This window comes from Paracoccus denitrificans (assembly GCF_900100045.1).
GTDB lineage: Bacteria > Pseudomonadota > Alphaproteobacteria > Rhodobacterales > Rhodobacteraceae > Paracoccus > Paracoccus denitrificans.
Genome location: NZ_FNEA01000012.1, coordinates 56516 through 162128, shown reverse-complemented (window position 1 = coordinate 162128; position 105613 = coordinate 56516). Strand labels below are relative to the sequence as shown.

Genomic DNA, 105613 nt, shown 5'->3' with positions numbered 1-105613 from the left:
GCGGGCGCCCGCGTGCTGCCGGTGCCGATGATGAACATCATCAACGGCGGCGAACATGCCGACAACCCGATCGACATCCAGGAATTCATGATCATGCCGGTGGCGGCGGAGAACATCCGCGAAGCCGTGCGCATGGGCTCGGAAGTGTTCCACACGCTGAAGAAGGAGCTGTCCTCGGCGGGTCTGGCGACGGGCGTCGGCGACGAGGGCGGCTTCGCCCCGAACCTCAGCAGCACCCGCGATGCGCTGGACTTCATCCTCAAGGCCATCGAGAAGGCCGGCTACCAGCCCGGCGACGACATCATGCTGGCGCTGGACTGCGCCTCGACCGAATATTTCAAGGGCGGCAAATACGAGATGGCCGGCGAGGGCAAGTCGCTGAGCCCGGCCGAGAACGTCGCCTACCTGGAAGCACTGTGCAACGACTACCCGATCCTGTCGATCGAGGACGGCTGCGCCGAGGACGACTGGGACGGCTGGAAACTGCTGACCGACACGCTGGGCGGCCGCGTACAACTGGTCGGCGACGACCTGTTCGTGACCAACCCGGCACGTCTGGCCGAGGGCATCGCCAAGGGCTGCGGCAACTCGCTCCTGGTCAAGGTGAACCAGATCGGCACCCTGACCGAGACGCTGGACGCGGTGCGCATGGCCGACCGCGCACGCTATACCTCGGTGATGTCGCACCGCTCGGGCGAGACCGAGGACGCCACCATCGCCGACCTGGCCGTGGCGACCAATTGCGGCCAGATCAAGACCGGCAGCCTCGCGCGCTCGGACCGGCTGGCGAAATACAACCAGCTCATCCGCATCGAGGAAATGCTCGGCGCCACCGCCGAATATGCCGGGAAATCCATCCTGCGCGGCTGAACCGGACGAGATCGGAACGCTGAAGGGCGGCCCCGGTGGCCGCCCTTTTCATATCCACCAGCGATGCGTCAGGGCAAAAGAGCCAAGCGCAAGCCGGCGGCGGAACTCCGAAGGCGCGGCACCGGCCAGTGCCTCGATCCCCCGCGGCGCGGCCTGCAAGGCGGCCCGCACGCCGGCGCCCGGGAACAGCACCGGCGCCAGCCGGCGCGGCACATGGCGACGCTGCGCCTTGGCCTCGGCGAGTTTCGCCCGGGCATGGCCGGCGATCTGCGCCAGCGCCCCGGGCGCGGCATCCCAAAGCCCCAGTCCCAACCCCTGCAAGGCCGGCAATGCGGCCAGCCAATGCGCCAGCCCCACCCCCTCGGCCTGCGCGGCGATGACGCTCGCAACCTCCGTGTTTTTCCGTTTTCCAAATACCCCGCGGGGGTCCGGGGGCGCGAAGCCCCCGGTGGCGCCATCCAGGGCCTCGGCCGCGAACTGCGCCAGCGGCACCGCCGTATCCCGCACATAGGCGACCACCGCATCCGGCCCGTCCAGCGGCGCGCGCGCCGCATCCCGGCGGCGGGCTTCGGCCAGGACCGCGAAACCGGCGGCGCGCGGACCCCAGGCTTCGGCCAGGGGCGTCAGCAGCTCATGCGATTGCGGCTTGCCCGCGCCGATATCCTCCAGCCGTTCGATCCACCATTGCAACCGCATCTCGGCGATCAGCGGCTCGGTCGAGGCCAGGGGCGCTCGCGCAAGCTCCAGGTTCAGCGCATAGAGCGTCATGAGCTTCGCCCGCGCCTCGGCCGGCGCCAGCAGGCAGATGCCGAAGCGGTCGGGATCGTGGTCGCGCAGCGCGTCGGCGCAATCCTCAAGGCTCATGCCGGCACCACCCCGTCGCGGATCAGCTTCCAGCGGATCGCCTCGACCAGCGCCTCGAAGCTGGCATCGACGATGTTGGGCGAGACGCCGACGGTGGACCAGCGATGGCCATGGCCGTCGGCGCTGTCGATGATGACCCGGGTCGTCGCCTCGACCCCTTCGCCGATGATGCGGACGCGGAAATCGACCAGATGCATGTCGTCGATGGCGGCCTGATAGGGGCCCAGATCCTTGGCCAGCGCCCGCCACAGCGCGTTGACGGGGCCGCGATCATGCCCCTGCTCGTCCAGGCTTTCGCTGACCGAAAGCATGCGCTCGCCGCCGATCTGCACCACCACCACGGCCTCCGAGACCGAGATGCGCTTTCCCAGCGCATTCTTGCGCCGCTCGACGGTGACGCGATAGCGCTCGACGGTGAAGTAGTGCTGCATCCGGCCCAGCTCGGCCAAGGCCAGCAGCTCGAAGCTGGCCTGCGCGCCGTCATAGGCATAGCCCGCATCCTCGCGCGCCTTGACCAGGTCGAGGATGCGCGCCAGGGCCGGATCGTCGCGGCCGACCTCGATCCCCGCCCCGGCAAGGCGGGCGCGCAGGTTCGACTGCCCGGCCTGGTTGGACATCGGGATGATGCGCTCATTGCCCACCGTGGCCGGGTCGACATGCTCGTAGGTCGCGGGGTTCTTCAGGATGGCGCTGGCATGCAGCCCGGCCTTGTGGGCAAAGGCCGAGGCGCCGACATAGGGCGCGGCGCGGGTCGGCGCGCGGTTCAGGATCTCGTCCAGCCGGCGCGAGATGCGCGTAAGACCGGCCAGCCCTTCGGGGGCGACGCCGGTGGCAAGCGCCGAGCGATAGGGCTCCTTCAGCAGCAGGGTCGGGATGATGCTGGTCAGGCTGGCATTGCCGCAGCGCTCGCCCAGCCCGTTCAGCGTGCCCTGCACCTGCCGCGCGCCGGCATCGACGGCAGCCAGCGTGCAGGCCACCGCATTGCCGGTGTCGTCATGGCAATGGATGCCCAGCCGCTCGCCCGGAATGCCGCCGGCGATCACCGAGCGGGTCACCTGACCCACCCGCTCGGGCAGGGTGCCGCCGTTGGTGTCGCACAGCACGATCCAGCGCGCGCCGGCCTCCAGCGCGGCATGCAGGCAGGCCAGCGCATAATCGGGATCGTCGGCATGGCCGTCGAAGAAATGCTCGGCATCGAACAGCGCCTCGCGCCCCGAAGCCACCAGATGCGCGACCGAGGCGCGGATATTGTCGAGGTTTTCCTCCAGCGAGATCCCCAACGCCTCACGGACATGGAAGGGATGCGTCTTGCCGACCAGACAGACGGCGCGGGTGCCTGCATTCATCACCGCCGCCAGCACGTCGTCGTTATCGGCCGAGCGCCCGGCGCGCTTGGTCATGCCGAAGGCGGTCATGGTGGCGCGGGTCGCGGGCGCCTGGGCAAAGAAGTCGCTGTCGGTCGGGTTGGCGCCGGGCCAGCCGCCCTCGATGTAATCCACGCCCAGCCGGTCCAGCATCTGCGCGATCTCTGCCTTCTCGGCGGCGGAGAACTGCACGCCCTGGGTCTGCTGTCCGTCGCGGAGCGTGGTGTCGTAGAGGTAAAGGCGCTGGCGCGTCATCGGGGTGGCCCCTTCGGCTGGCTGGTGTTCGGTTATTCGGGCAGTTTCGCGGCGTCGAAATCCGGGCCGGGCAGAAGCTCGACCCCGGCGGCGCTCATGCGGACCTCGACCCCCGCATCCAGAAGACGCTGCTTGAGCGCATCCACGGCCGAGAAATCCTTGCTGGCCTTGGCATCGGCGCGCAGCGCGGCCATGCGTTCGGTCAGCGCCGACAGGTCGGGGCCTTCGGCGATCCAGCCGCCCAGATCCTCGGTCAGCAGCCCCAGCATCCGGGCGCCGGCCAAAAGGCCGGGACCGTCGCCCTGCCCCGCCATCTCGTGCAAGGCCGCGATCGCCCCCGCGGTATTGAGGTCGTCGGCAAGCGCCGCGACGACGGCGGGGGCCGGGCCTGGCGCGGGCTCGACGCCGGCGACAAGGCCGCGCCAGCGGCGCAGCACGGCTTCGGCCTCGCGCGCCTTTTCGGCCGTCCAGTCCATCGGCTTGCGGTAATGCGTCGACAGCAGCACGAAGCGGATCACCTCGCCCGGGATACCCTGGTCCAACAGATCGCGGACGGTGAAGAAATTGCCCAGGCTCTTGGACATCTTCCTGCCCTCGACCTGCAGCATCTCGTTATGCAGCCAGACGCGGGCGAAATCCCCGTGCGGATGGGCGCAGCAGCTTTGCGCGATCTCGTTCTCGTGATGCGGGAATTGCAGGTCGATCCCGCCGGCATGGATGTCGAAGCTTTCGCCCAGCAGTTCATAGGACATGGCCGAGCATTCGATATGCCAGCCCGGACGGCCCCGACCCCAGGGACTGTCCCAGCCGGGCAGCTCGTCGTCCGACGGCTTCCACAGCACGAAGTCCATCGGGTCTTCCTTGAAGGGCGCGACCTCGACCCGGGCGCCGGCGATCATGTCGTCCACCGAACGCCCCGAGAGCTTGCCGTAATCGGCGTAGGAGCGCACGCGGAACAGCACATGGCCATCCCGGGCATAGGCGTGGCCGCCGGCGATCAGCGTCTCGATCATGGCGATCATCTCGCCGATGTAATCCGTGGCGCGCGGCTCGTGATCGGGCCGCTCGGCCCCCAGCGCATCCATGTCGGCATGATACCAGCCGATGGTCTCATGCGTGCGCTCGCGGATCAGCTCTTCCAGCGTGCCGGGGGTGCCGGCCTCCTTGCGGGCCAGGGCGGTGGCGTTGATCTTGTCGTCCACGTCGGTGAAGTTGCGCACATAGGTGACGTGATCCGCGCCCAGCAGATGGCGCAGCAGCCGCACCAGCACGTCGATCACCACCACGGGACGGGCATTGCCCAGATGCGCCCGGTCATAGACCGTCGGCCCGCAAAGGTAGAGCCGCACATTCTGCGGGTCGATGGGCCGGAAAACCTCTTTCCGGCGCGTCCTGGTATTCGTCAGCCTGATCTCGACCATGACTTCCCCTTTGCGGGCGTCGTCAGGTCACCATGAACCGCCCGCCTGAATTTTCAGCCGGTAATGATGCAGCGGATGGTGGCGGTTCCTGCCTTCATGCGCCCGCCTTAACGCATTGTCTTGCCTATGCCAAGAGAGGCTGCAAAACTCCGCCCATGAGCCGCGAACTGGTCAACGAGATCTGCGCCGCACAGCCCGGGGCCGAGTGGTCGGATCCCTGGGGCGGCGGCCATGATTGCTGGAAGATCGGCGGCAAGACCTTTGCCGTCACGGGCGCCGTCGGCACGCATGTCTCGGTCAAGACCGACAGCGTCGAGATGGCCGAATTCCTGATCGAGACCGGCGTGGCCGAACGCGCGGCCTATCTGCATCGCAGCTGGGTCGCGCTGCCGCTCGATTCGGCACCGGACGAACTGGCGCATCGCATCCGCCATTCCTATCGCCTGGTGCGCGGCGCCCTGCCGAAGAAGGTGCAGGCCACCCTGCCGTCCTTGTGACGAAAATGGCCGGCCCCCGAAGGAGCCGGCCAGAGGCGAAGGGCCGAGCGACTGGCCCCGCGCCAGGAACGATCAGCAAAGCGTCAGGCCGGAACCTGCGAGGCGAGCTGTTGCAGCAAGCCTTCCATCTGCTTGCAGAGCGCCTCTTCGGTGGTGTTCTGCTCGGTCGCGGCATCGGCCAGCGTGCGCTCGACGCCCATGGCCGAGACGGTGCCTTCCTTGCCCTTGGCTTCGGCGGCATCGCCCATGGCGGTATCGCCCGCCGGGATCATCGCCAGAAGCTTGGTCTGGATCTCGACCGCCGTGCCGTCGATATGGCCCTGTTCCTGGCAATAGGCCAGGACGCCCAACTGGTTGCGCGCGCTTTCATAGGCGGCGCCATTGTCCTGCGCCGGCACCGCGGCAGGCGCCTCGGTCGTCGCCGGCGGGGCGGCGGGGTCGGCCGGCGCCGTCTCTTGCGCCAGGGCCAGGCCCGCGGTCAGGCCAAGGGCCAGGGTGGGCAGAATTGCGAAACGTGCGATCATCTCGATCTCCGTCTGTTGCGTTGTGCCGGGACTGTGGCACGCCCCAGCCGGGGCCGCAAACAGGGTCGGCGGAATGCCGCGGTCGCTTTCGCACCGGATCAGCGGAAAAGCACCAGCGACCCCGGAGACCAACTCACATTCGCGCGGGTGCCGACATCCTGCACCTCGCGGCCGAAGACGTTGCGCATGGCGATGCGGACCGGGCGCGCCTGGCCGTCGAAGCCAGCCGAGCCGTCCAGCCGCACGTCGTAATAGGTCATGTCGCCGTAATAGACGACCTCGTCGACCACCCCTTCGGTGACCCGGTTCGCACCCTGCGCGCCGGATGCCACCAGCGAGACCGCCTCGGGTCGGAAGCCGACCGTCGGCCCCAGGTCGCCGGGATCGGCGCGGCTGACATTGGCCATGGGAATGTCGACGCGGCCCAGCCCCGGCGCCTCGATCTGCACCGCCCCGCCCGTCTCGCCCAGCACGCGGGCGGGCAGGAAGTTCATCACACCGATGAAATTCGCCACCCGGCGGCTGGTCGGGCGGGCATAAAGCGCTTCGGGCCCGTCGAGCTGGGCGATCTGGCCCTCGAACATCACCGCGATGCGGTCGGACATGACCAGCGCCTCTTCCTGGTCATGCGTGACCAGCACGAAGGTGATGCCGACCTGGCGCTGCAGCTTGATCAGCTCCACCTGCATCTGCTCGCGCATCTTGCGGTCCAGCGCCGAAAGCGGCTCGTCCAGCAGCAGCACCTTGGGCTTGAGGATCAGCGCGCGGGCCAGGGCCACCCGCTGGCGCTGCCCACCGGAAAGCGCATGGCTGGCGCGGGTGCCATAGCCCTTCAGCCCGACCATCTCCAGCGCCTCCTCGACCGCCGCCGCCTTCTCGACGCGCGAGCGCGGATCGCGGCGCAGGCCGAAGCCGACATTCTCGGCCACCGACAGATGCGGGAAGATGGCATAGGACTGGAACACCATGTTGGTAGGCCGCCGGTTCGCCGGCACCCGCTCCATGTCCTTGCCGTCGATCAGGACGGCGCCCGAGGAGATGTCCTCGAACCCGGCGATCGTGCGCAGGAGCGTGGTCTTGCCGCAGCCCGAGGGCCCAAGCAGCGAAAAGAACTCGCCGGCCCGGATGGTCAGGTCGATGCCGCGCAGCGCGTGATAGTCGCCGTAATGCTTTTGCACCTCGCGGCATTCGATCATCGGGCGCGCATCGGCCAGCCGGTCGAAACGGGTCTCGGTCAAAGGAAGCCTCCGGTATTCTTGGCGCCGGTCTTGGCGATGCCGCGACGGCGGAAATATTCGGCGATGGTCAGCAGCAGGATCGACATGATCACCAGCACCGTCCCCAGCGCCATGATCATCGGGATCTGCTTGGGAAAGCGCAGCTGGCTGAAGATATAGGTGGGCAGCGTCGGCTCGTTCCCCGCAAGGAAGAAGGCGATGATGAATTCGTCCAGGCTGATGGTAAAGCTCATCAGCAGGGACGAGATGATGCCCGGCATGACCAGAGGCAGGATCACCAGCCGGAAGGCGCTGATCCGCGTCTCGCCCAGGTCGTAGGCCGCCTCTTCCAGCGAACGGTCCAGCGAGTTGAAGGCGGTGGACAGGATCACCGTCGCATAGGGCATGCAGATCAGCGTATGGCCCAGGATCACCGTCAGGATGCTGAGCTTGACCCCCAGCGACAGGAGCACCACCAGAAGCGAGATCGAGACGATGATCTCGGGCAGCACCAGCGGCAGCATGATCAGGCCCATGATCGGGCCCTTGCCCGGAAACTCGAACCGGGTCGAGGCGCGCGCGGCGAAGATGCCGAGGCAGGTCGCCAGGATCGAGGCGCTGACGGCGATGGTCAGCGAATTGGTCAGCGCCCGGCGCAGCGAGGCATTGCCCCACATCTGGCCGAACCATTCCGTCGTGAAGCTTTTCAGCGGAAAGGCGATGATCGTGCCCGAGTTGAAGGCAAAGATCGGCAAGAGCAGGATCGGTGCATAAAGGAACAGCAGATAGACCAGCGCATAGGCGCGCAGCCCCCGCCCCTTCATTGCCGCACCCTCAGGAAGCGGCGGTTCAGCGCGATGAAGACCAGGCTGATGACCGCGACGATCAGCATGGCCGTCACCGCCAGCGCCGAGCCCATCGGCCGGTTGTCGAGGTCCAGCATCTGCGCCTGGATCATGTTGGCGATCATCGGGATCTTGCCGCCGCCGATCAGCGCCGGCGTGACATAGTCGCCGATGGTCGGGATGAACACGATCAGCGCCGCCGCCACGACGCCCGGCATGGCGAGCGGCAGGGTGACGCGCCAGAAGGTCATGGCCCGGCTTTCGCCCAGGTCGCGCCCGGCCTCCAGCAGCGAGCGGTCGATCTTTTCCAGCGCGATGAAGATCGGCAGGATGGCAAAGGGCGCATAGGCATGGGCCAGCGTGATGACCATCGAGTTCACGTTGTAGAGGATGAAGGTCAGCGGCTGCTCGATGATGCCCAGCGTCTTGAGCCCCGAATTGATCACGCCGTTATAGCCCAGGATCACCTTCCACAGGAAAACCCGGATCAGGTAGCTGGTCCAGAACGGGATGGTGATCAGGAACAGCCACATGGCCTTTTTCTGCGGCGAGACCGCGAAGGACAGGAAATAGGCCACCGGAAAGGCCAGCACCACGGTCGCCAGCGTCACCAGCGCCGCCACGACAAGCGAGCGCAGCATGATGCGGTGAAAGATCGGATCGGCCCAGACCGCGCGATAGTTTTCCAGCGTGAATTCGCGGATCACCGTCAGATAGCCGTCCTTGAAAAAGGAATAGGCCAGGATGGTCAGCAGCGGCGCGGCCAGCACCAGCACCGCATAGCCCAAGGGCGGCGCGATCAGGGTCAGGCCCTGGGCCGTCTGAGATCGGTTTCCTGACGCCATGCCCCGCCCTGTGAATCCCTGTCGCTCGGTGTCGCAGGTTTCCATATCCGCGCCGCGAGGAAAAGGGTTTTCCTGCGGCGTGGTTGACCGGCCTCACGCCGCCTGGAAATGCGCCGCCACCTCGCGCCGATGCGGGTGGGTGCGGTGCTCGACCAGATAGATGCCCTGCCAGGTGCCCAGTTCCATCCGGCCGCGCGCGACCGGGATTTGCAGGCTGACCGGCAGGATCGCGGCCTTGAGATGGGCGGGCATGTCGTCCGGCCCCTCGGCACGATGCGTCAGGTAGCCCATCGACGGATGATCGGCCGGCGGCGCGATACGGTCGAGCCAGGCCAGCAGGTCGCGCTGCACGTCGGGATCGGCATTCTCCTGCACCAGCAGCGAGCAGGAGGTGTGGCGCACGAACAGCGCCACCACCCCATCCACGGCACCGATGCCGCGCAGCCAGGCGACGACCTGATCGGTGAAGTCGTGGCAGGCCGGGCCGCGGGTCTGGATGGTGAAGCGGGTGGCGCTCATTCCGCCGCCTCACCCGGGGCTTCCAGCACGGCGCCGCCGTCATGGTCCAGCGCGATGCGCTTTTGCGTGCGCGCGCCCAGATCGCGCAGCATCTCGGCCTGGCGGATGACGTTGCCGGGGCCGCGGGTCAGCCGGTCCATGGCGGTGGCATGGCTTTTCTGCGCCCGGTCGAGCGCCGCACCGACATCCTCGACGGCCGAGACGAAACCGTGCAGCTTGTCGTAAAGCTGGCCGGCACGGGCGGCGATCTGCATGGCGTTCGATTCGCGCCGCTCGACCGTCCAGATGTGATCGACCGTGCGCAGGGTCAGCATCAGCGTGGTCGGCGTCGCCAGCCCGACCCGGTTCTCCATGGCGAACCGCGCCAGATCGGGATCGACGCGCAGCGCCTCGGAAAAGGCGCCTTCGACGGGGATGAACATCAGCACATAATCGACCGAGCTTTCGTCGATCGCCTGATAACCCTTGGCGGCAAGCCCGGCGACATGGGCACGGACCGAGGCGACATGGCGGCGCAGCGCGGCGTCGCGGGTGGGCAGATCCTCGGCATTCACCGCCTCCTCATAGGCATTCAGCGAGACCTTGCTGTCGATCACCAAAAGCTTCTTCTGCGGCATCTTCACGATCACGTCGGGCCGCCACAGCTTGCCGTCGCCGTCGCGATGGCTCGATTGCGTGTCGTAATGCGTGCCGGCGATCAGGCCGGAATCCTCGAGGATGCGCTCCAGGATCATCTCGCCCCAGGCGCCGCGCTTCTGGCTGTCGCCCTTGAGCGCGCGGGTCAGCGCCACCGCCTCGCGCGAGATGTCCTCGGAACGCTTGTGCAGATATTCGATCTGCTCGCGCAGCCTCGCGCGTTCCTCGTCCGTGGCCTTGTTGCGGGCCTGCAACTCGGTCTGGAAGCGGTGGACCTGGTCGCGAAAGGGCGTCAGCAGCGCCGAAAGCTGCTCGCCATGCACCTTCTGCATCTCGCCGCCCTGCGATTTCAGCGTCTCGCTGGCCAGCAGGCGAAACTGGCCGGTCATCTCCTCGCGCAGCTCGCGCAGGGTGGCGATGTCGCGCTCGGCCGCCTCGCGGTCCTTTTGCGCGGCAAGCCGGGTCTCGGCCAGATCGCGCTCCAGCCGCGAGACCTGCTGGCGTTCGCGATGCAGTGCATCGGTCAGCCCGTCGCGCTCCTCGATCAGTTCCTGCAGGCGCTGGGTCAGCGATTCCGCCCGGGTCTCCAGCCGGCTCACGGCCAGAAGCTGATCGCGCAGGGCAGCCGATTCGGCGTCGCATCGCGCCTGCAACTCTCCCTCGCGCCGCCGGGCCTGCGCATCGGCCGCCTCTGCCGAACGCCGCGTTCGCCACAGCGCAACAAGGCAGAACGCCAAGACCGCCAGTGCCGCGACCAGCAACAGTCGCAGATTGCCTGCATCCGCCAGCCATGCCTGCATTTTCTCTGCCTCGCCCATCGGCCCTTGCGCCTTTTCCGGTCCACGGTCATACGCCGCTTGGCCGTCACTGTTCACCTTTTTCCCCCAGAATGCAAGCGCGGCTCCCCTTTCCTTGGCCGGATCGCACCCCTAGCCTGTCGCGGAAAACCGCAAGAGGAGATCAGGCATGGTCAAGACCGTCGCCGTCATGGTGGGATCGCTCCGCAAGGATTCGCTCAATCACAAGCTGATGAAGGTATTGCAGAAACTGGCCGAGGGCCGGCTGGAATTCCACCTGCTGCATATCGGCGACCTGCCGCATTACAACGACGACCTTTGGGCCGATGCCCCCGAATCGGTGCTGCGGCTCAAGGACCGGATCGAGCATTCCGACGCGGTTCTGGCGATCACGCCGGAATACAACCGCAGCTATCCGGGCATGATCAAGAACGCCATCGACTGGGCCACCCGGCCCTATGGCCAGAACTCGTGGAAGGGCAAGCCGGCCGCCGTCATCGGCACATCGCCGGGCGTGATCGGTGCGGCGCTGGCGCAGGCGCGACTCAAGAACGACCTGCTCCATGTCGGCACGGTGATGATGAGCATGCCCGAAGCCTATATCCAGTGGCACGCCGAAGCCTATGCCGCCGATGGCAGCGTCACCGACGAAAAGACCGCGAAGTTCCTGCAAGGCTTCGTCGACGCCTTCGTGGACTGGATCGAGAAACACGGCTGATCCCGGCCGCAGAATGACAAAGGCCGCGCCCGGAAGCGCGGCCTTTTTTGGTCGATCCGGCGGTTACTGGTCCAAGAAGGACCGCAGCTTGCGCGACCGGCTGGGATGCTTGAGCTTGCGCAGCGCCTTGGCCTCGATCTGGCGGATGCGCTCGCGCGTCACGCTGAACTGCTGGCCGACCTCTTCCAGAGTGTGGTCGGTGTTCATGCCGATGCCGAAGCGCATGCGCAGCACCCGCTCCTCGCGCGGGGTCAGGCTGGCCAGGACGCGCGTGGTGGTCTCCTTCAGGTTTTCCTGAATGGCGCTGTCCAGCGGCAGGACGGCGTTCTTGTCCTCGATGAAATCGCCAAGCTGGCTGTCCTCTTCGTCCCCGATGGGGGTTTCGAGGCTGATCGGCTCCTTGGCGATCTTCATCACCTTGCGGACCTTTTCCAGCGGCATCTGCAGCTTTTCGGCCAGTTCCTCGGGCGTCGGCTCGCGGCCGATCTCGTGCAGCATCTGGCGGCCGGTGCGCACCAGCTTGTTGATCGTCTCGATCATGTGGACCGGGATGCGGATGGTGCGGGCCTGGTCGGCGATCGAGCGCGTGATCGCCTGCCGGATCCACCAGGTCGCATAGGTCGAGAACTTGTAGCCGCGCCGATACTCGAACTTGTCCACGGCCTTCATCAGGCCGATATTGCCTTCCTGAATGAGATCAAGGAATTGCAGGCCCCTGTTCGTGTATTTCTTGGCGATCGAGATCACCAGCCGCAGGTTCGCCTCGACCATTTCCTTCTTGGCCTGGCGCGATTCCTTTTCGCCGCGCTGGACCTGGCTGACGATGCGGCGGAATTCCTCGATATCGACGCCGACATGCTGGCCGACCATGGCCATCTCGGCGCGCAGGTTCTCCACCTGGGGGCGGGATTTCTCGAACAGCGCCTGCCAGCCGCGGCCCTTGTTCTGCATCATGCGCTCGACCCAGGTCGGGTCGAGTTCGCTGCCGCGATAGGCGTCGATGAATTCGCGCCGGTTGATGCGCGCGGCGTCGGCCAGCTTCACCACGTTCGAATCGATGGTGACGATACGGCGGTTGATGCCATAGATCTGGTCGACCAGCGCCTCGATGCGGTTGTTGTGCAGGTGCAGTTCGTTCACCAGCGCGACGATATGCGAGCGCAGCACCTGATAGGCGCTTTCCTGCGCGGCCGAGAAGGTGCCGTCCTCGTTCAGCGTCGCCGACATGCGGTTGTCCTGCATGTGCGACAGCTCTTCATAGCCCCGTGCGATGGCCTCCAGCGTCTCCAGCACCTTGGGCTTGAGCGAGGCTTCCATGGCGGCCAGCGACAGGTTCTGGCCGTCGTCGTCCTCCTCGTCCTCCTCGCGGCCCATCGGGTTGCCGTCGGCGTCGAATTCCTCCTCCTCGCGCGCGGTGCCGGCGGCGCCGGCGGTATTCGCGGCCGGGCGGGTCTCGGTCGGCAGCACCTCCTCTTCCTCGCCGTCCTCGTCCATCGCGCGGCCGAAGGTGGTCTCGAGGTCGATCACGTCGCGCAGCAGGATGTCCTCGTCCAGAAGCTCCTGGCGCCACATGGTGATGGCCTTGAAGGTCAGGGGGCTTTCGCAAAGCCCGGCAATCATGGTGTTGCGGCCGGCCTCGATGCGCTTGGCGATGGCGATCTCGCCCTCGCGGCTCAGCAGCTCGACCGAGCCCATCTCGCGCAGATACATGCGCACCGGGTCGTCGGTGCGGTCCAGCTTTTCCGTTTCGGTGGTGGCGACGGTCAGCTCGCGCGAGGTCGAAGCCGTGGTCGCCAGTTCGCCGCCCGGTTCGGCCTCATCGGCCTCCTCGTCGCTCTCGACCACGCGGATGTCCATTTCCGACAGCATGGACATGACGTCCTCGATCTGGTCGGAACTGACCTGTTCGGGCGGCAGGACGGCATTGAGCTGGTCATAGGTGATGAAGCCACGCTCGCGCCCTTCGGCGATCATGCGCTTGACTGCGGCCTGCGACATGTCCAGCGAAGGGTCGTCGTCCTTGGGGTCGGGCTTCTGGTCGTCGTCGTTGGCTGCCATGCTGGCTCCCTTGAAGCGGTGATTCGCGAATCGGCGAATCGGGATCGGCTATCGGCCGCTTCTAGCGCGAATCGCCGGCGATTCAAAGCCTGCGACCCGGCTGCGGCCAAGGTGATTCGGCGCGGGTGATTCGCGCATCCTTCAGCGGCGCGGCTTGCGCCAGATCTCGTTCTTCAGCGCCGCCTCCAGGATGGCCCGATAGGCGTCGCTGTCCTCGCCCAGGTCCGACAGGTCGGCCAGCGAGGGATGGTCGGCCTGTTGCCGGGCACGGGCGGATTGCGCCATGCGCCAGGTCAGGCCCTCGTCGGCCAGCCCCTCGATCTCGGCCTCGGCTCGGGCGATTTCCTCGCGCGCGGAGCGGCGGGACTCGATCCGGTCCAGGGCGTTGGCAAGGATGTCCGCGGCGGCATCGCCGTCATGCGGGCGCAGGATGGCCGGGGCCGCCCTCACATGGGGGTCGGACATGATGCTTTCAAGGGCGCGCTGCCCGGCCTGCGACTGCGTGCCCGACAGGAGGTCGTGGATCAGCGCCGCACGGTCCGCGTCCTGCGGCTCCAGCCGTTCCAGCCGCGATTCGACCGGGGCGATCAGCCCGGGATGGGTGGCGCAGATCGCCAGCACCATGGCCTCGACCAGCGTCTCGGCCTCGTGCTCGCCCGCACCGGGCGAAGAAAGCCGCGAGGCCCGGGTCGGCGCCACCGGCGCCACCGGCTGGAAGCGGGCGCCACCGCCCTGCCATTCGCGTCCCTTCCAGTCGCGGGCGGGTCGCGCGGCCGCGGGCGCATCGCTGCGGCGCCGGTTGCCGAACAGCTCCCATTTCAGGTTGCGCAGCACGGCATGGTAATGGTCGCGGGTGTCCTTGTCGGGGATCTTCGCCACCGCCTCGCCAAGCGCCTTGTCCAGCGCAGCGCGACGCTCGGGGCTGTCGAAGACACGCCCCTCGGTCTCGCGCCGCCACAAGAGATCGACCAGCGGCCGCGCCTCGTCCAGCACCGCCGCCATCGCCCCGGCGCCCCGGGCGCGGATCAGGTCGTCCGGGTCCTGCCCCTGCGGAAGGAAGGCAAAGCGCAGCGCCTGCCCCGGCCCGGTCATCGGCAGCGCCAGGTCGATCAGCCGCATCGCGGCACGCAGCCCCGCCTCGTCGCCATCCAGCGCGATCACCGGCTCGGGCGAGATGCGCCACATCAGCCGCAGCTGGTCCTCGGTGATGGCGGTGCCGAGGGGGGCCACCGCGCCTTCGAAGCCGGCGCGGACCAGCGCGATCACGTCCATATAGCCCTCGGCCACGACCAGCGGCCTGCCCTTGGCGACCGCCGCCCGCGCCGGGCCGATGTTGTAGAGGTTGCGGCCCTTGTCGAAAAGCGGCGTCTCGGGACTGTTGAGGTATTTCGCCCGTGCGTTCGGGTCCATCGCCCGGCCGCCGAAGGCAATGCAGCGCCCGCGCCCGTCGCGGATCGGAAACGTGATGCGGCCGCGGAAACGGTCGAAGGGCGCGCCGCCATCCTCGGGCTTGGCCGCCAGCCCGGCCTCGACGATCAGCTGCTCGGCGATGCCCTTGGCGCGCAGGGCGTTGAACAGGCCCTGGCGCTGGTCGGGGGCGAAGCCGATGCCGAAGCGTTCGCAGGCGGCATCGTCCAGCCCGCGCCGCGCCAGATAGGCCCGCGCGGCCTCCGCCACGCCCATGCCCAGTTGCATGCGGAACCAGCGCACCGCCTGCTCCATGACATCGACCAGTTCGGTGCGATGGTCGGCGCGCTGCACCTGGCGCGGGTCGCGTTCCGGCATCGGCAGGCCCGCCTCGGCGGCCAGCAGTTCGACGGCCTCGATGAAGCCCAGCCCCTCGGCCTCGCGCAGGAAGGTCAGCGCATCGCCTTTCGCATGGCAGCCGAAGCAGTAGTAAAAGCCCTTCTGGTCGTCGACATGGAAGGAGGGGGTCTTTTCGCCGTGGAAGGGGCAAGGCGCCCACCAGTCGCCCTTGGCCTGATTCGAGCGGCGCAGATCCCAGACCACCTTGCGCCCGATCACGCGCGACAAAGGCACGCGGGCACGGATCTCGTCAAGGAATTGCGGCGGCAGGCTCATGCCGCCTTATATCGGATCACGCCGGCCGGTTGCAAAGGGTCATGCGCCGACCGCGCCGCGCACCAGCTCCCAATAGACCTCGACCACCCGTTCCTGGTCCAGGCGCCCGCCCTCGCGATACCAGTTGGTGACGCCGGTCAGCATGGCGATCAGCGCCATGGTGGCCAGCCGCGTGTCGGGCACCGTCATCGTGCCCTCGGCCTCGCCGGCGATCAGGATCACCTCCAGCGCGTCCTCGTAGCGGCGGCGCAGGGCGGCGATCCGGCTGCGGTTGTCCGGCGTCAGGTTGCGCAGTTCCATATAGGACAGGAACACCGCCTCGGGGCGCTCCAGGCTGGTCTGGATGTGAAAGCGCAGGAACGCCTCCAGCCGGTCGAGCGCCGGGCGGGCGGGATCGTCGCGCCAGGCGGCCAGCAGCTCCTCCATATGCACCCGCAGCAGGTCGGCCAGCAGCGCCTGCTTGTCGGGCGTATAGGCGTAGAGCGCGCCGACCTGCACGCCCACCTCGGCCGCGATCTGCCGCATCGAAACCGCCGCATAGCCCTGGCGCGCGAACAGCTTGCGCGCCGTGTCGCGGATCAGCGGTCCGGTGATCTCTGCCCTTGAGCCCTGGGTTCTTGCCATGCCGCCTTCTAGGCGGCGAGCCGCGGCAAGGTAAAGAGCGCATCTTGCCCCCGCCGCCGCCCTGGGCCTATGGTCCGGCGCATGAGGACATTGGGGAACGGCATGGGGCGGATCTGGAGCGCGCTGGCGCTGGCAAGCCTGGCCGCATGCGGCGACACGGCGGGCGACTATCCGGCGCTGATGCCGACCGACCGATTGCTGGCCGAGCCCGCCCTGCCCGGCCATGCCGCCGATGCCGCCCGCGACCCGGCGGCGGTCGGCGGCGCGCTGGATGCCCGCGGGCGGTCCCTTGCCGGCCGCTCCGGCACGGGGCCGGCGGCGCATGACGCCGAATTGCAGCGCCGCGCCGATGCCCTGCGCGCCCGGGCCCGCGCGCTTTCGCAGCAATCCCTGGCCGAGGACTGCCCCGAAGGCAGCACCGACTGCCCGCCGAACTGACCCGCCGAACCGAGGAGAACACCATGCCGGTCATCACCTGCATCGACGACCTGAAGGCGATCTATCGCAGGCGCGTGCCGCGCATGTTCTACGACTACGCCGAAAGCGGCAGCTATACCGAGGGCACCTTCCGCGAGAACTGCACCGATTTCCAGCGCATCAAGCTGCGCCAGCGCGTCGCGGTGGACATGACGGGGCGCACCACCGAAAGCACGATGATCGGGCAAAAGGTCGCAATGCCGGTGGCGCTGGCCCCGGTCGGCATGACCGGCATGCAATGCGCCGATGGCGAGATCAAGGCGGCGCGCGCCGCGAAGGCCTTTGGCGTGCCCTTCACCCTTTCGACCATGTCGATCTGCTCGATCGAGGACGTGGCCGAGGCGGTCCAGGCGCCCTTCTGGTTCCAGCTCTACGTCATGCGCGACCAGGAATTCCTGGAGGCGATCATCGAGCGGGCCAGGCGCGCCAATTGCTCGGCGCTGGTGCTGACGCTGGACCTGCAGATCCTGGGCCAGCGCCACAAGGATCTGAAGAACGGGCTGTCGGCGCCGCCGCGGCTGACCCTGCCGGTGCTGCTGGACCTGGCGACGAAATGGCGCTGGGGCATCGAGATGCTGCGCACGAAGCGCCGCTTCTTCGGCAATATCGTCGGCCATGCCAAGGGGGTGGGCGACCCCTCGTCGCTGATCGCCTGGACGGCCGAGCAGTTCGACCCGCAGCTCGACTGGGGCAAGATCGCCCGCATCCGCGACCTCTGGGGCGGCAAGCTGATCCTCAAGGGCATCAACGATCCCGAGGATGCCCGCATGGCCGCGGATTTCGGTGCCGATGCGATCATCGTCAGCAACCATGGCGGCCGGCAACTGGACGGCGCGGTCAGTTCGATCCGCATGCTGCCCGAGATCGTCAAGGCGGTGGGCGACCGGGTCGAGATCCATCTCGACAGCGGCATCCGCTCGGGCCAGGACGTCTTGAAGGCGCTGGCCATGGGCGCCCATGCCACCCATATCGGCCGAGCCTTCATCTATGGGCTGGGCGCCATGGGCGAGGCCGGCGTGACTCGCGCGCTGGAGGTGATCCAGAAGGAGCTGGACATCACCATGGCGCTGTGCGGCGAGCGCGACGTGAAGGCCCTGGGGCGGCACAACCTGCTGATCCCGCCGGATTTCCTGCAAGCCTGGGCCTGATTCCCGCCAGGGCGCGGCGGCCACGCCACCTAGCGATAGGCGCGCTTGCTGCGCAACGAGGGCAGCAGGCGCGGCAGCAGCCGTTGGAACGCGGCGGCGATCAGCACCGGCACCGTCACGCCGACCAGCACATAGACAAACAGGCTCTTGGCGCCGAAATGGCGAACGACGAAGATCAGGAAGATGTGCAGGAAATAGATGCTCGCCGACCACAGGCTCAGGCTGACCGGCGCCTCGGGCAGTTCCAGCCGCAGGAAGGCCATGAACAGCAGGACGGCGGCGGGATAGGACAGGAACGGCAGTTCGGGCATGCTGAGGATCGACACGCCATAGGCCTGCATGGACATATAGGCCTCGACCAGCCGCAGCGCGAAGAGCCCGGCGATGACCAGCCACAGCGTCCTGGCGGAGGGCAGCGCATCCAGCCCCCGGTCGCGGACAAGCCCAGCCAGCGCGTAGCCGAAGGCAAAGAAGGGAAAGATCACCGTCGCGCCGTTCCTCGAAACGTCGAGGGGCAGGCTCGGCTCATGCAGGAAGGCCCAGAAGGCCAGCCCCGTGCCGAGCAGGGCACAGACCAGCGCCGCGCCCAGCAGCGGCGCAAGACCCGTCCGCGTCCGCCTGCCCAGCCAAAGGAACGCGATCAGCAGCCCGGCGGCCAGGATCAGCCCGGCGACATACCAAAGATGCATCGTGCCCAGCAGCAGCACCTGCAGCGCGTCGGCCGCCGTGGTGTCGCGATTGACCCAGATCGGCGCGTAAAAGCCGATCCAGAACAGATAGAGCAGGATCAGCCCGCCCAGCCACCTGCCGGCCTTGCCGCGCGAATAGGTGACGAAGAAGCAATAGCCCGACAGGGTCGAGAATGTGGGCACCAGGCTGCGCAAGACGCCATTGCCCAGCATGTAGCTCCAGGGAACCAGCTGATTCTGTATGAGGATGGAATGGGCCAGCACGACGCCGATCGCCAGCAGAACCTTCAGGTAGTCCAGTGAATGTATGCGGTGCAACTCGAAAAACCCCGGCACGACTTGAATTGCTTTGCTGCGTCTGCGTGCTTCTGGCAAGGGTTTTCGCATCGTAGGCCGGGCTTTTTTCACTTCACATCATCCCGGCACCGCGCTATAGGCCCGACTTCGGCCATGCACCCTTGGAGGATGGCCGCCATTTTGTAGCACAAGGAAACCAACCATGGCCAAAGAGATCCCTGATCTGGTGGCCGAGGCACGCGCGGGGACAGGCAAGGGGGCCGCCCGCCAAGCTCGCCGCGAAGGCAAGGTGCCCGGCATCGTTTATGGCGACGGCAAAGAGCCGCAGCCGATCCAAATCGAATTCAACTCGCTGCTGACCAAGCTGCGCGCCGGCCGCTTCATGTCCACGCTGTGGAACCTGAAGGTCGAGGGCCAGGACGACGTGCGCGTCGTCTGCCGCGGCGTCCAGCGCGATGTGGTCAAGGACCTGCCGACGCATATCGACTTCATGCGCCTGCACCGCAACACGCGGGTGAACCTGTTCATCCACGTGAACTTCGAGAACCAGGACGAAGCCCCCGGCCTGAAGCGCGGCGGCACGCTGGTCGTGGTGCGCCCCGAGGTCGAGTTGGTCGTGACCGCCTCGGACATCCCCGAGCAGATCACCGTCGACCTGACCGGCAAGCAGATCGGCGACACCATCCACATTAACGACGTGGTGCTGCCGAAGGGCGTGAAGCCGACCATCGACCGCAACTTCGTCATCGCCAATATCGCCGCGCCTTCGGGCCTGCGTTCGGCCGATAACGAAGAGGCTGCTGCCGAAAGCGAAGCCACCGAAGCCTGATCGCGGGCCAGAGGCTGAACGGAATCGGGCGGCACCCCTTGCGGGCGCCGCCCTTTCTCTTGCCGCCATGGCCCGCGATTGCTAGGAGATCGCGCCTGACGCGAAGGGAAAAAGCATGGAACCGATCCATATCATCGGCGCGGGTCTTGCCGGATCCGAGGCCGCCTGGCAGATCGCCCGCGCCGGCGTGCCGGTGGTGCTGCACGAGATGCGGCCACAGGTCGCCACCTTCGCCCATCGCACCGGCGATTGCGCCGAGATGGTCTGCTCGAACAGCTTCCGCTCGGACGACGACCGCATGAATGCCGTGGGGCAGCTGCATTGGGAGATGCGGGCGGCGGGCGGGCTGATCATGGCCATGGCCGACCGCCATCGCCTGCCCGCCGGCGGCGCGCTGGCGGTCGACCGCGACGCCTTCTCGCAGGCCGTGACCCAGGCGCTGCAAGCCGAACCGCTGGTCAGCTTCCAGCCAGGCGAGATCAGCGACCTGCCCTCCGAAGGGCACTGGATCGTCGCCACCGGGCCGCTGACCTCCGAGGCGCTCGGGAGGTCGATCCGCAGCCTGACCGGCGAGGGCTCGCTCGCCTTCTTCGACGCCATCGCCCCCATCGTCCACGCCGAAAGCATCGACATGTCGATCTGCTGGCGCCAAAGCCGCTACGACAAGGGCGAGACCGAGGAAGAGCGCACCGCCTATATCAACTGCCCGATGACCCGCGAGGATTACGAGGGCTTCATCGACGCCCTGCTCGCCGCCGACAAGACCGAGTTCCACGAGGGCGAGACCGCCGGCTATTTCGACGGCTGCCTGCCGATCGAGGTCATGGCCGAACGCGGCCGCGAGACGCTGCGCCACGGGCCGATGAAACCCGTGGGCCTGACCAACGCCCATAACCCGGCCGAAAAGCCCTATGCCGTGGTGCAGCTGCGTCGCGACAATGCGCTGGGGACGCTCTACAATATCGTCGGCTTCCAGACCAAGATGAAATATGGTGCGCAAGTGGATGTTTTCCGGCGCATTCCCGGCCTGCAGGATGCCAGTTTCGCCCGGCTCGGCGGCATCCACCGCAATACGTTCCTGAATTCGCCGCGGCTGATCGACGACCGGCTGCGGTTGCGCGCACGGCCGCATCTGCGCTTTGCCGGCCAGGTGACCGGGGTCGAAGGCTATGTCGAATCCGCGGCCATGGGCCTGCTCGCCGGGCGCATGGCCGCAGCCGAGGCGCTGGGGCGCGACCTGCCCCCACCGCCCGCCACCACCTCGATGGGCGCGCTGGTCAGCCACATCACCGGCGGCGCCGACGCGAAGACCTTCCAGCCGATGAACGTGAATTTCGGCCTCTACCCGCCTCTGGACGCGATGCGCGGCGGCCGCAAGGGGCGCAAGGACCGCTACCCGGCCTATACGGACCGAGCGAAAGCCGATTTTCAGCAATGGGTTGCGGGGGAAAGTTGAACCGGACCCGGTTTGCCCCCTCGCCGACCGGCCCCCTGCATCTGGGCCATGCCTTCGCGGCCCTGACCGCGGCACGCCTTGCCGATCCCGGCCAGTTCCTGCTGCGCATCGAGGATATCGACCAAAGCCGCTGCCGCCCGGAATACGAGGCGCTGATCGCCCAGGACCTGCGCTGGCTGGGCCTCGACTGGCCGCAGCCGGTCATGCGCCAGTCCGAACGCCTGCCCGCCTATCAAGCGGCCCTCGACCGGCTCGCGGCGCTTGGCCTGACCTATCCCTGCCGCTGCCGCCGCGCCGATATTCGTGCCGCGCTTTCCGCCCCGCAAGAAGGCGCGGCGCCAGTGATCGGCCCGGACGGCCCGGTCTATCCAGGCACCTGCCGCCATCGCCGCATGGCGGATGCCGGGCCGGATGACGCCATCCGCCTGAATGCCGCGCGGGCGCTGAACCATCTCGGGCTCGACGAGGTCGCATTTCATGACGAAAACGTAACCCCCGGCCTGCCGCATCGACTTTCGGCACGGGATTTCGTCGCTGGCGTCGGCGATATCGTGCTGGCGCGGCGCGGCATGGGCACCAGCTATCACCTCTCGGTGGTGGTGGACGATGCCGACCAAGGCATCACCCTGGTCACACGTGGAAAAGATCTTCTGGATTCAACATGGATCCATATCATTCTTCAGAAACTGCTGGAACTTCCGGTGCCGCGCTATCACCATCACCGCCTGATCCGGGACGAGCATGGCAAGCGCCTTGCCAAGCGCGACGACGCCCGGGCGCTGAGGCTTTTCCGCGACGAAGGTGCCAGCGCCGCAGAAATCCGTCAGGCACTGGGGTTCTGAGGCGCCATGATGACGACCTCTTGCCCCTCGCGAATAGCGGTATAGAAACAGCTGCGCCGGTTGGTGTGGCAGGCCGGCCCGGTCTGGTCCACCAGCAGCAGCAGACAGTCGCGGTCGCAATCCACCCGCAACTCGACCAACTTCTGGACATGGCCCGAACTTTCGCCCTTGACCCAGAAACCCTGGCGCGAGCGCGACCAGTAGGTAACCCGCCCGCTATCCAGCGTCTGCCGCACGGCTTCGGCATTCATCCAGGCCATCATCAGCACCTCGCCGCTCTGATGATCCTGCGCGATCGCGGGAATCAGGCCGTTCGCGTCATATTTCAGGCTTGCGGTGTCGAACATCGGCTTTCCTTTCGGGCTTGCCGCACCTATCTAGACCCGACGGCAGCAAGGGAAAAGACCATGTCCGACAGCGACCTGATGCAGCTTTATTCGCGGCGCATCCTGGCGCTGGCCTCGGACATCCCGCATCTGGGCAAGCTTGATCATGCGACGGGCAGCGCGCATCGCCGCTCGCCGCAATGCGGCTCCTCGGTCACGGCGCATGTGGCGATGCGGGACGGCCATATCGCGGATTTCGCGCAAGAGGTGCGGGCCTGCGCCCTGGGCCAGGCCTCGGCCGGAGTGCTGGGCCGCACCGCGCTTGGCCGCTCGCGCGACGAGATCGCAAAGGCCCGCGACGAATTGCAGGCCATGCTGAAATCGGACGGCCCCGCCCCGACCGCGCCTTTCGACGAACTGGAAGCTCTGCTGCCTGCCCGCGAGTTCCCCAACCGCCATGCCTCGATCCTGCTGGCTTGGGAGGCGCTGCTGGGCGCGATCGACGCCTCGCCGACCTGATCGCTTCTCTGTTCTCCAAATACTCCCCCGCCGGAGGCGCCTGCCGGCGCAACCGGCACACGCGCCCGGACAAAGAAAAGCCGGCCCAAACGGGCCGGCAGTTGCGCGCATGATCGTCCGGGGGAAGGTTCCGGCCCCAGGCGAAGGGCCGTCGATTGCGCGGGGCAGTGAGGGGTCAGGCTGCCAGGATAGACGGCAGCGAAAACAGGATGATCGCGGTCACCGAAATCGCGACGGTGCCAAGCAGGTCAGAGAGGGATTCGCGGGTCATGAGGTCTCTCCACGGATTGTTTATGATTTGTTCTCACGACTCGCGAACAAAGTAAAGAACTTTTTAAGAACATCGCGCGAACATCTATCCGGCGGTGATCAGCCGGATGGCGCGGTCCTGCTCCATCAGCCACAAGAGCAGCCGCACGGCCTGACCGCGCTCGCTCTCCATGGCCGGGTCGCGCTCCAGGAAGCTTTGCGCATCCTTGCGTGCCAGCGCCATCAGCCCGGCCTGGCGTTCTAGGTCGGCGATGCGGAATCGCGGCAGGCCCGATTGCGCCGTGCCGATCACGTCGCCCGCGCCGCGCATCACCAGGTCTTCCTCGGCGATACGGAAACCGTCCTCGGTCTCGCGCAGGATCGTCAGCCGCCGCCGTCCGGTTTCCGACAGCGGCTCGTGATACATCAGCAGGCAGCTCGACGCGCCCGAGCCGCGACCGACCCTGCCGCGCAACTGGTGCAATTGCGCCAGGCCAAAGCTTTCCGCCCGCTCGATCACCATGATCGTCGCCTCGGGCACGTCCACGCCGACCTCGATCACCGTGGTCGCGACCAGGATGCCGGCGCGGCCTGCGGCGAAATCCGCCATGGCCGCGTCGCGCTCGTCGGCGGGCATCTGGCCGTGGACAAGCCGCACCTGATCGCCGAATCGCGCCCGCAGTTCCTGGAAACGCGCCTCGGCGGCGGTCAGGTCGACGGCCTCGCTTTCCTCGACCAGCGGGCAGACCCAGTAGGCCCGCGCCCCGCCGTCCAGCGCGCGGGCCAGATGATCCACCACCTCGCCCATTCGCGCGTCCGAAATCACCGTGGTACGGATCGGTTGCCGCCCGGCGGGCTTTTCATCCAGCACCGACAGGTCCATGTCGCCGAATTGCGCCAAAGCCAGCGAGCGCGGGATCGGCGTCGCCGTCATCACCAGCATGTCGGGCGGCTGATGCCCCCCCTTGGCGCCCAGTTCCATGCGCTGGTTGACGCCGAAACGGTGCTGCTCGTCCACGATGGCCAGTCGCAGGTCGTGGAACTCGACCGATTTCTGGATCACCGCATGGGTACCGACCAGGATGACGATCCGCCCCTCGGCCAGGTCGGTCAGGATATTGGCGCGGGCATCGCCCTTGTCGCGGCCCGTCAGTGCCTCCAGCCGGATGCCGGCAAGCCGCGCCAGCGGTTCCAGCGCACGGAAATGCTGGCGGGCGAGGATCTCGGTCGGGGCCATCAGCACGCCCTGCCCCCCCGCCTCGACCGCGACCAGCAGCGCGAAAAAGGCGACCAGCGTCTTGCCGGCGCCGACATCGCCTTGCAGCAATCGGTTCATCCGCCGCGGGGCGGCCATGTCGGCGGCGATCTCGTCGACCGCGCGGCGCTGCGCCCCGGTCGGCGGCCAGGGCAACCCTGCCAGCACCTTGTCGCGCAGATGTCCGTCGCCCTGCGTGGCCAGTCCCGCCTGCCGTCGCCGGTCGCGACGCAACAGCGCCAGCGTCATCTGATGCGCGAAAAGCTCGTCATAGGCCAGCCGCGCCCGGGCCGGATCGGTCGGCGACAAGCCCGCCGGCCCCTCGGGCGCATGGGCACGAACCAGCGCCGTCTGCCAGTCCGGCCAGCCCTCGCGCGCGACAAGCGCGGGGTCGATCCACTCCGCCGCCTGCGGCAGCCGCGTCATCGCCGCCTGCACCGCCTTTTGCACCACGCCCTGCGTCAGCCGGCCCGAGAGCGGATAGACCGGCTCGAAATCCGGCGGCGGGTCGGAGCCCTCGGCGCCGATATGGTCGGGATGCACCATCTGCGCCATGCCGTCGAAAAGCTCGATCTTGCCGGAAACCAGCCGCCGCGCGCCCGCAGGCAGCTGGCTTTCGATCCAGTCCTTGCGCGGATGGAAGAAGACCAGCAGCAGATCGGCGCTGCCATCCGAGCAATGCACGCGCCAGGGCCGGCCCTTGGCGGTGGGCGGGCTGTGACGCTGGACGGTGATCGCCACGGTGACGATTTCGGGCGGATCGGCCTCGGCCAGCCGGGCGATGCGGCGGCGGCGGATGCCGGAATGCGGCAAGGTCAGGACCAGGTCGCGCAGCCGCATCACGCCCATCTGGGCAAAGGCTTCGGCCGCGCGCGGGCCGACGCCCGGCAGCGTCTCGACGCCCGCGAACAGCGGGAACAGCGCCGGCGGGCGGCCCGGCGTCACCCCTGGGCGATCGCCAGCCATTCGTCCTCGTCGATGACCTTGATGCCGAGTTCGGCAGCCTTCTTCGCCTTCGACCCGGCCCCCGGCCCGGCGATCAGCAGATCGGTCTTGGCCGAGACCGAGCCCGCGACATGTGCGCCAAGCGCCTCGGCCCGTGCCTTGGCCTCGGCCCGGGTCATCTTTTCCAGCGTGCCGGTAAAGACCAGCGTCTTGCCGGCAATGGCGCTGTCGGTGGCGCGCGCTTCGGGCGGCAGCACGGTCAGAAAGGACACCAGCCGGTCGATCGCCGCCCGCTCGCGCTCATTGGCAAAGGCGTCCGACAGCGACATGGCCAGCACCGGGCCGATGCCGTCGGCGGCGATCAGGCCCGTCCAGGCAGCGGTGGCCTCGGGCGACAGATCGACCTGCGCCAAGGCTGCGGCGCGGGCCTCCGAGGGACGGGCGCGGCGCCCCTCGGCCCGGGCGGCCTCGCGCTCGGCCAGCGCGGCATCCTCGGCAACCCGATGCGCCAGCGCCGCCGGGCGAGCGGTGTCGAGCGCGATCTCCAGCGCCTCCCAGCTGCCGTAATGGCGGGCAAGATCCTGGGCGGCAACCTCGCCGACATGGCGGATGCCAAGCGCGAAAAGCAGCCGCGCCAGCGGGATCTCTCGGCGCTTCTCGATGGCCTGGAACAGGCTTGCGGCACTTTTCTCGCCCCAGCCCTCGCGGTTCTTCAACTGCGTCAGTTGGCCGGGGCCGTAACGGTCCTGCAAGGTGAAGATGTCGGCGGGTTCGGCGATCCAGCCGTCGCGGAACAGTTCCTCGACCAGCTTGGCGCCCAGCCCCTCGATGTCGAAGGCGGCGCGCGAGACGAAATGGCGCAGCTTCTCGACCGCCTGCGCCGGGCAGATCAGCCCGCCGGTGCAGCGGCGGACCGAATCGCCCTCTTCCCGAATGGCGGGAGAGCCGCATTCCGGGCAGGTGGTCGGGAAGGCATAGGGCTCGGCTTCGGAGGGGCGCTTGGCCAGGTCGACATCGGCGACCTTGGGGATCACGTCGCCGGCGCGATAGACCTCGACCCAGTCGCCGATGCGGATATCCTTGCCGCCGCGGATCTCGCTGCCATCGGCGCCGCGGCCGGCGATGTAATCCTCGTTGTGCAAGGTGGCGTTCGAGACGACCACACCGCCCACCGTCACCGGATGCAGCCGCGCCACCGGGCTCAGCGCGCCGGTGCGGCCGACCTGGATATCGATGGCTTCCAGCCGGGTCCAGGCGCGCTCGGCCGGGAATTTATGCGCAAGCGCCCATCGCGGCGTGGTCGAGCGCATGCCCAGCCGCGCCTGATAGGCCAGGTCGTTGACCTTGTAGACGACGCCGTCGATGTCATAGCCCAGCGTGGCGCGCATCTGCTCGATCTCGGCCCATGCCGACAGCATCTCGGACACCGAGGCGCAGATCCGCGTCAACGGATTGGTCTGGAAGCCGAATGCCTGCATCCGCCGCACCGCCTCCATCTGCGTGCCGGCGAAGGACGCGCTGACCTCGCCCCAGGCATAAGCGAAGAAGCGCAGTGGCCGCGCCGCCGTCACCGACGGATCGAGCTGGCGCAGGGAACCCGCCGCCGCGTTGCGCGGATTGGCGAAGACGCGGCCGGTCTCGGATTGGTTCAGCTTTTCGAAATCCTCGTGCGACATGTAGCATTCGCCGCGAATCTCCAGCACCTCGGGATAGCCGTCGCCGGAAAGTTGCCCGGGAATATCGGCGATGGTGCGGGCATTGGCGGTCACGTTCTCGCCCACCGCGCCATCGCCCCGGGTCGCGGCCTGGACCAGCCGCCCGCCTTCATAGCGCAAGGACAGCGACAGCCCGTCGATCTTCGGCTCGGCCGTGACCTCCAGCGGCGCACCGGATGCGAGGTTCAGGAATGAGCGCACCCGCTGAACGAAGGCTTCGACATCGCCCTGGGAAAAGCCGTTTTCCAGCGACAGCATCGGCAGGCGATGCGGCACCTTGGCAAAGCGCGTGTCGGGCGCAGCGCCGACCTGCGCCGTCGGGCTGCCGGAATGGGCAAGGTCGGGAAACCGCGCCTCGATCTCCTCGAGCCGGCGCTTGCTGGCGTCGTATTCCGCATCGCTGATGAAGGGCGCATCTTCCTGGTAATAGGCCAGGTTCGCCTGCGCCACCTCCTCGCTCAGCCGGGCATGCTCGGCCTCGGCCGCCTTGACGTCCAGGCCGGAGACGGGCGGCAAGGCCGAGGGCGGCGGCGCCCCCTCTGCTGCCGGAACCGCCCGATCCTCGTCATCTCCGGCCATCTGCCCTCCGCCTTCTGCCGGCCCTGTGGGCCGTGATCTGCGCAGCAGGTGATACCGGGGCAAAGGCCGGGTTGTCCAGCGCCCGGCCCCTTTCCCATCGCCCTTCCTCCGCCCCCCCCCCTGGCCGGTCAGCCTTGGACTAGCCCCCTGGGTCCGGTCAGGCGCGCAAGGCCATGCGCTCGGCGTTCTGCACTTCGGAGGCGGGATCGCGCAGGACATAGCCCCTGCCCCAGACCGTCTCGATATGGCTTTCGCCATTCATCGCCGCCGCCAGTTTCTTGCGCAGCTTGCAGACGAAGACGTCGATGATCTTCAGTTCGGGCTCGTCCATGCCGCCATAAAGATGGTTCAGGAACGTATGGAAAGCCCAACGGAATCAATGCCAATGGCTGAAATATCGGGCGGGACAAACCGGGACCGAATCGGGAATCTTGAAACGCCCCACCACAGAGGAATGACGCCATGAGCGACGAGGACGATTGCACGCTCTGCGGCATGTCGGACGGCCCGTGCGTTCGATGCGGACGGGACGAGTGCCACCCACCCCCGCGACCAGAAGGAGAGGACATGAGCGACTGGCAACCGATTGAGACGGCACCGAGGGCAGAGCTTGATGATATTATCGTGTTCAATGGAAAGCTCGTGCAGTGCGGGCAATGGTGGGAGGGTGGATGGGTTGATAGCATGAGCGAATGGATTGAGCCGCAGCCCACCCACTGGCTTCCCCTCCCCCAGCCCCCGGAGGACGCGCGATGAGTGACGATCTGATTGAGCGGCTGCGCACCATCACAAGCAGCGGCTGCAATCCATATTCGGCGTGCCACGAAGCCGCCGTTGAACTCGCCCGCCTCCGCGCCGAGGTGGAGAGGCTGCGCGGGGTGCTGCGAAAGCGGACGGAGGAAGCCGACAGAGCCGACGAACGCGCCGACAAGGCCGAAGCCGCCCTAGCCGACGAGCGGGCGCATGCGGACGCGCTGGCCGCCGCCTTGCACAATGCAGTGAAGGCGCTGGAAATGGTCACGGATCAAAACGCGATCAAGAACAGCCGCGTCGATATCGCCTTTGCTGCCTGCGTCGAGGCGGCATCGATCGGCAGAAAAGCCCTGTCGGATCAAAACCCGATCAAAAACCGCGCCCGGCGTCAGGGGTGACAGCCGGCCTCAAGCTGGTCCAGCAGCCGCAGCCCTGCCCGCTGGGACCGCGCCCCGCCGTCCTCGATCAGCGCGGCAGCCAGCGCCTTGCGGGACGCGGCGGTGCCGTCACAGATCGCGGTCTGGCTTACCGGCGTGCTGGCGCAGGCGGTCAATAACAGAAGCGTCGTCCAGATCATCAGTCGATACATCGTCCATCCTCCTGCGCGTCTCACGATAGGCCGCATCCTCTCGCGCCTGTGCGTCCGCCCTGCCCCGTGAGCGGCCCTTGAGCCAAGCAGCCACGGCGGCGGCGATGGCCCCGAGGATGGTGAGAAGCCACGCGGTCACTTCTTCCCCCACCGCCAGAACACCAGCGCATTCAGCACCCCCGCCCCAGCCAGCGCGATTGCAGCCTGTTCCAGGTCGATGGTGAACGTCCCGGCCTCGGGATCGAACGTGCCGATTCCCAGCGAGGACAAGGCAATTGCCAACGTGTAAAGCGCCATGCGCAGATAGACGGGGTTCATGATTTTCCTCCGAACGGGGACTTGAAAAGCGCCAGCAGCGCGGCGATGATGCCCGCTGACGGCGCCGCAGGCTTGGTGGCATTCGGCGTCGTCACCTTCGACATGGCGATTGCTTCCTCGCGCACGCTTTCCACGCGCCGCGTCCAGCCCTTGCCGTAGGTCGGCCACAGCACGGCCCCGGTCTTGGTGTTCTTCGCCACGCGCAGGAACGCCAGCCGCGCGCTGATCGCCCGGTCAATGACGGCCTCGGGATGGGCTGCTTTTGCTGCGGCGATGGTCTGGGGGCCTATCATGCCGTCAGCCGTAACGCCGAGCGCCGATTGCAACCATTTTGCCCCCCGAGAGACGCCGCTGTTCACGGATGCGTCGAACGCGACAAGATCCAGCCCCGCCGGCAGATCGTCGCCGCGAACCGCGTCCCAATAGTTCTGCCGGTAGATGGCCGCTACCTCGGCATCGGTGATGTTGCGCAGTTCAGCTTTCGTGATTGGTCGCTTCTTCCAGGCGCGATAGGTGGCGAAGGTGATGCCCTTCATGGTCGCCCCGCCCGCATCGCGCGGGTCGTCAGCCCAGCCTCCCTCGTGCGCGAGGGTTTCGGCCAAGCAGCGGTCGAAATTGCTTCTCATGGCTATTTCCTCTCGTGGATCTGGGAGTAAATGCGGTCCAGCGTGATCTTGATGCCGCTCAAGGCTTCCTCGATCCGGGCTTGCAGGATGGCCTGCGCCTGAGCCTGTTGCTCGATACCGCGCAGCCGCGCCTCGTGGCGGTCCAGCCTGTCGGCATGGTCCTTGGTCCGCAGGTCTATCTTGCGGCTCCACCAGATGATGCCGACGATAGCCATGATCTGCGTCCAGCCGGATTGGATCAGGCCAAGCAGCCCGTGGGGTGTGTCAGGCATCACTCACCCCCGGACTGCTGGGATTCGAGAGCGGCAACCTTGGCGCTCAACTGCTGGACCGCGCGGATCAGGTCAGGCACGAATTTCGAGTAATCGGCCGACCACATTTCATCGGGCGTTTCTCCCGGCGTCAGGGCATAAGGCGCGATCAGGGCTGCATCCTGCGCGATCACCCCGCGCCCTCGCCCGGAACCGTTGACCCATTCGTAATCCCAGACCTCAAGCGCGTTGATCGTCCCGAGGCCGTCGAACTCTTGCAGGTCGGTTTTCAGCCGGCCATCGGACGAGGTGTTATAGGAGGTCGCGCTCGTGGTGACGGAGATGCTGCCAACCTGGGTGTTTCCGGCCCCCTGCTGGAATGCCACGATGACGCCTTCGCCATCGCGGCAATACTGGTGCATCAGCGCATCGCGACGGGCGCGCATCAAACCGCCATCATAGGCGATAACGCCGGATACCCCTGCGGTCAGCAGATCGCCCAGCGTAGCCCCTGCGCCGATCCCGACCTTGCCGGCAGGGACGTGCAGGCCGCCGGTTTGCAGTATCAGGCCGGCTTGGGACGCCCCTACGTCGCTTGCCGAGAAGCGGGCCACCTCTTCCATGGAGCCATCGGCCTTGGAGACGGCGAGGACCGCTTGCCCGCGATCATCCGAACCGGACACCTGCCGCCCGCCGAACCACGCCTTACGCTTGACCGGCGTGCTTGCGGTGATGAAACCGCTCTGATCGTCGCTTTGGGTCGCCTGCGTGTTCAGGTAGAAGCCGATGCCCCCCAGCATGCCGGCCGGAAACGGGTCATTGCCGGTTTCCGAGACGTAGACCTGAAACGCCTCGTAGTAGTCGCCATATCGCGGGCGCCAGCTAGGATCGCCGCCGACATTCTCTCGGTTTTCCTCCCATCCGGCATCGACAAAGGCCCGGACGGGACCGCGAAACAGCGGCCGGCTGTTCTGGGCCGCCCGGCGCCCGTCGAAGGATGGAGCAAGCCCGCCAAGGTCAGCAGGATAGGGCAGCGCCAGGGTGGCGCGATAGGCCAGATCCTCGCCGCTGCCATCCAGCCGCATCCGCCGCAAAACTGCCGTTTGCGTCCCCCGGATCAGATCGATGTAGTTGAAATGGTAAAGCGACAGGTCCGGCGTTTCTTCCTCGGCCGCCGCCTGGATGAAGGTGGTGATGTTGATCCAGCGGATGCCGCCGACCTCGGTATCCCACACGCTGCCGGGGGGCACATTGCTCACATGACCATAGGTCGCGCAGACGATATGATCCGTGTATTTCGACAGGATCGGTTGCAGCCGTGCCACGCCATGGATGATCCCATAGGTGCTGTTGTCGGACGTGACGTTCGGGTGCGCTCCATACATCGGCGCGTGGAAGTGCAGCCAGATGTTGAGGCCCCGCAGGCTGTCCAGCGTGGTATCGAGCCACGCCAGCGTCTGCGTCATGATTTCCTGCGATGCCCCATAGCCCGCGCCGTCACCGACGAACACATGGGCCATGTTGCCCTTGACGATGTAATAGTCCGTCGCGCCGATCCATCGCTGGTATTCCTCTGTCGTCGCCCGCGTCGGAATGTCGCCCGTAACGTGATCGCTCTCGTGGTTGCCCGGCAGGAAAAACCAGCGATCCATGCTGATGCCGGTCGCATAGATGTCCTCACGGAACTCCTTGAAGCCGTAATGCGATGCCGCCCCGGTAGTTTTCAGGTGCGGCCGGTCCACGAGGTCGCCGTTGTAGAACGCCAGATCCACACCCGGCTCGATCTTCGCGATCTGGTCGCGCAGGAACTGACGGCGGCGAGCCTCTTCCTCGGGCGGGTAGAAGTTCGGCGGAACCGCTCCATCATCCAGACGCAACTGCCAATCGGCCGTGAACAGCCACTTTTCCGTTTCGGCGCGTTTGACGTTCTCGATTTCCTCGGTGAGGGTGTTGATATCGTCAATAACCTCCTGCGCGGCAGAAGCGGCCTGCTGAGCATCAACGGCTGCATCGGCGGCCTGCTGCGCGGCGTCCTGCGCGGCTGCTGCCGCCTCTTGGGCATCCTCGGCCGCCTGCGCCACATCGTCGTAGCCGTCCAGCGCCTCAATGACACGCTGGGTCAGGTAACGGCTGTCGGCCTGGACGATGATCGTCCGGTTGATCGCGGTCATGAATGCACCTCGTAGACGGAGACAGGCCCGATCCAGACCAGCGACAACTCTGGCTCGGGGGCGTTGATGCGGATTTCATAGGTGGCGTCGATGCGGGCCGGGCTGCGGAGCGTCTGGCCGACCGTCTGGGGCACGGTGACGGAGACATAGCCCTCTGCATCCAGATCCAGCGGGGCCTGCCAGATGACCGAGCCGCAGCGCAGGATCAGGATTTCGGCGGTGTAGCCCACGCCTTCCAAGGTCTGGGTGAAATCGACCGGGGTTTGCGCTTCAAGGTAGCGCCAGCTTTGCCGGGTATCGCGGTCGGGCCACAGGTTCAGCGGGGGGATTTGAACGGGCGCGCGCATCAGCGTAGCTCCGCCCAACACTCAAGGCCATCGCCTCCAAAGGCACGATACTGATGCCCGGCGGGGATGATCGCGGTCATGGTATCAACGTCAGGATTGCCAAGAGCGATGGTGATCCATGGCGACGACGAGTTGACACGAACCTGCAATCGCGCGTGCAAGGCGTTGCTGCCGTTGGCCGTGACGCTGATGAAAATCGGCCGCGCCGTGTTGTTGGTGTAGACCGTATTCAGTGCCCGGCTCGGGTTCTGCCACGTCTGGCCCACCCCCACGGCCAGAGCGCCGACTGCGGCGCGGATGCCCTTCGGCGTGGCGGCATAGGCTGCGGTTGACGATCCGGCCGACCAGACCTCATCGGTGGCGGTATCGGCCGACTGCATGAGATGCGCCCATGCCGCCCAAGCGCCATCGTTCTGCGCCCGGAGATGGTGCCGGCGGTTGCCCTTCTGGATCAGGTGCACCAGCGCGTTGCCTGCGCTCTGACGCCAGACCAGCACGATTCCCGTTGCGCTGGACGCCATGCCGCTGGGGCGCGTGCCGACCGTGGATTCGTCAAAGCGGTAGAAGCCCGAGGCGATGCCGGTAGCGTCCAGATCGGCCAGCAGGGGCGCATTGCCCGTCACGCCGAGGCCGTAATCCAGAAGCGGCTGGATCATGTTCGCTTGCACCCGCTCAATCGCCGCCTGCACGTTCGTCTCGGGAATGTCCTCGGTCGGATCGAATTGGATGGCCGAAGCGCCGGCTGCATCGGTATCCACCACCCGCACCGGGTCCATGGGGTAGCCGGCCAGCATGACGCCCTCGGGGGTGGTGACTTCCACCTTCACGTCGCCGTCGCCCGTGTCGTAGATCGCAGGGAACACCCCTGCCCCGTCAGCGGCCAGAGGCGATGGATGCGGCAAGGTGCATTCAGGGTCGCTGTAAACGATCCGCTCGCGACTGGTGCCGCTGTCGTAGAACGTCGCCAGCGCGCCGGGCACGGCGAAGCCCGACAGGTCTGCGGCGCGGTTCGGGTTAAAGCTAACGATGGTGGTCATGGGCGCTCCATGCAAAAAGCCCGCTCGAAAGCGGGCCGGATCGTGGTAACGGTGGGGTGAGATTCGCTAGGAGGTTGATATGCAAGCGATTGTTCTGGCTCTGGTGGTGGCGGTCGCAGGGTGCGCGTCGAGCATCATGCAGTCCTATGTCGGCAAGGACATTACCGAGGCGGCTATGGACTATGGGCCGCCGGCCGGCGTGATGGATCTTCCTGACGGTCGCCGCGCGTTCATGTGGCGGATGACGCAGGGCGCCGTCATGCCGCAAACTACAAACTACAGCGCGGTTCAGTCTGGCAATTGGGTGACCGGATCGGCAACGACTTACGGAGGCGGTGTGTCAACTTGGCAATGCACCTACACCCTGATCGGGCAGAGGAACCCGAAAGGCAGCTATACAGTGGTGGATTTCCGCAAGCCCAGCCTGTCTTGCGAGTGATTGCGGCATCCCCCGGCCCGGTGTAGGATCGGGGGATGGTCATTTCAGATAGCATGCTCTACGGCGCACTGATCGTCATCGTGTTTGTCATCGTAGTTCGCGGGATCGAAGAAATCCGCGCTGAGCGGAGATGGCTCAAGAAATACAAAGAGCGGAAGTCCCTAAAGGACGAATGACTACCGACCCGTTGCAGATTGCGCCGATCTGGCGGCCATCAGTGCAGCGGCCATTCGCTCCATGTCTGCCAGGGCATTGGCTGGCATCTGACCGCCGTTTCGGATCATGGCAGACAGGGCGTTGATCTGATTGTTTGTCAGCATCTCTGCCCCTGTTTTCATGCCATAAGTCATACCCATAGCCGCAGCGCCCGCCATTGGATTGAGGCCAGAACCAATGATATTGCCGATGAGAGGCAGGGCGCCGGAAGTTGGCGAAAGTCTGCCGCCCAAGCGAAGGGCGTTGACGACAGGCGTTCCCCGAACGATCCTCTCCATCTCTACCAGTTCCTCGGGGGAATAGCCTCGCTGGGCCTTCGGATTGTCAAGAATCTGGCGAATATTTTGCCTTGCCGTGTTGACAGAGTTCCCGCCCGTTCCGGTGCTGGCCGCGCGCCGTTCGGCCTTCTCAACCCGATAGTCCACGTCCTTCGCGCGCTTCATCCGCCCATAGAGAGCGTCCGCCTGCTTGTATTCGGGCACATGTTGCCCGCGCCAGTCATCGAACTTTTCAAGCAGGATGGCCCCGATGCGGCGGTCTGCCGGGTCCGCGCTGCCTGCCGCGTCTTGCAGCATGCGGCGCATGGTCTGCATTTGCTGCGGCTTCATCGACTGGCCTTGGAAATCGTCCAGCACGTCAAGGAATTTCTTCACGTTCCCATCCGCAACCACGCGACCGGCGGGCGTCTTGACGTTCAGTGCCTGCAACTCGTTGTCGATCTGGGATGCCAAGCCCTGCACTGATGCGGGGTCAGCGCCAGCACGCGCCGCGCCGGTCTGATACAGCCCCTCGGCCTGCGCTTTCAGATCGTCCACGCTCGGCGCCTGCGGGCCTCTCGGGCGGGTTGCCGCAGCAACCACACCGCTTGCCACCATCGGCGCGATGGCCCTTGCCCACGGCTCATAGGCGGTCCCCTCGGTCAATTGGCCCGCGCCCTCGGATGCAAGGCCGGGCACCACGCCATAGACCAGCGCATTGCGCAGAAGGTTGCCGCCGCCAAACGGCGAGCCGGGCAGAAACTCCCCGACCGTGCCAGCATATTTGCCGGCGGTGGTTTCGCCTCGGAACTCGGTCGCCCCGCCCGTGGCCTCTGCGGCTGCCTGACGGTATTTGTCGCCCGATCCGAAGCGCGATTGATCGGCCACTCCGGTCGCCATCTGATGCGCGGCCTGCGCTTCCTCCGGCGATGCGAGGCCGGTTTTCTCGGCCACCCAAGATCCGGCCCGGCTGCCAGCACCGAAGATCATCCCCGGCAGGTCCAGCATTCCGGTTGTGCCACGAGCGGCGCCAGCGGCACCTGCGGCGGCCATGTCCTGCGCGACGTTCGGCTGCGGCTCCACCTGCGGGAAATCCAGCAGGCTGCCCGGCTGGGGGCGATCCGCCTTTGCCTGCCTTGCCGCCAGTTCGCGCTTGGCCTTTTCGAGAAGCGCCGCTTTCAGAAGATCATCCGCCATTTTTCGCGATCCAATCCGCAAGTTCGTCGTCGCTCATGGCCGAGAAATCAGGAACGCCGCCCGGCTGGGATGACCCGCCGCCGAACCCGAAGTCGGCCGCGTTCGGATAGGCCGCTGCCTTCTCGGCAATCGGCTGATAGACCTGTTTCAGCCGCTCAAGGTTCGCGCGCAATTGGTCAGGAGACTGCGCCGTATCCAGCGATCCGAGGACCGCTTGCAGCATCTGCAATTCCTGAATGGCGATACCGCCAAGCGCGCCGCCGGTCGGGCTGGCTTCGCGCATCTGCTGCAGGCGGTCGAAGCCGATATTGGCGCGAATGGTATCGAGGCTGGCTTGCAGATCGCGCGCACCGCTGCCGGGGATGCTGGACAGCGTCGATCCGGGACCGGCCGTCCAGTTGGAAACCTGCCCGATTGCCTTGTCGATGTCCTGCACCACGATACCCGCCGCGCGCGCGCTTTGCGCCTCCCGCGCAGCATCTTGCCGCGACGTGTCGGCGGGGCCGCCGGGGATCGGTTCCTGACTGACGAGGTTGCCGTTCTCGTCATAAACGTTCCGATAACCCTGCGGAACGGTTCCCGTTGACACGTTGATGCGCTGCCCGCCGCCCTGCAACGGCGTGTCAGGCGGCAGAAGGCCGGCGTTGATATCGGCCTGAACCTTTCCAGGATTGGAAAGCGGCGACGGACCCGCCTGCCCCTTGAGGATAGCCGACACTTCCATGTAGCGGTTTGCCAGCGCCTGCCGGTTCTCGAACTGCCCGACCAGATCGGGGGCGCCGACCGATTGCACCAGCGCGTCCCATTCCTGCGGCGACTGCGCGGCAAGGCCGACTTTCACCGCGTCCTCGATCTGCTTCGCCTGCGCCTCGCGTTCCTGCGCCGACAGACCGCGAGCATACTCGTCCAGCTTCATCTGCCATTCCTGATCGCCGCGAGCGTCCAGCTTGGCGGCGCGTTGGTCCAGCTCGGCATCGCGACCACGCTGATACCGCCGTTCGTCCTCGCGCCACGCACGGTCCTGCTGGCGGCCCATCATGTCGAAGGCGGCGGTCGGGTCCAGCCGCGCATACTGCGCCAGCGCGTTCTGGTCGCCCTGCATCAGCGCCTCGGCATTGTCGCCAAGGAAGCCGCGCAGTGCGTTCTGATGCTGCTGCTGGTTCACCTGCTGCGCGAGGGCGTTGCCTTGGTGCATGGCCCCGAGAATATCGGCAGGCTGGCCGGAAAGGATGATCGAGGGATTTAGCGCCATCAGCGGAACCTCGTGGAAAGCGGGGAAATGGAGAATTGCGGGGCAGCAAGGGCGTTGCTCACCGGAGCCTGAAACGCCGAGGCGTCAAGGAACGTGCCGATCTGCGGAAGGGCCGGTGCATATCGCACCGCACAGAGGGAGGCGTAGATGGGGAGGCCGGAAACCACGCTCAAGCGCATGCTGATCGCCAGCAAGGAAGCCGGCTATATCGTGGCCGGCGCCAAGGCCGAGGGCGACAAGATCGAACTGATATTCGAGACGCCGAAGGATGCCCTGCCCGCTGACCTGATCAATTGGAGCCGCAAGAAGTGAAGCGGTCTTTGCCGGCATATGTCTATGCAAAGGGGAAGCGGGGCTATCTCTACTTCTGCCGTTGGGGCAAGACCCAGCGGATGTATGCTGCCCCTGGGACAGCGGAGTTTGCCGCGGAATATGCCCTGCTGATGCGCGGCCGGCCGCCTGCCCCGAAGCGCACAATCAAGGGCCTGATCCAGAAATACATGGAATCCGAACGCTGGCCCGCGCTCGCTCAGAACACCAAGAAATCCTATCGTCGGCATTTCGGCTATCTCGAAGAGGTTGCGGGTCACATCGATCCGGCCACGCTGCGCACCGCCCATATCTACGAGATGCGGGACGCGCTGCGAGACACGCCGACCGATGCCAACCGCAAGATCGGCACCCTATCCACGCTGCTGGCGCATGGCGTTCGGATCGGCTGGCTGGACCGCAACCCGGCCGAGGGGGTCGAAAAGCTCAAGGGCCTGCGCCCACCGCGCGAGCCTTGGCCGGATACCAAGATCAAGGCGTTCAGAGGGGAGGCCGCGCCCCTGCCCTTGCTCATCTTCGAGATGCTGCTGGGGACAGGACAGCGAATCGGGGACGTGCTGAAGATGCGGTGGGACGATATTGAGGACGGCGGGATCTGGGTTCGGCAGCAAAAGACCGGGGCCGGAATCTTCGTGCCGTTCACCGATGAGCTGGCCGCTATACTCGAACAGACGCCCCGGCAGGGCGACACGATCATAGCGCAGCCAAACGGCCGGCCGTGCAGCTACTCGTTCGCCCACAAGCTGGTGACGGAGGTGCGGGTCAAGATCGACGCCATGGCTTGGGACATACATGCTCTGCGCCATTCCGCCGCCGCTGAAATTGCCAGCCTGCCGGGCATGAGCATCGAGCATGTTATGGCTATAACGGGCCATTCGAGCGAGCAAATGGCGCGCCACTACAGCCGCAAAGCCGACATGCGCGCGAAGGCCAGAGAGGCGCAGAACGCACGGCGAACGAAGCACGAAACAGGAAATGCAGGCTGAAACGGCATATTCGGACTATGAAAAATCAACATGTTACGGTAAAATAAAAGTGGTTCAGGAACATCTCCTTGGTCAGCGTCGTGCCCTTGCGGAGGCTGAGGAGTTCCAGGATCTGGTATTCCTTGCCGGTCAGGTTGACCGCGCGTCCGCCCACCTCGACCGAACGCGCGTCCAGGTTCACCACCATCTCGCCGGTGCGGATCACCGACTGGCTGTGACCCTTGGAACGCCGGATGATGGCCTGGATGCGGGCGACCAGCTCATCGCGGTTGAAGGGCTTGGTCATGTAGTCGTCGGCACCGAAGCCGAAGCCGCGCAGCTTGCTTTCGGTATCGTCCGAGCCGGTCAGGATCAGGATCGGCGTATCGATGCGCGACATGCGGATCTGGCGCAAGACCTCCATCCCGTGCATGTCGGGCAGGTCCAGGTCCAGCAGGATCAGGTCGTAGTCGTAGAGCTTGGCAAGGTCGATGCCTTCCTCGCCCATATCGGTGCGATAAACATTATAACTCGCATTCGTCAGCATCAGTTCGATGCTGCGCGCCGTGGTCGGATCGTCCTCGACCAGAAGGATTCTCATATCATTTCCTCTTGCTAACCAGGCTACCGGCAAAACTACTCCGCAAAAGGTTAATATCACGTTACCGGCTTATTTATCAAATTCGTCTCAATCTCAGGTTGTCTGAATTTTTGCAGCTGCGTGATTTTCAGCGCATTGCGGCCATGCCGGCGAAAGGCGCTGGCCCAGGCGTCGAACTCCTCCTCGGTCAGGCCATAGCGGCGAATCGCCTCGTCTCGGGTCAGAAGGCCATGATGCACGGCATCGACGACCGCGGCCTTGCGGCTGGCCACCCAGCGCGTCTGCGGTTCGGGCAGGTCGGCCCGGGTCAGGATGCTGCCATCGGGCAGGGTCACGATGCGCGGACCGGGGGTTTTCTTCAAAAACATCGGCAAGTCCCTGTTCTTCCTGCCTCCTTATGTCGGGAAGTTCTTAATCCGAGGTGAAGTCGCGCAGCGTTTTCCGCCCCCTGCCCTTGAGAATGGCTGGATTTTACCTATAAATGTCATGAACTGCGGGACCAAAGCAGCGCGCCCGCGATAAGGACGATCCATGACAGCGCCAAGCCTCTCTCTGCGCCATGCCGCGCCATATTCGACCGTCAATTCGCTGGGCTTTCCCAAGCCGCCGGCGCAGACGCGCGTGGTCGTCGCGATGTCGGGGGGCGTGGACAGCTCGGTCGTCGCCGCGATGCTGGCCGCGCAGGGCTACGACGTGATCGGCGTGACCTTGCAGCTTTACGACCACGGTGCGGCGCTGGCAAAAAAGGGGGCATGCTGCGCCGGGCAGGACATCCACGACGCGCGCCGCGTGGCCGAACGCATCGGTTTCCCGCATTACGTCCTGGATTACGAGAACAAGTTCCGCGAATCGGTGATCGAGGAATTCGCAGACGCCTATCTGGCCGGCGCCACCCCGGTGCCCTGTATCCGCTGCAACGAGCGGGTGAAGTTCCGCGACCTGTTGCAGACCGCGCGCGAGCTCGATGCCGATTGCATGGCGACCGGGCATTACATCCGCCGCCTCATGGGTCCGAAGGGCGCCGAGTTGCACATGGCCGCCGACCCGGCCCGGGACCAAAGCTATTTCCTGTTCTCGACCACGCAGGAGCAGCTGGATTTCCTGCGCTTCCCGCTGGGGGGGCTGGCCAGCAAGGCCGAAACCCGGGCGCTGGCGGCGCAATACGGGCTCGCGGTCGCCGACAAGCCCGACAGCCAGGACATCTGCTTCGTGCCGAACGGCGATTATGCCAGCGTGATCGAGAAGCTGCGCCCCGGCGCCGCCGATCCGGGCGAGATCGTGGACATGGACGGCAATGTGCTGGGCAGCCATCGCGGCGTGATCCATTACACCATCGGCCAGCGCCGCGGCCTTGGCATCGGCGGCCTGGGCGATCCGCTCTATGTCGTGCGGCTGGAGCCCGATACCCGGCGCGTCGTCGTCGGCCCCAAGCAGGCGCTGGCGACGAAGATCGTGCCGGTGACCGAGGTCAACTGGCTGGGCGACGAGCCCTTCGAGGACGAGATCGCCGTCACCGCCCGTATCCGCTCGACCCGCCCGCCGCGCCCTGCCATCCTGCGCGTGACCGGCAAGCACCGGGCCGAGATCGAGCTGCTGGACCCGGAGGAAGGCGTCAGCCCCGGCCAAGCCTGCGTGTTCTATGCCACCGAAGGCAGCCGCGTGTTGGGCGGCGGCTGGATCTCGCACCGGCGCGGCGGCTGATCCCGGCCGAGGTTCAGGCCGCCGCAGCCAGCAGGCGGATGCGCTCGACCATGGCGCGCAAGCCGTTCGAGCGTTGCGCCGAAAGATGTTCCTCCAGCCCCAGCCGGCCAAGCTCGGCGCTGGCATCGATCGCCGCGACCTCGCGGACCGGCACGCCGGAATAAAGCGCATGCAGGATGGCGATCAGCCCCCGCACGATCAGCGCATCGCTGTCGCCCTGGAAGTCGAAGTGCCCGCTCTCGATCCGGGGCATGATCCAGACCTGACTGGCACAGCCCTCGACCTTGGTGGCAGGCACCTGCAGGGAGGGGTCCATCGGCGGCATCGCCTTGCCCAGCTCGATGACATGGCGGTAACGCTCCTCCCAATCCTCCAGGAAATCGAAGGTCTCGGCGATGTCTTCAAAGGCGGGCGTGGCCATCGGGGCTTCCTCTTGCGGCGGGCGAACTTGGCATAGCGCGATGGGGCCGCAAGGTCAAAGAGGCTTTCGCGCCCGCCCGACTTGTCCTATCACTGCGGCAAAGACTTAGTAAAACGGGGGCAGGCTTCATGCGGTCAGGAACCTTGGGCACTCTTGCCTGTGCGATGCTGGTGCTGGCCGGCTGCGGTCGCATGGGGGACAGCAGTTGGAACCCATTCCGCTGGTTCGGCGGCGCGCCGGCGCAGCAGCAGACGCTGGAGCCCCAGGGCGGATATCCGACCACGGTCCAGGATGGACGCCTGCCGCTGGCCCAGGTCACAGGCGCGAAATGGGAGCCGCTCTACGAAGGGCGGATGCTGGTCGTGACCGGGCTTGCCCGCAGCAAGGGCTGGTGGGATGTCGCGCTGGTGACCGAGGTGCCCATGCCGAGGGGACGGATCCGCCCAGACGCAAACGGCGTGCTGCGCCTGCGCCTGGTCGGCAAGCCGCCGCTACCCGACACCTTCGCCGCCGCCAATCCGCCGCACCCCGCCAGCGATACGGTGACGGTCGCGCTGACCATTCCCAACGCCGCCCTGGCAGATCTGCGCGAGGTGGTGATCACCAGCGCCGGCAATGCCATCACGCTGCGCCGCTGACGCTGGGCGGTCGTGGCCCGGCAGCGCCATGGACTGCCAGCGCTGCATTCGGTGGCATGGTTGCGATATGAGTATTTGGAGAACGAAGAAGACCGCCGTAGTGCGATGATCTTCTTCGTTCCTGAAATACTCATGGCGACAGGGACGCAGCACCACTCGCCAACGGATCATCGGGCCGCTGAAGCAAGGCAGCGATGCGCGCCATCCTTGCCCGGTGACAAGGCACGACGTCGCTCCGGCCATTAAAAAGGCTCGCATGGTAACCATGCGAGCCTTTCGGAGTGCCGGCAATCGCGGACCAGTCAGGCCATCTTGCGCAGATAGGTCCAGGTTGGCACGCGGGCCTCGCGCGCCACCGACCAGCTTTCCGCATCGCCGAGATATTCGAAGCCGCAATTGGTGAGCACCCGGGCCGAGCCGGGATTGTCCTGGAACGCCTCGGCGAACAGCGTGCGCGAGCCGTGGGGATTGGCTTCGACCAGGGCCGAGACCGCCTCGGTCGCGAAACCGGTGTTCCAGAACCCAGCCCCGATCCAGAAGCCGAGTTCGGATTGTTCCTTGTCGATCCGCGTCAGCGAGACCACGCCCAGGACCTCGGCAAGCTTGTTGGCCGAGCCGTCGATGGCCCAGACATCCTCGTCCCGTTCATCCGACATGGCGCGGCGGACATAGGCTTCGGATGCACCGGGCGGCAAGGGGTGCGGGATCGAACGGGTTCCCTCGGCCACGCGTCGATCGGCGGTGTAATGCGCGATGAGCCCGGCATCCGATGCCCGAAGCGGGCGCAGGACGAAGCGCTCGGTCACGATCTCGATCTGCCGTGCGTCCGAGGAAATCAATTCGTTCATGTCGCTATTCTCCCCCAATTACTCGCAATCATATGGGTGCGCTTCCCGAAAACACGAAGGGGACCGGCCTTGCCGATCCCCTTTTTTATAGCACCCGAGTGTTGAAATCGGCTTACTCGGCGGCCTCGAGATTGGCGGGAAGCACGGAAATGTAGGTGCGGCCCTTGAGGCCCTTCTTGAAGGTCACATGACCGTCGGTCAGGGCGAACAGGGTATGGTCGCGGCCCATGCCGACGTTCTGGCCCGGCCACCAGGTAGTGCCGCGCTGACGCACGATGATGTTTCCGGCGACGGCCAGCTGGCCGCCATAGAGTTTCACGCCGAGACGACGACCGGCCGAATCGCGGCCGTTGCGGGACGAACCGCCTGCTTTCTTATGTGCCATGGCTCAGTCTCCTTCTGCCTCAGTTGGCGTCTTCGGCCGAGGCTTCGGCTTCCGACTTCTTGGCTTTCGCCGGTTTGACGGCCGGCTCGATCTTGGTGCGGGCGCCGACGGCAGGCTTCACGCCGGACTTGTCGCCGCCTTTTTCAAGCAGGTCCGTGATGCGGACCAGCGTCAACTGCTGGCGGTGGCCCCGGGTGCGCTGCGAGGAGTGCTTCCGGCGACGCTTGACATAGGTGATGACCTTGTCGGCCTTGATGGTGTCGATGACTTCGGCCTGCACGGCCGCGCCCGCGACCAGCGGCGCGCCGACGGCCGAGCCGATCATCAGCACGTCGTTGAACTGGACCTTGTCGCCTGCTTCGGCGTTCAGCTTTTCGACGCGCAGCACGTCACCGGCCTGAACCCGGTATTGCTTGCCGCCCGTCTTGAGAACTGCGAACATTCCGTCTTTCCTTGCTCTGCCGCGTCCTTCGGCCCCCGCTTCGCGGATGTTCGGGGACGCAAGGCCCCGCCTTCGGACAGCGCACCCTTTGCCCGGGTGAGGTTCAAAATAAGATGCCGGCAACGGACATAGGCCCGGCCGGTCGCGGGTATATCGCGGATTCGGGCGGGCAAGTCAACCGGAATGGCGTCTCAGCGCCACAGATCGCGCGCCGCCTCGACCGTGATCCGCCGCCCCTCGCGCAAGCTGCCGGGATCGCGCGACAGAAGCGGTGCCGGGCGCGGATCGCGCTCGACATAAGTGCCGCGCGCGTGGTTATGCGGATGCCCAGGCGCCTCGTCGATGGAGAGCACCGGCGCGGCGCAGGCATCCGTCCCCTCCAGCGCGGCCGCCCAGTCGTCGCGGCTGCGGGTGGCGATGCGCGCGGCCAGGATCTCGCGCAGCGCCGCCCAGTTCGCCGGATCGGCACGGTCGGGCAGATCGGCCTCGGACAGGTCCAGCCGCCGGACCAGATCGGCCCAGAACTGCGGCTCGATGGCACCGATGGCCAGAAAGCCACCGCAGGCGCAGCGGTAGCAGCTGTAATAGGGCGCGCCGCCGTCCAGCAGGTTCGCCTGCCGCTCGTCGCGCCAGAGCCCGTTGACGCGCAGCCCCGAGATCATCGCCATCAGATGCGCCACGCCGTCGGTGATCGCGGCATCCACGACCTGCCCCCGGCCGGTCTCGCGCGCCCGCAGGATCGCTGCCAGCATCCCCGCGACCAGATACATCGAGCCGGCGGCGAAATCGCCGACCAGGTTCAGCGGCGGAACCGGGTGGTCGGCGGGACCGATGGCGGAAAGCGCGCCGGTGATCGCCAGATAGGTCAGATCATGGCCGGCCGAATGCGCCAGCGGGCCGGTCTGCCCCCAGCCGGTCATGCGGCCATAGACCAGCCGCGGGTTTTCCGGAAAGTCGCCGGGACCGAGACCCAGCCGCTCCATCACGCCGGGACGCATGCCCTCGATCACGGCATCGGCACGCAGGATCAGGTCGCGCGCGATCACGCGGCCTTCGGGCGATTTCAGGTCCAGTTCCAACCAGTCGCGGCCGCGATCGAGCACATCGCGCTTGAGCGGAAAGATCTGCGGCGAGCCGGGCCGGGCGATGCGGACCACCTGCGCACCGTGATCGGCAAGCCACATGGCCGAAAACGGCGTCGGGCCGATGCCGGCGATCTCGACGACGCGCAGGCTGGACAGGGCTCCGCTCATGCCCGGCCTCCGGGCGATTGGCAGGCGGCGAGGAATGCGGATCCCCGGCATTCCCGGCGCAAACGAGACGTAATCGACCTGATCGAATTGAAATTATTGCGGTTCATGCCCCCACCTTATCAACGAAACCAGCCGATATCGACTGGAACAAAAGGGGATTTAGAATCCCCTTTTGCGGCAGCGCCCAAGTCTGAGCGACGCGGGTTCCCGCGCACCGAAACCGCTCGCGACACCTTGGTCGCGGCCTGGACCCAGCCGCGAGTCAGGGGGCATACCTGACCCGTCGCCCGGCTCTCGGATGCGACGTCGAGGATTGGCGCGCAACTGGTTACTGCAGGAGCGCCGAAACCCGATGGCATCCGCACCGGTCACCCTTAGGGCAAACCGACCGGCGCTTCCCGCGCCAGCCGCCAGACGCCTGGCGCGTCAGGCCATGCCGTCCTTGAGTCTTCGCGCGACATACCATGTGATGGGCAGGGCCATGATCGCGCCCGCTGCAGCAGCCAGAAGAATGGCTCGCAGATCGTACAACCCCATTGCCAGAACCACGATCACGCCGATCCCGGCAAACGTCGTCAAACTGATAGACAGCAGCATCATGAAAAGACGGGTCATTTCATCCTCGGTCTGATTGCCAGACCATGCTAGGCACATTCGGATGCGATGCGCTTTGATAGGGATCAAAACAGCCGGCATCGGTGCGGAGAGCCGACGATCCAGGGCGCGACAAGACCCGCGCCCCCGGGCGCTTCAGGATGGGGAACGGCGCAGACGGCATCGGCCCTCATGCGGACCGGGCAAGGGGTTCGGAATGCCCGACCGGGCCAAGCCCGAAATGCTCGCGCAGCGTCCGGCCCGTGTAACGGGTGCGGAACAGCCCCCTTTTCTGCAACAGCGGCACGACCTGCTCCGCAAACAGCTCCAGCTGTTCATAGATGATCGGCGGCATGACGTTGAACCCGTCCGCCGCACCGGAGACGAACCAGTCCTCGATCACGTCGGCGATCTTTTCTGGCGGACCCGCGACCGTCAGATGCCCGCGCGCCCCGGCCAGGCGCTGCAACAGCTTCCGCATGGTCAGGCCTTCGCGCAGGGCCAGGTCGGCAATCCCCATGGCGCGGCTTTTCGACGCCTCCACTGCCGCCGGATCGGGAAAATCGGAGGCGCGCAGCACCCGGTCCAGCGGCACCGAGGTAAAGTCGTATCCGCCGAAACGGGCCGACAGGCGGGCAAGACCCAGTTCGGGGCTGGTCAGCGCGTCCAGTTCCTGGAACACCCGGTCCGCCTCGGCCTGGGTCGAGCCGATGGCGGCGCTTATGCCCGGCAGGATCACCACATCCTCGGCGCGGCGTCCCTTGGCCACCATGCGGGATTTCAGATCGCCATAGAAAGCCTGCGCGGTGTTCTTGGCCAGATGGGCGGTAAAGATCACCTCGGCCCATTCAGCGGCAAAGGCACGCCCGTCCTCGGACTGGCCGGCCTGCACATAGACCGGGCGACCCTGCGGCCCGGCCGGGACATTGAGCGGGCCCAGCGTGGCGTGATAGGGTCCGCGATGATCGACGGGACGGATCAGGTCGTGATCGGCATAGATGCCGCCAGCCCGGTCGTCGATCACGGCTGCGGCTGGCCAGCTTCGCCACAGCGCATCCACCGCCTGCATGAAATCCTGCGCCATCGCGTAGCGTTCGGCATGACCCGCATCGGTGGTGCGGCCATAGTTCTGCCCGGCCTGCGGCGCCCATGATGTGACAATGTTCCAGCCCGCGCGGCCCTGCGACAGATGATCGAGCGTCGCGAACTGGCGCGCCAGCGTATAGGGCAGGCTGTAGGTGGTCGAGGCGGTGCCGATCAGCCCGATGCGCCGGGTCAGCGCCGCCAGTGCCGACAGCAGGGTGATCGGCTCCAGATGGCCCGAGGCCACCAGCCCGCCCGTCGTCGGCGCGACCAGCGCATCCGCCAGGAAGACGGCGTCGAAACCGGCGCTTTCGGCAATCTGCGCGGCTTTGGCATAAAGCTGCAGGTCGGTCAGGCTTTCGGGCGCTGAACCCGGGTGACGCCAGGCGCTTTCGTGATGTCCGCGCGGCATGAGGAACAGGTTGAGATGAAGCTGGCGCGTCATGGCGGCCTCCTGTCAGATATGTTCGGTTTCGACCCCCAGGCTGCGCAGCAGCCGGCGGCGCAGATCCTCGAAATCGGGATGGCTGGGGCGCCGCGGATGCGGCACGGTCACGCGGTGATCCTCGGCGATGACGCCGTCGCGCAGCACCAGGATGCGGTCGGCCAGCAGCACCGCCTCGTCCACGTCATGGGTCACGAGGACGATGGTCGGGCGGCTGCGTTCGACCAGCCGCAGCAGCAGGTCGTGCATCTTCAGCCGTGTCAGCGCATCCAGCGCCCCGAAGGGTTCATCCGCCAGCAGCAGATCGGGGTTGCGCAGAAGCGAGCGAGCAAGGGCCGCGCGCTGTTTCTGCCCCCCGGACAGCGTGGCCGGATAGGCCCGCGCCTTGTCGCCGATGCCGACGCTGTCCAGCATGGACTGCGCGGCCTGCACCGCATCCTGTCGCCTGAGGCCAAGCGTCAGGTTGTCGATGACGCTGAGCCACGGCAACAGGCGCGCGTCCTGAAACAGGACCGAGACGTTCTTGGGCACGCTGTAGCTGCCCGACTGCCGGGCATCGTCATCCAGCCCCGCAAGCGCCCGGAGCAGCGTGGTCTTGCCCGAGCCGGATTCGCCCAGCAGCGCCACGAACTGGCCGCTGGGGATGTTCAACGTGATGTCGTGCAGCACGGGCCTGTCCCCGAAGGCGCGCGACAGGCGGCGGACGGCAACGGCCGGGCTGATGGCGCGATGCAGGGTCATGAGCCGATAGACCTGCGATAGCTCAGCGCGCGGGCCTCGACCATGCGCACCGCCGCGTCGGAAAGCAGGCCGAGGACGGCATAGATCAAGATGCCCACGACGATGATGTCGGTCTGGCCCCAGTCGCGGGCACGGTTCATCAGATAGCCGATGCCCGTCTGGGTGTTGATCAGTTCCAGCACCACGAGCGAGGTCCAGCACAGGGTGACCGCCAGACGCAGCGAGACGAAAAAGCCCGGCAGCGCCCCCGGCAGCGCGACGTTGCGGATGAACTCGGACCGGGTCAGGCCCAGGGTTCGGGCCAGTTCGACATGGCCGATATCGATGCCGCGCAGTGCCGCATGGGTGTTGACATAGACCGGCACCAGCACGGCGGTGAAGATGATGAAGATCTTCATCGCCTCGCCGATCCCCAGCCACAAGATCACCAGCGGGATCAGCGCCAGGGTGGGAATCGCCCGCTTGATCTGGACCAGCCCGTCGATCAGCGCCTCGCCGGTCATGGTCAGCCCCGAGGCAAGGGCCAGCACGACCCCCGCCAGAACGCCAAGGAACAGCCCCGCATAGGCCCGCCCTGCCGATGCCGCCAGATGCGGCAACAGGGTGCCGTCGGCGAACATCTCGAACCCCGTCGCGATGGCGGTCGAGGGCGCGGCGAGCGTATGCGGCGAAAGATAGCCCAGCCGCGCCGCCGCCTCCCACAGGACGACCAGCAGGACGGGCCCGGCCAGTTGCAATCCGCGCGGCAGCTTTCCCGGCGCCAGGCGATTGGAGGTGGTGGTTTTCCCGGTCCTGCCGGGCGCGGGGTCGAGGAGCGTCCCGCCGTGGCTGCGCGTCATGTCGTTCATGGCCGGGCCTTTCCGCTGCGTCAGCGCTCTGCGGCAATCAGGTCGTCATAGGATGCGACGAACGAGCCCGCGGCATCGAAGCGCTCGGGCAACTCGCCGGCTTCGTAAAGCAGGTCCACCAGCTTCTGGTGATGGGCGACGGCCTCGGTCGAGGTCTGGAAACGCGCGGGCGCCTGCGCGGCCAGGACGGCCGCGGTATCTTCGGGCGCAAGCCGCTGATAGTCGGTGTAGTAGGCCTTGCCCCAGTCCTCGCGGTTTTCATTCATCCAGTTGACGGAATGGATCGCCGCCTTGATGAACTCGCCGATGGCGGCGGCCTTTGCCGGATCGTCGAGCGCCTCGGGGCGGGCATAGAAATACCATGTCCCGGGCAGCAGCTTGCGCTCCTCGGGATCGGCGACACGGCTTGCGCCGATCTGCTTTTCCAGCCGGGTAACATGCGGCTCCTGAAGCACCGCCACGTCCACGGCATTCGTGCGGATCGCGTCCGGCAGGTCGGCGACGCGCAGCGGCACGGGCTGGATGTCCTTCAGCGTCAAACCCGCACGGTTCAGCGCCTCGATCAGATAGGCCTGACGCCCCGACCCTTCGATATAGCTGACCCGCTTGCCCCTCAGGTCCGAAAGCTTCCCGATCTCCAGCCCCGGCCGCGCGGTCAGCCAGTATTCCGAGCGTTCGCGGTCGACCGTCGCCACGATCGGCAGCAGCGTGCCCGAGGCGCGGGCCTGAATGGGCGGCGTATCCCCGACATAGGCCAGATCCAGCGCTCCGGCACGCATCGCCTCCAGAATGGCCGGCCCCCCGGCAAAGTTCGGCAGCTCAAGGCCGAAGGTGATTTCACCGGCCGCACCGCTGGCCTTCAGCAGGTTGGCGAAAAGCTCGCTCTGATCGGCGACGACAAGCTTCGTGCCCGGCGGCACCTCCTGCGCCGTCACAGGCGAGGCGAGCAGCAGGACAGAGGCTGCGACGGCGGCGATCCTGGTCATGATCCGTGGCAAAACTGGACATCCCTTGCAGAGTTCTGCGGGGATTTTTGGTTCTGCCCGGCGCGAGTTCAATCTCGATTTGGTTGATCGTGAATATTTGGTGTGCCTGTTATTCCAGACCCGCCGAGAATGGATTCCGCTTTCCCGGAACCCGCCCCGGACGACAAGAATTTTCTCGAATCGCGCAAAGCCCCATCCCGCAATCGACAGGGACCGGATCCGGATCACGCCGAAAATCGCCCCGGATCCCATGGTGACCCGTCTGTCGCAGAGCAGGAGCAGTTCAGGATCGGCCGGCCCCTGAGCCGGCCTCGGCCAGGATGGCACGGGCGCGGATGCGCACCGGCTCGTCCACCATCGCGCCATCGACCGAGGCCGCGCCATCGCCCGAGGCGATCACACGCCGGGCCCAGTCGATTTCCTTTTCGGTCGGGGCAAAAGCCCGGCGAACCTCGGTGATCTGCCTGGGGTGGATACAGAGCTTGCCGGTCATTCCCAGCGCACGGGCATGGGCGGCATCGTCATGGCTGACCGAAAGATCGTCCAGTTGCACCGTCACCCCGTCGATGGGAGCGGCAATACCTGCCAGACGCGAGGCCAACACCAGTTCAAGGCGCACCGGCAGCAGCACCTCGCGCAGATGGGCGCAGGCGAGGTCGGCACAGAAATCGACCGAACCGAAGGCCAGCCGCGCGACGCCAGCCGCCGCCATGGCGCGGGCATTGGCAAGGCCGCGCGCTGTTTCGACAAGCGCGATCACCGGCACCCCGTCCAGCGCCGCGGCGACCCCGGCAACCATCTCCGCATCCTCGGCCTTGGGCAGGATCACACCGGCCGGGCGCAGCGCCGCCACCGCCGCCACGTCGGCCTCGTGCCATTCGGTGCCGCAGGCATTGATGCGCACGATCACCGGCAGGTCGGTGAAGCCCGTGTCCAGCGCCGCGCGCGCCCTGTCCTTCGCCTCCGCCGCCACCGCATCCTCAAGATCCAGGATCACCGCATCGGCGCCCGACGCGGCGGCCTTGGCGAAACGCTCCGGCCGGTTCGCGGGCACGAACAAAGGGGCGCGGATATCGGTCACCACGTCGCCCGCGCCTCCATCGCGACCGGCCCATCGGCATAGGACGTCCACAGCCTCAGCCCCTCTCCGTCCTCGACGGCGTTCAGCGTATAGTCGGCGATGTCGAACAGGGGGGAGAGAGATCGAAACTCGAACCGCGCCGGCCGCCTGCCGCTGATCTTCTCGGCGAATTGCACCAATTGCGTCGCCTGAAGCGGCCCGTGAACGATCAGGCCCGGATAGCCCTCTTCCTCGCGGACATAGGGTGTGTCGTAATGGATCCGATGGCCGTTGAAGGTCAGCGCGGAATAGCGAAACAGCAGCGGCGCCGAGGGCTGGACCACCACCCGATGCGCGCCATGCGGGGCAGGCTCGGGCGTCCTCTTCGCGCCGCCGGGGGCATCGGCGTTGCGATAGACGATATCCTGCCGCTCCTCGACGACCAGGCGACCGGCGCTTTCGATGCGGTGATCCACGGTGACGAAGCAGAGCACGCCGGTCCTGCCTTCCTTCACGGTCACGTCGCGAATGGTCGAGCGGCGGGTCACGCGCTCTGCCACCCGGATATCGTCGTGAAAGCGCATTGCGCCGCCGGCCCACATCCGGCGCGGCAGGGGCACCGGCGGCAGGAAGCCGCCGCGCGCCGGATGCCCGTCCGGGCCAAGCCCCGACGTGGGCGCGGCCGGGGGCGCAAGGCACAGGTGGATCATCACCGGGGCGGCATCCCCGTCCCGGGGCCGGCCCTCCAGATCGAAGGTAGCATTGAAGCGGCCAATGAGCGAATCGGTGACCAGCTCCGATTGCTCCTCGGAACGGCCGATCCACCGGCGCAGATGATCGATGTCGATCATGTCGTCACCTCAAGCTTGTTCAGCTCCGGCACCGGGCCGTAGTCACGTTCTTCGCCGACGAAAATCGCGGCGGGGGCGGGGTAGCTGACCGGGCCCTTCGGGGTGTCGACGGTAATGCGGCGCAGATGCGGGTGGCGCGAGAGCGTTTCCATGTCGTTCACCGAGGCGAATGCCACATCCGCCGCCTGCAGGGCCGCTATCGCGTCCACGGCCGTCCTGCGGGCAAAGCCCTCGGCCACCGCCGCATCGGTCGCGGCCCGGTTCGTCACGCGGACGACATTGGTGGCGAACCTCGGGTCGCTGCCCAGCTCCGGCTTGCCCAGGAACACCGAGGCCAGGTTGCGCCATTCGCGGTCGCTTTGCACCGCGATCAGCACCTGGACGCCGTCCCTGGTGGTGAAGACGCCATAGGGCGCGATCGAGGGATGCGCCATGCCGATGCGCCTGGGCGACTTGCCGCCTTCGTGGTTCAGCAGCGGCACGGTCAGCCAGTCGGCCATAACGTCGAACATCGAGACCGAGATGTTGGCACCCTCGCCGGTCACGCCGCGCCGGATCAGCGCCTCGAGGATCGCGGCATAGGCGGTGGCGCCGGTGGCGATATCGACGAGCGAGATGCCGACCCGCGCCGGGTCGCCGGGGCCGCCGGTGATCGAGCAAAGACCGGATTCCGCCTGGATCAGCAGGTCATAGGCCTTGCGGTCGGCCATCGGGCCGCCCTCGCCGTAGCCGGTGATCGAACAGGTGATCAGCCGCGGCCAGTCGCGTGCCAGGCGCTCGAAGGAAAACCCAAGCCTGGCCAGCGCCCCGCGCTTGAGGTTCTGGATCAGCACGTCGGCGCCGTCCAGCAGCCGCGCCAGCTCGGCCTTGCCGTCATCCGAGGCCAGATCCAGCGTGACGGCTTGCTTGCCCCGGTTCAGCCAGACGAAATAGCTCGACTGGCCCTTGGCGACATCGTCGTAGCCGCGGGCGAAATCGCCCTCGGGCCGCTCGATCTTGATCACCCGCGCGCCCGCATCGGCAAGCCGCGACGTGGTGAAGGGGGCGGCGACGGCCTGCTCGATGGCGACGACAGTCAGCCCTTCCAGAGGTAGCCGGGCCATCAGAAGCTCCTTGGCAGGCCGAGGACGTGTTCGGCGACATAGGACAGGATCAGGTTGGTCGAGATCGGCGCCACCTGATAGAGCCGCGTCTCGCGGAACTTGCGCTCGATATCGTATTCGCAGGCAAAGCCGAAGCCGCCGTGAAATTGCAGGCAGGCATTCGCGGCCTCCCAGCTGGCCTTGGCGGCAAGGTATTTCGCCATGTTGGCCTGGGCGCCGCAATCCTGATGTGCATCGTAAAGCCGGCAGGCTTCAAAGCGCATCAGGTTCGCAGCCTCGACCTCGATGAAGGCCTCGGCGATGGGGAACTGCACGCCCTGGTTCTGGCCGATGGGGCGGCCGAACACGTTTCGCTCGCTGACATATTTCACCACGCGGTCGGTGAACCAGTAGCCGTCGCCGATGCATTCGGCGGCGATCAGCGTACGCTCGGCGTTCAGGCCGGTCAGGATGTATTTGAAGCCCCTGCCCTCCTCTCCGATCAGGTTCTCCGCGGGGATTTCGAGATTGTCGAAGAACAGCTAGTTGGTCTCGTGATTGACCATGTTGGGGATCGGGCGCACTTCCATGCCCGATTTCATCGCTTCCTTCACGTCGACGATGAAGATCGACATGCCTTCGGTCTTTTTCCCCACCTCGGACAGCGGCGTCGTCCGCGCCAGCAGGATCATCAGGTCGGAATGCTGCACCCGGCTGATCCAGACCTTCTGGCCGTTGATGACGTAGCGGTCGCCCTTCCTGACGGCCGTGGTCTTGATCCGGGTGGTATCGGTGCCGGTGGTCGGCTCGGTCACGCCCATGGATTGCAGGCGCAACTCGCCCGAGGCGATCCTGGGCAGGTATTTCCGGCGCTGCTCTTCCGAGCCATGCCGGATCAGCGTATTCATGTTGTACATCTGGCCGTGGCAGGCACCGGAATTGCCGCCCGCCCGGTTGATTTCCTCCATGATCACGGACGCTTCGGTCAGGCCCAGTCCCGAGCCGCCGTATTCCTCGGGGATCAGCGCCGCCATCCAGCCCGCCTTCGTCAGCGCATCGACGAATTCCTCGGGATAGGCCCGGGCCTCGTCGATCCTGCGGTGATACTCGTCCGGAAATTCGGCGCAAAGCGCACGCACCGCGTCGCGAATGTCCTGATACCCATCACTGCGATCGTGAATCATCGAGATCTCCCTGTGAACCGCATTCGCGGTCGTCGGGTCGGAGATTGCCGTCCAAAGGACGATATATCAAATATATGATGATGCTAGCAGACATAACGGAAAGAGATCACTCAGTCACCAATTCCGAGATTTCGATCAGGTTCAGATCCGGGTCGCGCAGGTAGATCGACCGCAACGGCCCCGTCGCCCCCGTGCGCCGCACCGGACCTGCGACGATGGCTGCGTCTTTTGCGCTCAGCATGGCGATGACATCGTCCAGGGGCCGGTCGGCGATGAAGCACAGGTCCAGGGCGCCGGGGACCGGCAGATGCGCCTTTGGCTCGAATTCGCGGCCCTTGACGTGAATGTTGATCTTCTGCTCGCCGAAACGGAGCGCCTTGCGGCCTGCGCCAAAGGTTTCCAGCCGCATCCCCAAGAGGCCGACATAGAATTCGATGCAGGCGCGTTCGTCAGTGGTGGTCAGCACCAGGTGGTCAAGACGGTCGATCATGGGCAACCCGCATTCTACATCGCTGCCGCAAGGATCAGCACCCAGACCGAGATCGTGCATCCCATCAGCAGCGCATAAGGTCCGTTCCAGCGCAGCCCCGCCTCTCGGGCGGGCACTCCGCCATAGCTTCCGACAAGCAGGACCGAAGCCGTGAAGGGCGATGTCGTGCCGCTGATCGCCCACCCTCCGGTGATCGCCGCGACAAGCGCCGCTGGATGAATGCCCATCGCCGCAGGCGACGGCAAAAGCGGCACGATCAGCGAAACCGAGAGTATCGGGTTCATGCCGAGTTGCCCGGCCAGGGGCACCAGCCAAACCATGGCAACCACGATCAGCAAGGGCGGCAGCACCGAGAAATCCAGCCCAAGGCGGGGCGTCAGGGGCACCAGCAGAAAGGCGCCCAGGCTGCCGATGAATGCCGCCATGAACAGCAGGACGATCTGGCCGCCATAGGCCGGAAGCTCTCGTCCCAGGAATTCGCCGAGACGATGGCCGACATGGCCCAGCCGTCCGGCGGGCATGCGCGCCCCCTGAAGCCAGATCCAGGCGATGGCGACGATGGGGGCGAAGGACATCACCGCACCGATGACATCAACCCCCGTCGCCTCGTGCAGCAAGGCGACGCCGACGACCACCGCACCCAGCAGCAGCAGCAACGGCCGCAGGTGAAGCAGCCAGCCTCCTGCGGGCACCGCGCGGACCGGCGCGGGCTGGGCGAGCCGCGGCTTGAAGACCGTGTCCAGCCCCCATCCCACAAGGATCATCAGCACGGCATTCAGCAAGCACGGCACCACCACGGCGCTCCAGTCCGCACCCGGCACCAATGTCAGGGTGATCGCCATGGAAAAGCCCAGGGGCGACCAGCACAGCGTGGCGGCAAAGCCCCGGTTGATGGCGACCAGCATGCGCCGCAGCCGATGGCGTCGAAGCTCTGCATCGGCCTCGCGCGCGGTGCTTTCCGCGGCCAGCGAGCCAAGCAATGCGATGGAGCCGTAAAGCAGGATCAGCCCGAAAAGATGACCGCCGATGGTCAGCGCCACATAGCGCAGGCCCGGCCTTTGCCCGGCAAGGAAGCGGCCGCATTCCACGATCTCGCCCGAGCCCATGGCGGCGATGCGAATGGCCGTCAGGGCAGTATATAGCGCGACGACGAAGCTGCCGCGCTCGACCGCCGTCCAGGTTCCCTCGAACCAGTCGGGGCGGGTGGCGACCGCCGCGCCGGCCATGGCGATGCCGACCAGGACGAAGATGATCGGCGCCGTGCGGTCGGCAAGGCTGAATGCGATGACACCGGCCAGCGCAAAGCCGCCGGCAAGCGCCGCCGCCGGCGGGCTGGCGCTGTATTCCCACAGGACCGTGGCAAGCATCGCACCGGCGGGAAGCAGCCCGGAAATTCCCAGGATGCCGGATCGAAGGCCCGGACTCATCCCGCGCAACGCTCCGGGCTTGCCTTCATGGCGGTTGGGAACTCCCGGGTCGAGGCAGGGTCCAGCATTTGCCGCAATCCTCTGGCAGCCATCACTGCCTCCGGCCCTGCGGCCAGACCTGGCGCATCTCTGCCGTCCGGTTCATTCTTCGCCCCCACGTTCCAGTGTCAGGATGCGGGACCTGGCAACCTCCCGTCCAATAAGATTTCGACAAGCCGGCCATAACTTTCTTATATAATGCGGGACGTGATGTTTACTTGAAGTTTTGGCTCACACATGCTCCGCATATCGTCGGAAGGCAGGAGGATGAGATGCAGCACCCGAATCCACTGGAAAAGCCGGAAGATCTCCTGGCCCGGGCACGCTCGGTAAGCTCCGATACGGCGGGCGTCCTGATCACCAGCCTGCGCGAGGCAAGGTCGCGGCGCATCCTGGAACTGGGTTGCGGCGATGGCACGATCACCGCCCTGCTGCACGAGGCGGGCTTCGACGTTACCGGACTGGACCCTTCGGCCGAGGCGCTGGCGCGCGCCCGTGCCCGCTTGCCGTCGGTCACCTTTATCGAAGCGCATGCCGAGGCGCTGCCCGAGTTGCGCCCCTTCGATGCGGCCTGTTTCGTCAACGCGCTGCATCATGTGGAACCTCCCGCCATGACCGGCGCCGTCCTGAATGCGCTGTCCGTCCTGCGTCCGGGGGGGCTGCTTCATGTTGTCGAACCCCTTGCCACGGGCAGCTTCTTTCGCGCCATGCGCCCGGTCGAGGATGAATCCGCCATCCGGCAAAAAGCGGTGCAAGCCGTCGAGTCCCTGATTTCCGAGGGGCGGATCGTGTTGCGGGATCTCCGCCGCTGGACCCGCGAAAGCCGGTTCCGCGACCTGGAGGAGTTCGTGGATTACCTGGCCCGCGTCGATCCCGATCGCGCGGCGCTGGCGCAAGGCAATGCCGCGGCGCTGGCGCGGGCATGGCGCGACAACATCCGCGTCCGGGACGGCAAGGCGGTGCTCGTCCAGCCCCTGGTCTGCTGGACGCTGGCGCGGGCCGAGGATTCCGGGGGGCGACCATGATGGACATCCGCCAGCTTCGCTATTTCGTGGCCATCGTCGAACACGGCTCGTTCTCGCGTGCCGCCGAATTCCTGCATGTCGCCCAGCCGGCGCTGTCGCTGCATGTGCGCAACATGGAGGCCGGGCTGGACACGCCGCTGCTGTTTCGCAGCCCGCGCGGGGTCGAGCCGACCGAGGCGGGGGCGATCCTGCTGCGCCATGCCCGGACAATTCTCGACCAGCTTGCCGTCGCCGAGGAGGAGATCCGCGGCCATGAGAACGATCCCGCGGGCGAGGTCCGTCTGGGCCTTCCCGGCACGATCGGCGAGATCCTGGCCGTGCCGCTGATCACCGCCGTTCACTTGCGCTACCCCAAGATCAAGCTGCGCATCGCCGAGGCGATGAGCGGCTTCGTGCTGGAATGGATGCGAGAGGGCCGGATCGACCTTGCCGTGCTCTACGGTCAGGCGGCAGAGCACGGCATCTCGACCGAGGCCCTGCTGGAGGAGACGCTGCGGTTCTTCGGCCCTGCCCACCTGGCCGCAAGGGATGACCTGCCCGCACCCGGCAAGCCCATCCCCATGGCCGAAGTGACACGCAAGCCGCTGATCCTGCCCGGCGAAGGGCATGGATTGCGGGAATTGCTCAAGCGCCAGGCGCTTTCGGCCGCGCAGGAGCTGAACACCGTGATGGATGTCGATTCGTACAGCAACATCAAGCTGCTGGTTGGGGAGGGGCTGGGGTATTCGGTGCTGCCCGAGAACGCCATTGCCCCCGAGATCACCGAGGGCCGGTTGCTGAGCTGGCCCATCGGCGAGCCGGCGATCCGCCGGACCGTGCATCTGGCGCATTCCGCGGACCGGCCGATGACGAATGCGGTCACCGTCGTGCGGGCGCTTGCGCGCGAGATCCTGCGCGACCTGGTCCGCAATCACCGCTGGATCGGTGCCACGGTCCTTGCCGCCGAGGAACCCGCCAAGCCGCCCCCCTGAGGAACAGCCATGCCCGCGATCACCGAAGGCCATGTCATCGACAGCGTGGCCGACGCCCTGCAGTTCATATCGTATTACCATCCGCGCGATTTCATCCGGGCGATGTCGGCGGCATGGGCGGCCGAGCGAAGCCCGGCGGCCAGGAACGCCATGGCGCAGATCCTGGTCAATTCCCGCATGGCCGCGATGGGGCACCGGCCGATCTGCCAGGATACGGGCGTCGCCAACATCACCGCCCGGATCGGCGTGCGGGCGCAACTGGACTGGGACCGGCCGCTGCAAGAGATCGTGGACGACGCCGTGCGCCGGGCGTATCGCAACGATGCCAATCCGCTTCGCGCCTCGGTCGTGGCCGATCCGTTCGGGCGGCGGCGCAACACCAGCGACAATGCCCCGGCCATGCTGCATGTCGAGATGGTCGCTGGCACCTCGGTCGAGTTCGACGTCTCGGCCAAGGGCGGCGGTTCCGAGAACAAGACGAAATTCGCGGTCCTGAACCCCTCGGCCGATGTCGCCGACTGGGTGGTCGGGACGGTCGAGGCGATGGGCGCGGGCTGGTGTCCTCCGGGCATCCTGGGCCTTGGCATCGGCGGCAGCGTGGACAAGGCCATGGTCATGGCGAAACAGGCCCTGAACCAGCCGATCGATGCGACCGAGCTGCGCACGCGTGGCCCCGCGACCCCCGAAGAGGAGCTGCGGCTGGAGATCATGGACCGGGTCAATGCGCTTGGCATCGGCGCGCAGGGCCTGGGCGGCATCACGACGGTCCTGGACGTGAAGGTTTGCAGCTTTCCCACCCATGCCGCCTCGCTGCCGGTGGCGCTGGTGCCGAACTGCGCGGCGACGCGCCATGTGCATTTCACGCTGGACGGATCCGGGCCGGCGCGGCTGGTTCCGCCCGATTTGTCCGACTGGCCCGAACTCGACTTTCGCGACGCCTGGAAGGATGCCCGCCGCGTCGACCTGGACCGCCTGACCCGCGAGCAGATCGCAAGCTGGCGGCCGGGCGAGACCCTGCTGCTGTCCGGGCGCCTGCTGACCGGGCGCGACGCCGCCCATCGCCGGATCGAGCAGATGCTGGCCGAGGGCAAGCCCCTGCCGGTCAGCTTTCGCAACCGTGCGATCTATTATGTCGGCCCGGTCGATCCCGTCGGCGGTGAGGTGGTCGGGCCGGCCGGTCCCACCACCTCGACCCGGATGGACCGCTACAGCGACATGATGCTGGAAACGCTGGGCGTGTCGGTGATGATCGGCAAGGCCGAGCGCGGCCAGGAGACGATCGAGGCCATCGCCCGGAACGGCGCCGCCTATCTGGTCGCGGTGGGCGGCGCGGCCTATCTGGTCTCGCAGGCGATCCGCGAGGCGCGCGTGCTGGGGTTCGAGGATCTTGGCATGGAGGCGATCCACGAATTCACCGTCAGGGACATGCCGGTCACGGTGGCGGTGGACGCGCGCGGCACCTCGGTCCATGCCAGCGGCCCGCGGCAATGGCGGATGCCGCCGCCCCGGGCGTGACGCGAAGGGACCGCTTTCGCAGCCCCTTCCTGTTCAGAACCGCAGTCAGAACCCAAGCAGGTTCGGCAACAGCAGGGTGATGGCCGGTATGTATGTGATCAGCGCCAGGAAGATCAGCGCGGTCAGCAGCCACGGCACCACCGCCACCGATACCTGCGTCAGCCCCAGCCGGGAGATCGCCGAGCCGACATAGAGGTTCAGGCCCACCGGCGGGGTGCAGAGGCCGATCTCCATGTTCACCACCATCATGATGCCGAAATGCACCGGGTCGATGCCCAGTTTCGCGGCCACCGGGAACAGGATCGGCGCCATGATCAGCACGATGGCCGACGGCTCCATCACCATGCCGATGACCAGCAGCATGACGTTGACGACCAGCAGGAACCCAACCCAGCCCAGGCCCAGGTCGACGATCCAGGCCGACAAGGCCTGCGGGATCTGCTCGGACGTCAGGATGAAGGCGAACATCACCGCATTGGTGATGATGTAGAGCAGCATCGCCGACATCGCGGCCGAATTCAGCAGCACGCGCGGCACGTCGCGCAGCCTGATGTCCTTGTAGACGAAGACGGCGATGAAGAAGGCATAGACGGCGCTGACCGCGGCGGCCTCGGTCGGCGTGAACAGGCCGCCATAGATGCCGCCCATGATGATGGCGATCAGCATCAGGCCCCAGACCGACTCGCGAAAGGCCTTCCAGCGGTCGCGCCAGCTTGCGCGATCCAGGCGGGGATAGCCGTTGCGCCATGCCCGCCAGACGGTCGTCACTCCGAACATCGCCGCCAGGAGCAGCCCGGGCACGACGCCGGCGATGAACATCTCTCCGATCGAGGGGGCCATCACCTGCGCGCCATCGGGGCCGGTCACCATCATGCCCGAGGTCGCGACCGAATACATCACCATCACGATCGACGGCGGGATCAGGATGCCAAGGCCGCCCGCGGTCGCAACCGTCGCCACGCCGAACTTTGCCGGATAGCCCATCTGCACCATGGCGGGGATCATGATGGACCCGACCGCCATCACCGTCGCCGGGGAGGAGCCCGAGATCGCCGCGAACATGGCGCAGGACAGCACCGCCGCCAGCCCCATGCCGCCATACCAGTGCCCCACCATCGAGGTCGCGAAACGGATCATCCGCCTGGCCACGCCGCCATGGGTCAGGAAGTTGCCGGCCAGGATGAAGAACGGGATCGCCATGATCTCGAACTTCTCGATGCCGGTGAACAGCTTCAGCGCGATGCTGTCCATCGGAATGCTGGTGAAGCCGAACAGGAAGGTGAACACCGTCAGCCCCAGCGCGATCGAGACCGGCATGCCGGTGATCAGCAGCACCGACAGGATGAAGAAAATGATCAGCGCGGTCATCCGTGACCTCCCTTGGCGATATCGTCGGCCTCTTCCTGCACGCCTTCGACCGAGCCCATATCGTGATGGGCGACATGGCCGGTGGTCAGATACAGCCACAGCGCCTGAACGAAGCGAAAGCACATCAGCGCCGAACCGACCGGAACGGCCAGATAGACGATCCACATCTTGATCTCGAGATCCGGCGAGATCTGGCCGCCCTTCCAGGTGTGATAGACGAAATCCGTCCCGATCCAGGCGATGATCGCGGTAAAGATGATCCCGCCCGACATCGCGACGACGGTCATGGCCTTCTGCGCGGTTCCCGTCAGGCTTTGCACCAGAAGATCGACGCCGACATGGATGCCGATGCGCACCCCATAGGCCGCGCCGAACTTCGCCATCCACACGAACAGGTAGATGCAGGTCTCTTGCGCCCAGGTCAGCTTGAGCGAGTTGATCCATCTGAAGATCGACCGGGCCGTATCCTGCAGCCCGGGCATATCGTGGGCACGGGCCCAACCGACCAGGTCGGCGGCGGTGCCCAGCGAAAAGCGATGAACGACCGCAACGAAGATCAATGCGACGGCAAGGGCCATCAGCACCGAGATCAGGATTTCTTCGAAGCGGTCGAGGATGCGCAGAATCATGGCAAACCCCTCGTATGAAAAGGGGACGCGCTTAGGCGTCCCCTATTTGCGGCCGTCACTCGATCCCGAGTGCGGTATAGGTTTGCCGGATAAGATCCGCACCGACCCGCTTTGCCATGCTCTCATGCACGGGCTTGAGCACCTCGAACCATTCGGCACGCTCTGCCTCGGTCATGTCGTGGAATTCGGTTTTTCCGGCATCGCGCATGGCTTGCAGGGCGGTGGCGTTCTCGTCTTCGGCGATGTCATTGGCATAGGCCGTCGCCTCGGCCATCGCCTTTTCCAGATCGGCGCGCACGCCCTCGTCCAGCCCGTCCCAGAACGCCTTGTTCACGATGACGGCATAGCCGATATATCCGTGGTTGGAGACATTGCCGTATTTCTGCACCTCGTTGACGCGCTGCGTATAGGTGTTCGACGGCGTGTTCTCGGTCCCGTCCACGACGCCGGTCTGCAACGCCTGGTAGACCTCGGAAAAGGCCATGACCTGGGGCACGGCGCCAAGGGCCTCGAACTGCGCCTCCAGGATCTTCGAGGACTGGATGCGCATCTTCAGGCCCAGGAAATCGTCGGGATGGACCAGCGGCGAATTGGCGGTCATGATCTTGAAGCCATTGTCCCAATAGGCGAGCCCGATGATGCCCTTGGCCTCCAGTTTCCCCAGCAGGGCATCGCCGATCTCGCCCTCGGTGATCTTGCGCAGGTCGTCGCGATCCTTGAACAGCATGGGCAGGTCGAACAGCTCGAATTCCGGCACCCCCAGCGGCCCGAACTTGGCAAGCGACGGCGCCAGCATCTGCACCGCACCCAGTTGCAGGGCCTCGAGTTCTTCCTTGTCCTTGTAGAGCTGGCTGTTGGGATAGACTTCGACCTTCACCGCGCCGTCGGTATACTGCTCCGCCAGTTCCTTGAACCTGACGGCCGCCTTGCCCTTCGGCGTATCGGGCGCGACGACATGGCTGAACTTGATGACGATGGGGTTCTGCGCCAGTGCCGGCATGGCGGTGGACAAGGCGATGATGGCGGCCCCAGCCATTGCGGCAAAACTGCGACGAGTAAACATGAACTTCCCTCCCTGGTGCCGCATCGGCGATGCGGGCGTTCTCCTCACCGGCTGGCGGGCTGCGCTGTCGAAGCTCCCTCGCAGGCATCCCTGGCCGGACAGGGTCGAGGATGCGCATAGCGGGACAGATACATCAAATATATGATCCGTATATCAGTCATATAATTATGATATGCCAGTTCGATCCTCCTGCGGGAGGATGCCATTCCCATCAGGGCCTTGGACCGCGCCGGCAGATGCCGGGCGCGACATATCCGCGCGCTGCCGGTAGTGCCGTCACGTCCGGTTCCCAAGGCTTCCCGCTCTCGGTTTCCTCTCACCTGACCAGCAGATGCCGACCACCGGCGGAAAGGTCCGAGCCGACCCGGAACATCTGCACGATCCTGATGGCACAGAGGATGCCCGGCGGCAGGCAGATTGCCCAACCGTCCAGCCCGACGTCACGCCGCGCGAGCGCCGTCAAAGCGCTTGGAAGGCCGCCTTCTGCCGATCCGTCCAGCGCAGGCGCAGGCGCACGCCATCCTCGGCCACCTCTTCGGCGGTGATCACGCCTTGCTCGTGCAGCCAGGCCCGGCGCCGCCCGTCCGAATGCGGCAGCACCAGTTCGGCCTCGCGGCGCGGCTCATCCAGCACCTCTGCCAAGCGCGCCTCGATGGCGGCCAGCAGCGTATCCAGCCCCTCGCCCGACAGCGCCGAGATCGCCTGCACGCCTTGGGTCCGTGCGTCGGTGCGCTGAAGTGCGGCGCGGGTCTCCGGCGAAAGCGCGTCGATCTTGTTCCAGACCTCGATCAGCGGCACGTCCTCTTCGACGCCCAGCGAATCGAGGATCTCGCCGACATCCCCCGCCTGCTCCTCGGTCTCGGGATGGCTGATGTCGCGCACATGCAGGATCAGGTCGGCCGCCAGCACCTCTTCCAGCGTGGCGCGGAAGGCGGCGACCAGTTCATGCGGCAGGTCCGAGATGAAACCCACCGTATCGGACAGGATCACCCGGCGCCCACCGGGCAGCGTCAATTGCCGCATGGTCGGGTCCAGCGTGGCGAAAAGCTGGTCCTGCGCCAGGACCTCGGCCCCGGTCAGACGGTTGAAAAGCGTGGACTTTCCGGCGTTGGTATAGCCGACCAGCGCGACGATCGGATAGGGCACCTTGGCACGGGCCTTGCGGTGCAGCTCGCGCGTCTTGACCACGCGCTCGAGTTGGCGGCGCAGGCGCACCACCTGCTCATCGATGGCGCGGCGGTCAGCCTCGATCTGGGTCTCGCCGGGGCCGCCGACGAAGCCAAGCCCGCCACGCTGGCGTTCCAGGTGGGTCCAGGCCCGCACCAGCCGCGTGCGCTGATAGGCCAGCGCCGCCAGTTCCACCTGCAAGACGCCCTCGCGCGTCTGCGCCCGGTCGGCAAAGATCTCGAGGATCAGCCCGGTGCGGTCGAGGATCTTGACGCCCCATTCCTTTTCCAGATTGCGCTGCTGGACCGGGGTGACCGGCCCGTCGATCAGCACCAGCTCGGCCCCCTCGCCCGCGGCGGCGGCCTCCAGGTGCTGGCCGATCTCTTCGCGCTTGCCCTTGGAGAACAGCATGCCCGGATCGGGATTGCGCAGCCGTGCCACTTCGGCCCCCGTCACCTCGATGGCGGGCAGCGCGTGGGCCAGCGCCACGGCCTCTTCCAGGGCCAGATCCGGCGAACGGCGGGTGCGCGAATTGCCCAGATCGGGATGGATCACATAGGCCCGGGTCGGGCGTTCGCGGGTTTCCGTCGGTTCGGCCAATCAGTCCTCGCCCTCATAGAGGCTGATCGGCTGCCCCGGCATGATGGTCGAGATGGCGTGCTTGTAGACCAGCTGCGACTGACCGTCGCGGCGCAGGAGCACGCAGAAATTGTCGAACCAGGTGATGACGCCCTGCAATTTCACACCATTGATAAGAAAAATCGTAACCGGAACCTTGCCCTTGCGCACATGGTTCAGAAAAGCGTCCTGGAGGTTCTGTTTGTCGCCGGCCATTCGGGGCACCTTGTTCTTTCTTATCGCGGGTTTTCAAGACTTAGGCGAGCGGGCAGCGGCTTGCAAGCATGTGATCCCGCCTAGCGACGCCAATATTCCGGCGAGACCAGCGCCAGGATCGCCAGCGTCTCGACCCGGCCGACGATCATGGCCCCGGCCAGCACCGCCTTGGTCAGCCCCGGAAGCCCCGCCCAGCCTGCCCAGGGGGCGCCCGCCATGCCGGCCGAGCCCTGGAAGGTCGGCGTCAGCGGAATGGCACCGGCAAGCTGGCCGGTATTGGTGAGCGCCGCGATGGACAGGATGGTCGCCGAATCGAATTCGATGCGTTGCAGCGAGATCAGCATCACCGTCACGGCGATGGAACTGGCGAAAAGCATGAAGAAGATGAAGGCGAGATAGGCCCCCTCGCGCCGCAGCCGCCGCGCCATCAGCCCGCCGCCGCCGACCGAGGCGGGATGCACGATCCGCTCCAGCTCGCGTTCGGAATGCCGCGCCAGCGCATAGACCCGCAGCAGCTTGACGCCGCCCGCCGTGGTGGCGACGCCCCCACCCATCATTGCAAGCCCCGCCAGCATCAGGCCGGGCGAACTGAGCCCCGACCAGTTGCGCGCGCCCTGCCATTCGACCGAGTTCCAGCCGGTCGTGGTGAGGTAGCTCAGCCCGTTGAAGATACCGCCCCAGGCGGCCGAGGCGGCGCTGTCGAGCGTGTCCAGGACCCCCTTGGCGCCGGTCGGAGAGACGCCGATGGCGCCGACGAAATGCCGCGCGAACAGCACGGCCGAGATCAGCAGCACCACGCCGGCCGCCATGCGCAACTCGGGATCGCCGACCCAGCTTTCGCTGGCCTTGAGCTCGCCGCCGCCCGGCCAGAAGCGGCGCGATAGTGCCGGGATCAGGAACAGGAAGATCACCACCTCGCCGGCGATGCCGCTGCCCTGCCCGGCCGGGCCCGTGACCGGGCTGATGCCGCTGGTCGAAAGCGTGCCCATGGCGCGGGTCAGCGCCACCAGCCCGGTCTCGCCCAGCATCAGAAGCAGCATCCACATCGACAGCGTCAGCCCGGCATAGACCGGCAGCACCACCCGCCCCGCCCGCATCACCCGATGCACCGGATCGGCGAGTTCGGTCTGGAAGGCGGGATGCGTCAGCGGGGCCAGGGCGTCCGGCCCATCGGCCGAGCGCGGCAGCCGCTCGAACCGCTCGCTGCGGCCATAGGGCGAGGACATGATCTCGAAGCCCCCGACCCGCAAGGGCGCGAGCAGCGCAATGGCCGCGACCAGCATGAACAAGCCCCCCAGCCAGCCGACGATCGCCCGCCACAGATGCAACGGCGCCGGCAGCAGATCGGCCGAGTAAAGCGAGGCCCCGGTCGTGGTCAGGCAGGAGATCATCTCCCACCAGGCGTTGAAGAAGCCGGTATCGGGCAGGGCCAGGGCAAAGGGCACGGCCAGCATGGCCGGCAACAGCACCATGGTTCCCAGCATGGTCAGAAGCACGCCGCGCGCCCGCAGGCCCTCGGGCCGGTCGGCCGTGGCAAGGCCCAGGATCGCGGCCAGGATCACGAACAGCCCCGCCGTCCCCAGGAAGATCGAGCCGATCTTGTGGCTGTCCAACGCATGCGCATACAGCCCCGGCAGCACCATGGCCAGCGCACCGATGGCCCCCAGGATCACGATCAGCGGCAGGCGCAGCAAAAGCCCCATCCCCGGCCTCAGAAGAAGTCGATCGAGACCTGAAGCAGGCGCTCGACCTCGGGAATGTCGGAGACGAGCGCGAAGATCACCACGATGTCGCCCTCTTCGATGCGCAGGTCGCCCGTCGGCTTGACCACGCGCTCGCCCTTGCGCACGGCGCCCATCAGCGCGCCTTCGGGAAACTCGATGTCGCGCACCGCCCGGCCCGCGATGGGCGAGGTCGAAAGCACCTGCGCCTCGATCACCTCGGCCTCGGCGTCGCCGATGGAATAGATGTCGCGCACCCGCCCGTGCCGGATATGGCGCAGGATGGTCGAGACGGTGCTGGCGCGCGGGTTGATGAAGGCGTCGATGTCCAGGGGCTCCATCAACGACATCAGCGTCGGGTCGTTGACCAGCGAGATCGCGAGCTTGGCGCCGGCCTGCTTGGCGCGCACGGCGGCAAGGATGTTGGTCTTGTCGTCGTCGGTAATGGCCAGAACCGCATCGGCGCGCGGCACGGCTGCCTCCTCCAGCAACTCGGCCGAAAGCCCGTCGCCATTGAGCACGATGGTGCGGTTCAGCGCATCGGCGGCATCCTCGGCCCGGGCACGGCTGCGCTCGATCAGCTTGACGCGGATGCGCTCGGGACGCGCTTCCAGCGATTGCGCGACGGCCAGGCCCACGTTGCCGGCGCCGATGATGACCACGCTTTCCTGCTTGGCCATGGGCTTGCCGAAAATCTCCAGCGTGCGCGCGACGTCTTCTGTCAGGGTGAAGACATAGACCTGGTCGCCCTCGAAAAGCTGGTCGCCCGGCTCGGGCGCGAACAGCTTGCCGCCGCGCCGCACCCCGGCCACGACGGCGCTGAGGCTGATGAACATGTCGTTAAGCTGGCGCAGGGGCGTGTTCAGCACCGGGCTGTCGGGCTCCAGCGAGATCCCCAGAAGATGCAGCCGCCCCTCCAGAAAGGTCTCGGCATCGAAGGTCGAGGGCGCCGAAAGCCGCTGCATCGCCGCCCGCGCCACCTCGCGCTCGGGGCTGATAACCACGTCGATGGGCAGGTGATCGGTGCGGTAGAGATCGGAATAGATCGCGTCCAGATAGGCCGAACTGCGCAGCCGCGCGATCTTGCGCGGCACTTGGAAGACGGAATGGGCCACTTGGCAGGTGACCATGTTGACTTCATCCGAATGGGTCGCAGCAATGATCAGGTCGGCGTCGCGCGCGCCCGCACGGTCCAGCACGTCGGGATGGCTGGCGAAGCCGGTCACACCCTGCACGTCCAGCGCGTCGGTGGCCCGCCGGATCAGTTCGGCATTGGTGTCGATGATGGTGACATCGTTGCGCTCGCCCGCAAGATGGCGCGCGATATGCCAGCCGACCTGCCCAGCCCCGCAGATGATGATCTTCATTCCGACCCCGGTTCATGCCCTTGGTGAGACGCGATCCTAGCGCGAGGCGCCAGCGACCGATACAGGGAAAACGCCGGCGCGAGCGCTGCACCGATGGCGCCGGCCGAACGGTCGCATGAGTATTTATGGAACGAAGAAGCCGTTAAGCACTCCTTAATCTTTAGCGATCAGAATGGCCGCGCGGTACAGGCTGGAGAGCCGATGACCGCGAACGGAGAAGTCGTCCCGGCCATTTGGCCAAAACCTGTCCTGCCTGAACCGCAGGGGTGGCCGGGGCGCAACGCTTCGGCTTCTTCGTTCTTCAAATACTCATGCGACGGTGCGGCTCGCGCGTCATTTCCCCATCATCTCCTCCTCGACGCGCATGCCCCCGACGACGCCCAGCGACTTGAGCTTGCGATGCAGCGCCGAGCGCTCCATGCCGACGAATTGCGCCGTGCGGCTGATATTGCCGCCGAAGCGGTTGATCTGCGCCAGCAGGTATTCGCGCTCGAAAAGCTCGCGGGCCTCGCGCAGCGCCAGGCTGGTGATCTGCGGGCCGAGCGCTAAGGCCTCGCTGGTGCCGGCGCTGCCATTCTGGCTTTCCAGTTCCGAGGGCTGGATCGGCCCGGTCCCGTCGCCCAGGATCAGCACGCGCTCGATCACGTTGCGCAGCTGGCGGATATTGCCCGGCCAGTTCATCGCCTGCAGCGCGGCACTGGTTTCCTCGGGCAGGGCACGCTGCGGTAGGCCCTGGCTGGCGTGGAACAGTTCGATGAAATGCGTGGCCAGCATCGGGATGTCGTCGCGGCGCTCCGCAAGCGAGGGCACCGCCACCGGCACCACGTTCAGCCGGTCGTAGAGTTCCTGCCGGAAGCGGCCGGCGGCGATCTCGGCCGCAAGGTCGCGATTGGTCGAGGAAATCACCCTGAGATCCACCCGCACCTTGTCAGTGCCGCCGGCGCGCTGGAACTGCTGCTCGGTCAGCACGCGCAGGATCTTGGGCTGGGTGCCCAGCGGCATGTCCGCCACCTCGTCGAAATAGATCACCCCGCCATGCGCCTGCTCCAGCAGGCCCGGCTCGATGCCGCGTTCGGCGGTCTCGCGGCCGAACAGCACCTCCTCCATGTGCTCGGGCTCGATGGTGGCGCAGGGCACGGTGACGAAGGGCTCGCGCGCCCGCGGGCTCTGGGCGTGGACATAGCGCGCGGCGATCTCCTTGCCCGCCCCCGGCTCGCCGGTCAGCATCACCCGGCCGTTCGATTTCGCCACCTTGTCGAGCTGTTCGCGCAGCCTGCGGAAGGGCGCCGAATTGCCCAGCATCTCGGCCGCCCGTGCCTCGCCGCGCTTCAGCGTCGCGTTCTCGCGGCGCAGGCGCGCCGTCTCCATGGCGCGGCGGATCACCACCAGCAACTGGTCGATGTTGAAGGGCTTCTCGATGAAGTCGTAGGCGCCCTGCTTGATCGCCGCCACCGCGATCTCGATATTGCCGTGGCCCGAGATGATGACCACCGGCACGTCCGGGTTGTTGCGCTTGACCTGCTTGAGAATGTCGATCCCGTCCATCTTGCTATCCTTGAGCCAGATGTCGAGGATCATCAGCGCCGGCTCGGCCGCGTTCAGCTCGGCCACCGCCTGGTCGGAATTGGCGGCGAGGCGGGTCGAGAAGCCCTCGTCGCGCAGGATGTCGGAAATCAGTTCGCGGATGTCCCGCTCGTCATCGACAATCAGAATATCGCTCATTTCAGTGTTTCCTGCTCGTGTTTGTGGCGGCGCGCGGACAGGCGCACCGGCTGGCGCTCGCGCGGCAGACGGATCTCGGCCATGGCGCCGCGGCCCTCGGGGGCATCGGTCAGCATCAGGCTGCCGCCGTGCTCTTCGACGATCTTCTTGACGATCGGCAGGCCGAGGCCGGTGCCGCCGGGTTTCATCGTGACGTAGGGCTCGAACAGCCGGGTGCGGTCGTCCGGCAGGCCGGGACCGTTGTCGGTGATGCGGATGGCAACGGAATCCGGGGCCACGCGCAGCTTGACATGGACCTGGGGAGTCCAATCTTCCGGTGGATTTTCCCGCAACTCGTCAATGGCCTCCCCGGCATTCTTCAACAGGTTCGTAAAGACCTGCCGCATCATGCCGGCATCGGCATCGACGATCACCGGCTCGTCGGGGATGTCCGAGACCAGAGCCCCTTGCAGTGCGTCGCGCTGCATCAGTTCGGCATCGCGCAGCAGCTTGGCGATGTCGGTTTCCTTGCGGTCCGGCTCGGGCATGCGGGCGAAGCGCGAAAATTCGTCGACGATCCGGCGCAGGTCGTTGGTCTGGCGGATGATGACCTCGGTATATTGCTCCAGCGCCTCGCGTTCCTCACCGGCGATGGGGCCGAACTTGCGCTTCAGCCGCTCGGCCGAAAGCTGGATCGGGGTCAGCGGGTTCTTGATCTCATGCGCCACGCGGCGGGCCACGTCGCCCCAGGCCGCCATGCGCTGCGCCGAGACCAGGTCGGTCACGTCGTCCAGCGCCACCACATAGCCCTCCAGCCCGCCGGCCGCGCCGCGGCGGATCGCCATGCGGACCAGCAGGCTTTCCACCCTGCCCTCGCGCGTCAGGCGGATCTCGTCCTGCACCGATTCATTGACCGACTGCGCCAGCCGTTCGAAGAGCGGCGCGAATTCCGGCACCGCCTCGGACAGCAGCCGGTCATGCGCCGTCGCCGGATCCAGGCCCAGAAGCCGGGTGGCCGAACGGTTCAGGAAATCGATCTCGCCCGCCGCATCGAGGCCGATCACCCCGGCAGTGACCGAGGACAGCACGGAATCGAACAGCCGGCGCTGGTCGTCGGCGGCTCGGTAGCTTTCGACCAGCTCCTGCCGCTGTTGCTTGAGCTGCCGGGTCATGCGGTTGAAGCTTTCGCCCAAGGTCTGGATCTCGTCGCCGGTGTCGGGCGCGGGGATCTGGAAGTCCAGGTTGCCCTCGCCCACCTGCTCGGATGCCTCGGCCAGCCGGCCGATGGGCCGCGACAGCCGGTCGGCGAACCACAGGCCCAGCCACATCGCCGCCGCCACCAGAAGCAGCGCAAACCCAAGATAAAGCAGGGAAAACTCGAACAGGACCCGGCCGCGCTCCTGCTCCAGCCGCTGATAGTCGCCGACGGTCTGCCGGGTGTCGTCCAGCAGGCCCAAAAGGCTGCCGTCCACGTCGCGGGTGACGTAAAGGTAGCGATCGGCCAGCGGCACCAGCGGCACCAGGGCGCGGAACTCGTTGTTCTGCCAATCCTCGATCAGCACCAGCCCGCGGGTCGCCGCCTCGTCGAACTGGACGGGCGAGGGCTCCTCATACCAGAACTGGTAGCTGCGCTCGCCGCGCGCGCGGATCGTGCCGCGGCCGTCGATGACATAGGCTTCGCGCAGGCCCCGCTGGATCAGCGCCTGGCCCTGCCCCAGCAGCAGCCGCAACTCGCCATCGTCCAGCATCGGGTTCTGCCGCGCCGCCTGGGTCAGCGCGCCCGCAAGCAGCTTGGCGTCGTTGGTCAAGTCTCGGCGATGCTCGTCCTGATAGGCCTCGGCCGCCGCCAGCGAGGTCGAAACCACCTGCTGCACCCGGTTCGAGAACCAGCCCTCCAGCCCGATATTCACCGTCAGCCCGGCGAACAGCGCGACCAGCACGGTCGGCACCAGCGCGATGGTGGCAAAGACGCCCACCAGCCGCATGTGCAGCCGCGAGCCTGCGGCCGACTTGCGCCGCGCCGCGACGATCTGCGCCATGCGCGCCACGACAAGCCCGGTCAGCACGATCAGGTAAAGCAGGTCCGCCAGCAGCACCAGCCGCAGCACCGTGCCGCCCGAGGTTGAATCGGCAAACGGCCCCATCACCGCAAAGGTCAGCCCAGCCAGCGCCGGCCCCAGCAGGGCAAGGCCAAGCGTTGCGGTATTGCGATAGAGCCGCAGGCGCCGCAGCCGTGCGACGCGTTCCCATGTGCCCTTGGACAGCGTTCCCGCCACCTTGCCCGTCCTCACGGTTTCGCCGCTGTGTCCGCGGCCGTTCTGTGGCCGTTCAGCGACTCTCGCAAGGCCATCTGTGGCCGTTTTACATCAGTTTGCGGCGCCGTGTCACCTCGATATTCAGGTCGGTCAGTTTCTTGCGCAGCGTATTGCGGTTTATGCCCAGAAGATCGGCACAACGCAGCTGATTTCCGCCGGTGGCGTCCAGCGCGATCTCCAGCAGCGGCTTTTCGATCTCGCGCAGGATGCGGTCGTAAAGGCCCGGGGGCGGCAGGTCGTCGCCATGCAGGTCGAAATAGCGTTGCAGATGCATCTCGACCGATTGCGCCAGCCGCATGTTGGCGGGCTCGCCCAGCGGCGTGACCGGGGCGGCCGGGCTGATCGTGCCGGCGGCCGAGGTCGGCACGGCGGCCGGGGCCTGCGGCATGATGGGGCTGGATTGCGCCAGCGCGGTGCGGGCCTCGGCCTCGCTGATCTCGGCCGCCGCGGCGGTCAGCGCCAGCCGCCGCATCAGGTTTTCCAGCTCGCGCACGTTGCCGGGAAAGGGATAGGCGCGGATCAGCGCCGTCGCGCCCTCGGAAAGCTTGCGCTGCGGCAGGCCCTGCGCGGCGGCACGGGCCAGCAGGTGCCGCGCCAGCGGCGGGATGTCGTCCACCCGCGCCCGCAGCGGCGGCACGGTGATCGTCACCCCGGCCAGGCGGTAATACAGGTCCGCCCGCAGCCGGCCCGCGGCCACGTCCGCCTGCGGGTCGGGGCCGGTGGTCGAAACAAGGCGCGGCATCAGGTTGCGGCCGGGGCCGACCTCCCATGCCTCGATCATGCCGATCAGCCTTGCCTGGGCGGCGGCGTCGAAGCCGGCCGGGTCCTCGATCAGCAGCGTGCCGCCCTGCGCCCGCTCGGCGGCGTTGTGGATGGCCTCTTCGGACAGGTCGGCCGCGGTCAGCACCACCAGCCCTGCCTCGCGCCGGTCGGAGAGGTCGTGGAACGAGCGGGCGACCACGGTCTTGCCCACCCCCGCCTCGCCGGCGACGATCACCGGCAGGTCGGCATTGAGCACGCGCGCCACCATGCGAAACAGGTTCTGCATCGAGGGCGCATGACCGATCAGCGGCAGGGCCGGGTCGGCGCCGGCCTCGGGCGCGGGTGCCGCCGCGGCGGGCGCCGGGTCGGACCTGCGCACCCGGCGCGACAGCGCCTGGCCGGCCCGCGCCATCAGGTCGGGCAGGTCGAAGGGCTTGGGCAGGTAGTCGAAGGCCGCCGCCTCGGTGGCGCGAATGGCGGTGACGATGGTGTTCTGGGCCGAGATCACGATCACCGGCAGGTCGGGCCGCGCCTTGCGGATCGCCGGGATCATGTCGATGCCGTTGCCGTCGGGCATCATCACGTCGGTGACGACCAGATCGCCGCGCCCCTCCTCGACCCAGCGCAGCAACTGCGACAGCGAGCCGGTGGCATGGACCCGACAGCCGGCCCGGGTCAGGGCCTGGGTCAGGACCGTACGGATGGTGCGGTCGTCGTCAGCGATCAGAACGGTGCCGTCCATGGAAAACCTCAGGCTTTGGGCAGTGAAATGCGGAAAACGGTGCGACCGGGGCGGGATTCCAGTGCGATCCAGGCGCCATGGTCGGTGACGATCTTGGAGACCAGCGCGAGGCCGAGGCCGGTGCCGTTCTCGCGCCCCGAGACGAAGGGCTCGAAAACCTCGCCCATGATGGCCTCGGGAATACCCGGGCCGTCGTCCTCGATCTCGATCTGCAGGGGCAGGCTGCGGCCCTGCGGCTCGGCCTCGGTCGGCGCAAGGCGCAGGGTGCCGTCGTAGAGGCTGCGCAGGCGGATGGTGCCGCCCTGCCGCGCCCGACCGATAGCCTCGGCGGCGTTCTTGACGAGGTTCAGGCAGACCTGCACCAGCTGATCGGCATCGACCAGCGCCGGCGGCAGCGAGGGGTCGTAGTCGGGCACGATGCGCAACCCCTTGCCGAAGCCCACCGCGGCCGAGCGGCGCACGCGCTCCAGCACGTCATGGATGTTCACGGCCGAGAGCCGGGGCGCCGAGGTGTCGCCGAAGCGTTCCACCTGGTCCAGCAATTCGACGATGCGGCGCGATTCCGCGACGATCAGGTCGGCGAGGTCGCGATCCTCGGCCTTGAGGTTCATGCCGATCAACTGCGCCGCGCCGCGGATGCCGGCCAGCGGGTTCTTGATCTCATGCGCCAGCATCTCGGCCATGCCGATGGCCGAGCGCGCGGCGGATCGCGCCGCCTGCCCCTGCCCCAGCCGGCCGCCGCCGTCGGCAGGCGCCAGCAGGATGACGGTGCCGCCCTCGGGGCTGGGGGCCTGGCCGGCATGGACGGTGGCGATGCGGTCGGAATGCCCGCCCGAGCGGTCGCCGATCTCGAAGCGCACCCCGGCGCGGTTCAGCGCCTCGTGCCCCTCGCGCATGCGTTCCAGGATCGCGCCGAGCCGGGGCACGATGCGCAGCCGCTTGAGCATCTCGGGCCCCTCCAGCGCCTGTCCCAGCGACGAGCGGCAGGAGATGTTCAGGAAAGCCTCGGCCAGGTCGTTCATCGCGGCGATGCGGCCCTGTGCGTCCAGGATGATCGCGGGCAGCGGAAGCGCCGACCAGTTCGGCCCGACCTCGGCCGGGACAAAGCCGCCGCCGGTCTCCATCTCGGGATCGGGCAGCATGTCGGACCCGGCCCGGCTGGTCATGAAGGCACCTCGGTCGCCTGTGCGTTGGCATGGACCGCATCGCCCGGCGCGGCATCGGCATCGCCGAAGCCGGCCCGGATCGCGGCCAGCGCGGCCTCGGGCGTGGGCGCGCGCAGAAGCTCGGCGCGGTTCGGGGCGCCGTTCGCCTCGGCATACCAGCCCAGGTGCTTGCGGGCGACGCGCAGCCCCAGTTCGCGCCCGTAAAGCGACAGGATGTCGTCGTAATGCTCGGCCACTGCCTCGGCCAGCCGCGCGCCCTGCGGCACATCCGGCGCGGGCGTGCCCCAAAGCTCATGCGCGATCTGCGCCAGCCGCCAGGGCGCACCTTGCGCGCCGCGGCCGACCATGACGGCCTCGGCGCCCGATTGCCGCAGGGCCGCGCGGGCCGAGGCCGCATCCACCACGTCGCCATTGGCGACCAGCGGCGGGCGGCCCGGCAGGTTCGCCACGGCGCGGATCGCCGCCCAGTCGGCACTGCCGGTATAGAACTGCGCCCGCGTGCGGCCATGCACGGTCAGCATCCCGACCCCCGCCCCGGCGGCGCGGCGCGCAAGGTCCGGCGCATTCAGGCAATCGCCGTCCCAGCCCAGCCGCATCTTCAGCGTCACCGGCAGGTCGGGCACCGCGGCGACCACCGCATCGATCAGCCCCAGCGCATGGTCGAGGTCGCGCATCAGCGCGGCGCCAGACAGCCCGCCCGTCACCTTCTTCGCCGGGCAGCCCATGTTGATGTCCACGATGCGCGCGCCCATGCCGGCCACGATCCGTGCCGTCTCGGCCATGGCGCCGGCCTCGCGACCGGCGATCTGGACCGAAACGGGCAGCGCGCCCTCGGTCAGCGCCTTTGCGCGCACGGCGGCGCGGGTCGAGGGGCGCGGCGTCACCATCTCGGTCGAGGCGACCATCTCGCTGACCATCAGCCCGGCCCCGCCATGGCGCGCGACGGCGCGGCGGAACGGCAGGTCGGTGATCCCGGCCATGGGCGCCAGAAAGACCGGCGGGCCAAGCCGCACGGAGCCGAGGGTGATGGGTTCGGGCAGTGTCATGGGAGAACTCGTAGGCCAGCCAGCAGGAATGCGAAAGAAAACGGCGCGTGCCCGATCGGCAGGCTTTCCTGCCGTGACGGAATTTGCCGCTTTTTCATGCTTGATGCCTAAATAGTCGGCAGGCACGGTTTCGTCAAATGTCGCGGAGCTTCAAGTCCGCTGTCGCAACCGCGCTGGCCTGTCGGGCGCGCGGCGGCTAGGCTTTCCGCGCCAGCCAGGGAGTGCGCGATGTTTCTTTCCGTCTTCGACATCTTCAAGATCGGAGTCGGCCCGTCCTCGTCCCATACCATGGGGCCGATGGTGGCCGCAGGCCGCTTTCTGGACGCGCTGCGCGAACAGCCCTTTCGCGCGCACGGGCTGCGCGCCAGCCTGCACGGCAGCCTGGCCTTCACCGGCAAGGGCCACGCCACCGACCGCGCCACCATCCTTGGCCTGGCCGGATTCCTGCCCGAAACCATGGATGCCGAGGCGGCCGAGGCCGTGCTGGAGAAAAACCGCGAGACGAAGATCCTGTCGCCGCGCGACCTGGGCGATCTGGCCTTCGACCCGATGCGCGACCTGATCTTCGACTACGACCACGCCCTGCCCGGCCATGCCAACGGCATGGTCCTGATGGCGACCGACGCCCAGGGCGACGTGATCTTTCGCGAGGTCTATTACTCGATCGGCGGCGGCTTCGTGCTGACCGAGGGCGAGTTGGCGGCGCGCGGCGACGACACCCGCTCGGATGCCTCGCCCAAGGTGCCCTTCCCCTTCGCCTCGGCGGCCGAGATGCTGGAGATGGCCGAAAGATCGGGCAAGTCCATCGCCCAGATGAAACGCGAGAACGAGCGGGTCTTTCGCAGCGATGCCGAGATTTCAGCCGGCATCCGCCGCATCTGGCAGGTGATGCGCGACTGCATGGACCGGGGGCTTGCGACCGGCGGCATACTGCCCGGCGGGCTGTCGATCCGCCGCCGCGCCGCCGGCATCCACGAGGCGCTGAAGGCCGAGGCCGGCATGAACCTGACCGCGCCGCATGTCATCAACGACTGGATGTCGATCTATGCCATGGCCGTGAACGAGGAGAACGCGGCCGGCGGCCAGGTCGTGACCGCGCCGACGAACGGCGCGGCGGGCGTGGTGCCGGCGGTGATCCGCTATTGGCTGGACCATGTGCCGGGCGCGTCCGAGCGCCAGCTCGACGAGTTCCTGCTGACCGCCGCGGCCATCGGCGGGCTGATCAAGCACAACGCCTCGATCTCGGGCGCGGAATGCGGCTGCCAGGCCGAGGTCGGCTCGGCCAGCGCCATGGCGGCGGCAGGGATCTGCGCCGCGATGGGCGGCACCGTCACCCAGGTCGAGAACGCCGCCGAGATCGCGCTGGAGCATCACCTGGGCATGACCTGCGACCCGGTAAAGGGACTGGTGCAGGTGCCCTGCATCGAAAGGAACGGCCTTGGCGCCATCAAGGCGGTCTCGGCCGCCAGCCTGGCGCTGCGCGGCGACGGCCAGCATTTCGTGCCGCTGGACGCCGCCATCGAGACCATGCGCCAGACCGGCCGCGACATGAGCGACAAATACAAGGAGACCTCGCTGGGCGGTCTGGCCGTCAACGTGCCCAACTGCTGACCGCGTGCGAAGAATCGCGCAAACCCGGGCCCTGGCGGCGGTCGGGGCTTGTCGGCGCTTGCCCAAGTCCCGGGCTTCCTGTAGCCAATCAGCATAAGCAAAACCCATGGAACCGGGACAGAGCAGATGAAATTCCGTTCGGCATTCGCCGTCCTCTCGATGACTGTGGCCCTTGCCGCCTGCGGCGAACTGCCCTTCCAGAAATCCGACGAGCCCGAGGCGCAGGGCCATTCCGGCCCGCCCACCGTATCGCCGCTGGAGCAGCCGATCGAGACGGGGACCGAAGGCAAGCCCATCGCCACCGCCGAGGCCAGCACGCTGAGTACCGCGATGTTCCGTGCCGCAGGCAGCGGCTGGACCGTGACCGCCGCCGACAAGACCGCCGTCTATGAACGCCCCGGCGCAAGATCGGTCGGCGTCACCGTGCGCCGCATGGTCTATGGCCGCGGCGTCGAGTTCATCGGCACGATGAACGGTTCGGTCTTTGCGCTGAACATCCAGGCGGCGGAATGCGAAGCCGGCGGCCAGAAGACGCCCTTCACCGCGCGGCTGCGCGTCGGCAGCCAGCGCCTGAGCGGTTGCGCGGCACCCACCGACACGATGCCCAAGGCGCAGGTCCGCGCCTCGTCCGCGGCGCCGAAGCCCAAGACGCAGCCGAAACCGGCGGCGCCGGCGGCAAAGCCCGAAGCCGCACCGGCAGCCGAAGCCCCGACGACGGCCCCCGCGGCTGCGGCCACCGGAGCCACCGCCCCGGCAACCGCCACGCCCGAGACGACGGCACCCGAGACGGCGGCGCCCACCACGACCCCGGCGACCACCCCCTCGGCGGGCAGCCCGACCGAAGGCGCGGCAACCGGCACCCCGGCGACGGGGACCACCACGACCGACGCACCGGCGGCCGGGGCACCCTCGTCCACGCCCGCCGCCCCGTCCCCGGCTTCGGAAAGCCCGGCGGCAGGCGGCAGCGGGTCCGATACGACGGGCGGCGTCCCCGCCCCCGCGCTGATCCTGCCCGAACCGCCCGCACCGAGCGAATAAGCCACAGATCCGGGTGCCGCAGGACCAAGCCCGCGGCACCGAACCACCTGCCGCCCGCAGCGGGCCGCGACCTGAGAGGAGCCGCCGATGAGCGCCCATTCGATGCTTACCCGTCGCCTGCTGGCCTCGACCGTGCCGGTAGCGCTGCTTCTGGGTCTCGGCACCGGCCCGGCCCGCACCGATCCGATGATCGGCGACGTGCTCAACAGCTATGGCCTGCCCGGCGGGGTCGAAACCCCGACGGCCGAGATGCTGCCCGACGGAACCCTGGGCGGGACCGTGTCCTATAACGAGCTGGGACGGCGCCACAACGTCGTGTTCCAGCTGCACCCGCGCATCACCACCGCGCTGCGCTATTCGCGGGTCGAGGGCATGAAGGACCATATCGAAGACCTGGGGGACCATATCTGGGACCGGTCCTTCGACATCCGCTTCCAGGTCCTGGACGAGGCGGGCTGGCGCCCCGCCGTCGCGGTCGGGCTTCAGGACTTCCTGGGAACCGGGGTCTATTCCGGCGAATACGTCGTCGCCAGCAAGACCATCACCCCGAACATCCGTGCCAGCCTTGGCGTCGGCTGGGGCCGCCTGGCCGGCAAGATGCGCGAATCGGATGACAACCTGGGCGGCAAGCCCAATGTCGACCAATGGTTCTCGGGCAGTCCCAAGGCCTTCGGCTCGGTCACCTGGCAGGTCAACGAAAAGCTGAGCCTGGTCGCCGAATATTCCAGCGACAAATACGCCCCCGAGACCGAGAGGGAGACGAAGGAAGCCCCGGGCAGCCAATTCAACCTGGGCGCCTATTACACCTTCAGCCCCAGCTATCAGCTTGGCCTCTATACGCTGGGCGGCGATACGTTCGGGGCGCAGTTCAGCTTTGCGCTGAACCCGCGCAACGCGCCCTTCCCCTCGGGGCTGGAAAAGGCGCCGGCCCCGGTGCGGTCGCGCCCCGCGCCCTCGGCCGATCCCGAAGGCTGGTCGGGCGCCTGGTCGGCCGATCCGACCGCACAGCCGGCGATCCAGACCGTCCTGGCCGATGCGCTGGCCGATGAGGGGCAGATCCTGGAATCCATGGCACTATCGGCGAACCGGGCCGAGGTGCGCATTCGCAACACCCGCTATATCCAGCAATCCGAGGCCGTGGGCCGTACCGCGCGGCTGATGACCCGCGCCCTGCCCCCCTCGGTCGAGACGCTGGTCATCACCTCGAACTCCGAGGGCATGGCGACTTCGTCGGTGGTGCTGAAACGCTCGGATGTCGAGCGGCTGGAGAATACCGAGGCCGGGCGGATCGCCAGTGCCTCCACGCTGGTCGATGCCGATCCGCGGCCGGGCGATCTGGTGGCGACGCAGGGTCTGTTCCCGCGCTTCCGCTGGAACCTCGGGCCCTATCTCGACATCGGCCTGTTCGACCCCGAGGATCCGCTGCGCTACGAAATGGGTGCCGAGCTCAAGGCCAGCTACGAGCTTGTGCCGGGCCTGGTCCTGTCGGGCAGCATGCGCCAGCGCGCCTTCGGGAACATGGACCAAAGCGGTCCCGCGATTCCGCCGGAGCTGAATGGCGGTGTCAGGGGCGATCACTACACCGCAGAGGAATACAAGGCCGATCCGAGCCTGGAGACCTCTCCCGACGGGGTTCCTCGCGTGCGCTCCGACACCCGGATGTATACGGGCCGGACCTCGCCTACCATCCCCGAGCTGACCCTGGCCTGGTATGCCCAGCCGACCGAGCAGGTCTATACGCGGGTGACGGTCGGCCTTCTGGAGCGCGCCTATGGCGGCGTCTCGGGCGAGATGCTGTGGAAGCCCGCCAATTCGCCCCTGGCCTTCGGCGCCGAGGTCAACCATGTGAAGAAGCGCGATTTCGACGACGTCTTCGGCTTCCGCGACTACGAGGTCACGACCGGGCACCTGTCGGCCTATTACGAATTCGCCAACGGCTTCACGGCACAGCTGGATGTCGGCAAGTATCTGGCCGGCGACAAGGGCGCGACCATCACGCTGACCCGCGAATTCGCCAACGGCTGGCGCGTCGGCGCCTTCGCGACCAAGACCGACATGAGCGACGAGGAATTCGGCAACGGCTCGTTCGACAAGGGCATTACCGTCTCGCTGCCGATTTCCTGGGCCGCAGGCACGCCGTCGCGCGATCGCGCGAGCAGCACGCTGCGGTCGCTGTCGCGCGACGGCGGGGCGCGCGTGAACGTGGACGGCCGGCTCTACGACAAGGTCCGGGACGCGCAATCGGTCAAACTCTATCAAGGCTGGGGGAGGTTCTGGCGATGATCACGACCCGCATCCACCGGGCGGTGCTGCCGGTGCTGCTGATCGCGGGCCTTGCTGCCTGCGGCAACGACGACACCGGCAGGGAGGCAAACCCCCTGCTGATCGCCGCCAGGACCGCCGGCAGCGCCGTGAGCGGGATGCGCGGCGGCGAGGCCGAACAGGCCCCCGCCGCCCCACGCACGCCCGAGCAGATGGCCGCCGAGGCGCTGCGGGTCAATCCCGCACCGCTGGTCATGGTCAACTTCGAATCGCTGGGCCGGACGCAGGTCATGGCGATGACCGGGCAGAACGGCGCGATGCGCACCTATATGGCGCCTTCGAAAGAGGCCCTGATCCTGCGCGACGGCATGCTGATCGGCACGCGGGGCCTGGGCAACGACCTCTCGGTCGTCGAGCCGCAGACCGAGGCGCTGATCCGCGCCGGCCGTTCGGGCTCGGCCCAACGCGTCATGCGCTATTACAGCGGCGACGGGCTGGAACGGCCGCTGAGCTTCGACTGCACCGTCGGCCCGGGCCCGAAGCCCGGCGTGATCGTGGAAAGCTGCGAGGGCCACGGGGCGCGTTTCCAGAACAACTTCATGCCGCAGGGCGGGCATCTGCCGGTCTCGCGGCAATGGGCCGGGCCGCGGCTGGGTTATATCACCATCCAGACGCTGCGACCCTGACAGTCGCCAGTCAGAGGCAAGATGAAAAACCGGCCCACTTGCGGCCGGTTTTTTCATGCCCGGCCGTGCAGGGGATCACGACAAGGACGGGCAGCGGCGGACTGCAATAAAAAAAGGGCTGACCAATGGCCAGCCCCTCTGAGCTTTGCGAAACCCGGGTTCCGCTCAGCGATCAGTGGTCGTCGTCGTCCGAAGCGACGGCGGCAATGACGCCCAGCAGCAGCAGAGCCGGAACGACGAGGCCAGCGTTGGTCGAAGCGGGCTTCTCGTCCACGACAACCGGCTCGACTTCAACGACCGGGGCAACATAGCCACCGGCGAGAGCGGTCGAGGCCGACAGGCCAAGGGCCAGGGCGAAGGTAGCGAATTTGGTCATGATCATGCTCCGTTCAGTACTTTGACGGCTGCCGTTTCCGGCAACATCGCTGCGACAGTCGCATAATCCCAAGGACTTGGAAAGCGGTCTTGATCGGGAAATCATGCGCGCCCCGGGCGACTGTTGCATAATAGCCAACACCTGCACCGTTAGGCGAGATGCCGCCATCGGATCGGCGGAAACCCGCAAGTTTCCGCCCGCTCCGATACGTAGGTTATTTCCTGCAAACCACTAATGTCACGGCATAAATCGCTGCAGAAATCGCCACGATCGAAGGGCCTGCCGGCGTGTCCAGCCACAGGCTGGCCCAAAGCCCGCCGAGAACCGAAATGGCACCGATCAGGGTGGCGGAACCTGCCATCTGCTCGGGCGTTGCAGAGAATCCCCGCGCCGCCGCGGCCGGCACGATCAGCATGGCCGAAATCAGCAGCGCCCCGACGATGCGAATCGCGATAGCCACGACCACAGCCAGCGCCAGGGACAGGATCAGCCGCTCGCGCGCCGGATCGATTCCCGCCGCCATGGCCAGTTCCTCGTTCACCGAGGCCGTCACCAGCCGCTGCCAGCGCCAGATAAGCAGCCCCAGCACCGCCGTCGCACCGGCCCAGATCCAGGCAAGGTCGGCCCGCGTCACCGCAAGGATGTCGCCGAACAGAAAGGCCTCCAGCCCCACCCGCAGCGAAGGCACGAAGCTGACGCCCACCAGCCCCAGCGCCAGCGCGCTATGGGCCAGCACGCCCAGCACCGTGTCCATCGACTGGCCCCGCGCCGTAAGCTGCGCGACGATCAGCGCCATGGCGACGGCCACCGCCAGCGTGCCCAGATAGATCGGCAGCGAGAAGACAAAGCTCAGCGCCACGCCCAGAATCGCCGCATGGGCGGTCGAATCGCCGAAATAGGCCATGCGCCGCCAGACCACGAAGGAACCCAGCGCCCCCGTCGCCAGCACAAGGCCAAGGCCCGCCAGGGCGGCTCGGGTCAGGAAATCGTCAAGCATGGGACCTCAATGCGGATGGGCGCAGGCCGGGCCGTGGCGATGGCCCTCTGCGACATGGTCGTGGTCGTGATCGTGGTGATGCTGGTAAAGCGCCAGCGTGCCCTGCGCCTCGCTGCCGAACAGGGCGCGATAGGCGGGGGCGGCGCTGACCGCCTGCGGCGTGCCCTCGCAGCAGATATGGCCGTTCAGGCAGACCACCCGGTCCGAGGCGCGCATGACCACCAAGAGGTCGTGGCTGACCATCAGCACGGCGGCGCGGGTTTCGGCCCTGACCTCCTCGATCAGCTTGTAGAAGGCGACGATGCCGGGCTGGTCCAGGCCCTGCGTCGGCTCGTCCAGCACCAGAAGCTGCGGATCGCCGAGCAATGCGCGGGCCAGCAGGACGCGCTGGAACTGCCCGCCGGACAGCGCGGTGATCTGGCGGCCCTCTAGCCCCGGCACGCCGGTCCGCTCAAGCGCGGCGGCGGCCTGCGCATCGCCGACCCGGCGCGGCAGCGACAGGAAGCGGCGCACGGTCATCGGCATGGCCCGCTCGATATGCACGCGCTGCGGGACATAGCCGATGCGCAGCCCGGGCACGCGCTCGACCCGGCCCGAGGACAGCGAGACATGGCCCAGAAGCGCCCGCACCAGCGTCGACTTGCCCGAGCCGTTCGGGCCGACCACGGTGACGATCTCGCCTGGGCGGATCAGGAAATCGACATGGCTCAGCACCGGCAGATCGCCGCCATGGCTGACCGACAGGTCGGCGGCGCAAATCAGCGGCGTCACAGGCCGGCCTCGGTGCAGCGCGCGCAGAGGCCCAGCAGTTCGACGGTGCTACGCTCGATGCGGAAGCCCGTCGCCCCGGCCAGCCCGTCCAGCGCCGCGCGCAACTCGGGCGCCTCGGCCTCGGCCACCTGCTCGCAGCCGCGGCAGATCAGGAAGGCCGGCGAATGGTCGCGCTTGGCCGAAAGGCAGGCGGCATAGGCGTTCAGGCGTTGCACGCGATGCGCGAGCCCCTGCTCCACCAGGAAATCCAGCGCCCGATAGGCCACCGGGGGCTGCTTGCCGAAGCCTTCGGCCGAAAGCCGCTCCAGCACCTCATAGGCGCCCATGGCGCGATGCGATTCCAGCAGGATCTCCAGCGCGCGGCGGCGCACCGGGGTCAGGCGCACGCCTTCGGTCCTTGCCTGCTCTTCGGCACGGCGCAGCACCGCGGCCGCGCAATGGGCGTGGTCGTGCTCGTGAAACGGGTCAGGCGGGGATTCCGAAGTGGGCATGATGTTATATCGTTACATTTTTGCTTGACGGGTTACGATATAACATAAATAACCTTGGCGTTTCCGCAAGTGAGTCTCGCCATGATCCGACCTTCTTCCCTTGTCCTTGCCGCTGCGCTTGGCACCGCCGCCCTGCCCGCCCGGGCCGAAGTCCCGCGGGTGGTGACCGATATTCCCGTCGTCGGGGCCATGGTGCAGCAGGTCATGGGCGATCTGGGCCAGCCCGAGATCCTGCTGCAGGCCGGCGGCGATCCGCACAGCTATCAGCTGCGTCCCAGCCAGGCCCGCAGCTTGCAGGATGCCGACCTGCTGATCTGGGTCGGCCCCGAGCTGACCCCGTGGCTGGAGCGGGCCGCCACCAGCCTTTCCGCGCAGAGCGAGATGCTGGCCCTGCTGGACCTGCCCGCCACGCATCGCCGGGACTATGCCGGCGGCGAGCATGAGCATGAGCATGAGCATGAGCATGAGCATGAGCATGAGCATGATGGACACGGCCATGCCGAGGAGCAAGCGCATCACGACCACGACCACAGCGGCACCGATCCTCATGCCTGGCTGGACCCGGCGAATGGGCAGGCCTGGCTTGCCGGCATCGCCGAGACCCTGTCCCGGCACGACCCGGACAATGCAGGCGTCTATGCCGCCAATGCCGCGAAGGCCGCCGACGAAATCGCCGCGCTGGACGAAGAACTGAAATCGGCGCTGACCCCCACGCAAGGCAAGCGCTTCGTCGTCTTTCATGACGCCTATGGCTATTTCACCGAGCATTACGGGCTGGAGCCGGCCATTGCGGTCAGCCTTGGCGATGCCTCGACGCCCTCGGCCGCGCGGCTCAGGGCGATTCGCGACGAGATCGCCGAAGAGGGCGCGGTCTGCGCTTTCCCCGAGGCGAATCACGATCCGAAACTGATTGCCGCGGTGATCGAGGGCAGCGAAATCCGCCAGGGCGCCGCGCTCGACCCCGAAGGGACCGGCGCGACTCCCGGCGCCGGGCTTTATGCGGAGCTTCTGCGCGGCATGGGCCAGGCGCTGGCCGATTGCCTTGGGGCTGACTAGGAACTGCCGGTAAATCCGTCCCCCTTCCGGGGCTTCAGCAAGGCGGGCGTCCATGTGGCGCCCGCCTTTTCGCTTTCAAAACGACGGGTTATGTGGCGGGAAAATTCCCGACTATTTTCCTTTGACATCTCCTAGGAAATTTGTCAGGTTACACTCACCGCGACAGAAACGAGGAACTGGACATGACCGCGACCCGCCCCGCCGAATTCACGCGTCCCGGCGTGACCGCCCTGCAACGACTGCCCGAATATGACGCCGAATTGCTGACTGCCGGCGGCAATCAGGCGCTGATCGTGTTGGGCGATCAGGTCTACAACCTGCGCATCACCCGCGCGGGCAAGCTGATCCTGACGAAGTGAACAGCCCCGGCAAGGGCGGCGCGATCTAGCCGCGCCGCGGCCCTTTTCCCTCTGGTCGCGCTCCCTTTCCGGGGGCGCGATTCGTTTTTGCGAAGCCCGGTTTCGGACCGGGTTTGCCGCCCGGCTTGCCCGTGGCCCTGCCGGGCTTGAAATCGCGGGCCGGCTTGCCTTCGCCGCGCGGCTTGAAGCCGCCTTCGGTGCGGGGCTTGAAGCCGCGCTCGCCTTCGGTCGCCCTGGCTTTGAAGCCCGGCTTGCCGGCGCGCTCGGGACGGTCGCCATCGCGGCGCGATTCGTCCCGCGGCCCCTTGCCGAAGGGCTTGCGCGCACCGTCGCGGACAGCAGGCTTGCCATCGCGATCCTCGCGCCGGGCAAAGGGTTTGCGCTCGCCATCCTCGCGTTTCGCAAAGGGTTTTCGCCCCCCATCCGGGCGCTTGCCGAAGGGCTTGCGTTCGCCATCCTCGCGGCGTGCAAACGGCTTGCGATCACCCTCTTCACGCCGCGCAAACGGCTTGCGGTCCCCATCCTCGCGGCGCGCAAAGGGCTTGCGGCCGCCCTCGTCGCGCGGCTTGCGCGGACGGGCATCGCCCTCGGCCGGCTTGGCCGCGCCGCGCTCGCGGAAACTGCGCGGCTTTTCCTCGGTCTCGCCGGTCAGGAGCCCGCCCAACTGGTCGCGCAGCACCTTGCGCTTGACCTCGCGCACCTCGTTCTCCTCGAGGCCGGTCAGCTTGAACGGGCCATAGCCGATGCGGATCAGCCGGTTCACGATCAGCCCGACATGGGCCATGGCGCGGCGGATCTCGCGGTTCCTGCCCTCGCGGATGCCGACGGTCAGCCAGGCATTGGCGCCCTGCTGGCTGTCGAGGTTGATCTCCATCGGCGCGAATTCCTCGCCGTCGATGGTGACGCCGCGGCGCAGCGGCGCGAATGTCAGGTCGTTGGGCTGGCCGTTCACCCGCACGCGATAGCGGCGCAGCCAGCCGGTGGTCGGCAGCTCCAGCCGGCGCTTCAACTCGCCGTCATTGGTCAGAAGCAGCAGCCCCTCGGAGTTCAGGTCCAGCCGGCCCACGGTCATCACCCGCGGCAGGTCGCGCGGCAGCGCGTCAAAGACGGTCTGCCGTCCCTTTTCATCCGAATTCGAGGTCACCAGGCCCAAGGGTTTGTAATATAGCCACAACCGCGTCTCTTGCGGTTCCTCCAGCGGCTTGCCGTCGACGCGGATCCTGTCGGCGGGCGTGACGTCCAGCGCCGGGCTGTCGATCTTCTTGCCGTTCACCGTCACCCGGCCCTCCAGGATCATGCGCTCGGCCTCGCGGCGCGAGGCGACGCCGGCACGGGCCATCACCTTGGCGATGCGGTCTGCCTGCGGATTGGGGGCGGTTTCGGGGCTGTCTTCGGTCATGGCGATCTCCTGCGCATCTCTGCGGTGGCAAAGCGGGCTCTCTACGCCCAACGCAGGAAGATGGAAAGCAGTTCTTGCGCGCAAGGCAAGCCCGCGCGAAAAGCGCGCATGGATTTTGCCTCGCACATGCCCACCGCGCTCGATGAGGCCCGTGCCGCCGCCCGGCGCGGCGAGGTGCCGGTCGGCGCCGTCCTGGTGGGTGCCGACGGCGCCGTGCTGGCCCGCGCCGGCAATCGCACGCGCGAGATGCGCGACCCCACCGCCCATGCCGAAATCCTGGCGATCCGTGCGGCCTGCGCGCATCTCGGCTCGGAACGGCTGCCGGGCGCGCGACTGTGGGTGACGCTGGAGCCCTGCCCGATGTGTGCCGCTGCCATCTCGGCCGCACGGATCGAGATGCTCTATTACGGCGCCGAGGACCCGCGCATGGGCGGCGTGCGCCATGGCGCGCGGGTCTTCGACCATCCGCAATGCCATCACCGGCCAGAGATCATCGACGGCATTTCGGCAGAAGAATCGCGCCGGCTGCTGCAAGAATTCTTTCGTGAACGCCGCTGAGATGAGAAAACCCGCGTCGCGAAACCGTCGCGAAGGGTGCTTGCGCTGCACCGCAGCATAGTTAGGATGCCCGCCGGGCGAACATGGGGGGACTGATGTTCCGTAAGATTCTTATTGCGAACCGTGGCGAGATTGCGATCCGCGTGATGCGGGCTGCGAACGAGCTTGGGAAGAAGACGGTCGCGGTCTATGCCGAGGAAGACAAGCTGAGCCTGCACCGCTTCAAGGCGGACGAGGCCTACCGCATCGGCGGCGGCCTGGGGCCGGTCGCGGCCTATCTGTCCATCCCCGAGATCATCCGGGTGGCGAAGGAATCCGGCGCCGATGCGATCCATCCCGGCTATGGGCTTCTGTCCGAAAACCCCGATTTCGTCGATGCCTGCACCGCAGCGGGCATCGCCTTCATCGGGCCGAGCGCCGACACCATGCGGGCGCTTGGCGACAAGGCCAGCGCCCGGCGCGTGGCGATCCAGGCCGGCGTGCCGGTGATCCCGGCCACCGAGGTGCTGGGCGAGGACATGGAGGCGATCAAGCGTGAGGCGGCCGAGATCGGCTATCCGCTGATGCTGAAGGCCAGCTGGGGCGGCGGCGGGCGCGGCATGCGCCCGATCATGGGCCCCGAGGAGCTGCCCGAGAAGGTGCGCGAGGGACGGCGCGAGGCCGAGGCCGCCTTCGGCAACGGCGAGGGCTATCTGGAAAAGATGATCCTGCGCGCCCGGCACGTCGAGGTGCAGCTCTTGGGTGATGGGCATGGCGGGCTCTATCACCTCTACGAGCGCGACTGCACCGTGCAGCGCCGCAACCAGAAGGTCGTGGAACGCGCCCCGGCGCCCTACCTGACCCCCGAACAGCGCGCCGAGGTCTGCGAGCTGGCGCTGAGGATCGGCCGCGCCGTCGGCTACCGCAACGCCGGCACCGTCGAATTCCTGATGGATATGGACAGCCAGGCCTTCTACTTCATCGAGGTGAACCCGCGCGTTCAGGTCGAGCATACCGTGACCGAGGAGGTCACCGGCATCGACATCGTGCAAAGCCAGATCCTGATCGCCGAGGGCGCGACGCTGGCCCAGGCCACCGGCGTCGCCTCCCAGGCCGGGGTGCATCTGAACGGCCACGCCCTGCAATGCCGGGTCACGACCGAGGATCCGCTGAACAACTTCATCCCCGATTACGGCCGCATCACCGCCTATCGCTCGGCCACCGGCAACGGCATCCGGCTGGACGGCGGCACCGCCTATTCCGGCGGCGTCATCACCCGCTATTACGACAGCCTGCTGGTCAAGGTCACGGCGCATGCCCAGACGCCCGAGAAGGCCATCGCGCGGATGGACCGGGCCTTGCGCGAGTTCCGGGTGCGCGGCGTGGCGACGAATATCGAATTCGTCATCAACCTGCTGAAACACCCGACCTTCCTCGACGACAGCTATACGACTAAGTTCATCGATACCACGCCGGACCTGTTCGCGTTCCGCAAGCGCCGCGACCGGGCGACGAAACTGCTGGTCTACATCGCCGACATCACCGTGAACGGCCATCCCGAGACCGCCGGCCGGCCGCTGCCGCCGGCCGAGGCGCGCATTCCCGTGCCGCCTGCGGCCAAGGCCGAGCCCGCCCCCGGCACGCGGCAGCTCCTGGAGGAACGGGGGGCGAAAGCCGTCGCCGACTGGATGCTGGACCAGAAGCGCCTGCTGATCACCGACACCTCGATGCGCGACGGCCACCAGAGCTTGCTCGCCACGCGGATGCGCTCGATCGACATGATCCGGGTGGCGCCGGCCTATGCCGCGAACCTGCCCGGCCTCTTCTCGGTCGAATGCTGGGGCGGCGCGACTTTCGATGTCGCCTATCGCTTCCTGCAGGAATGCCCCTGGCAGCGGCTGCGCGACATCCGCGCCCGCATGCCCAACCTGATGACGCAGATGCTGCTGCGGGCCAGCAACGGCGTCGGCTACACCAACTATCCCGACAATGTGGTGCAGGAATTCGTCCGCCAGGCGGCCAGGACCGGCGTGGACGTGTTCCGGGTCTTCGACAGCCTGAACTGGACCCCGAACATGCGCGTCGCCATGGATGCGGTGATCGAGGCCGGCAAGATCTGCGAGGGCACCATCTGCTATACCGGCGACCTGCTCGATCCCGCGCGCGCGAAATACGACCTGCAATATTACCTGAAGATGGCGCGCGAGTTGCGCGACGCCGGCGCGCATGTGCTGGGGCTGAAGGACATGGCGGGGCTGCTGAAACCCGCCTCGGCCGGCATTCTGGTCCGCGCGCTGAAGGAAGAGATCGGCCTGCCGGTGCATTTCCACACCCATGACACCGGCGGCATTGCCGGCGCCTCGATCCTGGCCGCGGCCGAGGCCGGGGTGGATGCGGTGGACTGCGCCATGGACGCCTTTTCCGGCAATACCTCGCAGCCCTGCCTGGGCTCGGTGGTCGAGGCGCTGCGCCACACCGATCGCGACACCGGCCTGGATATCGAGGCGATCCGCCGGATCTCGAACTACTGGGAGGCGGTGCGCGAGCACTATGCCGCCTTCGAGAGCGGCTTGCAGGCCCCGGCCTCGGAGGTCTGGCTGCACGAGATGCCCGGCGGCCAGTTCACCAATCTCAAGGCCCAGGCGCGCTCGCTCGGCCTTGAGGATCGCTGGCACGAGGTCGCCCAGGCCTATGCCGAGGTGAACCGGATGTTCGGCGACATCGTCAAGGTCACGCCCAGTTCCAAGGTGGTGGGCGACATGGCGCTGATGATGGTGGCGCAGGGGCTGACGCGGGCGCAGGTCGAGGACCCGGCGGTCGAGGTCTCCTTCCCCGACAGCGTCGTCGACATGATGCGCGGCAACCTGGGCCAGCCGCCCGGGGGCTGGCCGGCGGCGTTGCAGAAGAAGGTCTTGAAGGGCGAGCCAGCCCTGACCGCCCGCCCCGGCGCGGCCATGCCGCCGGTGGATATCGAGGCCACCCGCGCCGAGCTGATCCGCCAGCTGGAAGGCAAGGCGGTCGACGACGAGGACCTGAACGGCTACCTGATGTATCCCAAGGTCTTCCTCGACTACATGGGCCGGCACCGGCAATACGGCCCGGTGCGGACGCTGCCGACGCGGACCTTCTTCTACGGCATGGAGCCGGGCGAGGAGATCGAGGCCGAGATCGACCCCGGCAAGACGCTGGAGATCCGGCTGCAGACCGTGGGCGAGACCGACGAGAAGGGCGAGGTCAAGGTGTTCTTCGAGCTGAACGGCCAGCCCCGGGTGATCCGGGTGCCGAACCGTCTGGTCAAGTCGCAGACCGCCGCCCGTCCCAAGGCCGACCCGGCGAACGAGGGCCACCTGGGCGCGCCCATGCCCGGCGTCGTCGCCTCGGTCGCCGTCACCCAGGGGCAGAAGGTCAATCCCGGCGACCTGCTGCTGACCATCGAGGCGATGAAGATGGAAACCGGCATCCATGCCGACAGAGCCGGCGTCATCAAGGCGCTGCACGTCAGGCCGGGAGAGCAGATCGACGCGAAGGATCTCATGGTCGAGATGGAGTGAGACGAGCCGGGGCGCGAAAGCGCCCCGGGCCGACCGGGAAAATCGTCGCCGGATCATGCCGCTACGGCACCATCCACGGAATGGCGCGGCAGGCTTGCAGAATGCTGCGAATAACGGCCAGAGCGTCCGCCGCAATACTGGTCTTTCCTGACGACAGTGACGGGCAGGTGCTCCCCGCACAGCAGGGCTGCAAAGGCGGCGGCAGACCCGTCATGCAGGAAATACCGGCCTGCTACGCTGGTATCCCGGGAAACCGCTCTGACAACGGCCAATCCGCTGACGGCAGCCCCTGGCGAATGGCCGATCTTCGCAGGGGCGATATCCGGCTTGCGGGCATCTTCGCCCCCTTCTACCCGCGAAGCGCCGGGACGAAATTTCAGTCCACGGCGCCCTGAAAACCGCCGATCAGACGGCGCAGTCCGAATGCGGCGCCGGCCACGATGGCGATGAGGGTGACGGGCCCGGACCAGGCCAGGGCCGCGAAGGCCGAAACCCCCTGTCCGACCGAGCAGCCCATGGCCACCACACCACCGGCCCCCATCAGGGCGGCGCCGCCGATCTGGCGGCCCAGTTCGCGCGGATCCTCGCAGGCCTCCCATTTGAACAGACCCCGGATCATCGAGCCGATCAGCGCACCGGCCATCACGCCCACGACGGAGCCCACGGAGAAGGTGATCCCGCCTGCGGTCGAGGTCATCAGGAAGATCAGCGTGCGACCCACCGGGGCGGTAAAGGACGGACCCTCGATCTGCACCGCGCCAAGGCTGTGGTCGTAAAGCCAGCTGGTGCCGAAGAAGCTCCAGCTGACGGCCAGCCCGGCGGCCGCACCCCAGGCGATCATCTGCGGCCTTGCGCGCAACGGGGCATGGCCCAACCCCCAGGCCAGGGCCGAGACGCCGATCAGCGCCACCGTGACCGGCGCCGGCAGGCCCATAAGGCCCAGGTCGTGGACGATACCCTGCGGACCGTTGGCCTCGGGCTGCAGGAACAGCAGGACGCGCAGCGGTGCCAGCGGGCCGGACAGCACGATGAAGCCGACGATGGCCATCACCACCACCACCACCAGCGAGCGCAGGTCGCCGCTGCCGAAACGCACCAATGCGCCGAAGCCGCAATTGCCGGCCATGGCCATGCCATATCCGAACACCAGCCCGCCGATGATCGAGGCCAGCGGGTTCCAGTGGATGGTGTGGTAGAAGCTGTTCTCCAGCTCGATCCAGCCGGTCAGGGCCAGCGCCTGCGTCGTCAGGATCGCCACGCCAAGCACCACGCCCCATAACCGCAGGCGGCGGGAATCCTTGCCATAGACCGCCGATTCCAGCGCGCCGAGCGTGCAGAAGTCGCCCAGCCGAGCCGAAAGACCCAGCACGATCCCGCCCGCCAGCCCGACCAGGGCCGCAAGCACTCCATAGGGCAGCTCATCCATCGCGTCTCTCCCATTCCCGCGAAAGAACCCTTTCGCGGCCTCCTTGCGTCATCCCGCCCCCCGCGCCGGGTCAGCAATCCGTGCCGAACAGCTTTTTCAGAACGGTCAGCAAGTCAACGACCTTGGGATCGAGGATCGAGTAAAAGATCGTCTGCCCGTCGCGCCGCGCGCTGACCAGCCCTTCGTGGCGCAGCCGCGCCAGTTGCTGACTGACGACGGCCTGGCGCGAGGACAGCAGGTTCTCGAGTTCGGTCACGCTTTTCGGACCGCTCATCAGATAGCACAGGATCATCAGGCGGCCATCATGGCCAAGGGCCTTCAGAAAGGTCGAGGCTTCGTTCGCAGCCGCGATCAGCGCGTCGAAATCGGTTTCCTGTTCCGGTTCGTGCCGGATGTTCTCGATTCCGCCCAAAGGCTCATCCCCATTCCTTTCGATCCCTAAATGCAGGGTAAGCCGGCGCACGGCAACCGAAACCGAAGGATTGGGCCAATTTATCGCGGCACCGATGGGCGGGGAGGTCACGGTGCCGGCTCCGCCACGGCGATCAGTCCGGCTAGCAGGGGCCAGAAGAAATCCTCGCCCGGATAACCTTCCAGCCGGCCGGCCTCGACATCGTCGGCCGTCAGCACGAAGGTCGGGGTAAAGGTCACCGGCCGCGCCAGTTCCAGTCCGGGCGGCAAGGGTTCGCGCAGTTGCAGGCGCCGCACCGGCGCGGCCTTGCCTTCGTCGGTCAGCGGATATTGCGGCGCGATCTCGGTGTTCCAGCGGTCGCAATAGACGCAGCCGGGCTGCTCGAACATCACGAGCCGCAATTCGGCCGCCGTCGCAGGCCATGCCGCGGCAAGAAATGCCAGCAGCGCCAAGGGCGATCGTCGACGGGATTGACGCCAGAATTTGAACATAGGAATATTCTAATATAATGCCGGCCACCGGGCAAGCACCGGCAGGATGGCAGGCTGCGGGGGAGAGGCCGATGCTGGATGTCACCTATGGCGGAGCCGCGCTTGCGGGGCTGCTTTCGTTTCTGTCGCCCTGCATCCTGCCGATGGTGCCGTTCTATCTGTCCTACATGGCCGGGGTGTCGGTGCGCGAATTGCGCGACGGCGGCACGGTGGCGCCGGGCGCGCGCGGGCGGATGGTGCTGCGGGCCTGGGCCTTTGCGCTTGGCGTGACCACGATCTTCCTGCTGCTGGGGCTGGGCGCCACGGCGCTTGGCAAGGCCTTCGCGCAATGGAAGGAAACCCTGTCTTGGGCGGCTGCCGGGGTGCTGATCCTGTTCGGCCTGCATTTCCTGGGCGTGCTGCGGATCGGCCTACTTTATCGCGAGGCGCGGGTGCAGACCGGGGCCAGGCCCTCGACCCTGGCCGGCGCCTATGTGATGGGGCTGGCCTTCGGCTTCGGCTGGACGCCCTGCGTGGGACCGGCGCTGGCGGCGATCCTGATGGTGGCCTCGGGCATGGGAGATCTGTGGCGCGGCGGGCTGCTGCTGGTGGTCTACGGGCTTGCGATGACCCTGCCCTTCGTGCTGGCGGCCTTTTTCGCAGGACCGTTCCTGGGCTGGGTCGCGCGCCACCGCGCGCTGATGGGACATGTGGAAAAGGCGATGGGGGTCATGCTGATCCTGTTCGGCATCCTGATCGCCACCAATTCCGTGAATGTCATCGCCGACTGGATGATTCGCCACTTCGACTGGACAGCCACGCTTACCTGAGAGGAGCCCGACCATGAAACCGATCCGTGCCCTGGCCGCCTGCCTGTTGCTGGCCGCGACACCCGCAGCCGCGGTCGAAACCGGCGATGACGGCCTGCACAAGCCCACCTGGCTGCGCGAGACCTTCAAGGACCTGCGCGAGGATCTGGCCGAGGCCAATGCAGAGCAGAAGCGCCTGCTGATCCTGGTCGAGCAGCGCGGCTGCATCTATTGCGCCGAGATGCACGAGAAGGTCTTTCCCGACCCCGAGATCGACGCGCTGATCCGCGACGGCTATTTCGTCGTCCAGATGAACCTGTTCGGCGATGTCGAGGTCACGGATTTCGACGGCACCGCGCTTTCGGAAAAGGACATGGCGGTGCGCTGGGGCGTCATGTTCACGCCGACGATGATCTTCCTGCCCGAGGACGTTCCCGAGGGACAGACCGCCTCCGAAGCGGCCGTCGCCCTGATGCCGGGCGCGTTCGGCAAGGGCACCACCAGCGCCCTGCTGACCTGGGTTCGGGCGCATGGCTATGAAAATGGCGAGCATTTTCAAAAGTTTCTTGCGCGCGAACTGGAGCGCAAGAACTAAGCCCACCCTCACGCGCCTCGCATACATATAAATATTCATAAATTACTATATTTATGTTGTCAGACCATCCGGCCTTTCGTTATCATCGGGTCAGGGAGAGCACAGGGAGGACAGCATGAGCAGCCATCTATGGCATGCGGCGGTGGTGGCGATGGCCATCGCCACGCCTGCCATCTGTGAAACGGCACCGAAGGACGTGGACTATGCCGAGGGCGCGGTCGAGGCTTCCCTGACCGGCGTTCCGGGCAATCCCGAGGAAGGGGTCCGGGTCATGACCACCAACGCGCTGGGCAATTGCGTGGCTTGCCACCAGATCGGGGCGCTGCCGGATGTCGAGTTTCCCGGCACCATCGCACCGCCGCTGGACGGCGCGGCGGATCGCTGGACCGAGGCCCAGCTGCGCGGCATCGTCGCCAACGCGAAGATGACCTTCGAAGGGACGTTCATGCCGGCCTTCTACAAGGGAGAGGGCTTTGTCCGGCCCGGCGACGGCTTTACCGGCAAGGCCGGGACCGAGCCGCTGGCCCCCATCCTCAATGCCCAGCAGATCGAGGATGTCGTCGCCTTCCTGGTGACGCTGAAAGAGTGACGCCTGTCCCGACAGGCCCCGAAAACCAAGGAGAAAACGATGATCCTTTCAAGACGCGAGGCGCTCTGGATCGGCTTTGGCGGCCTTGCCGCCGCCGTCCTGCCGGGCAAGGCCGCGCTGGCCGCCACCGTTGACGAGTTGACCGCGACCTTCACCGGCGGCGCGGCGGTGGGCGAAGGCGGGCTGACCCTGACCGCCCCCGAGATCGCCGAGAACGGCAACACCGTGCCGGTCGAGGTCAACGCGCCGGGCGCCGTGGCGGTCATGCTGCTGGCCTCGGGCAACCCCGAACCCGCGGTCGCCACCTTCACCTTCGGCCCCGCCGCCGCCGAACAGCGCGCCGCCACCCGGATCCGCCTGGCCCAGACCCAGGACGTGATCGCGCTGGCCAAGATGGGCGACGGCTCGGTCGTCAGGGCGCAGACCACGGTCAAGGTCACCATCGGCGGCTGCGGCGGCTGAATCCAGCAACAGGAGATTACGATGGCAGATGATGCAAAGCCCCGCGTGAAGGTTCCGAAATCGGCCAAGGCCGGCGAAACCGTGACCATCAAGGCGCTGATCTCGCACAAGATGGAATCGGGCCAGCGCAAGGATGCCGAGGGCAAGCTGATCCCGCGCTCGATCATCAACCGCTTCACCTGCGACCTGAACGGGGTGAACGTGGTGGACGTGGCGATCGACCCGGCGGTCTCGACCAATCCCTATTTCGAATTCGACGCCAAGGTCGATGCGGCGGGCGAGTTCAAGTTCACATGGTATGACGACGACGGCTCCGTCTACGAAGACGTGAAGCCGATCGAAGTCTCGTAGGCGCCGCAACAGGTCCAGATCCAGGGAGGAGACGCCATGCCGCGCTTTACCAAGACAAAAGGCACCTTGGCCGCCACGGCCCTTGGCCTCGCCCTTGCGGGCGCGGCCTTCGCGGAGCCGGCCGAGGACGAGCTGGTCATCGAAACCGATGACGGCCCGGTCGAGATCGCGACCAGGACGACCCCGCCCGCCTTTCTGGCCGACACGTTCGACGAGATCTATTCGGGCTGGCTGTTTCGCGACGACACCACGCGGGATATGGAACGGGACGATTTCGACAACCCCGCCATGGTCTTCGTCGACCGCGGGTTGGACGCCTGGAACGCGGCCATGGGCAGCAACGGCGAAAGCTGCGCCAGTTGCCATCAGGGACCCGAGACCATGGCCGGGCTGCGCGCGGCCCTGCCGCGGGTCGACGAGACCTCCGGCAAGCTGATGATCCTCGAGGATTACGTCAACGCCTGCGTGACCGAGCGCATGGGCCTGGAGAAATGGGGCACCACCTCGGAGGACATGAAGGACATGCTGTCGCTGATCTCGCTCCAGTCGCGCGGCATGGCGGTCAATGTCGCGATCGACGGCCCCGCCGCCCATTTCTGGGAGCAGGGCCGGGAGATCTACTATACCCGCTATGGCCAGCTGGAAATGTCCTGCGCGAACTGCCACGAGGACAATTACGGCAACATGATCCGCGCCGACCATCTGAGCCAGGGCCAGGTCAACGGCTTTCCCACCTACCGCCTGAAGGATGCCGGCATGGTGACGGCGCAGCAGCGTTTCGTCGGCTGCGTGCGCGACACGCGCGCGGAAACCTTCAAGGCCGGCTCGGACGAGTTCAAGGCGCTGGAGCTTTACGTCGCCTCGCGCGGCAACGGCCTGTCGGTCGAGGGCGTCTCGGTCCGGCACTGAAGCCCTGCGGCCGCCGGCGCGTCCGGCGGCCCGACCCCAACCTTCGAAAAGGGCATGTCCGACGCGCCTTGGCGCGGCGGGGAAGTCTTGCCCGAAACGCATGAGGAGTAACCGAGGAATGATTACCCGACGCGAGTTCTTCCAGGCCGCCATGGCCGCCTCGGCACTGGTCGGGGCCTCGGGCTTCGGAACCTGGTCGCGGGTGGCCGCGCAGCAGGCGCTGACCCAGGACCAGCTGCTGCAATTCGACGATTTCGGCAATGTGACGCTGATCCATGTCACCGACATCCACGCCCAGCTGAAGCCGATCTACTTCCGCGAGCCCGAGATCAATATCGGCGTGGGCGATGCCAAGGGCCAGGTGCCGCATGTCACCGGCGCCGCGTTCCAGCAGATGTTCGGCATCGCGCCGGGCTCGGCCGACGCCTATGCGCTGAGCTACCCGGATTTCGAGGCGCTGGCCCGCGGCTATGGCCGGATGGGCGGCATGGACCGCGTCGCCACCGTGGTCAAGGCGATCCGGGCCGCCCGGCCCGACTCGATCCTGCTGGATGGCGGCGACACCTGGCACGGCTCGATGACCTCGTTCCTGACCAAGGGGCAGGACATGGTCAACGTGATGAACGCGCTTGGCGTCGACGCCATGACCAGCCACTGGGAATGGACCTATGGCACCGAACGGGTCAAGGAGATCGTCGAGACGCAACTGAAGTTCCCCTTTCTCGGCGCGAACATCTTCGACGCGGAATGGGACGAGCCGGCCTTCGAGCCCTACAAGGTCTTCGAGCGCGGCGGACGGCGCATCGGCGTGATCGGCCAGGCCTTCCCCTACATGCCAATCGCCAATCCGAAATGGATGTTTCCCGAATACAGCTTCGGCATCCGCGAGGAACGCATGCAGCAGGTCGTGGACGAGTTGCGCGGCGAAGGCGTCGATCTGGTCGTGCTACTGTCGCATAACGGCTTCGACGTGGACAAGAAGATGGCCGGCCGCGTCAAGGGCATCGACGTGATCCTGTCGGGCCATACCCATGACGCCGTGCCCGAGCCGATCCTGATCGGCGAGACGATCCTGATCGCCACCGGCTCGAACGGCAAGTTCGTCAGCCGCGTCGATCTGGACCTGCGCGACGGCAAGATGATGGGCTTTCGCCACAAGCTGATCCCGATCTTTTCGGACGTGATCGCGCCGGATGCCGAGATGGCCGCGCTGATCGACGCCGAGCGCGCGCCCTTCAAGGCGCAGCTCGAGGAAAGGATCGGCACCACCGAAAGCCTGCTCTACCGGCGCGGCAACTTCAACGGCTCGTGGGACGACCTGATCTGCGACGCGGTGCGTTCCGAACGCGATGCGCAGATCGCGCTGTCGCCGGGCGTGCGCTGGGGCACCACGCTCTTGCCCGGCGATGCGATCACCCGCGAGGACATCCACAACGTCACCTCGATGACCTATGGCGCGGTCTACCGCACCGAGATGACCGGCGAGATGCTCAAGACCATCCTGGAGGATGTCGCCGACAACATCTTCAACACCGATCCCTATTACCAGCAGGGCGGCGACATGGTGCGCGTGGGCGGGCTGGCCTATGCGATCGACATCTCAAAGCCCATGGGCGAACGGATCGGCGCCATGGCGCTGGCCGATACCGGCGAGGCCATCGAAGCCGCGAAATCCTACACGGTCGCCGGCTGGGCCTCGGTCAACGAAGGCACCGAAGGCCCGCAAATCTGGGACGTGATCGAGACGCATATCCGCAAGATCGGCACCGTCCGGCTGCAACCCAACACCTCGGTCACCGTGACCGGGGTCTGACATCACGAAGGAGCGTTCGCCCATGAAAGACGAACCCACCGGGAACGGCAAGGATGCCGCGGGCACCTCGCGCCGTGCCTTCCTGCGCGCGGGCGCGGCGGCCGGGGCCGGCCTTGTCACCGGGGCCGGCATCGCCCGAGCCGCCGAGACCCCCGACCCGCTGATCACCGAGGTCCAGCCCTGGGCCACGGAGTTCGGCGAGGCGGTCGATGCCCACCCCTACGGCCTGCCGATCCATTTCGAATCGCATGTGAAGCGGCAATATGTCGAATGGCTGACGGAAAGCCCGGTATCCTCGATCAACTTCACGCCCATCCATGCGCTGGAAGGCACCATCACCCCGCAGGGCTGCGCCTTCGAGCGCCACCATTCCGGCGCCATCGAACTGTCCAAGCAGGACTACCGGCTGATGATCAACGGGCTGGTGGAAAAGCCGCTGGTCTTTACCTTCGAGGATCTGCTGCGTTTCCCCCGCGCCACCACCACCGCCTTTTGCGAATGCGCCGCCAATGGCGGCATGGAATGGGGCGGTGCGCAGCTGGAGGGCTGCCAGTATACCCAGGGCATGATCCACAACATGGAATATGTCGGCGTGCCGCTTTCCGTGCTGCTGGCCGAGGCCGGGGTGAAGCCCGAGGGGAAATGGCTTTACGTCGAGGGTGCCGACGCCTCGTCCAACGGCCGCTCGCTGCCGATGGAAAAGGCGATGGACGACGTGATGCTGGCCTTCTTCGCCAATGGCGAGGCGCTGCGCAAGGAACATGGCTATCCCGCCCGCCTGGTCGTGCCCGGCTGGGAAGGCAACATGTGGGTGAAATGGGTCCGGCGGCTGGGCGTCTATGACCAGGCGGTGGAAAGCCGCGAGGAAACCTCGAAATACACCGACCTGATGCCGGACGGACGGGCGCGGAAATGGACCTGGGTGATGGATGCGAAATCGGTCATCACCTCGCCCAGCCCGCAGGTGCCGATCCGCCACGGCAAGGGGCCCTTGGTGATCTCGGGCCTAGCCTGGAGCGGCAACGGCCGCGTCAACCGCGTCGATGTCTCGCTGGACGGCGGCAGGAACTGGACCACGGCGCGCATCACCGGCGATGCCAGGCCCAAGGCGCTGACCCGCTTCCACCTCGACATCGACTGGGACGGCTCCGAGATGCTGCTGCAATCGCGCGCCGTGGACGAGACCGGCTATGTCCAGCCGACCAAGGACGCGCTGCGTGCCATCCGCGGCCGCAACAACGTCTATCACAACAACGCCATCCAGACCTGGTGGGTCAAGGCCGACGGGGAGGTCGAGAATGTCGAGGTCGCATAAGCTGTTCTTCGCCTCGCTGCTGGCGGCATCGGCGCTTGCCGGCCCGGCCATGGCCGACAGGCTGGGACTGGGCCGCGAGGCCCTGCCCGAGGAAATCAGCGCCTGGGACGTGGCGGTCCTGCCCGATGGCCAGGGGCTGCGCCCCGGCTCGGGCGACGTCATGACCGGGGACGAGCTTTTCGCCGACAACTGCGCCTCGTGCCACGGCGATTTCGCCGAGGGGCTGGACAGCTGGCCCGTGCTGGCGGGCGGCGACGGCAGCCTGACCGACCCGCGCCCGGTCAAGACCATCGGCAGCTACTGGCCGCATCTTTCGACGGTCTATGACTATGTCCACCGCTCGATGCCCTTCGGCTCGGCGCAGACCCTGTCGGTCGATGATACCTATGCGATCACCGCCTTCCTGCTTTACTCCAACGGGCTGGTGGAGGACGATTTCGTCCTGACGCATGAGAACTTCACCCAGGTCGTGCTGCCCAATGCCGAGGGCTTCTATCCCGACGACCGGCCCGAGACGGAATATCCGCTGTTCTCGAAAGAGCCCTGCATGACGGATTGCGCCGCCGCGGTCGAGATCGCCAAGCGCGCGGTCGACCTGAACGTGACGCCCGAGGATGCCGACGGGCGCCCGGCCGGCACCATGCCCGACATCGGCGCAGGCGCCGCACCGGCCGAACCTGCCGAGCCGGTCGAAAAGAAGGCCGAAGCCGCGCCGGCCGAGGCACCGGCCGCCGCGCGCGAGAGCGTGGTCAAGACCGCCGCCGTCGCGCCGGAAGCCCCGGCCCCTGCCACGGCAGACACCGCCACCGATCCCGCGCTGGTCGCGGCGGGCGAAAAGGTCTTCAAGAAATGCACCGCCTGCCACAAACTCGGCGAGGGCGCGAAGAACGGCACCGGCCCGCTGCTGAACGGCATCGTCGGCCGCCCGGCGGGCGAGATCGAGGGCTTCAAGTATTCCAAGCCCCTGCTCGCCATGGCCTCGGACGGGCTGGTCTGGGACGATGCCGCGCTGCACGCCTTTCTGGAAAACCCCAAGGGCTTCATGAAAGGGACCAAGATGTCCTTTGCCGGGCTGAAGAAAGAGGACGAGCGCGCCGCCGTCATCGCCTATCTCGCCACGTTCGACGAATAGCGGATGAGACGGTGCGCCATCCCTGCTGCGCTGTCCATTGCGGTCGCGTCCGGCGCCTTTCCGGTCGCGGCCAGCGAGATCGGCGATCCGCTGCGCGGGGCCGAACTGTTCGCGGAGGAATGCTCCGCCTGCCACCGCATCGGACCGGGGGCGACGGATGCCACCGGCCCAAGGCTGAACGGCATCTTCGGCCGCCGCGCGGGCAGCCTTGCCGGCTTCAACTATTCCAGGGCGATGCTGCGCATGGGCAATGACGGCCTGAGATGGACCCTGCCGACGCTGGACGCCTATATCGAGAACCCGAAGGCGCTGGTTTCGGGCACGCGCATGGCCTATCGCGGGCTGGCCGATGCGCAGGCAAGGGGCGATCTGATGGCCTATCTGCGCGCCTATTCCGACCGGCCGCAGGACATCCCGGAAGCCGAGCCCACCGCCCGCGCCAGCGCACCGGTCCTGCCCGGGTGGATACTGGCCTTGCAGGGCGATCCCGGGTTCGGCGAATACCTGTCCGCGGAATGCACGACCTGCCACCAGCGCGACGGATCGGATCAGGGCATCCCCTCGATCGCGGGCTGGCCGGAGCAGGATTTCGTGGTGGCCATGCATGCCTATCGGCAAAAGCTGCGGCCGCATCCGGTGATGCAGATGATGGCCGGGCGCCTGAGCGAAGAGGAAATCGCGGCGCTCGCGGCCTATTTCGCCACGCTCGAATGACCGAAGGCGGCCGGGGCAAAGGCCCCGCAGCCGCAAACAGGAAAGGAACGAGACCATGATCCTGACCAGACGAGAACTGATCGCCGGCAGCGCGGCCGCGACCGGCCTGCTTTATGCGCCCGCCGTTCTGGGACAGGGCAAGCCCAAGGTCGTCGTCATCGGCGGCGGCGCCGGCGGCGGCACGGCGGCGCGCTATCTGGCCAAGGATTCCCAGGGCGCGCTGGACGTGACGCTGGTCGAGGCCGATCCGGTCTATACGACCTGCTTCTTCTCGAACCTTCATATCGGCGGGCTGCGCGATTTCGACAGCCTCCGGCACGGCTATGACAAGATGGCCGCGGGCGGCGTGACCGTCGTCAACGACCGGGCGACGGCGGTGGACCGCGAGGCGCGGACGGTCACGCTGGCGGGCGGGCAGGTGCTGGCCTATGACCGGCTGGTGCTGTCGCCCGGCATCGATTTCGTCGAGGATTCGGTTCCGGGCTGGTCGCTCGACGCGGCCGAGATCATGCCCCATGCCTACAAGGCCGGGCCGCAGACCGAGTTGCTGAAGCGCATGATCCAGGCGATGCCGCAGGGCGGCACCTTCGCCATGGTCGCGCCCCCCAACCCCTATCGCTGCCCGCCCGGCCCCTATGAACGGGCCAGCATGGTGGCGCATCTGCTGAAGCAGACCAACCCGACGGCCAAGATCATCATCCTGGACGCCAAGGAGAAATTCTCCAAGCAGGCGCTGTTCGAGGAGGGGTGGGGCAAATATTACGACGGCATGATCGAATGGATCAATCCCGAGTTCGGCGGCGCCGATGTCGCCGTGCGGCCCGACAGCATGGAAGTGGTCGTCGAGGGCGTGGCGCAAAAGGTGGATTGCTGCAACGTGATCCCAGCCCAGACCGCCGGCCGCATCGCCGCCATCGCCGGGCTGACCGACGAATCCGGCTGGGCCCCGGTCCATCCCGACAGCATGAAGTCCCGCATCGACGGGAATGCCTGGGTCCTGGGCGATTCCAGCGCCCAGGGCGACATGCCGAAATCCGCCTTCTCGGCCAACAGCCAGGCCAAGGTGGCGGCAATGGCGATCCGGGCCGAACTGACCGGCTCGCGCCTCTTTCCGGCCAAATACTCCAACACCTGCTGGTCGCTGCTCGCGCCCGAGGACGGCGTCAAGCTGGGCGCCTCCTATGAGCCCAATGACGACAGGATCGCCAGCGTCGAGAGCTTCATCAGCGACACGGGCGAGGATGCCGCGCTGCGCCGGCGCACCTATGAGGAAAGCCTCGGCTGGTATGCGGGCATCACCGCCGACATCTTCGGCTGAACCGAAAGGAGAACCCCATGCACCTGAACCGCCGCCATTTCCTTGCCGCTTCCGCCGCCGCCCTGGTCCTGCCCGGCAGGCGGGTCTGGGCCGCCAGCACCCTGACCATGGGAACGGTGCGCGTCGACAGCCTGTCGGACGGGCATCTGGAACTGCCGCTGGACTTTACCTTCGCCGGCCTGCCCGAGGCCGAGATCGCGGCCCTGCTCGACCGGCACGGGCTGGCGGCGGACGGGCTGACGCCGCCCTGCAACCTGACGCTGCTGCGCGACGGCACGAACACCGTGCTGTTCGACCTGGGCGCGGGGCCGGATTTCATGCCCACTGCCGGCAAGCTGGCCGAGGCGCTGGAGGCGCTGGACCTGACGCCCGGGGATGTGACGCATGTGCTGATCACCCACGGCCATCCCGATCACCTCTGGGGCCTGCTGGACGAATTCGACGAGCCGGTCTTCGCCGATGCCGAATACATGATCGGCCAGGCCGAGTTCAACTATTGGATGGACCCGGCCACGGTCGAAAGCATCGGCGAGGACCGCGCCAGCTTCGCCATCGGCGCCTCGCGGCGGCTGGAGGTCGTCGCGGACAGCATCCGCAAGCTGGCCGACGGCGAAGAAGCCCTGCCCGGCATCACCGCGCGGCTGACGCCCGGCCATACCCCCGGCCACCTGGCCTATGAGATCGCCACGCCCGAGGGCACGCTGATGGTCGTGGGCGACGCGATCGGCAACCACCACGTCGCCTTCGACCGCCCCGACTGGCCCGCGCCCTCGGACCAGGATCCCGCGCTGGCCGCCGCCACCCGCGTCGCGCTGCTGGAGCGGCTGGCGGACGGGGCCATGCCCTTCATCGGCTACCACCTGCCGCAGGGCGGGCTGGGACGGGTGGAAAGAACCGAAACCGGCTATCGCTTCGCGGGGGACATCTGATGCGCCGGCTGATCCTTTGCCTGATCGCCCTGCCCGCCCTGGCATCCGAGGACATTCCCGACCAATATCCGCAATCGGTGCTGTATTCGAAGCCGGTCGAGGTGATCCCGCATGTCTTCTCGGCCATCGGCGCCACGGCGCCGCCGACCTATGACAATGCCGGGCACAACAACAACCTGACCTTCATCGTGACCGGCGACGGCGTGATCGTGGTGAATGCGGGCGCCTCGTGGCAGTTGGCCGAGGCGCTGCATGCCGAGATCCGCGCCGTCACCGACCAGCCGGTGAAACTGGTCATCAACGAGAACGGCCAGGGCCATGCCATGCTGGGCAACGGCTATTGGGCGGCGCAGGGCGTGCCGATCCTGGCGCATGAGGAAGCCGCCGCCGAATTCGCGGACGGTGCACCGCAGGACCTGGCCAGCCTTCGAAACTATGCCCGGGAACGGGCCGAGGGCACGGTGATCGCCCCTCCGACCGAGACCTTCACCGACCGCAAGGACATCGCCATGGGCGGCGTCGCCATCGAGGTGCTGCACCTGGGCCCCGCGCATTCGCCCGGCGATACCCAGGTCTGGATTCCGGAATGGTCGATGATGATCGCCGGCGACATCGCCTTTCACGAGCGCATGCCGCCGATCTTCGAGGGCACCTGCACCTCTTGCTGGATCGAGACCTGGGAGACGAAATTCGCGCCGCTCGCCCCGGCCCATGTCATTCCCGGCCACGGCCATCCGACGAATCTGGCGCAGGTCACGCACCATACCCGCGACTATTTGGCCGACCTGCGCGAAAAGATCGGCGCACATATCGAGGAGGGCGGCGATCTGGCCGGCGCCTATTACGTCGACCAGTCGCGCTGGTCGCATCTCGACACGTTCGAGGAACTGGCGACCAAGAACGCCGGCGTGGTCTTTGCCGAGATGGAGTTCGAATAGGGTTCAGGCCGGGGCACGTTTCCCGGCCTGATCGACCAGCAGGTCGGTGATCGCGGCCCCGATCCACATGCACAACAGCGCAAGCCAGGCCGTCGCCACGAAGATCGAGCCGCCCGAAACACCGGCGCCGATGGCGCAGCCCCCGGCCAGCATGGCGCCGAATCCCATCAGCGCCGCCCCCAGCATCGAGCGCCGCATCTGCCCCTCGCCCTCGAAGCCCTGGAACTTCAGCCGCCGCTTCAGCGCCGCCGACAGAAAGGCCCCCGCAAAGACGCCCGGCACCAGGCCGATGTCGAAATCCAGCCCCGGCTTTTCCGTCAGAAAGAACATCAGCGTGCTGGCAGACGGCCCCGAGAAGGTGGCCGATGTCACGCTGACCGGCTCGAAAGCCTGTTGCGACAGGGAAAAGGTCAGCACCCAGCCAAGCGCCACCGCAAATCCCGCACCCGAGGCGAAGACAAGCACCCGCACGCCGATCCGGTTCGCCCGTGCCAGCCAAAGCGCCGCCGCGGCAAAGCCGAAACCGATCAGGATGGCACCGGATTCGGGCAGGGGCAGCGCCGTCAGCAGGCTGACGTTGCGGCCGCCCGCCGTGGTCCACAGCCCCGCAAGCTCTTGCCGCAAGGGGGCCAGCCAGCCATGCAGCGCCATCTGCGCCACCACCGCGAAGATCAGCCCCGACACGACCGAGCGCAGGTTCCCGGTGGCGGCCAGCACCAAGAGCCGCCCCGAACAGCCCCGCGCCAGCACCATGCCCGCGCCGAACATCAGCCCGCCAATCACCGCACCGGACCAACTGCCGGTAACGGCCATCATCCGGGCGTCCTCGGCTCGAAACAGCCCCAGCAGGCGCGCGCCCTGCACCCAGATGACCGCAGTGGAAAAGGTCAGCAGCCACACGGCGACCCTGGGCCCCAGGCTGCCGCGGGCGAACTCCACCGTCGCGGCCCGCAGGCAAAAGGACGAACGCTCGGCGGAAAAGCCGAAGACGGCGCCGACCAGAAGACCGAAGAGCGCCGCCAGATACGGCTCGGGGAAATGCTCGAGAAGAAGGGCAAGGTCCATGACAACCGTCCTTTTCGACATATGACCCCAGGCATGTCGGCCGCGCCTTGACATGAATCATATGCCCGCCGCCGCGAATCCAGAAGCGCCAGGGCATGGAGAGATAACTGCGGGCCAAGGGCCGCAGCCCCTCCTGCCACCCATCCTGACGTTCAAGGTTGTTCGGCGGATCGGGGTTTCGCCAATAACGAGCGCACCGCCATTTTTTACACGCCGGGCGCCTGTATTTTGAGGCATAGCGGACACTTGCGCGCTTGACTTGGTCCCGGGACGCACTCAATCTTATTTGAAAGGCCAGCGATCCAAGGGGGAAATAAGGGAACCGTATATCCAGGGATGTTCTCGGCCATCAGGAAACCACGCCGTCTTCTGGAATCGGGCAATTGGAGATCGAATGATTAGCCGCATAATCGGCGGGGTCTCCCGCGTGGTCAGGAGAAGGGTGGCCCAGCAAAGGCGCTGGATGAAAACGCGGCATCTGCATGGCCCGGAATTCGTGGAACTTTCCGAT

The 105613-nt window shown here is 66.9% G+C and carries 104 protein-coding genes and 3 pseudogenes (1 of these 107 only partly in view); 42 read left to right on the top strand and 65 right to left on the bottom strand.

Features of this window, described 5'->3' with window-relative positions:
* On the top strand, positions 1-870 hold an 870-nt coding region (gene eno / locus BLT64_RS12735; RefSeq protein WP_074810496.1), incomplete at its 5' end, for a phosphopyruvate hydratase.
* 48 nt (positions 871-918) lie between these two features.
* Here the strand turns inward: eno and BLT64_RS12730 are convergent.
* From BLT64_RS12730 to cysS, 3 genes are read right to left on the bottom strand one after another with little or no spacing between them, the layout of a single operon-like run.
* Positions 919-1734, bottom strand: coding sequence for a squalene/phytoene synthase family protein (locus BLT64_RS12730; protein ID WP_011750295.1), 816 nt, complete (start codon positions 1732-1734; stop codon positions 919-921).
* Positions 1731-3353, bottom strand: a complete 1623-nt coding sequence (gene cimA / locus BLT64_RS12725; protein ID WP_011750296.1) for a citramalate synthase — start codon at positions 3351-3353, stop codon at positions 1731-1733. Before cimA ends, BLT64_RS12730 begins: the two co-directional genes overlap by 4 nt.
* A 32-nt stretch (positions 3354-3385) precedes the next feature.
* Positions 3386-4774: a cysteine--tRNA ligase gene (gene cysS, locus BLT64_RS12720; RefSeq protein ID WP_011750297.1), complete on the bottom strand. Its 1389-nt coding sequence runs from the start codon at positions 4772-4774 to the stop codon at positions 3386-3388.
* A 155-nt stretch (positions 4775-4929) separates the two neighbouring features.
* Here cysS and BLT64_RS12715 point away from each other — a divergent pair, with 155 nt between their 5' ends.
* Positions 4930-5271 (top strand): MmcQ/YjbR family DNA-binding protein, encoded by a 342-nt coding sequence (locus BLT64_RS12715; protein WP_011750298.1) that lies wholly within the window; start codon positions 4930-4932, stop codon positions 5269-5271.
* A gap of 83 nt (positions 5272-5354) precedes the next feature.
* On the opposite strand, the gene BLT64_RS12710 is transcribed toward BLT64_RS12715, so the two are convergent.
* The 6 genes from BLT64_RS12710 to BLT64_RS12685 all read right to left on the bottom strand — a co-directional run bounded on the left by BLT64_RS12710 (position 5355) and on the right by BLT64_RS12685 (position 10675).
* Positions 5355-5795: a pore-forming ESAT-6 family protein gene (locus tag BLT64_RS12710; protein WP_011750299.1), complete on the bottom strand. Its 441-nt coding sequence runs from the start codon at positions 5793-5795 to the stop codon at positions 5355-5357.
* A 98-nt stretch (positions 5796-5893) separates the two neighbouring features.
* Entirely contained in the window at positions 5894-6991 is a 1098-nt protein-coding gene (locus BLT64_RS12705; protein WP_041530647.1) for an ABC transporter ATP-binding protein, read from the bottom strand.
* Between the two features lie 38 nt (positions 6992-7029).
* Positions 7030-7836, bottom strand: a complete 807-nt coding sequence (locus BLT64_RS12700) for an ABC transporter permease (protein ID WP_011750301.1) — start codon at positions 7834-7836, stop codon at positions 7030-7032.
* Positions 7833-8702 carry an ABC transporter permease gene (locus BLT64_RS12695; RefSeq protein ID WP_011750302.1) on the bottom strand — a complete coding sequence of 290 codons (870 nt, stop codon included), beginning with the start codon at positions 8700-8702 and terminating at the stop codon, positions 7833-7835. The genes BLT64_RS12700 and BLT64_RS12695 overlap by 4 nt, the downstream gene beginning before the upstream one ends.
* A gap of 93 nt (positions 8703-8795) precedes the next feature.
* Positions 8796-9221 carry a secondary thiamine-phosphate synthase enzyme YjbQ gene (locus BLT64_RS12690; protein ID WP_011750303.1) on the bottom strand — a complete coding sequence of 142 codons (426 nt, stop codon included), beginning with the start codon at positions 9219-9221 and terminating at the stop codon, positions 8796-8798.
* Positions 9218-10675, bottom strand: a complete 1458-nt coding sequence (locus BLT64_RS12685; RefSeq protein WP_041530443.1) for a DNA recombination protein RmuC — start codon at positions 10673-10675, stop codon at positions 9218-9220. Before BLT64_RS12685 ends, BLT64_RS12690 begins: the two co-directional genes overlap by 4 nt.
* Positions 10676-10823: 148 nt before the next feature.
* Between BLT64_RS12685 and BLT64_RS12680 the strand changes: the two genes are divergently transcribed.
* Entirely contained in the window at positions 10824-11372 is a 549-nt protein-coding gene (locus BLT64_RS12680) for an NADPH-dependent FMN reductase (RefSeq protein ID WP_011750305.1), read from the top strand.
* A 63-nt stretch (positions 11373-11435) separates the two neighbouring features.
* Here BLT64_RS12680 and rpoD read toward each other — a convergent pair whose 3' ends face one another.
* The 3 genes from rpoD to BLT64_RS12665 all read right to left on the bottom strand — a co-directional run bounded on the left by rpoD (position 11436) and on the right by BLT64_RS12665 (position 16136).
* The gene (gene rpoD / locus BLT64_RS12675) at positions 11436-13430 is read right to left on the bottom strand and encodes an RNA polymerase sigma factor RpoD (RefSeq protein WP_011750306.1); all 1995 of its coding nucleotides are present in this window, start codon (positions 13428-13430) and stop codon (positions 11436-11438) included.
* 141 nt (positions 13431-13571) lie between these two features.
* Positions 13572-15512 carry a DNA primase gene (gene dnaG, locus BLT64_RS12670; RefSeq protein ID WP_011750307.1) on the bottom strand — a complete coding sequence of 647 codons (1941 nt, stop codon included), beginning with the start codon at positions 15510-15512 and terminating at the stop codon, positions 13572-13574.
* A 39-nt stretch (positions 15513-15551) separates the two neighbouring features.
* Positions 15552-16136: a TetR/AcrR family transcriptional regulator gene (locus tag BLT64_RS12665; RefSeq protein ID WP_011750308.1), complete on the bottom strand. Its 585-nt coding sequence runs from the start codon at positions 16134-16136 to the stop codon at positions 15552-15554.
* Positions 16137-16217: 81 nt separating this feature from the next.
* Here BLT64_RS12665 and BLT64_RS12660 point away from each other — a divergent pair, with 81 nt between their 5' ends.
* Entirely contained in the window at positions 16218-16574 is a 357-nt protein-coding gene (locus BLT64_RS12660) for a hypothetical protein (protein ID WP_230999824.1), read from the top strand.
* A 23-nt stretch (positions 16575-16597) separates the two neighbouring features.
* Positions 16598-17761 (top strand): alpha-hydroxy acid oxidase, encoded by a 1164-nt coding sequence (locus tag BLT64_RS12655; RefSeq protein ID WP_011750309.1) that lies wholly within the window; start codon positions 16598-16600, stop codon positions 17759-17761.
* 29 nt (positions 17762-17790) lie between these two features.
* Here the strand turns inward: BLT64_RS12655 and BLT64_RS12650 are convergent, their stop codons facing one another.
* Positions 17791-18786 carry an acyltransferase family protein gene (locus BLT64_RS12650; protein WP_041530445.1) on the bottom strand — a complete coding sequence of 332 codons (996 nt, stop codon included), beginning with the start codon at positions 18784-18786 and terminating at the stop codon, positions 17791-17793.
* Positions 18787-18949: 163 nt separating this feature from the next.
* Between BLT64_RS12650 and BLT64_RS12645 the strand changes: the two genes are divergently transcribed.
* The 3 genes from BLT64_RS12645 (at position 18950) to gluQRS (ending at position 21874) form a co-directional block, all read left to right on the top strand.
* Positions 18950-19576, top strand: coding sequence for a 50S ribosomal protein L25/general stress protein Ctc (locus BLT64_RS12645; protein ID WP_011750311.1), 627 nt, complete (start codon positions 18950-18952; stop codon positions 19574-19576).
* 115 nt (positions 19577-19691) lie between these two features.
* Positions 19692-21032: a methylenetetrahydrofolate--tRNA-(uracil(54)-C(5))-methyltransferase (FADH(2)-oxidizing) TrmFO gene (gene trmFO, locus BLT64_RS12640; protein WP_011750312.1), complete on the top strand. Its 1341-nt coding sequence runs from the start codon at positions 19692-19694 to the stop codon at positions 21030-21032.
* On the top strand, positions 21029-21874 hold the full coding sequence (gluQRS, locus tag BLT64_RS12635) for a tRNA glutamyl-Q(34) synthetase GluQRS (protein WP_011750313.1): 846 nt from the start codon (positions 21029-21031) through the stop codon (positions 21872-21874). The genes trmFO and gluQRS overlap by 4 nt, the downstream gene beginning before the upstream one ends.
* Here the strand turns inward: gluQRS and hisI are convergent.
* Positions 21856-22221, bottom strand: coding sequence for a phosphoribosyl-AMP cyclohydrolase (gene hisI, locus BLT64_RS12630; protein ID WP_011750314.1), 366 nt, complete (start codon positions 22219-22221; stop codon positions 21856-21858). The two genes, gluQRS and hisI, sit on opposite strands and share 19 nt — an antisense overlap.
* Positions 22222-22281: 60 nt before the next feature.
* On the opposite strand from hisI, the gene BLT64_RS12625 reads away from it, so the two are divergent.
* On the top strand, positions 22282-22719 hold the full coding sequence (locus BLT64_RS12625) for an iron-sulfur cluster assembly scaffold protein (RefSeq protein WP_011750315.1): 438 nt from the start codon (positions 22282-22284) through the stop codon (positions 22717-22719).
* Between the two features lie 355 nt (positions 22720-23074).
* On the opposite strand, the gene recG is transcribed toward BLT64_RS12625, so the two are convergent.
* From recG to BLT64_RS12610, 3 genes and pseudogenes are all read right to left on the bottom strand, one after another.
* Entirely contained in the window at positions 23075-25189 is a 2115-nt protein-coding gene (recG, locus tag BLT64_RS12620; RefSeq protein ID WP_041530447.1) for an ATP-dependent DNA helicase RecG, read from the bottom strand.
* Positions 25165-27462, bottom strand: coding sequence for an NAD-dependent DNA ligase LigA (gene ligA / locus BLT64_RS12615; RefSeq protein ID WP_011750317.1), 2298 nt, complete (start codon positions 27460-27462; stop codon positions 25165-25167). Before ligA ends, recG begins: the two co-directional genes overlap by 25 nt.
* A gap of 157 nt (positions 27463-27619) precedes the next feature.
* Positions 27620-27817, bottom strand: a pseudogene (locus tag BLT64_RS12610) (winged helix-turn-helix domain-containing protein); the annotation flags it as partial.
* Between the two features lie 212 nt (positions 27818-28029).
* On the opposite strand from BLT64_RS12610, the gene BLT64_RS26370 reads away from it, so the two are divergent.
* Both BLT64_RS26370 and BLT64_RS12605 read left to right on the top strand, forming a co-directional pair.
* Positions 28030-28218 (top strand): DUF551 domain-containing protein, encoded by a 189-nt coding sequence (locus tag BLT64_RS26370; protein WP_128493066.1) that lies wholly within the window; start codon positions 28030-28032, stop codon positions 28216-28218.
* A complete protein-coding gene (locus BLT64_RS12605) occupies positions 28215-28613 on the top strand; it encodes a hypothetical protein (protein ID WP_011750320.1) in 399 nt (132 codons plus the stop codon). Before BLT64_RS26370 ends, BLT64_RS12605 begins: the two co-directional genes overlap by 4 nt.
* Here the strand turns inward: BLT64_RS12605 and BLT64_RS12600 are convergent.
* The 7 genes from BLT64_RS12600 to BLT64_RS12570 form a co-directional block, all read right to left on the bottom strand.
* A complete protein-coding gene (locus BLT64_RS12600; protein WP_041530448.1) occupies positions 28604-28804 on the bottom strand; it encodes a hypothetical protein in 201 nt (66 codons plus the stop codon). The genes BLT64_RS12605 and BLT64_RS12600 overlap by 10 nt on opposite strands.
* 135 nt (positions 28805-28939) lie before the next feature.
* Complete coding sequence (locus tag BLT64_RS12595) at positions 28940-29122, bottom strand: hypothetical protein (protein ID WP_024844647.1); 183 nt, start codon at positions 29120-29122, stop codon at positions 28940-28942.
* Positions 29119-29748 (bottom strand): glycoside hydrolase family 108 protein, encoded by a 630-nt coding sequence (locus BLT64_RS12590; protein WP_011750321.1) that lies wholly within the window; start codon positions 29746-29748, stop codon positions 29119-29121. Before BLT64_RS12590 ends, BLT64_RS12595 begins: the two co-directional genes overlap by 4 nt.
* A gap of 2 nt (positions 29749-29750) precedes the next feature.
* Positions 29751-30020: a hypothetical protein gene (locus BLT64_RS12585; RefSeq protein ID WP_011750322.1), complete on the bottom strand. Its 270-nt coding sequence runs from the start codon at positions 30018-30020 to the stop codon at positions 29751-29753.
* Positions 30020-32170: a tail fiber domain-containing protein gene (locus BLT64_RS12580; RefSeq protein ID WP_011750323.1), complete on the bottom strand. Its 2151-nt coding sequence runs from the start codon at positions 32168-32170 to the stop codon at positions 30020-30022. Before BLT64_RS12580 ends, BLT64_RS12585 begins: the two co-directional genes overlap by 1 nt.
* A complete protein-coding gene (locus BLT64_RS12575; protein WP_011750324.1) occupies positions 32167-32517 on the bottom strand; it encodes a hypothetical protein in 351 nt (116 codons plus the stop codon). Before BLT64_RS12575 ends, BLT64_RS12580 begins: the two co-directional genes overlap by 4 nt.
* Positions 32517-33554, bottom strand: a complete 1038-nt coding sequence (locus tag BLT64_RS12570) for a hypothetical protein (RefSeq protein WP_011750325.1) — start codon at positions 33552-33554, stop codon at positions 32517-32519. Before BLT64_RS12570 ends, BLT64_RS12575 begins: the two co-directional genes overlap by 1 nt.
* 79 nt (positions 33555-33633) lie before the next feature.
* Between BLT64_RS12570 and BLT64_RS12565 the strand changes: the two genes are divergently transcribed.
* A complete protein-coding gene (locus BLT64_RS12565; protein WP_011750326.1) occupies positions 33634-33993 on the top strand; it encodes a hypothetical protein in 360 nt (119 codons plus the stop codon).
* Positions 33994-34028: 35 nt separating this feature from the next.
* Complete coding sequence (locus tag BLT64_RS26850) at positions 34029-34169, top strand: hypothetical protein (RefSeq protein ID WP_157137458.1); 141 nt, start codon at positions 34029-34031, stop codon at positions 34167-34169.
* Here the strand turns inward: BLT64_RS26850 and BLT64_RS12560 are convergent, their stop codons facing one another.
* Both BLT64_RS12560 and BLT64_RS12555 read right to left on the bottom strand, forming a co-directional pair.
* Positions 34170-35663 (bottom strand): hypothetical protein, encoded by a 1494-nt coding sequence (locus BLT64_RS12560; protein WP_011750327.1) that lies wholly within the window; start codon positions 35661-35663, stop codon positions 34170-34172.
* Entirely contained in the window at positions 35653-36828 is a 1176-nt protein-coding gene (locus BLT64_RS12555; protein WP_128493067.1) for a hypothetical protein, read from the bottom strand. The genes BLT64_RS12560 and BLT64_RS12555 overlap by 11 nt, the downstream gene beginning before the upstream one ends.
* Before the next feature lie 234 nt (positions 36829-37062).
* Here BLT64_RS12555 and BLT64_RS26845 point away from each other — a divergent pair, with 234 nt between their 5' ends.
* Together BLT64_RS26845 and BLT64_RS12545 are read left to right on the top strand one after the other, a co-directional pair.
* Positions 37063-37227, top strand: a complete 165-nt coding sequence (locus BLT64_RS26845; RefSeq protein WP_155987319.1) for a hypothetical protein — start codon at positions 37063-37065, stop codon at positions 37225-37227.
* Between the two features lie 8 nt (positions 37228-37235).
* Positions 37236-38231, top strand: a complete 996-nt coding sequence (locus BLT64_RS12545) for a tyrosine-type recombinase/integrase (protein ID WP_254777238.1) — start codon at positions 37236-37238, stop codon at positions 38229-38231.
* A gap of 43 nt (positions 38232-38274) precedes the next feature.
* Here BLT64_RS12545 and BLT64_RS12540 read toward each other — a convergent pair.
* Together BLT64_RS12540 and sciP are read right to left on the bottom strand one after the other, a co-directional pair.
* Positions 38275-38811 (bottom strand): annotated as a pseudogene (locus BLT64_RS12540) (response regulator); the annotation flags it as partial.
* Between the two features lie 56 nt (positions 38812-38867).
* Complete coding sequence (sciP, locus tag BLT64_RS12535) at positions 38868-39179, bottom strand: CtrA inhibitor SciP (RefSeq protein WP_011750331.1); 312 nt, start codon at positions 39177-39179, stop codon at positions 38868-38870.
* A gap of 163 nt (positions 39180-39342) precedes the next feature.
* On the opposite strand from sciP, the gene mnmA reads away from it, so the two are divergent.
* On the top strand, positions 39343-40512 hold the full coding sequence (gene mnmA / locus BLT64_RS12530) for a tRNA 2-thiouridine(34) synthase MnmA (protein WP_011750332.1): 1170 nt from the start codon (positions 39343-39345) through the stop codon (positions 40510-40512).
* 13 nt (positions 40513-40525) lie between these two features.
* On the opposite strand, the gene BLT64_RS12525 is transcribed toward mnmA, so the two are convergent.
* On the bottom strand, positions 40526-40933 hold the full coding sequence (locus tag BLT64_RS12525) for a SufE family protein (protein WP_011750333.1): 408 nt from the start codon (positions 40931-40933) through the stop codon (positions 40526-40528).
* 143 nt (positions 40934-41076) lie between these two features.
* Between BLT64_RS12525 and BLT64_RS12520 the strand changes: the two genes are divergently transcribed.
* On the top strand, positions 41077-41571 hold the full coding sequence (locus BLT64_RS12520) for a hypothetical protein (RefSeq protein ID WP_232290553.1): 495 nt from the start codon (positions 41077-41079) through the stop codon (positions 41569-41571).
* Between the two features lie 302 nt (positions 41572-41873).
* On the opposite strand, the gene BLT64_RS12515 is transcribed toward BLT64_RS12520, so the two are convergent.
* From BLT64_RS12515 to BLT64_RS12445, 15 genes and pseudogenes are all read right to left on the bottom strand, one after another.
* Positions 41874-42419, bottom strand: a complete 546-nt coding sequence (locus tag BLT64_RS12515) for a GNAT family N-acetyltransferase (RefSeq protein ID WP_011750335.1) — start codon at positions 42417-42419, stop codon at positions 41874-41876.
* A 112-nt stretch (positions 42420-42531) separates the two neighbouring features.
* Entirely contained in the window at positions 42532-42804 is a 273-nt protein-coding gene (gene rpmA / locus BLT64_RS12510; RefSeq protein ID WP_011750336.1) for a 50S ribosomal protein L27, read from the bottom strand.
* 19 nt (positions 42805-42823) lie between these two features.
* Positions 42824-43246 carry a 50S ribosomal protein L21 gene (rplU, locus tag BLT64_RS12505; RefSeq protein ID WP_011750337.1) on the bottom strand — a complete coding sequence of 141 codons (423 nt, stop codon included), beginning with the start codon at positions 43244-43246 and terminating at the stop codon, positions 42824-42826.
* 191 nt (positions 43247-43437) lie between these two features.
* The gene (locus tag BLT64_RS12500; RefSeq protein WP_011750338.1) at positions 43438-44499 is read right to left on the bottom strand and encodes a CaiB/BaiF CoA transferase family protein; all 1062 of its coding nucleotides are present in this window, start codon (positions 44497-44499) and stop codon (positions 43438-43440) included.
* A 426-nt stretch (positions 44500-44925) separates the two neighbouring features.
* Complete coding sequence (locus tag BLT64_RS12495; RefSeq protein ID WP_011750339.1) at positions 44926-45114, bottom strand: hypothetical protein; 189 nt, start codon at positions 45112-45114, stop codon at positions 44926-44928.
* A 169-nt stretch (positions 45115-45283) separates the two neighbouring features.
* The gene (locus BLT64_RS12490; protein WP_011750340.1) at positions 45284-46621 is read right to left on the bottom strand and encodes an LLM class flavin-dependent oxidoreductase; all 1338 of its coding nucleotides are present in this window, start codon (positions 46619-46621) and stop codon (positions 45284-45286) included.
* Positions 46622-46633: 12 nt separating this feature from the next.
* A complete protein-coding gene (locus BLT64_RS12485) occupies positions 46634-47362 on the bottom strand; it encodes an ABC transporter ATP-binding protein (RefSeq protein WP_011750341.1) in 729 nt (242 codons plus the stop codon).
* Entirely contained in the window at positions 47359-48210 is an 852-nt protein-coding gene (locus BLT64_RS12480) for an ABC transporter permease (RefSeq protein WP_011750342.1), read from the bottom strand. Before BLT64_RS12480 ends, BLT64_RS12485 begins: the two co-directional genes overlap by 4 nt.
* A 20-nt stretch (positions 48211-48230) precedes the next feature.
* Positions 48231-49196: a PhnD/SsuA/transferrin family substrate-binding protein gene (locus BLT64_RS12475; RefSeq protein WP_128493069.1), complete on the bottom strand. Its 966-nt coding sequence runs from the start codon at positions 49194-49196 to the stop codon at positions 48231-48233.
* Between the two features lie 283 nt (positions 49197-49479).
* Positions 49480-50280 carry an HpcH/HpaI aldolase/citrate lyase family protein gene (locus tag BLT64_RS12470; protein ID WP_011750344.1) on the bottom strand — a complete coding sequence of 267 codons (801 nt, stop codon included), beginning with the start codon at positions 50278-50280 and terminating at the stop codon, positions 49480-49482.
* Positions 50274-51107, bottom strand: a complete 834-nt coding sequence (locus BLT64_RS12465) for an HTD2 family dehydratase (protein WP_011750195.1) — start codon at positions 51105-51107, stop codon at positions 50274-50276. The genes BLT64_RS12470 and BLT64_RS12465 overlap by 7 nt, the downstream gene beginning before the upstream one ends.
* A complete protein-coding gene (locus BLT64_RS12460) occupies positions 51104-52210 on the bottom strand; it encodes a CaiB/BaiF CoA transferase family protein (RefSeq protein ID WP_011750345.1) in 1107 nt (368 codons plus the stop codon). The genes BLT64_RS12465 and BLT64_RS12460 overlap by 4 nt, the downstream gene beginning before the upstream one ends.
* Positions 52210-53373: pseudogene (locus BLT64_RS12455) on the bottom strand (acyl-CoA dehydrogenase family protein). Before BLT64_RS12455 ends, BLT64_RS12460 begins: the two are co-directional and overlap by 1 nt.
* A gap of 106 nt (positions 53374-53479) precedes the next feature.
* Positions 53480-53863, bottom strand: a complete 384-nt coding sequence (locus tag BLT64_RS12450; protein ID WP_011750346.1) for a VOC family protein — start codon at positions 53861-53863, stop codon at positions 53480-53482.
* A gap of 14 nt (positions 53864-53877) precedes the next feature.
* Positions 53878-55290 (bottom strand): hypothetical protein, encoded by a 1413-nt coding sequence (locus BLT64_RS12445; RefSeq protein ID WP_011750347.1) that lies wholly within the window; start codon positions 55288-55290, stop codon positions 53878-53880.
* A 311-nt stretch (positions 55291-55601) separates the two neighbouring features.
* On the opposite strand from BLT64_RS12445, the gene BLT64_RS12440 reads away from it, so the two are divergent.
* The 3 genes from BLT64_RS12440 to BLT64_RS12430 are packed head-to-tail and all read left to right on the top strand — an operon-like array spanning position 55602 to position 58840.
* Positions 55602-56354, top strand: a complete 753-nt coding sequence (locus BLT64_RS12440) for a class I SAM-dependent methyltransferase (RefSeq protein ID WP_011750348.1) — start codon at positions 55602-55604, stop codon at positions 56352-56354.
* Entirely contained in the window at positions 56351-57325 is a 975-nt protein-coding gene (locus tag BLT64_RS12435; RefSeq protein WP_011750349.1) for a LysR family transcriptional regulator, read from the top strand. The genes BLT64_RS12440 and BLT64_RS12435 overlap by 4 nt, the downstream gene beginning before the upstream one ends.
* A 9-nt stretch (positions 57326-57334) precedes the next feature.
* Positions 57335-58840 carry a fumarate hydratase gene (locus BLT64_RS12430; RefSeq protein ID WP_011750350.1) on the top strand — a complete coding sequence of 502 codons (1506 nt, stop codon included), beginning with the start codon at positions 57335-57337 and terminating at the stop codon, positions 58838-58840.
* Positions 58841-58885: 45 nt separating this feature from the next.
* Here BLT64_RS12430 and BLT64_RS12425 read toward each other — a convergent pair whose 3' ends face one another.
* The 12 genes from BLT64_RS12425 to dusB all read right to left on the bottom strand — a co-directional run bounded on the left by BLT64_RS12425 (position 58886) and on the right by dusB (position 74721).
* On the bottom strand, positions 58886-60208 hold the full coding sequence (locus BLT64_RS12425; protein WP_011750351.1) for a TRAP transporter large permease: 1323 nt from the start codon (positions 60206-60208) through the stop codon (positions 58886-58888).
* Positions 60205-60837, bottom strand: coding sequence for a TRAP transporter small permease (locus BLT64_RS12420; RefSeq protein WP_011750352.1), 633 nt, complete (start codon positions 60835-60837; stop codon positions 60205-60207). Before BLT64_RS12420 ends, BLT64_RS12425 begins: the two co-directional genes overlap by 4 nt.
* A gap of 55 nt (positions 60838-60892) precedes the next feature.
* The gene (locus tag BLT64_RS12415) at positions 60893-61900 is read right to left on the bottom strand and encodes a TRAP transporter substrate-binding protein (protein ID WP_011750353.1); all 1008 of its coding nucleotides are present in this window, start codon (positions 61898-61900) and stop codon (positions 60893-60895) included.
* A 459-nt stretch (positions 61901-62359) separates the two neighbouring features.
* On the bottom strand, positions 62360-63667 hold the full coding sequence (gene hflX / locus BLT64_RS12410) for a GTPase HflX (protein ID WP_011750354.1): 1308 nt from the start codon (positions 63665-63667) through the stop codon (positions 62360-62362).
* On the bottom strand, positions 63668-63901 hold the full coding sequence (gene hfq, locus BLT64_RS12405) for an RNA chaperone Hfq (protein WP_010394165.1): 234 nt from the start codon (positions 63899-63901) through the stop codon (positions 63668-63670).
* An 80-nt stretch (positions 63902-63981) separates the two neighbouring features.
* Positions 63982-65604 (bottom strand): potassium transporter TrkG, encoded by a 1623-nt coding sequence (locus BLT64_RS12400; protein ID WP_011750355.1) that lies wholly within the window; start codon positions 65602-65604, stop codon positions 63982-63984.
* 8 nt (positions 65605-65612) lie between these two features.
* Positions 65613-66989 (bottom strand): Trk system potassium transporter TrkA, encoded by a 1377-nt coding sequence (gene trkA, locus BLT64_RS12395; RefSeq protein WP_011750356.1) that lies wholly within the window; start codon positions 66987-66989, stop codon positions 65613-65615.
* A gap of 333 nt (positions 66990-67322) precedes the next feature.
* On the bottom strand, positions 67323-68711 hold the full coding sequence (gene ntrX, locus BLT64_RS12390) for a nitrogen assimilation response regulator NtrX (RefSeq protein WP_011750357.1): 1389 nt from the start codon (positions 68709-68711) through the stop codon (positions 67323-67325).
* Positions 68708-70966, bottom strand: coding sequence for a sensor histidine kinase NtrY-like (locus tag BLT64_RS12385; RefSeq protein WP_011750358.1), 2259 nt, complete (start codon positions 70964-70966; stop codon positions 68708-68710). The genes ntrX and BLT64_RS12385 overlap by 4 nt, the downstream gene beginning before the upstream one ends.
* Positions 70967-71051: 85 nt before the next feature.
* On the bottom strand, positions 71052-72509 hold the full coding sequence (locus BLT64_RS12380; protein WP_011750359.1) for a response regulator: 1458 nt from the start codon (positions 72507-72509) through the stop codon (positions 71052-71054).
* A gap of 8 nt (positions 72510-72517) precedes the next feature.
* Positions 72518-73675 carry a two-component system sensor histidine kinase NtrB gene (locus BLT64_RS12375; protein WP_011750360.1) on the bottom strand — a complete coding sequence of 386 codons (1158 nt, stop codon included), beginning with the start codon at positions 73673-73675 and terminating at the stop codon, positions 72518-72520.
* Positions 73672-74721, bottom strand: coding sequence for a tRNA dihydrouridine synthase DusB (gene dusB, locus BLT64_RS12370; RefSeq protein WP_011750361.1), 1050 nt, complete (start codon positions 74719-74721; stop codon positions 73672-73674). The genes BLT64_RS12375 and dusB overlap by 4 nt, the downstream gene beginning before the upstream one ends.
* 228 nt (positions 74722-74949) lie before the next feature.
* Here dusB and BLT64_RS12365 point away from each other — a divergent pair, with 228 nt between their 5' ends.
* The 4 genes from BLT64_RS12365 to BLT64_RS12350 all read left to right on the top strand — a co-directional run bounded on the left by BLT64_RS12365 (position 74950) and on the right by BLT64_RS12350 (position 80318).
* Entirely contained in the window at positions 74950-76332 is a 1383-nt protein-coding gene (locus BLT64_RS12365; protein WP_011750362.1) for an L-serine ammonia-lyase, read from the top strand.
* 126 nt (positions 76333-76458) lie between these two features.
* Positions 76459-77370 (top strand): hypothetical protein, encoded by a 912-nt coding sequence (locus tag BLT64_RS12360; RefSeq protein WP_011750363.1) that lies wholly within the window; start codon positions 76459-76461, stop codon positions 77368-77370.
* Positions 77371-77457: 87 nt separating this feature from the next.
* Complete coding sequence (locus tag BLT64_RS12355; protein ID WP_011750364.1) at positions 77458-79653, top strand: YjbH domain-containing protein; 2196 nt, start codon at positions 77458-77460, stop codon at positions 79651-79653.
* Positions 79650-80318, top strand: a complete 669-nt coding sequence (locus BLT64_RS12350) for a YjbF family lipoprotein (protein ID WP_011750365.1) — start codon at positions 79650-79652, stop codon at positions 80316-80318. The genes BLT64_RS12355 and BLT64_RS12350 overlap by 4 nt, the downstream gene beginning before the upstream one ends.
* A 172-nt stretch (positions 80319-80490) precedes the next feature.
* On the opposite strand, the gene BLT64_RS12345 is transcribed toward BLT64_RS12350, so the two are convergent.
* The 4 genes from BLT64_RS12345 to BLT64_RS12330 form a co-directional block, all read right to left on the bottom strand.
* The gene (locus BLT64_RS12345; protein ID WP_371862662.1) at positions 80491-80694 is read right to left on the bottom strand and encodes a hypothetical protein; all 204 of its coding nucleotides are present in this window, start codon (positions 80692-80694) and stop codon (positions 80491-80493) included.
* Positions 80695-80908: 214 nt separating this feature from the next.
* Positions 80909-81691, bottom strand: coding sequence for an iron chelate uptake ABC transporter family permease subunit (locus tag BLT64_RS12340; protein ID WP_011750367.1), 783 nt, complete (start codon positions 81689-81691; stop codon positions 80909-80911).
* A gap of 6 nt (positions 81692-81697) precedes the next feature.
* Complete coding sequence (locus BLT64_RS12335; RefSeq protein WP_011750368.1) at positions 81698-82462, bottom strand: metal ABC transporter ATP-binding protein; 765 nt, start codon at positions 82460-82462, stop codon at positions 81698-81700.
* Positions 82459-82953, bottom strand: coding sequence for a Fur family transcriptional regulator (locus tag BLT64_RS12330; RefSeq protein WP_011750369.1), 495 nt, complete (start codon positions 82951-82953; stop codon positions 82459-82461). Before BLT64_RS12330 ends, BLT64_RS12335 begins: the two co-directional genes overlap by 4 nt.
* Before the next feature lie 81 nt (positions 82954-83034).
* On the opposite strand from BLT64_RS12330, the gene BLT64_RS12325 reads away from it, so the two are divergent.
* A complete protein-coding gene (locus BLT64_RS12325; RefSeq protein ID WP_074810487.1) occupies positions 83035-84009 on the top strand; it encodes a zinc ABC transporter substrate-binding protein in 975 nt (324 codons plus the stop codon).
* A 182-nt stretch (positions 84010-84191) separates the two neighbouring features.
* Positions 84192-84368, top strand: coding sequence for a hemin uptake protein HemP (gene hemP / locus BLT64_RS12320; protein WP_010394206.1), 177 nt, complete (start codon positions 84192-84194; stop codon positions 84366-84368).
* 25 nt (positions 84369-84393) lie between these two features.
* Here hemP and BLT64_RS12315 read toward each other — a convergent pair whose 3' ends face one another.
* Positions 84394-85767, bottom strand: coding sequence for a pseudouridine synthase (locus BLT64_RS12315; RefSeq protein WP_011750371.1), 1374 nt, complete (start codon positions 85765-85767; stop codon positions 84394-84396).
* A gap of 108 nt (positions 85768-85875) precedes the next feature.
* On the opposite strand from BLT64_RS12315, the gene BLT64_RS12310 reads away from it, so the two are divergent.
* Positions 85876-86325 (top strand): nucleoside deaminase, encoded by a 450-nt coding sequence (locus BLT64_RS12310; protein WP_011750372.1) that lies wholly within the window; start codon positions 85876-85878, stop codon positions 86323-86325.
* A gap of 95 nt (positions 86326-86420) precedes the next feature.
* Positions 86421-89855, top strand: a complete 3435-nt coding sequence (locus BLT64_RS12305) for a pyruvate carboxylase (RefSeq protein ID WP_011750373.1) — start codon at positions 86421-86423, stop codon at positions 89853-89855.
* Between the two features lie 376 nt (positions 89856-90231).
* Here BLT64_RS12305 and BLT64_RS12300 read toward each other — a convergent pair whose 3' ends face one another.
* The 3 genes from BLT64_RS12300 to BLT64_RS12290 form a co-directional block, all read right to left on the bottom strand.
* A complete protein-coding gene (locus BLT64_RS12300) occupies positions 90232-91281 on the bottom strand; it encodes a YeeE/YedE family protein (protein WP_011750374.1) in 1050 nt (349 codons plus the stop codon).
* A gap of 70 nt (positions 91282-91351) precedes the next feature.
* Entirely contained in the window at positions 91352-91693 is a 342-nt protein-coding gene (locus BLT64_RS12295; RefSeq protein ID WP_011750375.1) for an ArsR/SmtB family transcription factor, read from the bottom strand.
* Between the two features lie 107 nt (positions 91694-91800).
* Entirely contained in the window at positions 91801-92145 is a 345-nt protein-coding gene (locus BLT64_RS12290; protein ID WP_041530452.1) for a thioredoxin family protein, read from the bottom strand.
* 110 nt (positions 92146-92255) lie between these two features.
* Between BLT64_RS12290 and BLT64_RS12285 the strand changes: the two genes are divergently transcribed.
* From BLT64_RS12285 to BLT64_RS12225, 13 genes are all read left to right on the top strand, one after another.
* A complete protein-coding gene (locus BLT64_RS12285; RefSeq protein WP_011750377.1) occupies positions 92256-92993 on the top strand; it encodes a cytochrome c biogenesis CcdA family protein in 738 nt (245 codons plus the stop codon).
* A gap of 13 nt (positions 92994-93006) precedes the next feature.
* Positions 93007-93567: a SoxW family protein gene (locus BLT64_RS12280; protein WP_011750378.1), complete on the top strand. Its 561-nt coding sequence runs from the start codon at positions 93007-93009 to the stop codon at positions 93565-93567.
* Positions 93568-93682: 115 nt separating this feature from the next.
* On the top strand, positions 93683-94156 hold the full coding sequence (gene soxX, locus BLT64_RS12275; RefSeq protein ID WP_011750379.1) for a sulfur oxidation c-type cytochrome SoxX: 474 nt from the start codon (positions 93683-93685) through the stop codon (positions 94154-94156).
* A gap of 39 nt (positions 94157-94195) precedes the next feature.
* The gene (soxY, locus tag BLT64_RS12270) at positions 94196-94618 is read left to right on the top strand and encodes a thiosulfate oxidation carrier protein SoxY (RefSeq protein ID WP_011750380.1); all 423 of its coding nucleotides are present in this window, start codon (positions 94196-94198) and stop codon (positions 94616-94618) included.
* Between the two features lie 21 nt (positions 94619-94639).
* Positions 94640-94969: a thiosulfate oxidation carrier complex protein SoxZ gene (gene soxZ, locus BLT64_RS12265; protein WP_011750381.1), complete on the top strand. Its 330-nt coding sequence runs from the start codon at positions 94640-94642 to the stop codon at positions 94967-94969.
* A gap of 36 nt (positions 94970-95005) precedes the next feature.
* On the top strand, positions 95006-95878 hold the full coding sequence (gene soxA, locus BLT64_RS12260) for a sulfur oxidation c-type cytochrome SoxA (protein WP_011750382.1): 873 nt from the start codon (positions 95006-95008) through the stop codon (positions 95876-95878).
* A 118-nt stretch (positions 95879-95996) separates the two neighbouring features.
* The gene (soxB, locus tag BLT64_RS12255) at positions 95997-97691 is read left to right on the top strand and encodes a thiosulfohydrolase SoxB (RefSeq protein WP_011750383.1); all 1695 of its coding nucleotides are present in this window, start codon (positions 95997-95999) and stop codon (positions 97689-97691) included.
* A 22-nt stretch (positions 97692-97713) separates the two neighbouring features.
* Positions 97714-99006, top strand: coding sequence for a sulfite dehydrogenase (soxC, locus tag BLT64_RS12250; protein WP_011750384.1), 1293 nt, complete (start codon positions 97714-97716; stop codon positions 99004-99006).
* Positions 98990-100138: a c-type cytochrome gene (locus tag BLT64_RS12245; RefSeq protein ID WP_011750385.1), complete on the top strand. Its 1149-nt coding sequence runs from the start codon at positions 98990-98992 to the stop codon at positions 100136-100138. Before soxC ends, BLT64_RS12245 begins: the two co-directional genes overlap by 17 nt.
* Before the next feature lie 3 nt (positions 100139-100141).
* Entirely contained in the window at positions 100142-100852 is a 711-nt protein-coding gene (locus tag BLT64_RS12240; RefSeq protein ID WP_011750386.1) for a c-type cytochrome, read from the top strand.
* A gap of 55 nt (positions 100853-100907) precedes the next feature.
* Positions 100908-102170 carry an NAD(P)/FAD-dependent oxidoreductase gene (locus tag BLT64_RS12235; RefSeq protein ID WP_011750387.1) on the top strand — a complete coding sequence of 421 codons (1263 nt, stop codon included), beginning with the start codon at positions 100908-100910 and terminating at the stop codon, positions 102168-102170.
* Positions 102171-102187: 17 nt separating this feature from the next.
* Positions 102188-103099: an MBL fold metallo-hydrolase gene (locus tag BLT64_RS12230; RefSeq protein WP_011750388.1), complete on the top strand. Its 912-nt coding sequence runs from the start codon at positions 102188-102190 to the stop codon at positions 103097-103099.
* Positions 103099-104037 (top strand): MBL fold metallo-hydrolase, encoded by a 939-nt coding sequence (locus tag BLT64_RS12225; protein WP_011750389.1) that lies wholly within the window; start codon positions 103099-103101, stop codon positions 104035-104037. The genes BLT64_RS12230 and BLT64_RS12225 overlap by 1 nt, the downstream gene beginning before the upstream one ends.
* A 3-nt stretch (positions 104038-104040) precedes the next feature.
* Here the strand turns inward: BLT64_RS12225 and BLT64_RS12220 are convergent, their stop codons facing one another.
* Positions 104041-105102: a YeeE/YedE family protein gene (locus tag BLT64_RS12220; protein ID WP_041530453.1), complete on the bottom strand. Its 1062-nt coding sequence runs from the start codon at positions 105100-105102 to the stop codon at positions 104041-104043.
* 463 nt (positions 105103-105565) lie between these two features.
* On the opposite strand from BLT64_RS12220, the gene BLT64_RS12215 reads away from it, so the two are divergent.
* Positions 105566-105613, top strand: partial view of a glycosyltransferase family 2 protein gene (locus BLT64_RS12215; RefSeq protein WP_041530454.1) — the 5' end (the start) only. It continues 966 nt past the right edge of the window; 48 of the gene's 1014 nt are visible here — the first part of the coding sequence; it begins with the start codon at positions 105566-105568; its stop codon lies beyond the right edge, outside the window.

Coding starts and splice junctions, on each gene's coding strand:
- BLT64_RS12730 (WP_011750295.1), bottom strand. CDS start 1,734: ATGAGCCTTGAGGATTGCGCCGACGCGCTGCGCGACCACGATCCCGAC.
- cimA (WP_011750296.1), bottom strand. CDS start 3,353: ATGACGCGCCAGCGCCTTTACCTCTACGACACCACGCTCCGCGACGGA.
- cysS (WP_011750297.1), bottom strand. CDS start 4,774: ATGGTCGAGATCAGGCTGACGAATACCAGGACGCGCCGGAAAGAGGTT.
- BLT64_RS12715 (WP_011750298.1), top strand. CDS start 4,930: ATGAGCCGCGAACTGGTCAACGAGATCTGCGCCGCACAGCCCGGGGCC.
- BLT64_RS12710 (WP_011750299.1), bottom strand. CDS start 5,795: ATGATCGCACGTTTCGCAATTCTGCCCACCCTGGCCCTTGGCCTGACC.
- BLT64_RS12705 (WP_041530647.1), bottom strand. CDS start 6,991: ATGATCGAATGCCGCGAGGTGCAAAAGCATTACGGCGACTATCACGCG.
- BLT64_RS12700 (WP_011750301.1), bottom strand. CDS start 7,836: ATGAAGGGGCGGGGGCTGCGCGCCTATGCGCTGGTCTATCTGCTGTTC.
- BLT64_RS12695 (WP_011750302.1), bottom strand. CDS start 8,702: ATGGCGTCAGGAAACCGATCTCAGACGGCCCAGGGCCTGACCCTGATC.
- BLT64_RS12690 (WP_011750303.1), bottom strand. CDS start 9,221: ATGAGCGCCACCCGCTTCACCATCCAGACCCGCGGCCCGGCCTGCCAC.
- BLT64_RS12685 (WP_041530443.1), bottom strand. CDS start 10,675: ATGGGCGAGGCAGAGAAAATGCAGGCATGGCTGGCGGATGCAGGCAAT.
- BLT64_RS12680 (WP_011750305.1), top strand. CDS start 10,824: ATGGTCAAGACCGTCGCCGTCATGGTGGGATCGCTCCGCAAGGATTCG.
- rpoD (WP_011750306.1), bottom strand. CDS start 13,430: ATGGCAGCCAACGACGACGACCAGAAGCCCGACCCCAAGGACGACGAC.
- dnaG (WP_011750307.1), bottom strand. CDS start 15,512: ATGAGCCTGCCGCCGCAATTCCTTGACGAGATCCGTGCCCGCGTGCCT.
- BLT64_RS12665 (WP_011750308.1), bottom strand. CDS start 16,136: ATGGCAAGAACCCAGGGCTCAAGGGCAGAGATCACCGGACCGCTGATC.
- BLT64_RS12660 (WP_230999824.1), top strand. CDS start 16,218: ATGAGGACATTGGGGAACGGCATGGGGCGGATCTGGAGCGCGCTGGCG.
- BLT64_RS12655 (WP_011750309.1), top strand. CDS start 16,598: ATGCCGGTCATCACCTGCATCGACGACCTGAAGGCGATCTATCGCAGG.
- BLT64_RS12645 (WP_011750311.1), top strand. CDS start 18,950: ATGGCCAAAGAGATCCCTGATCTGGTGGCCGAGGCACGCGCGGGGACA.
- trmFO (WP_011750312.1), top strand. CDS start 19,692: ATGGAACCGATCCATATCATCGGCGCGGGTCTTGCCGGATCCGAGGCC.
- hisI (WP_011750314.1), bottom strand. CDS start 22,221: ATGTTCGACACCGCAAGCCTGAAATATGACGCGAACGGCCTGATTCCC.
- BLT64_RS12625 (WP_011750315.1), top strand. CDS start 22,282: ATGTCCGACAGCGACCTGATGCAGCTTTATTCGCGGCGCATCCTGGCG.
- recG (WP_041530447.1), bottom strand. CDS start 25,189: ATGGCTGGCGATCGCCCAGGGGTGACGCCGGGCCGCCCGCCGGCGCTG.
- ligA (WP_011750317.1), bottom strand. CDS start 27,462: ATGGCCGGAGATGACGAGGATCGGGCGGTTCCGGCAGCAGAGGGGGCG.
- BLT64_RS26370 (WP_128493066.1), top strand. CDS start 28,030: ATGAGCGACTGGCAACCGATTGAGACGGCACCGAGGGCAGAGCTTGAT.
- BLT64_RS12605 (WP_011750320.1), top strand. CDS start 28,215: ATGAGTGACGATCTGATTGAGCGGCTGCGCACCATCACAAGCAGCGGC.
- BLT64_RS12600 (WP_041530448.1), bottom strand. CDS start 28,804: ATGTATCGACTGATGATCTGGACGACGCTTCTGTTATTGACCGCCTGC.
- BLT64_RS12595 (WP_024844647.1), bottom strand. CDS start 29,122: ATGAACCCCGTCTATCTGCGCATGGCGCTTTACACGTTGGCAATTGCC.
- BLT64_RS12590 (WP_011750321.1), bottom strand. CDS start 29,748: ATGAGAAGCAATTTCGACCGCTGCTTGGCCGAAACCCTCGCGCACGAG.
- BLT64_RS12585 (WP_011750322.1), bottom strand. CDS start 30,020: ATGCCTGACACACCCCACGGGCTGCTTGGCCTGATCCAATCCGGCTGG.
- BLT64_RS12580 (WP_011750323.1), bottom strand. CDS start 32,170: ATGACCGCGATCAACCGGACGATCATCGTCCAGGCCGACAGCCGTTAC.
- BLT64_RS12575 (WP_011750324.1), bottom strand. CDS start 32,517: ATGCGCGCGCCCGTTCAAATCCCCCCGCTGAACCTGTGGCCCGACCGC.
- BLT64_RS12570 (WP_011750325.1), bottom strand. CDS start 33,554: ATGACCACCATCGTTAGCTTTAACCCGAACCGCGCCGCAGACCTGTCG.
- BLT64_RS12565 (WP_011750326.1), top strand. CDS start 33,634: ATGCAAGCGATTGTTCTGGCTCTGGTGGTGGCGGTCGCAGGGTGCGCG.
- BLT64_RS26850 (WP_157137458.1), top strand. CDS start 34,029: ATGGTCATTTCAGATAGCATGCTCTACGGCGCACTGATCGTCATCGTG.
- BLT64_RS12560 (WP_011750327.1), bottom strand. CDS start 35,663: ATGGCGGATGATCTTCTGAAAGCGGCGCTTCTCGAAAAGGCCAAGCGC.
- BLT64_RS26845 (WP_155987319.1), top strand. CDS start 37,063: ATGGGGAGGCCGGAAACCACGCTCAAGCGCATGCTGATCGCCAGCAAG.
- sciP (WP_011750331.1), bottom strand. CDS start 39,179: ATGTTTTTGAAGAAAACCCCCGGTCCGCGCATCGTGACCCTGCCCGAT.
- mnmA (WP_011750332.1), top strand. CDS start 39,343: ATGACAGCGCCAAGCCTCTCTCTGCGCCATGCCGCGCCATATTCGACC.
- BLT64_RS12525 (WP_011750333.1), bottom strand. CDS start 40,933: ATGGCCACGCCCGCCTTTGAAGACATCGCCGAGACCTTCGATTTCCTG.
- BLT64_RS12515 (WP_011750335.1), bottom strand. CDS start 42,419: ATGAACGAATTGATTTCCTCGGACGCACGGCAGATCGAGATCGTGACC.
- rpmA (WP_011750336.1), bottom strand. CDS start 42,804: ATGGCACATAAGAAAGCAGGCGGTTCGTCCCGCAACGGCCGCGATTCG.
- rplU (WP_011750337.1), bottom strand. CDS start 43,246: ATGTTCGCAGTTCTCAAGACGGGCGGCAAGCAATACCGGGTTCAGGCC.
- BLT64_RS12500 (WP_011750338.1), bottom strand. CDS start 44,499: ATGAGCGGAGCCCTGTCCAGCCTGCGCGTCGTCGAGATCGCCGGCATC.
- BLT64_RS12495 (WP_011750339.1), bottom strand. CDS start 45,114: ATGACCCGTCTTTTCATGATGCTGCTGTCTATCAGTTTGACGACGTTT.
- BLT64_RS12490 (WP_011750340.1), bottom strand. CDS start 46,621: ATGACGCGCCAGCTTCATCTCAACCTGTTCCTCATGCCGCGCGGACAT.
- BLT64_RS12485 (WP_011750341.1), bottom strand. CDS start 47,362: ATGACCCTGCATCGCGCCATCAGCCCGGCCGTTGCCGTCCGCCGCCTG.
- BLT64_RS12480 (WP_011750342.1), bottom strand. CDS start 48,210: ATGAACGACATGACGCGCAGCCACGGCGGGACGCTCCTCGACCCCGCG.
- BLT64_RS12475 (WP_128493069.1), bottom strand. CDS start 49,196: ATGACCAGGATCGCCGCCGTCGCAGCCTCTGTCCTGCTGCTCGCCTCG.
- BLT64_RS12465 (WP_011750195.1), bottom strand. CDS start 51,107: ATGATCGACATCGATCATCTGCGCCGGTGGATCGGCCGTTCCGAGGAG.
- BLT64_RS12460 (WP_011750345.1), bottom strand. CDS start 52,210: ATGGCCCGGCTACCTCTGGAAGGGCTGACTGTCGTCGCCATCGAGCAG.
- BLT64_RS12450 (WP_011750346.1), bottom strand. CDS start 53,863: ATGATCGACCGTCTTGACCACCTGGTGCTGACCACCACTGACGAACGC.
- BLT64_RS12445 (WP_011750347.1), bottom strand. CDS start 55,290: ATGAGTCCGGGCCTTCGATCCGGCATCCTGGGAATTTCCGGGCTGCTT.
- BLT64_RS12440 (WP_011750348.1), top strand. CDS start 55,602: ATGCAGCACCCGAATCCACTGGAAAAGCCGGAAGATCTCCTGGCCCGG.
- BLT64_RS12435 (WP_011750349.1), top strand. CDS start 56,351: ATGATGGACATCCGCCAGCTTCGCTATTTCGTGGCCATCGTCGAACAC.
- BLT64_RS12430 (WP_011750350.1), top strand. CDS start 57,335: ATGCCCGCGATCACCGAAGGCCATGTCATCGACAGCGTGGCCGACGCC.
- BLT64_RS12425 (WP_011750351.1), bottom strand. CDS start 60,208: ATGACCGCGCTGATCATTTTCTTCATCCTGTCGGTGCTGCTGATCACC.
- BLT64_RS12420 (WP_011750352.1), bottom strand. CDS start 60,837: ATGATTCTGCGCATCCTCGACCGCTTCGAAGAAATCCTGATCTCGGTG.
- BLT64_RS12415 (WP_011750353.1), bottom strand. CDS start 61,900: ATGTTTACTCGTCGCAGTTTTGCCGCAATGGCTGGGGCCGCCATCATC.
- hfq (WP_010394165.1), bottom strand. CDS start 63,901: ATGGCCGGCGACAAACAGAACCTCCAGGACGCTTTTCTGAACCATGTG.
- BLT64_RS12400 (WP_011750355.1), bottom strand. CDS start 65,604: ATGGGGCTTTTGCTGCGCCTGCCGCTGATCGTGATCCTGGGGGCCATC.
- trkA (WP_011750356.1), bottom strand. CDS start 66,989: ATGAAGATCATCATCTGCGGGGCTGGGCAGGTCGGCTGGCATATCGCG.
- ntrX (WP_011750357.1), bottom strand. CDS start 68,711: ATGAGCGATATTCTGATTGTCGATGACGAGCGGGACATCCGCGAACTG.
- BLT64_RS12380 (WP_011750359.1), bottom strand. CDS start 72,509: ATGGACGGCACCGTTCTGATCGCTGACGACGACCGCACCATCCGTACG.
- BLT64_RS12375 (WP_011750360.1), bottom strand. CDS start 73,675: ATGACCAGCCGGGCCGGGTCCGACATGCTGCCCGATCCCGAGATGGAG.
- dusB (WP_011750361.1), bottom strand. CDS start 74,721: ATGACACTGCCCGAACCCATCACCCTCGGCTCCGTGCGGCTTGGCCCG.
- BLT64_RS12365 (WP_011750362.1), top strand. CDS start 74,950: ATGTTTCTTTCCGTCTTCGACATCTTCAAGATCGGAGTCGGCCCGTCC.
- BLT64_RS12360 (WP_011750363.1), top strand. CDS start 76,459: ATGAAATTCCGTTCGGCATTCGCCGTCCTCTCGATGACTGTGGCCCTT.
- BLT64_RS12355 (WP_011750364.1), top strand. CDS start 77,458: ATGAGCGCCCATTCGATGCTTACCCGTCGCCTGCTGGCCTCGACCGTG.
- BLT64_RS12350 (WP_011750365.1), top strand. CDS start 79,650: ATGATCACGACCCGCATCCACCGGGCGGTGCTGCCGGTGCTGCTGATC.
- BLT64_RS12345 (WP_371862662.1), bottom strand. CDS start 80,694: ATGACCAAATTCGCTACCTTCGCCCTGGCCCTTGGCCTGTCGGCCTCG.
- BLT64_RS12340 (WP_011750367.1), bottom strand. CDS start 81,691: ATGCTTGACGATTTCCTGACCCGAGCCGCCCTGGCGGGCCTTGGCCTT.
- BLT64_RS12330 (WP_011750369.1), bottom strand. CDS start 82,953: ATGCCCACTTCGGAATCCCCGCCTGACCCGTTTCACGAGCACGACCAC.
- BLT64_RS12325 (WP_074810487.1), top strand. CDS start 83,035: ATGATCCGACCTTCTTCCCTTGTCCTTGCCGCTGCGCTTGGCACCGCC.
- hemP (WP_010394206.1), top strand. CDS start 84,192: ATGACCGCGACCCGCCCCGCCGAATTCACGCGTCCCGGCGTGACCGCC.
- BLT64_RS12315 (WP_011750371.1), bottom strand. CDS start 85,767: ATGACCGAAGACAGCCCCGAAACCGCCCCCAATCCGCAGGCAGACCGC.
- BLT64_RS12310 (WP_011750372.1), top strand. CDS start 85,876: ATGGATTTTGCCTCGCACATGCCCACCGCGCTCGATGAGGCCCGTGCC.
- BLT64_RS12305 (WP_011750373.1), top strand. CDS start 86,421: ATGTTCCGTAAGATTCTTATTGCGAACCGTGGCGAGATTGCGATCCGC.
- BLT64_RS12300 (WP_011750374.1), bottom strand. CDS start 91,281: ATGGATGAGCTGCCCTATGGAGTGCTTGCGGCCCTGGTCGGGCTGGCG.
- BLT64_RS12285 (WP_011750377.1), top strand. CDS start 92,256: ATGCTGGATGTCACCTATGGCGGAGCCGCGCTTGCGGGGCTGCTTTCG.
- BLT64_RS12280 (WP_011750378.1), top strand. CDS start 93,007: ATGAAACCGATCCGTGCCCTGGCCGCCTGCCTGTTGCTGGCCGCGACA.
- soxX (WP_011750379.1), top strand. CDS start 93,683: ATGAGCAGCCATCTATGGCATGCGGCGGTGGTGGCGATGGCCATCGCC.
- soxY (WP_011750380.1), top strand. CDS start 94,196: ATGATCCTTTCAAGACGCGAGGCGCTCTGGATCGGCTTTGGCGGCCTT.
- soxZ (WP_011750381.1), top strand. CDS start 94,640: ATGGCAGATGATGCAAAGCCCCGCGTGAAGGTTCCGAAATCGGCCAAG.
- soxA (WP_011750382.1), top strand. CDS start 95,006: ATGCCGCGCTTTACCAAGACAAAAGGCACCTTGGCCGCCACGGCCCTT.
- soxB (WP_011750383.1), top strand. CDS start 95,997: ATGATTACCCGACGCGAGTTCTTCCAGGCCGCCATGGCCGCCTCGGCA.
- soxC (WP_011750384.1), top strand. CDS start 97,714: ATGAAAGACGAACCCACCGGGAACGGCAAGGATGCCGCGGGCACCTCG.
- BLT64_RS12245 (WP_011750385.1), top strand. CDS start 98,990: ATGTCGAGGTCGCATAAGCTGTTCTTCGCCTCGCTGCTGGCGGCATCG.
- BLT64_RS12240 (WP_011750386.1), top strand. CDS start 100,142: ATGAGACGGTGCGCCATCCCTGCTGCGCTGTCCATTGCGGTCGCGTCC.
- BLT64_RS12235 (WP_011750387.1), top strand. CDS start 100,908: ATGATCCTGACCAGACGAGAACTGATCGCCGGCAGCGCGGCCGCGACC.
- BLT64_RS12230 (WP_011750388.1), top strand. CDS start 102,188: ATGCACCTGAACCGCCGCCATTTCCTTGCCGCTTCCGCCGCCGCCCTG.
- BLT64_RS12225 (WP_011750389.1), top strand. CDS start 103,099: ATGCGCCGGCTGATCCTTTGCCTGATCGCCCTGCCCGCCCTGGCATCC.
- BLT64_RS12220 (WP_041530453.1), bottom strand. CDS start 105,102: ATGGACCTTGCCCTTCTTCTCGAGCATTTCCCCGAGCCGTATCTGGCG.